Origin of the sequence: Mesorhizobium sp. B263B2A, assembly GCF_020165775.1 — a bacterium.
Lineage (GTDB): Bacteria > Pseudomonadota > Alphaproteobacteria > Rhizobiales > Rhizobiaceae > Mesorhizobium > Mesorhizobium opportunistum.
Genome location: NZ_JAIUIU010000002.1, coordinates 1 through 115,343, shown reverse-complemented (window position 1 = coordinate 115,343; position 115,343 = coordinate 1). Strand labels below are relative to the sequence as shown.

At 60.6% G+C, this 115,343-nt stretch carries 106 protein-coding genes and 3 pseudogenes (1 of these 109 running past the window's edge); 65 read left to right on the top strand and 44 right to left on the bottom strand.

All coding sequences use genetic code 11. The features are described from left to right. Positions 1-548 carry the 5' portion of an NmrA/HSCARG family protein gene (locus LB568_RS05880; protein ID WP_224729566.1) on the bottom strand. 331 nt of this gene lie to the left of the window's left edge, so 548 of the gene's 879 nt are visible here — the first part of the coding sequence; its start codon is at positions 546-548; its stop codon lies off the left edge, out of view. Between the two features lie 113 nt (positions 549-661). On the opposite strand from LB568_RS05880, the gene LB568_RS05875 reads away from it, so the two are divergent. The 6 genes from LB568_RS05875 (at position 662) to LB568_RS05850 (ending at position 6,488) form a co-directional block, all read left to right on the top strand. Further along, positions 662-1,558 (top strand): LysR family transcriptional regulator, encoded by an 897-nt coding sequence (locus tag LB568_RS05875; RefSeq protein ID WP_224729565.1) that lies wholly within the window; start codon positions 662-664, stop codon positions 1,556-1,558. Positions 1,559-1,898: 340 nt separating this feature from the next. After that, a complete protein-coding gene (locus tag LB568_RS05870; RefSeq protein ID WP_224729564.1) occupies positions 1,899-2,618 on the top strand; it encodes an alpha/beta hydrolase in 720 nt (239 codons plus the stop codon). 276 nt (positions 2,619-2,894) lie between these two features. Further along, positions 2,895-3,137: a hypothetical protein gene (locus tag LB568_RS05865; RefSeq protein ID WP_224729563.1), complete on the top strand. Its 243-nt coding sequence runs from the start codon at positions 2,895-2,897 to the stop codon at positions 3,135-3,137. 1,083 nt (positions 3,138-4,220) lie between these two features. Then, positions 4,221-4,610 carry an MbcA/ParS/Xre antitoxin family protein gene (locus LB568_RS05860; RefSeq protein WP_031258242.1) on the top strand — a complete coding sequence of 130 codons (390 nt, stop codon included), beginning with the start codon at positions 4,221-4,223 and terminating at the stop codon, positions 4,608-4,610. Further along, positions 4,607-5,125, top strand: coding sequence for an RES family NAD+ phosphorylase (locus tag LB568_RS05855; protein ID WP_224729562.1), 519 nt, complete (start codon positions 4,607-4,609; stop codon positions 5,123-5,125). The genes LB568_RS05860 and LB568_RS05855 overlap by 4 nt, the downstream gene beginning before the upstream one ends. Before the next feature lie 997 nt (positions 5,126-6,122). Further along, complete coding sequence (locus LB568_RS05850) at positions 6,123-6,488, top strand: hypothetical protein (protein ID WP_013894093.1); 366 nt, start codon at positions 6,123-6,125, stop codon at positions 6,486-6,488. Positions 6,489-8,104: 1,616 nt separating this feature from the next. Here the strand turns inward: LB568_RS05850 and LB568_RS05840 are convergent. Both LB568_RS05840 and LB568_RS33770 read right to left on the bottom strand, forming a co-directional pair. Beyond that, complete coding sequence (locus LB568_RS05840) at positions 8,105-8,515, bottom strand: hypothetical protein (protein WP_140572128.1); 411 nt, start codon at positions 8,513-8,515, stop codon at positions 8,105-8,107. A gap of 260 nt (positions 8,516-8,775) precedes the next feature. Further along, positions 8,776-9,039, bottom strand: coding sequence for a VanZ family protein (locus LB568_RS33770; protein WP_224729716.1), 264 nt, complete (start codon positions 9,037-9,039; stop codon positions 8,776-8,778). Positions 9,040-9,277: 238 nt separating this feature from the next. On the opposite strand from LB568_RS33770, the gene LB568_RS05830 reads away from it, so the two are divergent. The 8 genes from LB568_RS05830 (at position 9,278) to LB568_RS05795 (ending at position 20,239) form a co-directional block, all read left to right on the top strand. Beyond that, positions 9,278-10,447, top strand: coding sequence for an acyltransferase family protein (locus LB568_RS05830; RefSeq protein ID WP_224729561.1), 1,170 nt, complete (start codon positions 9,278-9,280; stop codon positions 10,445-10,447). Between the two features lie 207 nt (positions 10,448-10,654). Continuing rightward, positions 10,655-11,794 (top strand): acyltransferase family protein, encoded by a 1,140-nt coding sequence (locus LB568_RS05825; RefSeq protein WP_224729560.1) that lies wholly within the window; start codon positions 10,655-10,657, stop codon positions 11,792-11,794. Between the two features lie 281 nt (positions 11,795-12,075). Next, positions 12,076-12,357, top strand: a complete 282-nt coding sequence (locus LB568_RS05820; protein WP_013894096.1) for a hypothetical protein — start codon at positions 12,076-12,078, stop codon at positions 12,355-12,357. A 159-nt stretch (positions 12,358-12,516) separates the two neighbouring features. After that, the gene (locus LB568_RS05815; RefSeq protein WP_013894097.1) at positions 12,517-13,236 is read left to right on the top strand and encodes a Crp/Fnr family transcriptional regulator; all 720 of its coding nucleotides are present in this window, start codon (positions 12,517-12,519) and stop codon (positions 13,234-13,236) included. Between the two features lie 373 nt (positions 13,237-13,609). After that, positions 13,610-14,383 carry a response regulator transcription factor gene (locus tag LB568_RS05810; RefSeq protein ID WP_013894098.1) on the top strand — a complete coding sequence of 258 codons (774 nt, stop codon included), beginning with the start codon at positions 13,610-13,612 and terminating at the stop codon, positions 14,381-14,383. A gap of 193 nt (positions 14,384-14,576) precedes the next feature. Then, positions 14,577-16,901, top strand: coding sequence for an AGE family epimerase/isomerase (locus LB568_RS05805; protein WP_013894099.1), 2,325 nt, complete (start codon positions 14,577-14,579; stop codon positions 16,899-16,901). 219 nt (positions 16,902-17,120) lie between these two features. Continuing rightward, positions 17,121-18,935 (top strand): GNVR domain-containing protein, encoded by a 1,815-nt coding sequence (locus LB568_RS05800; protein WP_224729559.1) that lies wholly within the window; start codon positions 17,121-17,123, stop codon positions 18,933-18,935. Positions 18,936-19,375: 440 nt separating this feature from the next. Further along, positions 19,376-20,239 (top strand): sugar transferase, encoded by an 864-nt coding sequence (locus LB568_RS05795; RefSeq protein ID WP_140572134.1) that lies wholly within the window; start codon positions 19,376-19,378, stop codon positions 20,237-20,239. Between the two features lie 39 nt (positions 20,240-20,278). On the opposite strand, the gene LB568_RS05790 is transcribed toward LB568_RS05795, so the two are convergent. Further along, on the bottom strand, positions 20,279-20,515 hold the full coding sequence (locus LB568_RS05790; protein ID WP_224729558.1) for a hypothetical protein: 237 nt from the start codon (positions 20,513-20,515) through the stop codon (positions 20,279-20,281). Between the two features lie 133 nt (positions 20,516-20,648). On the opposite strand from LB568_RS05790, the gene LB568_RS05785 reads away from it, so the two are divergent. Beyond that, on the top strand, positions 20,649-22,109 hold the full coding sequence (locus LB568_RS05785) for a hypothetical protein (protein ID WP_013894103.1): 1,461 nt from the start codon (positions 20,649-20,651) through the stop codon (positions 22,107-22,109). A gap of 27 nt (positions 22,110-22,136) precedes the next feature. On the opposite strand, the gene LB568_RS05780 is transcribed toward LB568_RS05785, so the two are convergent. Next, on the bottom strand, positions 22,137-23,564 hold the full coding sequence (locus LB568_RS05780) for a polysaccharide biosynthesis/export family protein (RefSeq protein WP_013894104.1): 1,428 nt from the start codon (positions 23,562-23,564) through the stop codon (positions 22,137-22,139). 13 nt (positions 23,565-23,577) lie between these two features. Beyond that, entirely contained in the window at positions 23,578-24,444 is an 867-nt protein-coding gene (locus tag LB568_RS05775; RefSeq protein ID WP_013894105.1) for a glycosyltransferase family 2 protein, read from the bottom strand. Between the two features lie 269 nt (positions 24,445-24,713). On the opposite strand from LB568_RS05775, the gene LB568_RS05770 reads away from it, so the two are divergent. From LB568_RS05770 to LB568_RS05755, 4 genes are all read left to right on the top strand, one after another. After that, positions 24,714-26,030, top strand: coding sequence for a glycosyltransferase (locus tag LB568_RS05770; protein ID WP_224729557.1), 1,317 nt, complete (start codon positions 24,714-24,716; stop codon positions 26,028-26,030). 128 nt (positions 26,031-26,158) lie between these two features. Beyond that, positions 26,159-27,247, top strand: a complete 1,089-nt coding sequence (locus LB568_RS05765) for a class I SAM-dependent methyltransferase (RefSeq protein WP_224729556.1) — start codon at positions 26,159-26,161, stop codon at positions 27,245-27,247. A 40-nt stretch (positions 27,248-27,287) separates the two neighbouring features. Continuing rightward, on the top strand, positions 27,288-28,235 hold the full coding sequence (locus LB568_RS05760; RefSeq protein WP_181176773.1) for a glycosyltransferase family 2 protein: 948 nt from the start codon (positions 27,288-27,290) through the stop codon (positions 28,233-28,235). Positions 28,236-28,271: 36 nt separating this feature from the next. Continuing rightward, positions 28,272-29,261, top strand: coding sequence for a hypothetical protein (locus tag LB568_RS05755; protein WP_140572139.1), 990 nt, complete (start codon positions 28,272-28,274; stop codon positions 29,259-29,261). On the opposite strand, the gene LB568_RS05750 is transcribed toward LB568_RS05755, so the two are convergent. The 4 genes from LB568_RS05750 to rfbF are packed head-to-tail and all read right to left on the bottom strand — an operon-like array spanning position 29,248 to position 33,556. Continuing rightward, complete coding sequence (locus LB568_RS05750; protein ID WP_224729555.1) at positions 29,248-30,462, bottom strand: class I SAM-dependent methyltransferase; 1,215 nt, start codon at positions 30,460-30,462, stop codon at positions 29,248-29,250. The two genes, LB568_RS05755 and LB568_RS05750, sit on opposite strands and share 14 nt — an antisense overlap. Positions 30,463-30,464: 2 nt before the next feature. Continuing rightward, positions 30,465-31,709 (bottom strand): class I SAM-dependent methyltransferase, encoded by a 1,245-nt coding sequence (locus LB568_RS05745; protein ID WP_224729715.1) that lies wholly within the window; start codon positions 31,707-31,709, stop codon positions 30,465-30,467. 29 nt (positions 31,710-31,738) lie between these two features. Next, on the bottom strand, positions 31,739-32,782 hold the full coding sequence (locus LB568_RS05740) for an NAD-dependent epimerase/dehydratase family protein (protein ID WP_013894112.1): 1,044 nt from the start codon (positions 32,780-32,782) through the stop codon (positions 31,739-31,741). A gap of 3 nt (positions 32,783-32,785) precedes the next feature. Continuing rightward, entirely contained in the window at positions 32,786-33,556 is a 771-nt protein-coding gene (gene rfbF, locus LB568_RS05735; RefSeq protein WP_013894113.1) for a glucose-1-phosphate cytidylyltransferase, read from the bottom strand. 85 nt (positions 33,557-33,641) lie between these two features. Between rfbF and LB568_RS05730 the strand changes: the two genes are divergently transcribed. The 3 genes from LB568_RS05730 (at position 33,642) to LB568_RS05720 (ending at position 37,457) form a co-directional block, all read left to right on the top strand. Next, positions 33,642-34,466 carry a PIG-L deacetylase family protein gene (locus tag LB568_RS05730; protein WP_224729554.1) on the top strand — a complete coding sequence of 275 codons (825 nt, stop codon included), beginning with the start codon at positions 33,642-33,644 and terminating at the stop codon, positions 34,464-34,466. A 146-nt stretch (positions 34,467-34,612) separates the two neighbouring features. After that, positions 34,613-35,365: an FkbM family methyltransferase gene (locus tag LB568_RS05725; protein WP_224729553.1), complete on the top strand. Its 753-nt coding sequence runs from the start codon at positions 34,613-34,615 to the stop codon at positions 35,363-35,365. Positions 35,366-35,375: 10 nt separating this feature from the next. After that, positions 35,376-37,457 carry an oxidoreductase gene (locus tag LB568_RS05720; RefSeq protein WP_224729552.1) on the top strand — a complete coding sequence of 694 codons (2,082 nt, stop codon included), beginning with the start codon at positions 35,376-35,378 and terminating at the stop codon, positions 37,455-37,457. Positions 37,458-37,474: 17 nt separating this feature from the next. On the opposite strand, the gene LB568_RS05715 is transcribed toward LB568_RS05720, so the two are convergent. From LB568_RS05715 to LB568_RS05705, 3 genes are read right to left on the bottom strand one after another with little or no spacing between them, the layout of a single operon-like run. Then, positions 37,475-38,731, bottom strand: coding sequence for a glycosyltransferase family 4 protein (locus LB568_RS05715; protein ID WP_013894117.1), 1,257 nt, complete (start codon positions 38,729-38,731; stop codon positions 37,475-37,477). Beyond that, positions 38,728-40,176: a lipopolysaccharide biosynthesis protein gene (locus LB568_RS05710; protein WP_013894118.1), complete on the bottom strand. Its 1,449-nt coding sequence runs from the start codon at positions 40,174-40,176 to the stop codon at positions 38,728-38,730. The genes LB568_RS05715 and LB568_RS05710 overlap by 4 nt, the downstream gene beginning before the upstream one ends. Beyond that, positions 40,173-41,762, bottom strand: a complete 1,590-nt coding sequence (locus LB568_RS05705; protein ID WP_318013240.1) for a DUF4214 domain-containing protein — start codon at positions 41,760-41,762, stop codon at positions 40,173-40,175. The genes LB568_RS05710 and LB568_RS05705 overlap by 4 nt, the downstream gene beginning before the upstream one ends. 674 nt (positions 41,763-42,436) lie before the next feature. Here LB568_RS05705 and LB568_RS05700 point away from each other — a divergent pair. After that, complete coding sequence (locus LB568_RS05700) at positions 42,437-43,174, top strand: glycosyltransferase family 4 protein (RefSeq protein WP_224729551.1); 738 nt, start codon at positions 42,437-42,439, stop codon at positions 43,172-43,174. A gap of 21 nt (positions 43,175-43,195) precedes the next feature. Here the strand turns inward: LB568_RS05700 and LB568_RS05695 are convergent, their stop codons facing one another. Further along, positions 43,196-43,450 (bottom strand): DUF6894 family protein, encoded by a 255-nt coding sequence (locus LB568_RS05695; RefSeq protein WP_013894121.1) that lies wholly within the window; start codon positions 43,448-43,450, stop codon positions 43,196-43,198. Between the two features lie 362 nt (positions 43,451-43,812). Here LB568_RS05695 and LB568_RS05690 point away from each other — a divergent pair, with 362 nt between their 5' ends. Together LB568_RS05690 and LB568_RS05685 are read left to right on the top strand one after the other, a co-directional pair. After that, the gene (locus LB568_RS05690) at positions 43,813-45,333 is read left to right on the top strand and encodes a phosphomannomutase/phosphoglucomutase (protein WP_224729550.1); all 1,521 of its coding nucleotides are present in this window, start codon (positions 43,813-43,815) and stop codon (positions 45,331-45,333) included. 670 nt (positions 45,334-46,003) lie between these two features. Then, a complete protein-coding gene (locus LB568_RS05685) occupies positions 46,004-46,528 on the top strand; it encodes a hypothetical protein (RefSeq protein ID WP_013894123.1) in 525 nt (174 codons plus the stop codon). A 1,739-nt stretch (positions 46,529-48,267) separates the two neighbouring features. On the opposite strand, the gene LB568_RS05680 is transcribed toward LB568_RS05685, so the two are convergent. Continuing rightward, positions 48,268-48,483 carry a hypothetical protein gene (locus LB568_RS05680; RefSeq protein WP_013894124.1) on the bottom strand — a complete coding sequence of 72 codons (216 nt, stop codon included), beginning with the start codon at positions 48,481-48,483 and terminating at the stop codon, positions 48,268-48,270. Positions 48,484-48,811: 328 nt separating this feature from the next. Continuing rightward, positions 48,812-49,071 (bottom strand): annotated as a pseudogene (locus LB568_RS05675) (ABC transporter ATP-binding protein); the annotation flags it as partial. Between the two features lie 94 nt (positions 49,072-49,165). Between LB568_RS05675 and LB568_RS05670 the strand changes: the two are divergent. Next, entirely contained in the window at positions 49,166-50,569 is a 1,404-nt protein-coding gene (locus LB568_RS05670; protein ID WP_412033900.1) for a hypothetical protein, read from the top strand. 869 nt (positions 50,570-51,438) lie between these two features. Then, positions 51,439-52,355 (top strand): annotated as a pseudogene (locus LB568_RS05665) (NADP-dependent oxidoreductase). Here the strand turns inward: LB568_RS05665 and LB568_RS05660 are convergent. Together LB568_RS05660 and LB568_RS05655 are read right to left on the bottom strand one after the other, a co-directional pair. Continuing rightward, positions 52,336-52,716, bottom strand: a complete 381-nt coding sequence (locus LB568_RS05660; RefSeq protein ID WP_013894127.1) for a hypothetical protein — start codon at positions 52,714-52,716, stop codon at positions 52,336-52,338. The pseudogene LB568_RS05665 and the gene LB568_RS05660 overlap by 20 nt on opposite strands. Before the next feature lie 487 nt (positions 52,717-53,203). Then, on the bottom strand, positions 53,204-53,965 hold the full coding sequence (locus tag LB568_RS05655; RefSeq protein ID WP_224729713.1) for an SDR family NAD(P)-dependent oxidoreductase: 762 nt from the start codon (positions 53,963-53,965) through the stop codon (positions 53,204-53,206). A 100-nt stretch (positions 53,966-54,065) separates the two neighbouring features. On the opposite strand from LB568_RS05655, the gene LB568_RS05650 reads away from it, so the two are divergent. Further along, a complete protein-coding gene (locus LB568_RS05650; protein WP_224729548.1) occupies positions 54,066-55,349 on the top strand; it encodes an aspartate aminotransferase family protein in 1,284 nt (427 codons plus the stop codon). Positions 55,350-55,466: 117 nt separating this feature from the next. Then, a complete protein-coding gene (locus LB568_RS05645) occupies positions 55,467-56,477 on the top strand; it encodes a phosphotransferase enzyme family protein (protein ID WP_224729547.1) in 1,011 nt (336 codons plus the stop codon). A gap of 82 nt (positions 56,478-56,559) precedes the next feature. On the opposite strand, the gene fabG is transcribed toward LB568_RS05645, so the two are convergent. The 5 genes from fabG to LB568_RS05620 all read right to left on the bottom strand — a co-directional run bounded on the left by fabG (position 56,560) and on the right by LB568_RS05620 (position 62,424). Beyond that, the gene (gene fabG, locus LB568_RS05640; protein ID WP_224729546.1) at positions 56,560-57,324 is read right to left on the bottom strand and encodes a 3-oxoacyl-ACP reductase FabG; all 765 of its coding nucleotides are present in this window, start codon (positions 57,322-57,324) and stop codon (positions 56,560-56,562) included. Positions 57,325-57,405: 81 nt separating this feature from the next. Beyond that, positions 57,406-58,932 (bottom strand): APC family permease, encoded by a 1,527-nt coding sequence (locus tag LB568_RS05635; protein WP_224729545.1) that lies wholly within the window; start codon positions 58,930-58,932, stop codon positions 57,406-57,408. A gap of 97 nt (positions 58,933-59,029) precedes the next feature. Continuing rightward, positions 59,030-59,728: a cysteine hydrolase family protein gene (locus tag LB568_RS05630; protein ID WP_224729544.1), complete on the bottom strand. Its 699-nt coding sequence runs from the start codon at positions 59,726-59,728 to the stop codon at positions 59,030-59,032. A 9-nt stretch (positions 59,729-59,737) separates the two neighbouring features. Further along, positions 59,738-60,157: a diol dehydratase small subunit gene (locus LB568_RS05625; protein WP_140576834.1), complete on the bottom strand. Its 420-nt coding sequence runs from the start codon at positions 60,155-60,157 to the stop codon at positions 59,738-59,740. Further along, a complete protein-coding gene (locus tag LB568_RS05620) occupies positions 60,154-62,424 on the bottom strand; it encodes a propanediol/glycerol family dehydratase large subunit (protein ID WP_224729543.1) in 2,271 nt (756 codons plus the stop codon). Before LB568_RS05620 ends, LB568_RS05625 begins: the two co-directional genes overlap by 4 nt. A 227-nt stretch (positions 62,425-62,651) precedes the next feature. Here LB568_RS05620 and LB568_RS05615 point away from each other — a divergent pair, with 227 nt between their 5' ends. Then, positions 62,652-63,080 (top strand): hypothetical protein, encoded by a 429-nt coding sequence (locus LB568_RS05615; RefSeq protein WP_224729542.1) that lies wholly within the window; start codon positions 62,652-62,654, stop codon positions 63,078-63,080. Between the two features lie 60 nt (positions 63,081-63,140). Here the strand turns inward: LB568_RS05615 and LB568_RS05610 are convergent, their stop codons facing one another. The 4 genes from LB568_RS05610 to LB568_RS05595 all read right to left on the bottom strand — a co-directional run bounded on the left by LB568_RS05610 (position 63,141) and on the right by LB568_RS05595 (position 66,202). Further along, positions 63,141-63,302: a hypothetical protein gene (locus LB568_RS05610; protein WP_181176904.1), complete on the bottom strand. Its 162-nt coding sequence runs from the start codon at positions 63,300-63,302 to the stop codon at positions 63,141-63,143. Between the two features lie 97 nt (positions 63,303-63,399). Then, on the bottom strand, positions 63,400-63,870 hold the full coding sequence (locus LB568_RS05605) for a YbhB/YbcL family Raf kinase inhibitor-like protein (RefSeq protein ID WP_224729541.1): 471 nt from the start codon (positions 63,868-63,870) through the stop codon (positions 63,400-63,402). Between the two features lie 42 nt (positions 63,871-63,912). After that, positions 63,913-64,119 (bottom strand): hypothetical protein, encoded by a 207-nt coding sequence (locus LB568_RS05600; protein ID WP_224729540.1) that lies wholly within the window; start codon positions 64,117-64,119, stop codon positions 63,913-63,915. Between the two features lie 91 nt (positions 64,120-64,210). Next, complete coding sequence (locus tag LB568_RS05595) at positions 64,211-66,202, bottom strand: protein-L-isoaspartate(D-aspartate) O-methyltransferase (protein ID WP_224729539.1); 1,992 nt, start codon at positions 66,200-66,202, stop codon at positions 64,211-64,213. 321 nt (positions 66,203-66,523) lie between these two features. Here LB568_RS05595 and LB568_RS05590 point away from each other — a divergent pair, with 321 nt between their 5' ends. The 7 genes from LB568_RS05590 (at position 66,524) to LB568_RS05560 (ending at position 75,583) form a co-directional block, all read left to right on the top strand. Then, positions 66,524-68,932 carry a phosphoketolase gene (locus tag LB568_RS05590; protein ID WP_224729538.1) on the top strand — a complete coding sequence of 803 codons (2,409 nt, stop codon included), beginning with the start codon at positions 66,524-66,526 and terminating at the stop codon, positions 68,930-68,932. Then, complete coding sequence (locus LB568_RS05585; RefSeq protein ID WP_224729712.1) at positions 68,929-70,107, top strand: acetate/propionate family kinase; 1,179 nt, start codon at positions 68,929-68,931, stop codon at positions 70,105-70,107. Before LB568_RS05590 ends, LB568_RS05585 begins: the two co-directional genes overlap by 4 nt. Positions 70,108-70,270: 163 nt before the next feature. Continuing rightward, positions 70,271-71,275, top strand: a complete 1,005-nt coding sequence (locus LB568_RS05580) for a L,D-transpeptidase family protein (RefSeq protein ID WP_224729537.1) — start codon at positions 70,271-70,273, stop codon at positions 71,273-71,275. Between the two features lie 67 nt (positions 71,276-71,342). After that, the gene (locus LB568_RS05575; RefSeq protein WP_318013239.1) at positions 71,343-72,557 is read left to right on the top strand and encodes a type III polyketide synthase; all 1,215 of its coding nucleotides are present in this window, start codon (positions 71,343-71,345) and stop codon (positions 72,555-72,557) included. After that, entirely contained in the window at positions 72,554-73,279 is a 726-nt protein-coding gene (locus tag LB568_RS05570) for a methyltransferase domain-containing protein (protein WP_224729536.1), read from the top strand. Before LB568_RS05575 ends, LB568_RS05570 begins: the two co-directional genes overlap by 4 nt. Beyond that, positions 73,276-74,517 carry an NAD(P)/FAD-dependent oxidoreductase gene (locus LB568_RS05565; RefSeq protein ID WP_224729535.1) on the top strand — a complete coding sequence of 414 codons (1,242 nt, stop codon included), beginning with the start codon at positions 73,276-73,278 and terminating at the stop codon, positions 74,515-74,517. The genes LB568_RS05570 and LB568_RS05565 overlap by 4 nt, the downstream gene beginning before the upstream one ends. Before the next feature lie 145 nt (positions 74,518-74,662). Next, positions 74,663-75,583 (top strand): isocitrate lyase/PEP mutase family protein, encoded by a 921-nt coding sequence (locus tag LB568_RS05560; protein ID WP_224729534.1) that lies wholly within the window; start codon positions 74,663-74,665, stop codon positions 75,581-75,583. A gap of 33 nt (positions 75,584-75,616) precedes the next feature. Here LB568_RS05560 and LB568_RS05555 read toward each other — a convergent pair whose 3' ends face one another. Continuing rightward, positions 75,617-76,219 (bottom strand): diguanylate cyclase, encoded by a 603-nt coding sequence (locus LB568_RS05555; RefSeq protein WP_224729533.1) that lies wholly within the window; start codon positions 76,217-76,219, stop codon positions 75,617-75,619. 290 nt (positions 76,220-76,509) lie between these two features. Between LB568_RS05555 and LB568_RS05550 the strand changes: the two genes are divergently transcribed. The 4 genes from LB568_RS05550 (at position 76,510) to LB568_RS05535 (ending at position 79,722) form a co-directional block, all read left to right on the top strand. Next, positions 76,510-77,121 carry an alpha-ketoglutarate-dependent dioxygenase AlkB gene (locus LB568_RS05550; protein ID WP_224729710.1) on the top strand — a complete coding sequence of 204 codons (612 nt, stop codon included), beginning with the start codon at positions 76,510-76,512 and terminating at the stop codon, positions 77,119-77,121. A 131-nt stretch (positions 77,122-77,252) separates the two neighbouring features. Next, positions 77,253-77,699: a DUF2231 domain-containing protein gene (locus LB568_RS05545; protein WP_013894150.1), complete on the top strand. Its 447-nt coding sequence runs from the start codon at positions 77,253-77,255 to the stop codon at positions 77,697-77,699. Further along, on the top strand, positions 77,696-79,045 hold the full coding sequence (locus LB568_RS05540) for a PQQ-dependent sugar dehydrogenase (protein WP_224729532.1): 1,350 nt from the start codon (positions 77,696-77,698) through the stop codon (positions 79,043-79,045). Before LB568_RS05545 ends, LB568_RS05540 begins: the two co-directional genes overlap by 4 nt. Before the next feature lie 59 nt (positions 79,046-79,104). Next, positions 79,105-79,722 carry a flavodoxin family protein gene (locus tag LB568_RS05535; RefSeq protein WP_224729531.1) on the top strand — a complete coding sequence of 206 codons (618 nt, stop codon included), beginning with the start codon at positions 79,105-79,107 and terminating at the stop codon, positions 79,720-79,722. 163 nt (positions 79,723-79,885) lie between these two features. On the opposite strand, the gene LB568_RS05530 is transcribed toward LB568_RS05535, so the two are convergent. Both LB568_RS05530 and LB568_RS05525 read right to left on the bottom strand, forming a co-directional pair. Next, positions 79,886-80,926, bottom strand: coding sequence for a DUF1236 domain-containing protein (locus LB568_RS05530; RefSeq protein WP_412033897.1), 1,041 nt, complete (start codon positions 80,924-80,926; stop codon positions 79,886-79,888). Positions 80,927-81,076: 150 nt separating this feature from the next. After that, the gene (locus tag LB568_RS05525; RefSeq protein WP_224729530.1) at positions 81,077-81,796 is read right to left on the bottom strand and encodes a Crp/Fnr family transcriptional regulator; all 720 of its coding nucleotides are present in this window, start codon (positions 81,794-81,796) and stop codon (positions 81,077-81,079) included. 190 nt (positions 81,797-81,986) lie between these two features. Between LB568_RS05525 and LB568_RS05520 the strand changes: the two genes are divergently transcribed. From LB568_RS05520 to LB568_RS05500, 5 genes are all read left to right on the top strand, one after another. After that, complete coding sequence (locus LB568_RS05520; protein ID WP_013894156.1) at positions 81,987-82,223, top strand: DUF6894 family protein; 237 nt, start codon at positions 81,987-81,989, stop codon at positions 82,221-82,223. Positions 82,224-82,434: 211 nt separating this feature from the next. Continuing rightward, the gene (locus LB568_RS05515; protein WP_140575174.1) at positions 82,435-82,626 is read left to right on the top strand and encodes a DUF2934 domain-containing protein; all 192 of its coding nucleotides are present in this window, start codon (positions 82,435-82,437) and stop codon (positions 82,624-82,626) included. 79 nt (positions 82,627-82,705) lie between these two features. Beyond that, on the top strand, positions 82,706-82,891 hold the full coding sequence (locus LB568_RS05510; RefSeq protein WP_013894158.1) for a hypothetical protein: 186 nt from the start codon (positions 82,706-82,708) through the stop codon (positions 82,889-82,891). Further along, positions 82,888-83,781: an alpha/beta fold hydrolase gene (locus LB568_RS05505; protein ID WP_224729529.1), complete on the top strand. Its 894-nt coding sequence runs from the start codon at positions 82,888-82,890 to the stop codon at positions 83,779-83,781. The genes LB568_RS05510 and LB568_RS05505 overlap by 4 nt, the downstream gene beginning before the upstream one ends. A gap of 144 nt (positions 83,782-83,925) precedes the next feature. Then, positions 83,926-84,354: a DUF427 domain-containing protein gene (locus tag LB568_RS05500; RefSeq protein WP_013894160.1), complete on the top strand. Its 429-nt coding sequence runs from the start codon at positions 83,926-83,928 to the stop codon at positions 84,352-84,354. Between the two features lie 47 nt (positions 84,355-84,401). Here the strand turns inward: LB568_RS05500 and LB568_RS05495 are convergent, their stop codons facing one another. Further along, positions 84,402-84,821, bottom strand: a complete 420-nt coding sequence (locus LB568_RS05495; protein WP_140575165.1) for an HD domain-containing protein — start codon at positions 84,819-84,821, stop codon at positions 84,402-84,404. A 309-nt stretch (positions 84,822-85,130) separates the two neighbouring features. Here LB568_RS05495 and LB568_RS05490 point away from each other — a divergent pair, with 309 nt between their 5' ends. Continuing rightward, entirely contained in the window at positions 85,131-85,739 is a 609-nt protein-coding gene (locus LB568_RS05490) for a cysteine hydrolase family protein (protein WP_224729528.1), read from the top strand. Positions 85,740-85,754: 15 nt separating this feature from the next. Here the strand turns inward: LB568_RS05490 and LB568_RS05485 are convergent, their stop codons facing one another. Together LB568_RS05485 and LB568_RS05480 are read right to left on the bottom strand one after the other, a co-directional pair. Continuing rightward, a complete protein-coding gene (locus LB568_RS05485; RefSeq protein ID WP_224729527.1) occupies positions 85,755-86,198 on the bottom strand; it encodes a PPC domain-containing DNA-binding protein in 444 nt (147 codons plus the stop codon). Positions 86,199-86,231: 33 nt separating this feature from the next. Beyond that, a complete protein-coding gene (locus LB568_RS05480) occupies positions 86,232-86,549 on the bottom strand; it encodes a hypothetical protein (RefSeq protein ID WP_013894164.1) in 318 nt (105 codons plus the stop codon). A 196-nt stretch (positions 86,550-86,745) separates the two neighbouring features. Here LB568_RS05480 and LB568_RS05475 point away from each other — a divergent pair, with 196 nt between their 5' ends. The 4 genes from LB568_RS05475 to LB568_RS05460 all read left to right on the top strand — a co-directional run bounded on the left by LB568_RS05475 (position 86,746) and on the right by LB568_RS05460 (position 91,502). Further along, entirely contained in the window at positions 86,746-87,363 is a 618-nt protein-coding gene (locus LB568_RS05475) for a (2Fe-2S)-binding protein (protein ID WP_224729526.1), read from the top strand. 1 nt (position 87,364) lies between these two features. Continuing rightward, positions 87,365-88,387 carry an FAD binding domain-containing protein gene (locus tag LB568_RS05470; protein WP_224729525.1) on the top strand — a complete coding sequence of 341 codons (1,023 nt, stop codon included), beginning with the start codon at positions 87,365-87,367 and terminating at the stop codon, positions 88,385-88,387. A gap of 3 nt (positions 88,388-88,390) precedes the next feature. Further along, a complete protein-coding gene (locus LB568_RS05465) occupies positions 88,391-90,670 on the top strand; it encodes a xanthine dehydrogenase family protein molybdopterin-binding subunit (protein ID WP_224729524.1) in 2,280 nt (759 codons plus the stop codon). A gap of 325 nt (positions 90,671-90,995) precedes the next feature. Beyond that, positions 90,996-91,502, top strand: a complete 507-nt coding sequence (locus LB568_RS05460) for a ferritin-like domain-containing protein (protein ID WP_013531567.1) — start codon at positions 90,996-90,998, stop codon at positions 91,500-91,502. 56 nt (positions 91,503-91,558) lie between these two features. Here the strand turns inward: LB568_RS05460 and LB568_RS05455 are convergent, their stop codons facing one another. From LB568_RS05455 to rocF, 4 genes are all read right to left on the bottom strand, one after another. Further along, positions 91,559-91,705: a hypothetical protein gene (locus LB568_RS05455; protein WP_013894168.1), complete on the bottom strand. Its 147-nt coding sequence runs from the start codon at positions 91,703-91,705 to the stop codon at positions 91,559-91,561. 40 nt (positions 91,706-91,745) lie between these two features. Continuing rightward, positions 91,746-92,717: an SDR family oxidoreductase gene (locus tag LB568_RS05450; protein WP_224729523.1), complete on the bottom strand. Its 972-nt coding sequence runs from the start codon at positions 92,715-92,717 to the stop codon at positions 91,746-91,748. A gap of 123 nt (positions 92,718-92,840) precedes the next feature. Beyond that, the gene (locus LB568_RS05445) at positions 92,841-93,896 is read right to left on the bottom strand and encodes an ornithine cyclodeaminase (RefSeq protein ID WP_224729522.1); all 1,056 of its coding nucleotides are present in this window, start codon (positions 93,894-93,896) and stop codon (positions 92,841-92,843) included. Between the two features lie 2 nt (positions 93,897-93,898). Then, positions 93,899-94,831, bottom strand: coding sequence for an arginase (gene rocF, locus LB568_RS05440; protein WP_013894171.1), 933 nt, complete (start codon positions 94,829-94,831; stop codon positions 93,899-93,901). 130 nt (positions 94,832-94,961) lie between these two features. Between rocF and LB568_RS05435 the strand changes: the two genes are divergently transcribed. The 11 genes from LB568_RS05435 (at position 94,962) to LB568_RS05385 (ending at position 104,911) form a co-directional block, all read left to right on the top strand. Further along, a complete protein-coding gene (locus LB568_RS05435) occupies positions 94,962-95,399 on the top strand; it encodes an Lrp/AsnC family transcriptional regulator (protein WP_013894172.1) in 438 nt (145 codons plus the stop codon). A gap of 170 nt (positions 95,400-95,569) precedes the next feature. After that, entirely contained in the window at positions 95,570-95,845 is a 276-nt protein-coding gene (locus LB568_RS05430) for a hypothetical protein (RefSeq protein ID WP_224729708.1), read from the top strand. A gap of 217 nt (positions 95,846-96,062) precedes the next feature. Beyond that, positions 96,063-97,211: an enhanced intracellular survival protein Eis gene (eis, locus tag LB568_RS05425; protein WP_224729521.1), complete on the top strand. Its 1,149-nt coding sequence runs from the start codon at positions 96,063-96,065 to the stop codon at positions 97,209-97,211. 15 nt (positions 97,212-97,226) lie between these two features. Then, positions 97,227-98,054 (top strand): MurR/RpiR family transcriptional regulator, encoded by an 828-nt coding sequence (locus tag LB568_RS05420; RefSeq protein ID WP_013894175.1) that lies wholly within the window; start codon positions 97,227-97,229, stop codon positions 98,052-98,054. Beyond that, on the top strand, positions 98,038-98,934 hold the full coding sequence (locus tag LB568_RS05415) for an N-acetylmannosamine kinase (protein ID WP_013894176.1): 897 nt from the start codon (positions 98,038-98,040) through the stop codon (positions 98,932-98,934). The genes LB568_RS05420 and LB568_RS05415 overlap by 17 nt, the downstream gene beginning before the upstream one ends. Before the next feature lie 63 nt (positions 98,935-98,997). After that, on the top strand, positions 98,998-99,705 hold the full coding sequence (locus tag LB568_RS05410; RefSeq protein ID WP_013894177.1) for an N-acetylmannosamine-6-phosphate 2-epimerase: 708 nt from the start codon (positions 98,998-99,000) through the stop codon (positions 99,703-99,705). Further along, positions 99,702-100,724, top strand: a complete 1,023-nt coding sequence (locus LB568_RS05405) for a Gfo/Idh/MocA family protein (protein ID WP_224729520.1) — start codon at positions 99,702-99,704, stop codon at positions 100,722-100,724. Before LB568_RS05410 ends, LB568_RS05405 begins: the two co-directional genes overlap by 4 nt. A gap of 62 nt (positions 100,725-100,786) precedes the next feature. Then, complete coding sequence (locus LB568_RS05400; RefSeq protein ID WP_224729519.1) at positions 100,787-102,079, top strand: ABC transporter substrate-binding protein; 1,293 nt, start codon at positions 100,787-100,789, stop codon at positions 102,077-102,079. A 72-nt stretch (positions 102,080-102,151) separates the two neighbouring features. Continuing rightward, complete coding sequence (locus tag LB568_RS05395; RefSeq protein WP_224729518.1) at positions 102,152-103,027, top strand: carbohydrate ABC transporter permease; 876 nt, start codon at positions 102,152-102,154, stop codon at positions 103,025-103,027. Next, positions 103,027-103,839, top strand: coding sequence for a carbohydrate ABC transporter permease (locus tag LB568_RS05390; RefSeq protein WP_013894181.1), 813 nt, complete (start codon positions 103,027-103,029; stop codon positions 103,837-103,839). Before LB568_RS05395 ends, LB568_RS05390 begins: the two co-directional genes overlap by 1 nt. A gap of 10 nt (positions 103,840-103,849) precedes the next feature. Beyond that, positions 103,850-104,911, top strand: a complete 1,062-nt coding sequence (locus tag LB568_RS05385) for an ABC transporter ATP-binding protein (protein WP_224729517.1) — start codon at positions 103,850-103,852, stop codon at positions 104,909-104,911. Positions 104,912-104,928: 17 nt separating this feature from the next. On the opposite strand, the gene LB568_RS05380 is transcribed toward LB568_RS05385, so the two are convergent. The 3 genes and pseudogenes from LB568_RS05380 to LB568_RS05370 form a co-directional block, all read right to left on the bottom strand. Further along, positions 104,929-106,155, bottom strand: coding sequence for an NAD(P)/FAD-dependent oxidoreductase (locus tag LB568_RS05380; protein WP_224729516.1), 1,227 nt, complete (start codon positions 106,153-106,155; stop codon positions 104,929-104,931). A gap of 143 nt (positions 106,156-106,298) precedes the next feature. Then, positions 106,299-106,799 (bottom strand): annotated as a pseudogene (locus LB568_RS05375) (peptide deformylase). Between the two features lie 15 nt (positions 106,800-106,814). Then, positions 106,815-107,900, bottom strand: coding sequence for a CaiB/BaiF CoA transferase family protein (locus LB568_RS05370; protein ID WP_224729515.1), 1,086 nt, complete (start codon positions 107,898-107,900; stop codon positions 106,815-106,817). A gap of 134 nt (positions 107,901-108,034) precedes the next feature. Between LB568_RS05370 and LB568_RS05365 the strand changes: the two genes are divergently transcribed. The 3 genes from LB568_RS05365 to LB568_RS05355 all read left to right on the top strand — a co-directional run bounded on the left by LB568_RS05365 (position 108,035) and on the right by LB568_RS05355 (position 110,157). Continuing rightward, the gene (locus LB568_RS05365) at positions 108,035-109,057 is read left to right on the top strand and encodes an LLM class flavin-dependent oxidoreductase (protein WP_023766225.1); all 1,023 of its coding nucleotides are present in this window, start codon (positions 108,035-108,037) and stop codon (positions 109,055-109,057) included. Between the two features lie 45 nt (positions 109,058-109,102). Further along, positions 109,103-109,750: a ThuA domain-containing protein gene (locus LB568_RS05360; protein ID WP_224729514.1), complete on the top strand. Its 648-nt coding sequence runs from the start codon at positions 109,103-109,105 to the stop codon at positions 109,748-109,750. A gap of 62 nt (positions 109,751-109,812) precedes the next feature. After that, positions 109,813-110,157, top strand: a complete 345-nt coding sequence (locus tag LB568_RS05355; RefSeq protein WP_224729513.1) for a hypothetical protein — start codon at positions 109,813-109,815, stop codon at positions 110,155-110,157. 148 nt (positions 110,158-110,305) lie between these two features. Here LB568_RS05355 and LB568_RS05350 read toward each other — a convergent pair whose 3' ends face one another. From LB568_RS05350 to LB568_RS05335, 4 genes are all read right to left on the bottom strand, one after another. Then, positions 110,306-112,330, bottom strand: a complete 2,025-nt coding sequence (locus LB568_RS05350; RefSeq protein ID WP_224729512.1) for an amidase — start codon at positions 112,328-112,330, stop codon at positions 110,306-110,308. A 119-nt stretch (positions 112,331-112,449) separates the two neighbouring features. Continuing rightward, positions 112,450-113,532 (bottom strand): Gfo/Idh/MocA family protein, encoded by a 1,083-nt coding sequence (locus tag LB568_RS05345; RefSeq protein WP_224729511.1) that lies wholly within the window; start codon positions 113,530-113,532, stop codon positions 112,450-112,452. Positions 113,533-113,570: 38 nt separating this feature from the next. After that, positions 113,571-114,335, bottom strand: coding sequence for an ATP-binding cassette domain-containing protein (locus LB568_RS05340; RefSeq protein WP_013894190.1), 765 nt, complete (start codon positions 114,333-114,335; stop codon positions 113,571-113,573). Then, complete coding sequence (locus LB568_RS05335) at positions 114,332-115,267, bottom strand: ABC transporter permease (protein ID WP_318013244.1); 936 nt, start codon at positions 115,265-115,267, stop codon at positions 114,332-114,334. The genes LB568_RS05340 and LB568_RS05335 overlap by 4 nt, the downstream gene beginning before the upstream one ends. Positions 115,268-115,343 lie beyond the last annotated feature (76 nt).

Here is a 115,343-nt window from a genome sequence, read left to right as displayed (position 1 = left end):
TCGCGGCGAACCAGTTCGATCGCGGCGGCCTCGCCGATGTCTCTGATATCGACCATCGAGATGCCCTTCGCGCCGATCGGCGAGCCATAGACGCCGGCCTTCAGAAGCACGTCCTTTTGACGAAGATCGTTCTGGATGAAGTAGGCGGGCCGCAGGATCGTCGCGGGCAGATCAAGCGCCTCGATCATCCGCTCGACCGTGTACTTGCCCGCGAAATGCGGGACGTCGGCATAGGGTTCGCCGCCGAATACCGAGAGATAGACGATGCCCTTGACGCCGGCCTCGCGAGCCACGGTCAGCGCAAGCATGGCCTGGGTCAATTCGTCCGCGACATTCGGGGCGAGCAGGAACAGTGTGCTGACGCCTTCCAGCGCGGATCGCAGCGAATCCGGGTCGGCGAGATCACCGCGGACCGCCTTTACACCTGATGGCAGTTGCGCCGTCTCAGGGGAGCGCGTCAGTGCGCGGACCTCGACGTTGCGTCCCTGCAGGTGGGCCAGGACTTGGGACCCGATGGTCCCGGTGCTGCCAGTTACCAAAATAGCCATTGTGAAAACTCCTTATGATGTTTGTGCGTGCCGGGAGAAAGATACGCGTTCCAATCATGAGCGGGAGATGCCATGTTCGAAACAACCTGTCTCGGTATTGGAACACCAATCCTATGGATCTCGAAGCTCTCTCGGACTTCAACCTCGTTGCCACCCATGGCGGTTTCGGCCGAGCTGGCCGCCTCTTCGGCCGATCCAAGGCGACATTGTCGCGCCATGTGAGCGAACTCGAACACAGCCTTGGCGTGAGGCTGATCGAGCGTGGATCCCAGAGCCTGCGACTGACGGACGAAGGGCGAGCGCTTCACGAGCGCACCGACGGGTTGCTTTCTGAGATCGCCGAAGCCGGGGAGGCGATCGTCTTGGGTGCGCCCACCCCGAGAGGCAGGCTGCGGGTGAGCGCTCCCGTGGTTTTCGCGCATGTGGCGCTTCCCAGGATCGGCACCCGTTTTGCTCTCGCCTATCCCGAGGTCAAGCTTGAGATTGTTGCCGAGGATCGCAAGGTCGATCCGGTTGAGGATGGCTACGACCTTGTCATCCGGATAGATCCTTCGCCGGATGAACGGCTCATCGGCCGCCGTTTTCTCAATGACGAGCGCCTGATTGTCGCCTCACCGGACATGCCGCGCCCTCAGCCGGCGCCGGGCGGTACACCGTGTCCCGTAAAGGCGGTCTTGCTGAGCGCAACTTCGCTGAACGTTGTCTGGCGCATGAAATCGGATATTGAGGACGAAGTCCTTTTCAAACCCGAACCCATCCTGCGCTTCTCTTCCCTGCTGATGGTGCGAGAGGCCGTTCTGGAAGGTGCAGGTGCGGCGTTGCTTCCGAAGCTTCTTGTCGCGGGCGACATCGAGTCGGGCCGGCTCGTTTGCTGGGGAACTCACGCCGGTCCGTCTGTCGAAATCTGGGCGCTGCAAAGCTCGCGACGTCTTGTCGGCGCCAAGGTTCGCGCTTTCTTGGATGTGATGGAGAGGACTTTTCCTGCCAAAGTTTTCGTTCCTGCACTCTGAACAAGAACCTGTCCTGCCGCCCATCAGCGTTGGGGAAAGAGGCGGCACCGGATATACAGTCGCACCGTTGGTGCTGCTGGCCCGCACCAAAGAACACAGTCCGATATCTTGGCGTCGACGTAGAAGATGCCCTCGACGAGACGTTGTCAGGCGTACCGCCCATCGCCCCAAAAACCATGAACGCACGGACGCGTGCCGAAAGCGCGGAGCTTTCTAGTCCGGAGCTTTGGAGGTAGAATGCGTGTGAGCGGGACATCTCCGCAGCTATCGCGCGCCGGAAACTCTGCACTTGCGCGAGATTTCGGTGCGTTCCGTGTATCGAGGGGAAGCGGGGCGACCGATGACAACCTATGTTATGGTGCATGGCGCATGGCATGGGGGGTGGTGTTGGCGCAAGCTCGCTCAGTCACTGAAGGTGCCCGGCAGCGATCTGTATACCCCCACGCTTACCGGCCTCGGTGAGCGAGCGCATCTCGCCTCTCCTGACATCGACCTGGAAACGCACATTCGCGATGTGCTCGGTGTGTTGGAGACCGAGGACTTGCGGGACGTTGTTCTGGTTGGACACAGTTACGCTGGAATCGTGGTCTCGGCAGCCGCAGACAGGGCGGCCGGCCGGGTAGCGCGAGTTGTCTATCTCGACGCGATCGTTCCCCGCGACGGCCAGTGCCTGTACGACTGCGCATCGGCGCAGGCCAAGAACTATTTCGAGGAGCAGGCGCGCGTCGGGGGTGAGAGCTGGCGCATCCCCGCCAGCGCGGCGACCGTGCAATTCCTCGGGCTGAAGGAGGAGAAGGACGTAAGCTGGGTAATGCCGAGGCTTACCGCGCACCCGATCCGCACCTTCAGGGAGCCGGTCAAGCTGAGCGCGGGTTTCCCACGGGTGCCACGGACCTACGTCAATTGCATCGGCGACAAAGCACTCGGCCAGCCAAAGAGCGCGCAAGCCGCTGATATCGAGGACTACCACGAGTTACGGACGGGACACGACGCCATGGTGACCGCACCAGACGATCTCGCCGAGTTGCTGAGCCGGATCGCGGAGGACACCACCGCCTAGCCTCGGGGCATCGGCGGACGCGCAGCAATCTGCTCGAGCCTGACACATGGTGCCTACGGCAAGGAGGAACAACGTCATTTCGACCTCGTCTCTGCCTAAAGCACGTCGCTTTGAACCGGATCCAATCGACGTCCTTCAGGTCTTGTATCATGCATATCGCTTTCCCCGACCAATGCGCGGCGACGTACATCAACTGTACGGATCGGACAAAGCCTTGAAGACTCCGGAACTTCTGCCGTAAATCGTGCTGGTCGAGGTTTCAGGGAGGAATTCTCGGTGACCCACACTTTTCACACAGTCACGGTTGAAAGAGCCGCCGAAGCCTATGTTCTCTCCAGAGGCAAGGCACGCTTTCTGTCCATCGCACAGGCGATCCGCGCCATTCGAACACTGATGCCGGCATGCAAGGCTACTGACGCCGAGTTGGAGGCGTTGCTGGCGGCGGCATCCATCGTTCACGGTGTGCCGGTCGCCTTCGACGCAAAAACAGCCGATAGCACAGAACCCAGGCTGCATTGACAGGCCGCAAATGCCGGCGCTCGCGCAGACGCCCACCTCGTCGGACGTTCGCCAAGCGATTGTCCGATACCTGATCGACAACGTCGGCAGGCCGTGCATTCGATATCCGAAGCCGGTCACGCGCTCAGGAAGATGTTTCCGCTTTGCGAACTCACGGATTGGGAACTTGGCGATCTCATCGCGCGAAGTGCGATCGACGGGGAATTTGCGATTGAATTCGACGCGTCGGACTCCGTTTGTCGAGATTAAGTGCAGTCAACGGCTCGGTCGTGAGCGGAAACGATCTGCTCGGAATCAGAACCTATACGGCTGCAGCGCGAACGGCAGCACAAGTGGAGCCAGGCTGCATTAGCTACGGAGGTCCCGCAAAGAGATCGTCAGCTGGATGGCAGCTTTCCGACTAGTTCGTTCCAGAACCCGACCGCCTGCTTCCGGCCCCATTTCGGTCATTCACGACCAGGGAGTTCCTGACGACCTGCGGCTACATCGGCGATATCTCAAAGCCTCTAATTAGTCGCGCTCATCGTCCTTAGGTTCGCCAGACCATACGAGAGAATACGAAGGAAACGGCTTGGCGAACCATCCGCTAACGTATTGATTATGTGTAGAAAAAACTGACCCTCCGGGCCCACCATTGGCTTTCGCTGCTCTATGCGAGCCTGATCGAGACCGACACCGAGGCCAATTTCCAGCTCATCTGGTCCCGCCGCACCGCGGTGTGATCCGATTTAACACGAAGCCTCCCGAGAAGCGGGGCTTCGCCGTGTTGGTTCAGGCGCAGCCTAGGTCTCTGTCAGACGCGGCAGGCTACGCTTTGGCCGGCGCCTTGAGCATCTTCTTCAGCGGCGGCTTGATGGCTGCCGCGGTCGTCGTCGTGCCGCCGCACGAGCAGCGCGTTTTGGTTGATGTATGTTTTGGAAAATGAGGCGGGATGCGATGCGTTGGCGAGCTTCCCGCTGAACTGCACGCTGAAGGCCGAGGCTATCGAGCTTGAATGGTTCAGACCTGGACTTGAAAGTCGTCGAGGGCTGCCATATCTTTTGCACAAGAAATCTGACTCTCACTATGGGTAGGATGAATTCTATGGCCCAGGCACTTAAGATCCCCGAACAGAACGGACCTCTCATCCTGTCCTATATGGACCGGAACGGGAAGATTGCGATCGGACAGGTCGCGGATGGTTTTGGCATGTCCAAGAGCCAGTTGGCCCAAACCGCTGGTCTTGCTCGCGAGACCCTGTATCGCTCAGAGCGCAGCGCTGCGGTAAAGACACAGGGGCGTCTGCGGGAGATGCTCGAGATTATTAGTCGCGTGACGGATTGGGCGGGCGGCAAGGAGCAGGCGATGGCCTGGTATCGGGCTCAGCCGCTTCCAGCATTCGGCGGACGCACGGCTGAGGCGCTGGTGAAGGACGGCAAGGCCGTCGCGGTCCGTGATTATCTCGATCACATGGCCGTTGGTGGCTTTGCGTGAAGTTCGTCGGAACCTGCTATCGCGCGCACGATCCACGTTGGGCATTCAAACCGACTTCCGGTGAAGGAGCAGCGATCCGAGGGGCCCGATTCAATCCCAAAGGTGTGCCGGCGCTCTATCTGGCGTTGAGCCTAATGACAGCCATCAAGGAAGCCAACCAGGGCTTCGCGCAGCGGATCGACCCCTGCGTGCTGTGTTCGTATGAGGTTGACTGCGACGACATCGCGGATCTGACAACGAAAGGGACGGGGGGAGAATTTTCTGTCGCGCTCGAAGACATGGGCTGCGCCTGGGCGACGGCGCTTAGCGATGGGGAGCGCCCGGCGTCCTGGTCCGTCTACGACCGGCTGCGGCCTCGAAATATTGCCGGCATCGTTGTCCCAAGTTTCGCGCCGAGCGCCGAGATGGAGGATCGCAACCTGGTACTTTGGGACTGGGGTCCGGATCTGCCGCACAAAGTAGCTGTATTCGACCCGAGCGGTCGGTTGCCCAAGGACCAGCTATCCTGGCGGTAACACACTCTCGCTCATCCGGACGGCAGGGGAGGGGTCTTTTGCCCTACAGCTCTGATGGTTTGGCGAGATTGACAGGGAAACAGTCGCGTCCGCGCCCCGCCAGCCAAAGCTCGGGTAGCTCAGAACCTCCATTCCCGGAATGAAAGCAGCCAGGCAGGTAGGCCGCTAAGGCGCTGGAGGCGAGCGCGCTAGCAGACCTCTCAGCGATGCGTGCGGCAACGACCCACAATCAGCAGGGTCTGACCCACAGCCTTCGGCCGCTGCGTCGAGCAGCAACCGTTACGGAGTACGCAATAACTCCTGCAAGCGGAGTGGCAGTTGCGGCGAGGCATGCAATTCCGTGCAGCTCTGTTCCCATTGCCGGAGATATTCTGCGATGGCAATACCGGTGCGGCCGGGCTAACGGTTGAGTGCGCCCAGCGCCTCGACGCGTCGGGTGCGCGGTGGAATTCGGCAAGGATGCTCGCTCGGGGCAGGGCCATGGCAATCAATGCCGCGAGATGTCATCTCCTAGCCGGAATTAGTGAGCACAGGCAGTGTATATAGCGTTCGTTCAACCCGCTTCCTTCTGGGATTTCGAGAGAGAGCCTTGCTGGACCCAGGAAAGGCTGGATGATATCCGCCGATCTTGTTCATTCTGACCCGAAATTTAGGACTTACGCGCGAGCTTGTTGCAGAATGGCGAGATGGACACCCAAGCGGCTCATATGATATATATGAGCCGTTGCTAAAATGCTTCAGACGCAGAGCATTCAAGGGGAATAAGATTCACGATAGTGCCGATGTTAATGAAACGGCGGGCGATCTAGCTGTCTTTACCTAAAGGTGTGTTTCACTTTTTCGAATGGGAACAACAATAATTGTGGGGCTGGAACCGTTTGGATATCTGTGGTGAGTAATCGCTCCCACTTCGTACAGACTTTCGCACTATGCGAACTGAGTTAGTCAACGACCTTGGCCATCGCGCATGACCGCTTTTACACCTCAGGAGGTACAGATGACAGATAAGACCGATGCAACATTAGCACAGGCGCTTACGCAAGAGTTCCTGGTTGCATGTGAATTGCCGTCTTCGATCGACTCCTACGAGCTCTTCGCGAAGAAGGTCATCGCGGCTGCACGGGCGCGGGATGAAAGATGGGATGACATTTCATCTGCTCCCAAGGACGGAACCAGGATTCTCGTGCTTTGCCCCCGTGCGCGCATCTTTCCGGAAATTCACATCGACTGGTGGTCGGATGGCCCCGGCAAGCCGCGCTGGTCCCAGTCGAGCCCAAACGAGCAACCGAAGTTCTGGCGTCAGATCCCAGCCCGGCCGGGGCAAAGTCACGACCTACCCGTAGGAAAACGCGACCGCCGCTGATTGTGGGCTGCTACAGATCCTCGCGACGTTTCTCGTAAAGATCCCACGCGAGTTCCACAATGGTAGGGTGGCCATCGTCCTCGTTCCCGCCGGTCGCAACCCTCCGCCCGGACGATATCAACCACGAGAGGCTGCAACTGGCTTGCGCTTAGGGCCTGTAGCTCGGCGTCACCAACGCAATGGGTCGCACGGCCGAGCAGTGACGTGGCCAGCTTGACGTCTCCGGAGACATTGGCTGAGACTGGCGATGATGACCCTGGTGCGCTCGTAAGCTTGCTCAGCAGATGGAAGGGCAATGCGCCACCTGACGCGCTGAATGGCAGCTATCCAGGCTCATTGAGGATGATCGGAAAGACCAGCCGGTTACCGATCTCTGCCCGCAACGCTCCTCGAGGCACACCCGCAATATGAGGGCTAAGCCGTCTGCATATCAATGCCAGGTGAGCGCCGCGAGCTAGGGTGTCATCGCGCCGGATAGCCGTTTCCAGTTCAGCCAGATCATGCCGTCGAGGCTGCCATCTTCCAGCTGATCGACCATGTAGCCATATCGAAGGCGTGGTCTCAATGATCGTGTAGGACACGGCGAGGCCGCTGTAAGGATGTCCCGAAACGGATCAACCGCGTTTGGCACCGCAATTGCTTGTTCAGAAAGACAAGCGGGATACGCCCTACATGATCGAAAGTGATCCTAAGGTTGGCTGCAATCGATGCAAAGTGCCCCTTACCGGTGTCACTCGGTCTCCAGGGTCCGACCGGTTGACTTGCCCCAGTTGCGGCCTCACGGACACTTACGACAATGTCATGCTTGAACTTGATCAGCGCACTGCGGAAGCACTTTCTCGTGCGCTCTGCCAACCCGTCTCGCCAAAGGCGTATCGTTTCGCACTGATATTTCGGGCAGGGACGCGATAGGCTCAACGCAAATATCAACATCGGAATTGCGCGGTGACAACTGACGATTGGGGGCCGACACGGCCGGCTGAGGACGAACGAACGCCATAAATTCGTGGTTACACAAAATGGACCGAGGCTTGTCGAGCCAACAGTTTAGGCACGAATAGGCCTCGGCGATGGGTGAGACGCCGAGGCCTATGGACATGAACGAATCACATGGCATGTCCGCAATTACGATGCGCCTGAATTCTCCAACAAATGATAACCCGGCATGCAACCTGACCGGGTGGCAAGTGGGAGAATCCCGGCCCGGGTATGCGCTTGATATCATCTGGCATCCGCTTGATCGGCGCCTTCTTCAGTGGCGCAGGCTTACTGCCTTCCGGCCGCAGGCGTGATAAAACTCTTGCAGGAGAGCCTGCTCTTCGGCCGCGACCACGTCCGCAACGCCACTATCGAATGGCGGCCGACTTCAACACGGCGGGGCCTCGTTCCTCACTCGGCAATACCCTGCAGCCTTTGCCGAGGACATCACCGCAACGGCTCCGGCACTGCGATGATCGAAGGCCCTGCGCCTCCGGTTGCTCAACCGCAGTTGGCGCGGGAGCAATCTGCAACTGAAGCCATGCTGCTGGCGCCGATAAAAGTGCGAATACAGTACGCAGTGAGGCATAGTCTTGTCACGCGAAGTGAGAAGGGGGCGGCGGCCCTAGCCCGATTTGCTAGAGTCCCCGCGCAAGGCGCCACACGGACAACAGACCTGTGAACGAGCCGAAAATGCCGATGAGCCAGCCCATCCGCGCCATGGCCGCTCGCCATTGTTCCTTGCGTTCTTCCCGGACCGCGTTCCGGATTTCCGAATATCCGCTTGCCGTCAGGATCCAGCAGTCAAGCTGGATTGACCGCTTCCAAAGCGCTCCATCCTCAACCGCGTAGTCAATCGCCAACTTGTCTGCTTTCCGCAACAGTCGTCGCGTCCTAATCGCTTCGATCTGCTCGGAGTACAACAATGTCTCCCAATGACGTTTGTACCGTGCCCGCTCGCGCTCTGCGTCCGAACCAGCCTCTCCCAGGGTGAGTTCATACGCGTGGTCAATTGCCTTGATCGTTCGCCGGTAGGCGTCAAGTTCCAACAACTCTCTGATTGATAACGGTATCACCATCGCCCCCCAAGGCGCACTGCCCCTGCTGAGCCTACAGCCCGGCAGAACGGTCAGTCCATTCCACAACTTGGATGATGCAGGCATGCAAAGGGACTAGCCCCGTCGTCCCAAGGTTCGCGCTATTCAAATTGGCAAGCGGTTCAGCACCGAACGGTTTTGCCCCAGGTCCACGGATTGTGCGTCCTTCCCGTATCGCCAAACCTCCGTAGCGAATACGTGAGGAAGAGAGGTTATGGGCGCTGTCGAGACTGACCGTTCCTCGCAATTAGACAACCCGCCAAGACCCCGGCAACACCCGCAGCAGCCTTAACGACAGCGTCATCGACGGCCGGGTGTCGTGTTGGGCTTAACAGTTGCAAGGCCTCTATGCCGAACGCTACAGCAACGACAAGGCAGAGCGTCAGAAGCCAATTTCGATGGTACGCGAGCCCGAGCAGCAAGCCAAAGGCTAGAAAAGCGGCTATTCGCTCGGGTTCCGGTCCAAACCCCGACATAGGCCGCATCCCGATCGGAACAATCGTCACGACGACGATAGCAACAAGGGTTAGCCACGCGGCAGTCCGGCAGACGGTCACAAACATTCTTCACCACTAGCAAGCAATCAGGCACGCATCTATCCTCAGTTTAATGTCAGCGGCTAGCCTTCTGCCCACATCCAAACGTACTAGCAGCCGCACCGACCATTTCGGTCTATCATCCTGCCTTTAGCGCCAGGCAGAGTGCGGGAATGCAATGAAATCTACCCATCACTATCTGGCGATAGACCTGCTGCGCATTTTGGCGGCGACCCTGGTGCTGTTGAATCACTTTGCGACTTTCGGAGGGGCGTCGGCGTCGGTTGTCGACCTCGACCAAGCCGCGTTCGGCTTCCTTTCGGCTTTCGCCGGCGTGGGCGCGGTGGGGGTCGAAATATTCTTTGTAATTTCCGGCTTTGTGATCGCCATGAGTGCTTCCGGCAAGGGAGGATTGTCGCACGCATTCCGGTTCGCGCGACTCCGCGCCGTTCGTATATTACCGGCTTTATGGATATCTGCGCTGATCTGTCTTGCAGCTAGAGCTGCCTACGGAGAGAATGTATCATTGCTGCCGATGGCGTTTATAAGATCAATTATCCTATCACCGAAGGGGCCATACATTGACGGTGTCGTATGGTCTTTAGTAGTCGAAGCGGTATTCTACGCGATGATCTTCATCTGTATAATCTCTCGATTTCGCCTATCTCTTTATGGACTGGCAATCGTTATAGGCGCCTGCAGTTCTGTCTATGTACTGGCCCTGTTTGTTCTCAATAGCATGCCAGCCAATAGCTTCTCATCTGATGTAATTGCGCCCCTGTCCGGCTTCCACTTCAAGGTGTTGCTTCTTCAGCACGGCATTTTTTTTGCCGCTGGGATGATGCTGTTTGGCTTGAACGATAGCCTGCAGAGACTCCGTCGTACACAGATGGCTTCGTTGATGTATGTTTTCCTCGCAATGGGTGTGCTGGAGGTATTGTTTTCGGTGGACAGGGCTTATTCCTACAGAATCGCAGCAGCTGGAATCTGGGCCTCATGCGTGGCAGCAATAATTCTAAACGTCGTTTCACAAGACGCGGTGAATTCACGCCTTCTGGGATATAGCAGGGCGATCAAGTTCTGCGGCAGATTGAGCTATCCGCTGTATCTCAATCATTACGCTTCTGGGATGATTATTGTTTGGTTTGTAAACTCTTTTAGGCTTCCGGCACCCGTTTCCTTTGGAGTTTCCTTGCTGACCGTATTGATTTTAAGTTTGGCTGTCCTGTGGCTGGAGGGCAAGATCCAAGGTGTGGCCAAAAGCTGGTTTCACACCCCCGCGTCGGCTTCGCAGGTCAAGCCTGCCGACGACGACACTCGCGTCCGAGTGGTCGCCGCGGGCGCCTAGCGCATTTCTTGATGGGGGCAGTGGCCGTGCGGCGCCTGGAAGCTCGTCAGGAGTCGCAAAGCATGGGCCTTGAGCAGCCATGTTCAGTCGACCGATTATCCGAAGGGATGACGCCCTCTTCAAACTGTGCAGTGGTCGCGGCAGGCCTTTCGATGTAGCAAAAAGCGATGCCTTCGTGGCGCCCGGAGCAAAGGCCCATAACATCCCATGGACCGCAAGCCGCACTACTTCACCTTGGACTTCCTGCGGATTGTGTCCGCCATATTGGTGCTCCTAAGCCATTTCGCTACATATGCCGCGACGTCGGCATCGGTCACCAGCGGAGAGGATGCGGCCTTCGGGTTCCTGTCTGTCTTTGCAGGCTTGGGAGCGGCAGGTGTCGCCACCTTGTTTGTGATTTCGGGTTTTGCGATTGCAATGAGCGCCTCTCGCGATGGCGGGGTGTCCGCGGCTCTGAGGTTCGCGCGTATCCGGGCTACGCGCATCCTGCCTGCCTTGTGGCTGTCGGCAATCGTCAGTTTGGGTGCGCGCGCCTTTTACGGCGAAGACTTCCGAGTTCTGGTATTGGATGCTATCAGATCCGCTGTTTTATCTCCCAAGGGACCATACATTGACGGTGTGGTCTGGTCGCTCGTTGTGCAGGTGACTTTCTATTTACTGGTCGCCGTTTGCGTCATATCCAAATTCCGCCTGTCGCTCTATGACTTGGCAAAATTGATAGGTCTGTCGAGTTCGGCATATCTTCTAGTTATGAGCGGCCTTCATTTGGCGCCGTCCTCCGTTGGGGCGGAGGGTGCAATAGCTGTGCTCTCCCGCTTTCCTTTCAAATTACTCTTGTTGCAGCACGGCGTCTTCTTCGCGGCTGGAATGTTGTTTTTCGTTGCCAGCAACCAAGATCGTGGACCGCGCCCCAGCTATATGCCAATGACCATTCTGTTTGTTGCGTTCTCGATAATGGGAATAATTGAGATATTGCTCAATTTGGACAACTCTGGAGAATATAGATACATAGCGGTTTCAATTTACGCTTTTCTGTTATCGGCAATGGCGCTTGGAAATTTTTTTGACCTGAAAATTAGTAAAACATCCGGAATGTACCGTGGTGCTGTAAAGTATATTGGGAGGATAAGCTACACCGTATACTTAAATCATTATGCGCTTGGAATGGTTATTGTGTGGTTTCTGTTTCGCACGGGACTCTCAGCCAATGCCGTGTTTGTCGTGTCTGTAGCCTCGGTCTTGATTGTCAGTGCTGGCGTGAGCTGGTTGGAGAAAAAAATCCAGAACGCCATCACCGGAAGGTTCGCACGTCCCATTTCAGGCGCGGCCAAACTGGCGGCCATGTGAAGGGTCGCAATGCGGGACGGGCAAATCCGCGGCAGGTCTTTGTTGGCAACCATGAGATGGTGCTGCGGGCTCCTTCGCAGGGTCAGTTCCCCAAAGGCCAACCTCGCGACGTCTGCCTGGTGTCGATAGGTCCGTTGGGGTCTCGGCCTGTCAATGAGCTACAGCTAACTTGGTAGGCACGATATGCTGTGGTGGGCTGTTGAATAGGACTAGTATGGTTCAAATTCTGCAGCGGCGTGCGTTGTAAGTTGGTCCGGTTCGGAGAGATCGAGAGATTAAAGATGGGAAAAAGGAAGTCACGCAGCAGACCGAGCGGCGACTTGCCCGTTGTGCAGGGCAACAGACCCAAGGCAATAGCACTTGCCGCCTTGCATGTGAGCGAAGCGCTGTTGCTTGAATTGGAAGCATCCGAGATACTCACGGCCAGAGAAATCAGGGGGGTGCTGAAAGACGCCGCGACGACGCTGCGGAATGCTGCAACGCAGGTGGACAACCGAAGTTGTATGGTGGCGAGTGAGATGGTCGAGGCCATCCGAGAAAGTTTCAAGAAAAGCAAAGCCTGATCCGCGCCCGGCGGGCGCTGTTCGCCAGATTGGCTGCGGCCAACGTAACCCCGACGTCGCTTCTTCATCCAATAGGTGTAGCTAATATAGGCTACTCATCTACTCGAGCCTGATATACACTAACCCCGGGATGTCAAAAGGAGGGGCTGGTGGGGTTCAATGGTATCTGCATCGCATCCATTTGTGACTGGGAACGAAAACCGTCCCTCATCGACCCGACTTGATGATGATGACAAGGATTACATCAAAGCACTCGGCTTCGCGCTGAGGCGGTATCCGGCCGAAACGGCAATCGTCGATCAAGGCCAGCACGCTGCTCGTGTCTTCATAATCGAGTCTGGCTGGGGATGCATATCACACAATCTGGCCGGCGGTCAGCGTCAGATCCTGGATTTTGCGTTGAAAGGCGACGTCGTCCTGCCACACTCTTTCCCAGGAACTGCTCCGGAGACGTTTGTCGCACAGACCGATCTTGCGGTATTCGAGACATCAACCAAGGCGTTCGCGCTTGCAGTCGCCAAGTCGCCTCGCATAGCTTCCCTATTTCTTGAAACTTTGGTCCATCAGCGGGCGCTTGTCGCTCAACATCTGACCAATGTTGGTCGGCGCAGTGCCTTGACGCGCACCGCACACCTGCTCCTCGAGCTTAGGACGCGCTTGGAGCGCGTGGGTGGTGTTGCCCGCAATGGTTATTCTTGCCCGCTTACCCAGTACGACCTCGCCGACGCGCTAGGGCTGACGCCTATTCACGTCAATCGCATGCTGCGAGAACTGCGTGAACGCAAGCTTCTGGAGTTTCGTCAGGGCCATGTCCGGATCCTGGATCGAGAGGGCATCGCAAAGTTTGCAGGGTTCGACGACAGGTATGTCGACAGCTGACGCATGTCCCCGGTCTGCATGCCCGAGACGGTCCATTTCAACTACACGGGCGGGCGCCTCTATATGGCCCGGTGCGGGTGCGTTTCGCCCCCCAACAGCACGAGCCTTTGCCGAGGGTTGTGCACGGATGCCGGGCGATCTTCCTCCCGCCAAATGAACTCAATTTTTTTACGCTTCTTTAACTTATATTAGTGAAAGCGTGCAGTTTCGCTGATAGCCTGACTAAATTAGACGTGTGACGATGGCGGGGGCCTGGGAACGCACAGTCTGTTATCTTTGACGCGAACAGAAAATCGTTCGCACTATTTCGCTTGTCCCGAAATCCCCGTCTCGTGCCGGTCTCGAACGTGGGTGTTGTTTAGGGGTGAGTGGCATGATTACGGCAATTCAAACAGATACCAAACCCATCCTTGGGCTGGAACTCGTCGGTCAAAAAGGCGGGGCAGGGGCAATACGTCTTCACGGAAAGGCAACTGCTGAAACCTGCCTGGTTCTGCTCGATGAACGTGTGCTTGATCGGCAATGCTTGGCACAATGCTTGACCACTTACCGTGTCGGGAAAGATATCGTGTCATTCGGCTCGATCGACGAATGGCAGCTGTGCGAGAATATGCCGCCGGCTTCGGCAGTTCTGCTAAACCTGGGAAGCCGGAAGGTCAGTGATGCAAAGACAGGAGACGCTATAGCCGACCTCGTCAGGAAGGCTCATCCCGCTCCAGTTGCGATCTTGGCTGACACTGACGAGTTGGAGCAGATTCTCAGGGCTCTGGGCTACGGCGCCAAGGCGTATATCCCCTCATCCCTCCGCTTCGAAATTTGTGTCGAAGCCATAAACTTCGTCATCGCTGGCGGCACATTTGTTCCGGCAAGTAGCCTTGCAGGGTTGCACAAGACCATTGAGGCTGATGTCGAAATGCCAAGACCTATGGCGAGCGTGTTTACCGAGCGGCAAGAGGACGTTGTCCAAGCTCTCAGACGCGGGAAGGCGAACAAGATAATCGCCCACGAGCTCAATCTTCGAGAAAGTACGGTCAAAGTTCATATCCGCAATATCATGAAAAAGTTGAAAGCAACGAACAGGACAGAGGCTGTCTATATGCTGAACGAGATGTTTCCCGGTGCAAATCAGTCGGTACGAGCGAGTTGAAGCGCTCTTGCGTGTTGATCTAGCATGCCTTGTGTTGGAGAGATTTCTCAGCGGCGACTCTCACGAGCTACGCAGGCGTAGATTGTAACTCCAGTTCACAGGCGCTTCGAGATTTGCGTCGGCTACGGCTGCCGGGCTCTCAAGGGAAAGCTTACTGGCGATCTGTGTCGCGCCTGAGCGGGTTGAAAGCATCATGACTGGTCGAATTTCCTGTTTTGTGTTGAGTGGCGGAGTTGGCGCCCGGCTATGGCCGCTGTCTCGGGAGGACAACCCGAAGCAGTTCCATGATCTCGCTGGTGAAGGGTCAATGCTGACCCAAACCGTCAGGCGACTGAAGAGCCGCTGCAACGCCGAGACGCCGATCCATCTGATAGCGTCGGAACGCAACGCAGATAGGGTCCGGTCCGACCTTGTCGGAATTGACCTTTCTGGTGGATGTGCCGTCTTCGAACCGGTCGGACGCAACACTGCTGCTGCCGTCGCCACTGCGACGCTGCACACGATGGCTCGCTACGGGGATGGGATCGTTCTCATCGTGCCCTCTGATCATGCGATCTCCACCAACCTGGAATTCTGGGAGACAATCGAGAAAGGCATGCCAGCTGCGGACGAAGGCAGCCTTGTTGTGTTTGGCCTACGTCCAAGTCGCCCTGAAGCTGGATATGGCTACATTGAGGCCGGGGCGCCCACGGATGGAGCCGACATTCGCAACGTGCTTCGGTTCATCGAGAAACCCGAGCTCGAGGTGGCAAAGACGTACATCGGCACCGATTCATTTTTCTGGAACACAGGCATCTTTCTGTACCGCGCGAGCACCATGCGCGAAGCCTTTCTTCGCCACCGTCCCGAGATTTGGCGTCGCGCTGAAAAAGCCCTGGATGCGGCGACGACAAACGTCTCTGGTACCTATCTCCCGCTCGATCTCTATGCGTCAATCCCGGCGATATCCATTGACTACGCCATCATGGAGAAAGTCAGCAATATCGCTCTGGTACCTGCAAGCTTCACTTGGAGCGATCTTGGCTCTTGGCAATCATTGCTGGATTCAAGCGTGACCGATGAGAGCGGAAATGTGGTGATCGGCGATGTCGTTGCCATAGACTGCGAAAATTCCTATCTGCGCAGCCGCGGCAGGTTGCTGTCGGCAATCGGGCTGAAGAACGTTGCCGTTGTCTCGACCGCCGATGCGACCTTCGTGGCCCCTGTAGCCGAAAGCCAGCATGTTAGGCGGGTTGTCGAGCGGCTTGAGAAATGGGGCCGTCTCGAAACCAAGTTCACGCCTTCCCACAATCATGTTCTGCTGCCGGGCGCCTGGCGCGAGCGTGTTGCACACTGGCTTTTCAATGAGACATTGCCGCACTGGTCGACGGTGGGGGTGGACGAACGCTACGGAGGCTTCCACGAGGCATTATCGCTAGACGGCAAGCCGCTTTCCAAGCAAAAGCGCATGCGAACAATGGCGCGGCAGGTCTATGCGTTTTCGGTCGCCAAGCTGCGCGGGTGGGACGGACCCGCCGACAATATCATCGCGCATGGAATCGAGTTCATGAAGCGTGGACGAACCAGTCGAGGTGGCTGGGCACGTACACTCAATGTCGACGGAGCCGTCGCGGATCCGTGCGAGGATGCCTACGATCATGCCTGTGTTCTTCTGGCCCTGGCATACGCCCATCAGGCACAAAACCCGGATGCGCTCAGGCTCGGCGAAGAAACCATGGCTTTCGTCGCCGCGCATCTTGAAGATGGCCGTTTGAACGGGTTTCTCGAAACGTCGAGCGGGACGGGGCTACGCCGCAGCAACCCCCACATGCATTTGCTGGAAGCCTTCTTGGCGTGGCATACGGCTACCGGCCAGCGGAGCTATCTTCGCCATGCAGCGCGCATCGTCGATCTCTTCCGCACGCATTTTTTCGATGCCGACAGCTGGACGCTCGGGGAGTATTTCGACGACAAATGGAAGCCGGCTGCCGGTGAGCAGGGGCAATGGACTGAGCCCGGCCACCATTTCGAATGGGCCTCGCTCCTCGTCGAGTTTGCCGACAAGAGCGGACAGACTGATCTCATGCCCTATGCAAGAAAGCTCTATGCCTCCGCTATAGCCAATGGGCTCAATCGATCGACCGGCCTGGCCTATGGTGCCGTGTCGCGTTCAGCTTTGCCGCTCGACATGATCTCGAGGAGCTGGCCCCAGGCGGAGGCGATCAAGGCCGCGATCGCACTGGATGGAACCGGCGGGCCAGACCTGAAGCCGGAGATCGAAACCCGTGTCGGGCGCTTGTTTCGCTGGCATATCGACCCAGCCCCCGTAGGACTGTGGATCGACAGGATCGATGAAAAGGGCAGGGCCTTAGCCACGGAAACGCCCGCCAGCATATTCTATCACCTGGTGACGGCCCTGATGCAGTATCTTGACAAGACGGAGAGTGCGATAGTTCGGCCGATATCGGCATCGCCTGATGCATCAAGGCCCGGCTTGGATCGAGATATGTTCGATCAGGCGCTTCGGGATTCGGCTTAGAATGCCTCTGTCATACCGGCCGCGCCTCATCAAAATGAGCTGATACCGACCACCATTGGAGCAACACCGCTCGGCACTGTACACCATTTGAACGGGTTTTCGCAGCGGGAGCGACAGCCTATCTCTCAACTGCTGGAATTGGTCCAGTCGTAAATATGGATTTCAAGCATGCTACAACGGTCGCTGGCGACAAACGACAGGTCATGGCGAGAAGTTGGCATGTCGCACGAATTCATCAGTCTTCACGATGTATTCTACTTTGTGAGGCAGTATATTGTCTTCATATCTGCGTTTTGTGTTGCAGGTCTCTTGCTATCGACGTTCTATGTCATCACCTCTGACCCGATCTATTCGGCGCGAACGCAAATCCTGATCGAGCCGAAGATTCCCCGCGGCCTTCAGCAACAGCAGCCCGCCGAAGTGAACCTGTCTCTCGACACCGCCCAGGTCGAGAGCCAGCTCGCGGTTCTGCGCTCCCAGAAGATCGCGATGATGGTAATCGATGACCTTGGGCTTATGAACGATCCAAGCTTCAGGGACATTCATGGGCCTGGCATCGGGGCCCGGATTCGAAGGGCCTGGGCCAGCATCGTTGACGCCGCGTCGCTGCACGACCATGGCGGCTATGCCGCGTTGGAGAATTTCCCGTGGTCAGACGACAAACAAACGGAAGTTCGGCAACCGGAATCGGAGCGCGAGCGCGTCGCGGTTGAGGTGTTCGATGAGGGTCTGGAGGTGCAGCGTGTCGGCGTCTCCTACGCGATCGATATCACCTTCCAGTCCTTGGAGCCGGCTTTGTCGGCACGTATTGCAAATGCGACGGCCGATGCCTTCGTGCGCGAGCAGGTTCAAACGACAACGCAGGCAGCTGGAGAAGGGATCGTTTGGTTGGAGAAGAGGATGCAGGAGGTCGGCAACCAGATGAACGAAGCCACCCGCATCGCCCAGGAGTTTCGGGCAAAGCATGACTATAGTATCGATCAAAACCAAACGCCTGTCGGCGGCCAGGATGGCGTGGCTGGCGGCGACCGCCAGACCACCCTGGAGCAGCTGGAAGTTACCGCGGATACCTACCGCAAGATGTACGAGAGCCTGCTTGCGGCATACACAAATTCGGTTGATCAACAGCCATATCTAATCGCAAATGCCAGGGTCATCACCTCCGCGACCAGCCCGAAGGTGGAAAGCTGGCCACGCAAGAAACTGATCCTTGCCTTCGGGGGACTCGCCGGACTGGTCGCCGGCATCGGCTTTGCCGTTGCTCGACGAAGTCTTGATCGCAATGTACGCTCGGCGCAGCAAATCGGCCGGGAACTGGGTCTGGCGTGTATTGGAGAGTTGCCGCACGTTCGTTTCAAACGAGGTGGTTTCGGTCGTCTCGACGAGGTGCTCAGGGAGCCTCAATCCGTCTTCGCGGCCAGCTTGAAAAGTGCCAAATTATCGATCAACGTCGCGAGAGGACCCAGCCAAGCGCGGATCGGGATCACTTCAGTGTCCCCCGGAGACGGAAAAGCCACCGTCGTTAGCAATCTGGCGGCGCTCTATGCAGTATCGGGCATTCAAACTCTGGTCGTTAATGCCGACAATAATTCCGCCGTGGCCAATGATTTGCTGAAGACGCCGAATTTCGATGTGTTCGACCAGGAATCCGTTGATGCAAAAGGGCATGTAAGAAAAATCCAGTTAATTGAGGAAACTGGATATTACTGCTTGAAGAGCTCTGAGAGTGGAGCGGGCAATTTGATTATCGCCAAGAATTTGGAGAATGTTCTGAAGGAAGTCGGCCTATACTACAAGATGACCCTTGTAGATCTTCCGCCATTTACATCGGGATCCGATACACTTTCAATCTGCCCGATGCTTGCTGGCGTGATTGTTGTAGCGCAGTGGGGCGTAACCTCCATGGACCAACTTGCAGAGTTAGTGGCGACCCTCAGGAACAACAATTCAACCGTCCTGGGCGTAATACTGACCAAAGTCCATTCAGCTTCGACGCGTGATCACCGTAAGCTCGCAGCTCAAGCTCCACGCTAACGATGACCCCCTGGCGCGTTGCCGTCTTGGAATTGACCCCGTCGATTTGGTTCGGCTGACATGACAGTCAGGCATCCTGACGCTTGGATGCATAGGCGTCTTGCAATGCTGATGACGGGCGTCGCCGGCGCCAGGTTGCACGCCATCGCCCCGCTTCGTTCGCTTTCGTAGACAATCTGGCCGCCGCTCCGTCCAATCGGCCCGCCTCACACCCGCCGGCATAGCCGTGCGGCCTGCGGCAAGGCTTGCGTCGTACGCGCAGGTCTCGCCGGTGCACTCACTATAAACGCTGGCGGGTGCGCATATGTGGGTGGGCACCAGGGGTCGTTCTCTAGCAACTTCGGCGTAAGTTGGGTGAAGTGCGTAATCGCAGACCTACTACCTTTTCGTTGCTTGCTGACCGGCATGCTCGATTGCGAATATGTCAAGGAAACAGAAAGTTGTCGCTACAAATGTCCGACACGTTTGAAAACAGTCTGCAGCAGCTTGGAATGAACCCTTCGGTGGGGAAGCGAGCCGCGCCGGTGGCACTGTTTGCCCTGCCGGAGCCCAGCGCAAGCATCAGGCCGCATGTACATTCTGTCTGTTCAGCAGAAGTCAGCGCCAGCCAAGCCCCCAACGCCATCACTCCTGGGACCGACAAATCTTCGGCAATCGCCAACGACAACGCACCAAGCCGACGCCTGCAGCCAATCGGGGGTCGTGCAAAACGGCTGCTAGACCTCCTGGTTGCCTCAATCGCGCTCGTTCTGGTCAGCCCCGTTATGATATTCATCCCTCTCGTCATAAAAATAACGACGGGCGGGCCGGTACTATTCGTTCACCGCCGCATCGGGTTCAACGGAGCGGCCTTCGATTGCTACAAGTTCCGCACCATGGTTCGAAATGCCGAGGAGGTGCTGGAACGACATTTGAGTTCCAATCCTGACGCCGCTCAAGAGTGGGAGGCCAACCAGAAGCTGAAGTGCGATCCACGTGTTGTGTTTTTTGGCCATATGCTGCGGAGATCGAGCTTGGATGAGCTGCCGCAGTTGTTCAATATCATGCGTGGCGACATGAGCTGCGTTGGTCCGCGACCTGTCGTGGCCGACGAACTGGAACGCTATGGAGCCGCATCGCTGGAATATCTGAAAGCGCGCCCAGGGCTGACGGGCCTTTGGCAGGTGAGCGGCAGAAACCTGGCCGAATATTCTTCCCGTGTATCGATCGACACTCAGTATATCCAGACATGGTCATTCGCAAGCGACCTCAAAATCCTTGCAAGGACAATACCGGCGATCTTGCGATTTGATCAGACTTCCTAGGTGGCACCCGCTGGAACCACGGCCAACGCGCTTGCAACGCTACCGAGTACGGTGGCGCAGCAGTCCGATCGCAAGGCCGATCAGATAGAAAGTCTGCGCAACGAGAACCAGGCATAGTGTAGAGCCGATCGTGGTTCGAACCGAAAGCTGGAGAACACTGCCGGTGATGAGGCCCATGAGGATCACCACAAGCGTAGCCACAATGATCGCTGGCGCGCGGAACTTCAGCCCGATCAGCAGGGACAGGCTTGCAACGCCGACGACGGCAAATAACACGACGATCTCCCCAGGTCGGCTTGGCACGGTCGATCTGATCAGCGTGTGCAGGAGATCAGAGTCGGCCCTTCGTGTGAAGCAGATGATTTGTCCATGCGCTTGCGCATCATACGCCGGTTATTGGAGGATTTGAGTGCAAATCTCCGTCGTTGGCCTGTTGGTATGCTGTGGAATTCTTGCAGTTGTGACCTACATGCGCTGGTCGATGATCACCGCCCTTATTGCCTCGCTGGCTTTCGGCGCGACCGCAATCGGCACAATAGGCTCCCTAGGAGGATCATCTCCGCTGATCTTCACGATTTTCAACATACTGCTCATCGCGACAGCGTTGGCGCGGCGTGGAATATGGCGCGAAATTGGAATAGCCTTCGGACATATTGGTGCAACATGGATCGTGTGCGCGCTGATGATCTATGTGACTTTGGGCGCGCTGCTGTTCCCACGGCTGTTTGAGGGACAGACCAGTGCCTTTGTTGCGTCGCGAACCGGCAGGGGCGTCTACGAAGCGGCGTTGGCGCCGGTGTCGGCCAACATTTCTCAGACCGGATACTTCGTGCTTGCTGGGCTTACGTTTCTGGCGGTCTGCGTGCTGGTTCAGCGCGAAGGCACGTTAACGGATATCAAACGCGGTTACTTCTTGTGGTTCATCTTGCACGTGTCGATGGGCATGCTGGATCTGTTGGGGAAAGTCGCAGGTGCCGGCGACATCCTCGCCCCCATCCGGACCGCCAACTACTCTATGTTGACGGACGTTACAGAGGCTGGATTCTTTCGCATCGCGGGGGCGTTTTCAGAAGCTTCGGCCTTCGGCGGCGTATCCCTGTCAGGCCTTGCGTTCAGTTACACCTACTGGACCAAGACCGGATCCAAGTTTGCGCTCGGCCTGGGATCCGTATTGTTCGGCCTCCTGTTGCTATCGACATCGTCGACCGCCTATGTCGGCCTCACCATCGTCAGCTTGCCGGTCGTCATATCCATCGCAACGTCCCTGGCTTCAGGTCGGCTAAGATCTGGGGAAGCCTTGCTTTTGACGCTTCTCATGCCCCTGCTGCTCCTGGGTATGGGCGTCATCTTGTTTTACCCTCACTTCCTCGATCCGGTGGTGCAGCTTGTCGACACCACCATCATCAACAAGGTCACGTCGACCTCCGGCCAGGAGCGCAGCTACTGGAACTACAAGAGCCTGCAGTCCTTCTTCGATACGGCGGGGTTGGGAGTCGGCCTCGGCAGCTCTCGAGCGTCAAGTTGGCCGATAGCGCTTCTATCTCAATTGGGATTGTTCGGTACGGTCATCATGATGGTTCTACTGGCGATGCTGATGCGAGGCCTACGAGGCAGCAGCCATGTCGATCCGCAGGTGGACGCCATCGCCTCGAGCGCCCGCGCCTGCGCATTGTCCTCACTGGTGGCTGGATCGCTGGCAAGTGGCAGCCCCGACCCAGGCATCGTGTTCTATATTCCACTTGCTGTCGTTCTCGTGTGTCGACGCTTGCCCGTCAAAGACAATCGCGCCGTGGTTGCCGCCATGCCGCGGTTCGATCATCCAGTCCGTTCCGGCAAGCGTCGAACGGCTTCGATCCCTGGGCACGCGTGACAAGTTGCGAATGCCCGGGGTCGCGGCCTATGGAATAGCGATGGTATTGGTGGGGTCTTCCCGAAGCGCTATACCGGGCGCCTGCTTGCGTCCCTTCGATGTTGCGCCGAACGCACCCAGGTCATCCGAGATCATCGGTATGTCGACTTTTATGGTATCCCCGGGCTCGACAGCGCTCGTCTCGCTCGCTTCCAACTTCTCTGTCGTGCCGTCCGCGGATGGCCTGAAAATCGTGTAGATCGGCGCCGCCGCTTCCGTATCGGCCCGGCGGGCTTCCAGGCTTGGGGCGGAGACTTCGGAATCGTACAACAGCTGCTGTGTTGTCTCTGTCTTGCTCGCGAGGGCATCGAGCTCGGCCTGCGTTTGGCGCAAGTCGACCGTCACCTCGTTTCTCCTCCCATCCTGGAGTTCAAGAATCGAAATGTCCGTCTTGCTGATTTCCTGGCGGCCCCGCAGCAGGCTGGTCTCAGCCGCAAGCCTTTCACTTTGGGCCTGCGCGAGCGTCCGTTCCAAGGAGAATTCGCGAGGCGCAACCGCGAGACCTTTGTCCACCAGCGCTGAGACGCTTTTCAGCTCCTTTTGAATGGACTTGATCTGCGTATCCAGGAAAACCAGTTGCTCCTCAAGCGACGTGAGTTCTTTTTCAAGGAACTCTCGCAGGTTTTGAAGTGCCTTGATCTGGGTATCCAGCCCTTCGCTCCGCGCCTGAAACACCAGGCGCTCCTGCTTGACGATCATGGCGATCGCACTGTCTTGAATGTGGGCCGTCACTTCCGGCGGGAGGGCTATCTCGTCGGCATGAGACAGTTCCGCCTCCAGCCGTGCTTTCCGCACGAGCAGATTGACCTCGTTCAACCTGATTAGACCAAGATCCCCGCGGGCCTGGATCGCCTCGCGTTCGAACCTTGCGTCCTTGTCTTCCCGGGTTCGCAGTCCGCCTGCAAGACCTAATGCCTTCAAGACCGTCAGCCCCGGCCGATACGCGAACTCTCCCGACTGCGAGACCTTGCCCACCACGTAAATCGGTCGGAACTGGACGATTTCCACCGCTGCGGCCGGTGGTCTTGCCAGACCAATGCTTCGCATCAGGCTTTCGCCGACGAAGCCCGCGACCTCTTGGGTCGTGAAGCCGGCAGCCTTGATTTCTCCGACCAATGGCAGGGAAACGGAGCCATCTGGGCCGACCGTATAAACGTCATTGAGCGCATCCCAAGCAAATATCGAGTCCCGAGACGCCCGCCATTCGTAGACCTTCACGCGAATCTTGTCTTGAGCCCCCAGAACATACCCTGTGGGGTTGGCAGATGAAGCGCCAACAACTGCGCTGGCTGAAAGTCCCGCCAGCACAGCCACACGAAGAAAATGCGCGGTCCTCCATCGATTGAACAGCTTGCGTGAGCACGCCACGCGATTGGTCAACCCAATGTCAATCGAACGAGTTGGCTCTTCCAGCATCACGACCTCTGCGCTAGATTTCCAAAATATATTCCGGCTCTACCCGACCTCTCGCCACATGTGATATGGCAAGAAGATTGCCACGGAGGCGTCCTCGCCGATCGACATAGGACTCCGGCCAGAGGCTGCGTGCGAGATTAGCGAGAAGATTCTTGCCCACCAGCCGCAATGCGAAGATGAACGGAACGGTGCCTTTGCGGATAAGATATATTGGGTTGGCTACCTGAGAATAACCGAAGCGAACACCACTAACGCGGCCGGTCTTCACGCCGAGGTGGACACCCCGGACCGAGTTCAAGCCAACAACCCGCCCTTTGACTCTCAGTTGGCTGGTGAAATCGACGTCTTCCTGCCACCCATAGAGGACTAGGCGCTCATCAAAGCGCAGATTGCCTATGAATGCCGTCCTGATGGACATGTTGCAGCCATAGCCACACAGCTTGTCCACGCCGCGCGCTTGCGCGGTGGGGCCGGCATCTGCGAGCGCTTGCATACCCTCATCCCAGGTCAGGCCTGCCGAGCTTGCTCCATCCCTAAGCACGTTGCCTGTTATGACCGCCCAGTCAGGTTGCTGCTCGAAGGCCCTCGACACGCCGGCGAGATAGGTGTCTTCAGGAATGAAGTCGTCATCGAAAAAGGTGACAATGTCGAACCGGTCAACGACCGCGTCGAGAGCGACGTTTCGCTGAGCGGGCAAGCCGGTCTTGCCGAGCAGTATCGAGACGGGGAACGTTGAGGCCATATTGGTGGGGATGTGTCCGGCATCCGGGGCGGAGATGATGACGGCGTCCGGTAATCTGGACTGCTTCTCAAGCTGTGCAAGAAGTCGGGTCACGTGTTCAGGACGTCCGAACGTTGCAATGGCCACGACCACTTTCATCGACGATCAGCTCTTCCTTTGGCAAACAAAACCAGATGCAGGCGCGCCAGGCCCCATGATGCATCCTAACGCGCCAAACGCAGCGATGCAGCCTGTGCATAGGTTGGCGCTGATGCCCGCTCTTAGGCACATCGAAGTAGCAGGCTTACTCCGTTGGAATGCATGCATGCATGCTCTGTCAGGGACGCAGCTCAGCCTGAAAGGGAGCTTGTGCAGATCGGACGCACAACACACTGTCGCATGATGGCAAAGGGGTCGGGGGAAAGCACATGCGTCATGAGCGGCGGGCAAAATCTTCTGACTCACAACGTCTTGGTGGCAGTAGCACCCGTTCCGCTGCCACGACGCCATTGGCCGCTATCGACCGTAACGCCCGCATCGCTCTCGTGCACGACTGGTGCCCGAATTTTCGAGGCGGGGAACGCGTTCTCGCTCGTCTTTGCAAGATATTCCCGCGAGCCGAGGTCTTTACGCTGTTTGATTTTCTGCCGAAGGACGTAAAAGAAGATTATTTCAGGGGTGTCATGTTCCACGTATCCCCTATGAATCGTCTTCCGTTTGTAAAAAAGTATTACCGGTCACTTTTCTTTCTCTGCCCATTCATGGTCGAGCAATTTGATGTAACTGGGTACGATGCCGTCATTTCCTCGTCTGCAGCCTTTTCCAGAGGCGTTCTGACCAGGCCGGACCAGCCCCATCTTTGCTATGTCCATAGTCCGGTGCGATATGCCTGGGACGAGCAATTCTCCTACCTGCAGCAGGGTGGGCTAGGATTCGGGCCGAAGGGCCTGGCGTTTCGGTATCTGCTTCACAATCTGAGGATGTGGGATGTTCGCACCGCGCATGGTCCTGATCTGATGCTGGCGAACTCGACCTACGTCCGTTCGCGAATCCAGCGGATCTACGGTCGCGACGCAAGGGTGGTCCATCCACCTGTGGCCATCCAGGAGCTCGAATTCGTCGCTGACAAGGACGACTACTATGTCACGGCTGCGTTTCACGCTCCTTACAAGCGCACGGACCTCATCATTGAGGCATTCAGCAAAATGCCATCGCGCCGGCTGGTCGTTGTAGGCGACGACGTGCAATCAAAGCACCTGAGATCGATCGCCGGTCCTAACATTGTCTTTACCGGGTACCTGCCCCGGCACGACTATATCGACAAGATCGCGCGCGCTCGCGCCATGGTTTTCGCCGGATGCGAAGACTTCGGGATTGTCCTTGCCGAGGCGCAAGCGTGCGGTACTCCGTTGATCGCTTTCGGCCGTGGCGGGGCTCGCGACATTGTTCGGCCGCTTGGCGACAGCAATCACCCCACCGGCGTGCTCTTCGACAAGCAGACACTTGGCTCCCTTTCGACCGCTATTGAGCGGTTCGAGGCGAACACAACTTCTATTGCGCCGAACGCATGCCGCCTGAATGCAGCCCGGTTCTCCGAGGAACGGTTTGATTTGGCCATATGTGACGCCCTTGGCCTTGCTCAATCAGTTCAGTCTGCCCGCGAAATGGGACACAACGCATATCTCGGAGCCGAGAGTACGGCCCGCGACATTTCCGATAGTCTTGCCGAGGCAACCCTGCCATGAATTCATTTGACCCGCATGCTGCCAGGAACGGCCAGGCACTTCGAACGACGGCGTGTCCGTGCTGCTCAGCGGCGGTTGGTCGATCAATTTATTGCGTCGAATCGGTCCCGGTTCACAGTTGCGTCCTCTTGAACACGGCTGAGGAAGCTCAAGCCTTTCCCCGTCGCCAGATTGATCTGGCATTCTGCGAAGCGTGTGGCTTCATATTCAACAAGGCCTTTGACGAAGGCGTTATGGTCTACTCGACCAATTTCGAGGAATCGCAGCATTTTTCGAGCACCTTCAACAACTTCGCGAAGGAGCTCGCGCATGAGATCGCTCGCAAATGCGAGATAGCGGGCAAGAGGGTGCTGGAGATAGGCTGCGGCAAGGGAGAATTCTTGCGAGAACTCTGCCAGTCGGGCAAGGCCACGGGGGTCGGCATCGATCCAGGGTATCGCGCCGACAAGGGACGCAACGAAGACTTCCACGACATCGAGTTTATCGTCGACTTCTTCGGAACGCGGTATCGGCATCTTCAATCCGACACGGTCCTTTGCCGACACACGCTCGAGCACATAAAGTCGGTTGCCGCATTCGTGCGGCTGATCCGCGAGATGGTTGGCGAACGGACCGAAGATTGGATCTTCTTCGAAACCCCCGACGCAAAACGCGTGCTCGCCGAAAGTGCCTTTTGGGATATCTATTACGAGCATTGTTCCTATTTCAGTGCCGGCGCGCATGCGCGCCTATTTCGGCAGGAAGGCTTCGACGTCATCGATCTGGAACTCGTCTACGACAAGCAGTACATCGTCCAGTACGCCAGGCCGTCAAAAGACCGATCAATGCCAAGGCTGCCGCTGGAACGCGACCTGGAGGAAATGCACCACTTGGCCGAAACGTTTCCCATCCGCGTAAGGGCTTCGCAACATCGATGGCTGGAGCGTATCCGTTCTGCCCATGCCGCTGGCCGGCGCGTGGTGCTGTGGGGCGGCGGCTCCAAGGCGGTGTCATTCCTGACGACACTGAAGATAGGGGAGGAGGTGTCTGCTGCTGTCGACATCAATCCCTACAAGCAAGGCAAATTTACGCCAGGGAGCGGCCATCCTGTGATCGCTCCGACAGAGCTTGTTGATCATCCACCCGACCTCGTCATCGTCATGAACCCAATTTATCGCAACGAAGTGGTCCAGTCCCTGGACGCCTTGGGCTTGCGGCCGGAAGTCGTCTCGGTGTGATCGCGACCTCGCGCGGAGCGAGCTGAAAATGGAAGTACCCATGCCTCCACAGGTGTCCCTAGGTCTGCCCGTCTATAACGGCCAGAATTTCCTCGCCGAGGCGATCCGTTCGATCCTCGATCAGGACTTCAACGATTTCGAGCTGGTCATAACCGACAACGCCTCCACCGACAGGACCGCGGATATCTGTCAGGAATTCGCACGACGGGATGGACGCATCCGCTATTTTCGCAACGAACGCAATCTAGGCGCCGCCGGCAACTTCAACCAGGCTTTCAAACTGAGCACCGGCAAATATTTCAAATGGTGCGCGCACGACGATACGGTAAACGGAGGTTTTCTCACGGCGTGCGTTCGTGCACTCGACGAGAACGCCACGCATGTGATTGCCTACCCCCGCCTGCTGGGCATCGACGAGGCCGGACAGTTGACGGGGTATGTCGAACGTGTGCCGTCCGGCATGGAAAGAGCGCCGCCGGCGTCCCGCTTCCGGCTGATGGTTGCGGCGCACGGATGGGACGCGGCCATGTTTGGCCTTTGGCGGCGAGACGCCCTGGTCAAAACAACATTGCACGAGCCGTACTATGGGTCTGACTGTGCCCTTCTGGCCGAGATCGCTCTGCTGGGGACGTTTGTGGGCGCTCCTGAGGCCGTTCTGTTTAGCCGTGACCATCCTATGCGCTCGGTTCGACTGCCGAGTTCCGATCGACTGGCCTGGCAAAATCCGGATGGCTCCAGGGCAAACGCCTTTGAGCTGTCGACACGGCTAAGGCATCTGGTGGCGATCGTCTATCGGCACCGCGGGATCGTACCGTTTGGGCGGACACTTTTTCATCTGTTTGCCTGGGCCCTTAATCCACTGCTTGTCGCGCGACTGTGCCTTGAAGCCGTGGGGGTTGTTTCTCCCACCTTGCGCACGAAACTGCGCGGTGCCGGCCTTGAGGCGCTAAAACGCATCCAAACAATTTCCAATCGATCTCCTGGCTAAATGAGCAATTTTGGTGACCATCCGCTCGGAGGTTGAATGAATCGCCGCAAGCTGGCACCGGGTGCATCGGCCTTCCCAATCCCGCGACAATTGCCCAAGGGGTCGGGCATGAGGAATCTGGTGATCGTACGCGCGGGACGCAGATCTTTGCATCCCGGCTGGGTGAATGGGGTGGGCAAGGCCGGTTTTGACCTTCTGGTCGCCGCCTATGAGGCTGGTGTTCCTCATCGACCGACCGATCTCAATGTCTTCCTCCCCGGCCGCAAGATTGCCGGATATCATGCCCTGTTCCAATGCTACCCAGAGATCTTGGACAACTACGATCTTATCGCGCTGATCGACGATGACATCGACACCACCATGGACGATATCAATCGCCTTTTCGAAATCGGCAAGACGTACAATCTCGATTTGTTTCAACCGGCTTTGTCATCAGACAGTTATTTTTCATATGCGTCGACCCTCACCAGCGGAAGGCAATACGTCTTGCGATACACCAACACGGTCGAAATGATGTGCCCCGTGTTTAGCGCACGTTGCCTGCGGGCCGCGCTGGGATTGTTCGGGCTGGGCTACGAGACAGGGATAGATTTGCTCTGGACCCGCCTGACTGACACACCCTGGCTGCGGTACGCCATTATTGACGATGTCGTCGTGCGCCATACGCGGCCCGTGGGAACGACAAAAACCATGCAGGGCTTTGGCGCGAACGAACGTTATGATGTTCAAATCGATGCCGTGTTGAAGCGATTTGGCGCTGAGTTTCGTGGGTTCGTAACATACGCGGCCGTCAATCGGCGAGGGCAGCTTGTTCGCTCCCGCTTTCTGATCGGCCTGAATTCCCTGACACTTTTGCGATCGCTGTTCAAAACGCCACTCAAGTGGACCCAGTTCCTGCGTCTGGCCACCGACTACACGCGACATTGCTGGTTAAGGCCGATCAACCTGCAGCGGATCGACATCGCCGGTATCAAGAAGCCAGGCCTTCACTGCGAGAGGACGCCTCGTTCGATCATGCCACGATGATCTCCGACGCAAGGCCGAGCTGGCGGGCGGCCTGGGCTACTTCGTCGCGATAGAGAGGGTTCATCACGATGATCGAATGCAAAGGCCTGCCACGCAGGTGATCGGGCCCGATCACCGGGGTTCCGGACCCCGGGGCAAAGCGGCCTTGCTTGTGCGGGTTGACGTCGACGAGCGCGCTTATGCGCGCGCCCTCGGGAACGACGTTGACGAAAGTGATGCCTTTCGATCCCGCACCCCACACAACGGTCTGCGCCGGGTCCTGTTTTGAAAGGTACTGATGCCACCACGCCACTTTGTCGCGGTAGGTGCGATCGAACTTGCGGACCAGCGCGTCGATCGTCCCGGACGTCGAGAGACTGATAACCGTCGGAGATGCCAGAGGTTTTGCTTCTATAAAGAGGTACTGATCGCCGTATGATGAACCCTCGTCCAGCACCTCGAAACCGGCCGTCTGCATCGCTGCCCGCAAGGATTGCGGCGTGAAATAGGATACGTGCTCATAGATCAGATCCCAGATGCCCATGTCGCGCAATGTATAAAGAGCATTGGGCACTTCGATGTAGAACACCGACTTGGATCCAACTCCAGGATGAGAGCGAAGTCCCTGCAGGAAGGCTATTGGATTGGCCATGTGTTCCAGAACGTGACGGCAGGAGACGAAGTCGGGGTCGACGTTCGGATAGGCATCGCCGAACCAGTCGTTGATGAACTCTACGCCGGCGACTTTTTCGCCCCGATTGTCTTCGTAACTCCTGTCAAAGCCAATGCCCCTGGCGCCGCTGATCGAACAAATGCGTTTGAGGAAATCCCCCTTGCCGCAACCAATGTCGACGACCAGTTTTCCCTCGAGCGCGTAAGTGCTGGATAGGCGGTGCGCGAGATCCTCGACGAACTTTACGAAACGCGGCGAGAAGTGCAGCGAATTCTCATAATCTGGGGTGTATCCGACGCGATCGTCTTCAAATGCCGCGTTAAAGAAATGTTCGCAGCCACGGCAGAAGGCGAGGGCGAAGTGGCCGGTCGCTGCAGCGACGGCCGACTTCGCGTCCGAGTGCAGTGAGTTGCACGAAACCGGCAATGCTTTAAAGGAGACTGAATGCAGCAAATGCTGTCCTGCGCACACGGGACAATCCCCACGAAGGCGCGCGGGACTTGGGACGGCGCTGCGCAGTTCGCCACCGAGCGCGGTTTGGATTCCCATGATCATACGATCCGTGGGGTCGGCACCGGCACGATGAACTTGCCACCTCGAGCGCGATATTGCGACTGCTGCGCCACGATCTCGTCGATAAAGTTCCAAGCCAGGACGAGCACATAGTCTGGCTGGGCATCCAGCAAGGCTTCGGGCGGGCGAATGGGGATTCTCTGGCCTGGCATGTATTTGCCCTGCTTGTGTGTGTTGCGGTCAACCACGAAATCGAGGACATCACCTCCGATCCCGGCGGTGTTGATCAAGGTGGCCCCCTTGGCCGCGGCCCCATAGGCCGCGATAGTGGCGCCATCGGCCTTCAAACGATGCAGCAGACTGCGAAGGTCCACCTTCAGCTGGTCGACTTTCGCGGAAAAATCGCGGTAATATTCAACAGCATCCAGTCCGCGTGATTTCTCGTGTGCCAGCTGATTGCTTACGCTCGCTCCGACACGCTCCAGCTTCTCGACATAAAGGCGAAGCGAGCCCCCATGGATCGATAGGTGCTTTATCTCGTTGAGATAGAGCCCATGCCTGCGAAACAGATTGTCCAAAGCCGTCACTGAGAAATAGCACAGATGTTCGTGGTAGATCGTATCGAATTCACAATGATCGATCATTGGCTCGACATACGGCGCCTCTATGACCGCGACGCCGTCATCCTTGAGGAGCCTGGCGACGCCGGCGACGAAACCATTGGTGTCGGCGACATGGGCAAGGACATTGTTTGCGTGAATGACATCGGCCTGTCTGCCTTGCTCACGAAGTTTTTCGGCTAGCTCAAGCGTGAAAAAGGCAAGATCTGTCGGAACACCGATCTTGTTTGCCGCAGCGACAGGTCCATCGGCCGGGTCGATGCCCAATACCGGAATATCCGCTTCGACATAGTTCTTCAGAAGATAGCCATCGTTGCTCGCCAGTTCGATCACGAAACTGTCGCCGGTCAGCCCGCGCCGCTCGATCAGATCCAGAACGTTCTCCCGCGAGTGCTCCAACAACGCTTGCGAGAATGACGAGTAGTAGGGATAGGCATCGGCAAACAGGATCCTGGGGTTCACCGTTTCGGTAATTTGCACCAGACTGCAGTCTTGGCAGAAGGCGACATTGAGCGGAAAAACGGGCTCTGCCTCGCCACGGTTGGCATCAGTTGTAAGCCGGTCGGCAAGAGGTGTCCTGCCGAGCTTCAAGAACGTATCCATGTGAGGCCCACCACAAGACCTGCAGGTCTGTTCGGTCACAGATGCCGTACCAGCGATCATCATGGTCATCGTCCTCAACTACATTTTTGTCAAACTGCCATCGCCAGCATTGGCCTGCGACGCAGGTCGCCATCCAACTCGCCGTCTCGGATCAATTTCTGTACATGGGCGATGCGTTTGAAGCGCTCGCCCTCAAAGTCTTCCAGCGTCAGACTTGCGGCCTTGAAGGTGTCGTAGAGTTGCTCGATACCGCGCCGTGCAGTCCATTGCGGTTTGAACCCGTGCAGCCGCCGTCCGATATAGGAACAGTCGACGCGATAACATCGCTTGTCCGGCCCGGCGTCTGGCGCGAACTCCACACGGCTGCCGGGAACGATCGCCTGCACCAGGGCGGCGATCTCACGGATTTGGTAATTTTCCGTCGTCAAGCCGACATTGAATGCCTCGTTGTGGACAAGGTCCCGGTCGGCTTCGAGCACAGCGATGTAGGCGAGTGCAATGTCCTCGACATGGACGATTGGGCGCCATGGCGATCCATCGCTTTTGAGGTAGACGAGGCCGGTCGTATAGGCCCATGCTGTCAGGTTGTTGACCACCAGGTCGAAGCGGATGCGCGGCGACAGGCCATAGGCGGTGGACGCGCGCAGGAATGTCGGGCTGAACGTTTCGTCGGCCATAGGTGAGACGGCGCGCTCCACATTCGCCTTCGATACGCCATAGGGCGTAACGGGATTGAACGAGGCGTCTTCGGCCAGGAAGCTGTCCCCGGCCGCTCCATAGTTGCTGCACGATGACGCGTAGAGGAAGCGCTGGACGCCGGCCGCCTTGGCGATCCTGGCGAGCCTTACCGAGGCGTTGCAGTTGATGTCCTCTGTGAGATGCGGCCGGTAGTCCCCTAACGGATCGTTTGAAAGGCCGGCGAGATGGATGATGGCATCGAAGCCAGCGACATCATCGGATTCGATGTCGCGAATGTCTTTCTCGATCGTCAGCGTGTTGGCCAGCGCGCCGACAAAAGTGCACGCCCGGAAGATATCACTGTCAAGGCCTGTAACCTCGTGACCGCGTTGCAGCAGCATCGGCGCCAAGACAGAGCCAATATAGCCAAGATGACCCGTAACCAGAACTTTCATCGATCAATCCCATGTCTTCCAGGGGGCGTTGCCGCCGTCCCACAGCTTCTGAAGCAGATGCTTTTCGCGCACCGTGTCCATGCATTGCCAAAAGGATTCGTGGCGATAGGCCATCAACTGCCCGTCGTTGGCGAGCCTCTGCATGGGCGCATGCTCGAACATGACGTCGTCGCCGTCGATGTAGTCCGCGATCCCCGGTTCGAGCACGAAGAAGGCGCCATTGATCCAGCCCTCGGAGGCCTGCGGCTTTTCCGTGAAGTCGACGACGCGATTGCCATCGAATTCAATGTGCCCATAGCGGGCCGGCGGTCGCACCGCCGTCATGGTGGCCAGCTTGCCATGCGATTTGTGGAAGGCGATCAGTTCGTCGAGATTTACATCCGAAACGCCGTCACCCCATGTGAGCATCACGGTCTCGCCGCCCATCCATTCGATAAGCCGCTTTATGCGGCCCCCGGTGAGCGTGTTCAGTCCGGTTTCCACCAGATCGACGGACCAGTCCGGCAGCGAATTGGAGTGACGCTTGACACTGCCCAATCCGGCATTGACCGTTAAACTACCATCGAATGCGACATAGTCACTGAACCAGCGCTTGATGTATTCGCCCTTGTATCCCAAGGCGATCGCAAATTCGCGGTGGCCGTAGGCGTAATAGTGCATCATTATATGCCATAGAATCGGCTTGGCTCCGATCTCGACCATTGGCTTTGGCTTGATTTCGGTCTCTTCCGCCAAGCGCGTACCTAGTCCGCCAGCTAGAATTCCCACCTTCATTATTTTCACACCCCCTACTGTGGTTTTGCTAGCATGCGTTTGTCAGGTTGAACCAGACCGAAGAAGGGATGATGGGAAGACATGAATGCGTAACTTCAGGCATACGTTTGGCGCTATGCTCGACAGAGCGATAATAAGGGGGGCTCATCCATTCGAGGTAGCGGACTGGGGGTTATCGGCGGTCATTGTTGCACCGCACCCAGATGATGAGACCTTGGGATGCGGAGGTGTCGCGAGCAAGAAGCTCCACCGCGGGGTCGACGTGAGATTTGTGTTCGTTACAGATGGTGCGGCCTCCCATTCAGATCATGTTGAGCCGCAGGCACTAAGGACTGTCCGGGAACGCGAAGCGATCGAGGCCGTTCGCCGGCTGGGCGGATCGCCCGACCGTGTGACATTCCTGCGTGTTCCGGACGGTGCGGCGAGGACCCATGTGGGAGCGATCGCGAATGCGCTCGCGCCGCTGTTTGTCGCCTGGCAGCCGCAAAGCGTTTTCGTCACGCACGCGAAGGAGCCGCCTTCCGATCACGTTGCCGTCAATCTTGGCACCAGGCAGGCGCTGCGAATTTACGGCCGCCATGTCAGCCTTTTCGAGTATCCCGTCTGGTATTGGCATCAGTGGCCCTGGGTTAGCCTGCACAGCCAAGTGCCTGGGCTCCATCGCGCCGCGCTGCGTCAAACGCTGCGGACCCTTGCCGGCCTGCGTGGCATCGGATTGTTCAACTGCGTTGTCGATGTCGGCGACATGATCGATGTAAAACGCCACGCCTTGATGTCACACCGATCTCAGGTCGAGCGGCCGGCGGGGCTCGATAGCTGGCCCGTGCTGGGGGATATCGGTGGCGGCGACTTCCTCGGTCGGTTGCTGGGCAACCACGAGATGTTCACGCGCTATGAGCTTAACGCGTGAGGTCGGCATGTCTGATGCGATAGGTGATTAGCTGGGGTACCGCCAGAAGGATGTGAGCGCAGCAACTGATGTATAACTCGAAAGCCGCGCCTGGTTCTGCGATATTCGAGGTGTGCTCGCTTTGAGCCAGCTCGTGAGGAAGATCGATGCGACTAGCGACGAAGCTGCATGAAGTCTTGTCCGGCATGCCGACAATTGCCAAGGGAGAAGCCGCCGGCCTGAAGATATTTTCGCGCGGTGCCGATCCCGATTTTGCCGAGGGAATCTATGAGCTTCCGGTGCAGAAGGCGATTGCATCGCGCCTGAGAGCTGGTGATGTTTTTTATGACATCGGCGCCAACATAGGTTTCTTTTCACTGATTGCAGCGCGCCAGGTCGGCGCCACCGGCCAAGTCTATGCCTATGAGCCTGTCCCCCGAAATGCTGCCGCTATCGAGCGAAGCCGTGACGCCAACGGACTGACCGGGCTTCGTGTTTTTGCCGAAGCCGTTGGTGCCCTCAGCGGGCACGTCGAGTTGTTGCTGGCTCGCCATCTCGGAGGCGCCACCCTGGCCACGGTTTCCATGCCTCCGGATATGAATGGGCGTCTCGAGGTCAAGATGACGACCCTTGACACCTCCATAGCCGAACACGGATTGAGGCCGCCGAACCTGATCAAGATCGATGTCGAAGGCGCGGAAATGGACGTCTTTCGTGGAATGGTGGCGACCTTGGACACGCATCGCCCAAAGCTGATTTGCGAGATTGATGATGCCACAAAGGAGGGTGCAGATCGCAAGATGGGTGAGATCGCCCAGTTCCTGGCTTCAATCCGATACACCGTTTCGCCCCTGCCGCTAGCTTATGCCAACGATGGCTGGCAGGTGTCGCATTTGCTTGCCCAGCCCATGACGATGTGAGGATATCTTCTTGGATTGGCACGACCGGTCGGAGCCGGCTGAAGGGGTAGAAGCCAACGGCGCTTCCCCCAGCGCGATACTGGTCGATGACTTTGTCGACAATCGCGCGCGCGGCACGGTGATAGGAACGCCTGCGACGACAGGAGGCATCAGGCACGGCCGCGATGTCGAGCGACAGATCGCGATTGATCACGGTGCCCTGCGCTTTCAGCCGCTTGTGCGACCGGGCTGGGGTCGGCAAGGTATCGCCTATGGCCCCTTTCAGCGCGAGCCCGGCCTCGTGCTCATGGTCTCCTTGAGCAACGGACACAACACTTCGCAGGGTTCACCACTACCCGACGACATCGCCAGGCGCTTCTACCGTTGGCTGCGGGGACCAGGCATCGACCCTTGGCCCCGCCGATTGCTTGCCTTGGTGCGCTCGCCGCGAAAGAGCCTCACAGTCCGCCGGTTTTTGTGGTGGGCCCTCAGCACGTCAAAGACCTACCGGGGACCGAACATCAACGAGAATCTGGCTGTTGGTTGGTTCTCCAAAGAGGCCCCCATGGATCCGCCTGCAGACGGCTGCTGCTTTGTCGTTCACGCGGCGGAAGGTGAGAACGGAGAGCTATGGGCTCGTGTCGGCGAGCGTTGTCTTAGTGCGTTTCGGCGCTTGAAGAACATTCATATGTATTACGTCGTGGCATTGCGCGAACAGGGCGCTGTCTACTACGCGGCAGCCGACCAAACCGCGTTCGGCGTTCCGGCGTTCCCGATGATGCGGCCGATCGCGATCGACCCGTTCAACAAGGACGAGAAGCTTTTCGCCGGCGTCCATCAAGCCGCGCTGGGTCAGATCGGGTTTAGGGTCGACACGCGCGTCGAGGCGATCCACGTCGGAACGGTACCGCAGCTCGCTAAAACGTTTGGATCCGCTCACGCTGCCGACGCATTTGACGAAGGCTTGCCAACGCGGCCTGCCAATATCGGCGGATCTTGGCGTAGCTGGGCGGATGGATCCGGCACTTTCTGCCTCGTCGATCCCGGCCGCTCGTCCGGACTGATCCACGCACTGCTGCAGACCGACAAGGCCTCTGGCGCCGGGGGGCTCGTCTGGCGGTTCGGCGATATCGATAACTACTGGCTGCTGAAACTCTCGGCGCTCGGATGCAGTTTGGTCTCCAAGCGCTCTGGCAAGGAGACAGCCATCGCCTCACATGCAGAACACGGGCTGCGAGCCGGCACTACGCACTCGGTCCAGATTCTCGACTGGGGCGGCCAGGTGAGCTGTTTTCTGGACGGGGTTCGCCTTTTCGAGGCACATGCGGGTGCTGTCGACATGCAGACCGCGACCGGAGCAGGTATATGGAAATGTGCCGACAGCGAAATCCGATGGCACAGCTTCGAGGCGCATCCGAGCGAGGTCCCTGTGCCATTAATGGCGCCTTTGCGCGAGCATAGGCGGCTGCTCGGTACATGCCTGTCTTACGCCGACAGTTTTGTCGGCCCTGCCGGAGAGCTGGAACAACGCACGACGGAGTTCGGCAACGGACAATGGAGCCGGACGCTCGGAGGCGGGATCATCGACCTCGACGGGCGCGGCGGCGCCCGTGTGCGGGCAAGCGTGGAACGGCCGAACCCTGGTCGCACGTTCTATTCACTGCCGTGGGATCTGCAGGGTTTCACCGATCTGGAGGTTTCGGTACTGCCCCCCGGAGAGCGTCGAGGACAAGATCAACGCAGCCGGGCCGGATTGGTCTTCTGGCAAGATTGCGACAACTACATCTGCGTCACGACCTGGCTCGACGACGTTTACCCGGGGGCCTCGATTTCAGTGTTTATCAAACGCTTCGGCTTTGAAGAACTTTACGATGCGATATGGACCAACGTGGCGGACAAGGTCGTCTGGGGGAAGCTGTTTCGCATGCGCGTCGCATTCGACGGCAATCGGTTTGAAATCTTCATCGATGACGAAGCTGTGATGCAACGCAGCCTGACCGACATCTATCCGAATGATCCGGCACTGCGCATCATGCGGGTCGGACTTGCCGTGAACTGGGAGTGGGGCGACGACACCGGTTCGGTCTTCACCTCGTTCAAGGCCCGGCGCTGATCCGAGAGCGGTTTGCCTCAAAGACGCGCACGGCGCGCAGAGATGGCCGTCGCATACTGGGCAAGGGTTGATTCAGCAATTTTTTCCCATCCATAAAGATCGGCGACGCCCGCAGCTGCTTGAGATCCCATCATTGCCGCTCGCGCCGGGTTGGCCAGAAGATCGATCATTTGAGTTGCCAGCGCCTGCGGGTCATTTTTTTCCACAAGAACACCACCCCCGATCCCTTCCACAATTTCCGTCATGCCGCCGACGCGCGTTGCCAGAACGGGAGTGCCCGCCGACAGGGCCTCGATCAGGCTCATTCCGAAGGATTCACTCAAGGAAGGATTTACGAGGAGCGATGCCTCGACATATCGCTGGGTCAACAACCCGTAGGGCAGGGTACCAAGAAAGCTGACGGTGGAAGCGATTGATGCGGGTAGCATGGCGCGCAATGCCGCTTCGTAAGAACCGAGATATTCGCGACCGCCCTTATAAAAGCGAGCGAGGTCGCGAACGTCATAATCCGAGCTCAAGTCAATCAAGAATTCGCGAGGAAGAGTGGCCGATGGACCAACGACCTCGAGGCGAGCCATGGGAAGTTCAGCACTCACAATCTGCCAGGCTTCCATCAATGTGTGGAGGCCCTTTTCGGGAGACACGCGGCCGACAAACAATACCCGGCCAGGAATTCGCGCTGTGGCCGAGACGGTATGGCTAACGGGGGCTCCATTCGGCAGAACCGCGAAGGCTTTATCCAATTCGGCAAAGCGCTTGCGCGCGCCGGCGAGGACATGTCCAGAGCACCCGACGACAAGATCGGTGGCCGCCAGTGCGCGCCTCATCGCTTCGCGGTCAAGTTCGGCAAGCCAGTCGCAATGCATGTGCAGCATGATTGCCGCTTTCGGCGCCGCTCGCCGGATCGCCGGCACGTACTGAGGGAAGTTCTGCACGTGGATTACATCAGGCGAGACCCGACGTATCGCCCGCAGGGCCTGGGCTAGATAGTCTACCGCATAGATACTTTGCGCGACCAACGGCGATCGCGGCCTGACATGCCTCCAGACACGCGAGGCGAGGCCCCAAATACGTGCCGGCGCGCATCTCAGCAGTTCAAAACGTACGCGGTCGATCTCCAGTTGCGCCGGCATGCCCCGCAAACGTCGCGCCAAAACCGTCGTTTCGCAATCGCCACCCAGCCGCCTGGCAACCTCATATGTCCATATGCCAATCGAATTCTGGGCCGGCGGTGTCACTGTGTCAAAGGGCTGGCTCAGTATGACAACTTTCATCGGGCCCTCAGTCCAAGCACAAAATTACGTGCATTGAGCAGGTCGGGCCGCACCAGCATGAAGGAGGCCGCGGCATAGACGATCGCGCCAACAAAGATGCCGCCGATCAGGACGAAGCCTGGCGCGGCGTTGGCGGGGGCGCCCCTTACCCACATACTGACCAGCGCAAACATTGCGATCGATGCCAGAGCAAGCCGAGGGAAAATCACCAGCGGCCGGAGGACATCAATGTGGGCAATTCGGCGGATCTGGACAAGGAAGACCGGCAGAAGCAGTACGTTGCTGGCCACCAGGCCAGCGATGGCCCAGGCGAAGCTGACTTGCACGCCACCGGTTATGAAGACCAGGGCCAGAGCCGTATAGATCATGTTCAGCTTGAGCAGCAGCCCGGAGCGGCCTAGTGCGAGGATCGTATACGCGCAGATGCCGTCAACCGTTCTTTGTACTCCCAATATCATCAATATCTGGACGGCCACGACGCCGACCGACCAATGTTGGCCGAAGATGAATGGAACGGCGACGGGCGCCACCGCTGCGAAACCGAAAAACGCTGGAAAACCAATGATCCCGGCGACGCGGATCGTCGTGTTGAAAAAGCTGTCTATCTTTTCTGGTTGAGCCTGGATGCGGGAAATGGTTGGCATCGTGATGGCCATAATCGGCCAGAGCAGGAATTCGACCAGAAGATCGAGAGGTCGACGCGCAAGGGCATATATGCCAACGGCGCTCGGACCGAGGAACGCACCAAGCACGATCTTGGGGAGTTCATCGTTACCCAGGTTCCAGAGAGTTTGCACAATCAGTGGGCCGGCAAATCCAAAAAGCTCCCGGATACGGGCAAAGGAAAATCGGAAGCGCGGCTTCCATGTGCTGCCAATGAGAATGACGCTTGTCTCGACAATGGCTTTTGTGAGCTGCATCCACACGAGGCTCCACACGCCAAATCCGGCAAGCGCCATTGCCACTCCAAGCGTGCCGCCTACCACGGAGCCTGTCAGCGTTCGCACTGCAAAAAGGCGAAAGCTCAACTCCCGTTTCAAGATAGCCGCAGGGACGACATTAAAGGCCTGAATCACAACAACCGCGCTGGTCCACTTGACGAGCGCGTATAGCTGCGGCTGCTCGAACGCAGCTGCAATCATCCCGGCGGACATCCAGATGAAGGTACTGATTACCGCTCCTGTCGAGATAAGCAGCCAGAACGCTGAGTCCAGATGAATGGGTTCGATTTCGGCCCGCTGAATAATGGCGTCGGGCAATCCCCGCGTTACCGGAGCGGCGAAAATATTCGGCACCACCATCGAGAGCGCGGCAAGCCCGAATGCCTCGGGGCTAAGATGGCGCGCCAGCACCACGAACACGGCAAACATAGCGGCCTGCCGACCCCAGGTTTCCGCAGCCGCCCAGAAAGCCCCGTTGGCGATCTGCTTACCAAATACACTCACTGAACCGCCTGCTGATTGGAGAACAAACATGGATGCTTGGAGTGAAATTCGTAGGAATTTATCAATTCAGCCATAACGTCTTGGCGCGTTAATTTGTTGATACTGAGTTTACCGAGATAGGAATCTAGGCCGTTGTTGTCTGGCTCACGACCAAGAAGCACCCGGTATAGGAACGTTACATATTTCGCGTTTCCGAGGCCAGCCGGCAGCTTTCCTGTTCTGAATTCGGCCGAATTCAATATCAGCAGGAGTGTTGACGAGATCGACAGGTCGGTTTTCAAGGCGACAACCTGGCTCCACTGCTCGATCGGCGAGGGCATGCGATGCAGGAGCAAGCAGTATGCATAAGCAACCCGGTTTGCCGGGTTCAAGGAGGACTTATCAATAGTATCGATAGAACAGGGGTGAATTGCACGCACAGGTCCCGGTGAAGGATCCGATGCCTGCTCGCTAAGCATTGGGCTCGTCGTTGTCACTGTTGGCGAAACCAAACCCGACTTACCGCCCGCTATGAACTTCTTTACCGCCTCGTATGCTGGTTTTTCTCCACCGGGAGTCCATAACCCGCCGCCACGTTTTTCCAGCCGGACGAGGCCCATAAAAGCCTCATAGCTTGGCGCCCAGTAGGTCTCATCGAGGAGCTCGTAAATGTGGGCAGCCTGGACGTCATAGGAAGAGTGATATTTGCGCAGGAGGTTCATGGTTTCGAGCAGACCTTCGGCCTGCTGGCTTTCTCCTCGTTGGCTGCCTTCGCTGTAATTGAACTCAGTCAACCAAATCGGTTTGCCGAACGTCGCCAGGAACTTGAATGCCTCCTCGGGATCACCCTCATAGAGGTGCCAGACCGAAATATCCCATCTTATGCCGTCTTGCCGCATGCGCGTGAATGCCGCGCGATGGCCCCAGCCTGCGGTTCCCATCGCTTTCCTTATGGTCGGGTCGATCGCGATGGTGGCGTCTGAAAGACCGCGCAGCACCGCGCTCACCTTCACCCAGCGTGGGCTGAAATAGTCTGATTTTTCCATGCCGCTGGCCGGTCCCCAGGCACAGCTGTACTGCACTCCGTCATCCTTTATCTCGCAGGGCAACAGGATGGCATAGTTCTCCATCTCGTTGCCGAGCTCCCAGACGCGAATGTCGTCCTTGAAGCGAGATACAAGTGTCGATGCAAGACGATAGGCTTGTGCGTAAAGTTCATCGACAGTGCTGTGGTCGAGATCGAGCTCGGGTGTGATCACCGGCAGGATCTCTACCCCGCGTGCCCTCCCAGCCTTGATCAGTTCGGCAAGTCTGGCTGCGCTATCCACGTTGGAAATGTTGACACGGTAGGACCTCATCCCGAGGTCACGGACGTAGTCGAGCTGCTTTTCGATGGATATACCGGGATAAGCATTGAACGGATGGCCATTCACGCCCCAAAGCAAGTCCGCAGCGGACGCACCGGTGGTGATCAGGCACCATAGGCATAGCCAAAGACATATGGTCGCCGCGGCAAGGTGGCCAACGACTCCGAATCCCGATGACTTGGTCGCGGCCCGCATCAGCTCAAACTTGCCTGGACGTCGCCAGATGTCATGTGCCTTCACTCCATTGCCAGATCTGTCACTGATCCATTGAAGAGATCATTTGAGGCCGGCGATGTCGGGCGGCATCTTACCATTGGCGAGCCGGCGCGAACCCCAGACATTGGGCGTAGCTGTCAGCCCCTGGACACGCCCTTCGGATGAGAACGGCCGGAAACCGTACTTTGCGCCAGCTAAGTCGCAAGGCCAGGATGACCTTGGCCTTCCCATCATGCAAAGTCTGACAGACCGAGAGCTTATCCCCGCGCCGCTATCCTTGCGCCCAATTGTGATTGTTGATGACGCGACATTGGACGATAAACGGCCGTTTCCTGGCGCAACCGACGACAGGAGTTCAAAGGTATGCACGCGAGATCATTTCGGCGCTGGACGGCTTGCTCGCCGATCGAGGTCCATTGGCAAGAGACCTAACGGTTGAGTTGTTGGCTCCCCCCGGCCCATATGACCTGGCGGGCCTTTCCGCGATCGACGTCCGGACAGTCGGCAGTTTTGGGGGGCATGCCTGGGAACAAGCCGTCCTTCCGGCTCGTCTTCGTGGCGGTCTGCTTAGCCTATGCAACACAGGCCCTTTGAGCGTGCGCAGACACATACTGTGCATTCACGACGTCAATACGCGAATATGCCCGCAGAGCTATTCGCTGCCGTTTCGACTGCTTTACCGTACACTGGTACCTGCCTTGGGCAAGACTGCACTGAAGATAACAACGGTCTCGCAATACTCTGCCGGAGAGTTGATGAGGCACGGCGTGTCTTCAGCGTCCAAGATCGAGGTCATCGGCAACGGGCACGAACATTCGCTTCGCTGGGTGCCTCGTCATTCCGATCGCACCCGGGCTGTCGCCGGACCAAGGACGATTGTTGTGCTCGGCAGTTCAATTCCGCACAAGAACATAGGTCTGATCCTTGGCCTGCAGGATAGGCTTGGTTCGGCGGGCCTGCAGGTGGCGGTCGTCGGCGCCTCTGCCTCCCGTGTCTTCAGCAGGATCGACTACAAGAACGCGCCAAACGTCGTCTGGCTGGGAAGAACGTCGGACGCGGAACTGGCTGCACTTTTGCAGGACTCTTTGTGCCTGGCGTTCCCGTCACTTGTTGAGGGCTTTGGATTGCCGCCGCTCGAAGCTATGTCTCTTGGATGTCCGGTTGTCATGTCGGACCGTGCAAGCCTCCCAGAAATCGGCGGAGATGCCGTTCTTTACGCTTCCCCCGATAATGCCAATGCCTGGTTCGACTGTTTCATGCGGCTGCAACAGAACGAGGGTCTCAGACGCGATTTATCTTTGCGTGGCCGGGCGAGAGCGGCTCGATACAGCTGGACCGCATCGGCTCAACGATATCTCGAACTGATGGCTCGTGCAGATGGGGTTCCGGAAGTGGCGCCGTGCCGTCTTGAAGACATTGAACGCCTTGCAACCTGACAGTTCGGACCGCGGATCTAATTAATTGGCTCGCAACGGACCGTCATAGACGGTTACGGCGCAATCGATCTTGGCTGCGACCACAGGTCTGTGTTTGTCGTCATATACCTGGACAGCCAGCGCGCTCTTCACACCATCATGCCATTCGTCTTGCGCTATGGCCACGAGCATCCTGATGGCGTCGGCCTGCGCCTCGGCAATGCCCAGGTATTCGGTACCTTCTGTGTCGGGCGAGCGTGTTTTGCCGTCCTGGATGTCGAAAAAAAACACGGGCATTAATTATCTCAACCTTATTAAACTGCGACGTCAAAAATACCGCTCGCCGAGGCGCTTGGGCTGTGCTGGCGCCAGTTCATAAGTCAATTTCCTGACACAGGACAGCAACCGCAGGTGGGAACCAAAACGGAGCTGTGCACAACCTGGCAGAAGCTTGATCACAAGATATAAGGTAGCGATATAATTCGTTACCTATCGTTTCAGAACACGTGAGCCAATGTGGAACTCTACCGACAACGATGCGGCGATCGACCCACCGTTAGGAGAGCCTGTTTGTCAGACGAATGAGCAAGAGCTGGGGCTTGTGTGATATTGTCGCTGCTTGACCGATATCTGTTCCAGCCATTTGGAGTTTTTCAGTCTTGACCCCCAGGATCGTCGGCGAGGCCTTGCCCAACAGCTTCGAATTCGAAACCGAGGCGCTGATAAAGCCGTCCGGTTTCCGCGAATATGACGCGCGCTGGTGGTTTGGCCACCCCGGTTCGGCTGTGCCGCCGGAACTCAACCTGATCGGTGTCCAGGCGCTCGGCATGGGGCTTGGCACGCTGATCCGCCGTCTCGGCGCCGGCCCCGACATCGTCACCGGGCATGATTTCCGTTCCTATTCGCTGTCGATCAAGCTGGCGCTGGTGTCCGGATTGATGGCCGCTGGCGCACGGGTGAGGGATATCGGCCTGGCGCTGTCGCCGATGGCCTATTTCGCCCAGTTCGCGCTGGAAACCCAATCGGTGGCCATGGTCACCGCCTCGCACAACGAAAATGGCTGGACCGGCGTCAAGATGGGAGCGGCGCGGCCACTGACCTTCGGACCCGAGGAGATGAGCGCGCTGAAGGCGATCGTGCAGGCCGGAGATTTCGACCTTGTCGGCGGTGGTTCCTATGATTTCATCCGCGATTTTCGCGCCACCTATCTCGACGACCTGACCAGGGACAAGCGTATCGCGCGAAAGCTGAAAGTGGTCGCCGCCTGCGGCAGCGGCACCGCCGGCGCCTTTGCCCCGGAAGCGTTGCAGCGCATCGGCTGCGAGGTGATCCCGCTCGATACCGAACTCGACCACACCTTCCCGCGCTACAACCCCAATCCCGAAGACATGCAGATGCTGCATGCCATAAGGGACAAGGTTTTGGAGACCGGCGCCGATGTCGGGCTGGGTTTTGACGGCGACGGCGACCGCTGCGGCGTCGTCGACAATGAAGGCAACGAGATTTTTGCCGACAAGGTCGGCGTGATGCTCGCGCGCGACATCTCCGGCCAGCACCCGGGTTCGACCTTCGTGGTCGACGTCAAGTCGACCGGGCTGTTCAACACCGACAGCGTGCTTAAGGCCAATGGCGCCGTCACCGACTACTGGAAGACCGGCCACTCCTACATCAAGCGGCGTGTCGCCGAACTCGGCGCCGTCGCCGGGTTCGAGAAATCGGGGCATTTCTTCTTCAACCCGCCGATCGGGCGCGGCTATGACGATGGGCTGGTCACGGCCATCGCCATCTGCCAGATGCTCGATCGCAACCCGGACAGCTCGATGGCCGACCTCTACCGTGCGCTGCCACTGACCTTCGGTACGCCGACCATGTCGCCGCACTGCGCGGACGACGTGAAGTATGGCGTGGTCGAGCGGGTGGTCTCCGACTTTCAGGCGATGATGCGCGACGGCGCTACTTTCGCCGGCCAGAAGATATCGGACCTGATCACCGTCAACGGCGTGCGTGTCGTCGCCGAGGACGGCACCTGGGGACTGGTGCGGGCGTCTTCGAACAAGCCTGAGCTCGTCGTGGTCGTCGAAAGCCCGGTGTCGTCGCAGCGTCGCCGGCAGATGTTCGAGGCCGTCGACGCCGTGCTGCGCCGCAGCCCCGAAGTCGGCGCCTACAACCAGACCTTTTGAGAGGCGGGTTTTGCCATTTGGTCTGAGGCAGACATGGATTGGGTCAAAGACGTGAAGCCTGTGCGAGGCTGATGGTTCAAACCAACTGGCGCCCACCTGCCTGGTACGACACGACGAGATGTAGCCCGGCTAGTCGGCCGGCAGCCGATAATTCGCAGGGATTTTCTGTGGCGTCCGTCGCGACGAAGCATCCAATTGGCCGGCCGGCGGTTCGGGCTTGCCACCCCCGCGAGACGACAGAGATGGGACCTATCGACGGCGATGCCTGCGCTGGCGTCACGTTGCGGCGAAGTCAGTCGGTCTGTCTACTTGACTTGCCCGGCCACCTTTCGCTCAACATCTCCCTTGGGATGGCATGCAAGGATCAGCAACGCCACCATTGAGCCCAGTCAGCAAACCTCCAGTACTCCATATGCTGTAGTACACCTCCAGAAGCCATCTCAAGGGATAGTTTTCTCTCCTGAGAGACGCCTTGCACATGATTGCTCCACGGGACAGATTGGCACGCCGGAGCCCTAGCGCCCGGCTCGGCCCGGCTGCCTATCCTGTCGCCAAGGACCCCCCGCCAGCAGCCGGGCCTGAGCGGCTGAGGGGACAACCAACCTACCTATTTGTGATCGTGGTTGCTATTCGGAAGGACTAATTGCCTACCGGGCGGGGCGAGGGCATCATGGCCGATGCGATTTTCGGCAACCAGATTTGCGTTGTGTGGCACGCAGGCATTCGCGACAAGACCAACGCAGCCATGTTCGGCGTAGGGAAGCAGTCCGCGATGGGGCGCTCACAAAAAACCCGCGCTGCCGCCAGTGAGGATCCAGGCCATAGCGAGATTGGTGGGATGTCGATACTCAGCTTCATATCCAGACATCCATCGCGTAGTCGACCTGCGGGGATCGCGCGGTTCGATTTTCTGGCAATGATCTTCGACAAGTTTGCTGCCGAGTTGGATGCCGAGAAAGAAAATCTCGTAAATCGCTATAGAAGCAGTGTCACCAACGCCGCCTTCCTTGACGAGGCGATTGAAAACCGTTCTGTGTCGCCAGATCGTTCGTTGCAACTTAGCAGGCTGACAAATCTGATCTTGAGCTACGAACGGCGGATCGCGATGCTGTCACGCCAGACAGATGCGATGGCAGAATTTCGCGCTGCAATGCATAACCTGCGAGATGACGCAACAGCGCGTCGGAATGTATGAGAAGCGCGATGTAGCGTTCTGAATCATGGGACGGCTTCCCATCGAGCAGCAAGACGGAATTTCGGCAGGCAAGCTGCCTCTAGCGAGGCAGGCATCTCCGTCTCGCCATCCCAGACCGTCCGCGCGCCTGTTGAGTCGAGGATGCAAACGTACCTCTGAAGTGTCCTTTGTTGAGCGGCACGATTGCACCTGCGGCTTGATCGGTTTGGTTTTCATGTTCGGCTTGACGGCTATCGAGGGTGCGGTGTCGGCTGGCTTCGGCTGCTCGCCGGTTCGGATTTCCGGCGCTTGCGGCCCCGCCCGACGTAAGATTGACCGACACCCGGTGAGTCTGCCACTGCCGGTTCACCGGCCCGAACAAAAGCTCGAAACCGACCTGCAGCGGCACCGACAAAATGCACTGGCCTTTCCGCCGGTGGAGTCTCTAACCTGGATCCATCGCTTATCCGGCGCTTTGCCGGACTTTAGGATTGCCCTAACAACTGCATGAACAGGACTCTGCACAGCGACCACACAGTGTACTTCTGGCAAACCCTTGGATCTGGATCAGCGGAGCTAGCACGCGTTCTCAAGCCAGGTGGGCGAGTCGTGCTGGGCTTCCTCCCTAAGGCGCATATGGACCGCTTGGACATGCCAACCGACACCGCGCGACGGGTGGGCGAACATGAGTTGATGTGATGATCAGGCTCCGCTCTGACGCAGATCGCGCACTCGAGAAGCGCTGGTGGTGGGCAGCGCTTCGATCTATCCGGTTGGGAAACGTTCCACGCTGTGATCCTCCGTTCTGTTGCCGCAATACTACAGCGCTGACGGCGTGCGTTGACTAAGTTGGTCGGGTGCAGGGTTCCTGGGTCAGGCGGACCATCCGGGAAAGGGGCGCACATTCGAGGGAAGACAACCCGTCGGCTTCACTGTCGCGGGTTTTCTTTTGCAACATCGATCAGGACGCCAGGTTATTGGAGGATCGCTGGTTTGCCGAGGAGCGTCGGGCCGCTTTCGTCTTTACTGGTGTGGGTCATCGGCATGCGCGGCGACCTCGGGCATTCACCAATCCGGCATCCGCTACTGGCGCGACAATATTTGCGACATGCAAGGATATTCTGATGGCGATAGCAAGCGATCGCTTTGGGACAAACGGGCTGGAGGCCGTTTATGTCGGATTAGGGTCGAGCTGGTCATCCATGCTCCCACGGCTCGGACAGCCATAAGGATAATTGCGGGATCGCTAATATGCTTTTAATTTAAACAGCGCGGGGAGCATCCCAACCATTCCCGCAGTGGCCGGTGTGGCTCGCTCCCAAGCGCCCAACCGCACCGGCCATTCCCCTACGTATGCACACGCTTATCTGCCGCGTTGCATTGGTCCGCGGCTTAATATTGCGCAGCGCCGAGCACGAGTTCACGTTCGCGCTGTTCGGACCAAAGGAAAGAGCACGCTGACCAAGCTTTTGCAGCCTCTGCTCGCGCCCCAGGGCGGTTTGGCCGAGCGACCGGAATGGGGAGTCGCCGTCGCGAAACTGCGCTACGAAGTGGCCTGCCATACGCCTGGAAGTATCGTCAGGCCCCAGAAGCATGGAGCGCGCCGGCGCTAATTTGGACGTCTTCGGACGCCCAGCCCTGGCAGGGAGGGCGTCGCATTTCCGATACGGACCTTGGCCGCTGGGAAATGGCGAGCGAGCCATTTCCCAGCGGCAGTGGCGCCAGTTGCCGGAGCACAGCCGGCAACTGACTGTGCGGTTTCATTTCTTGGTGAGAAAGGCCTTACAAGCCGGAGTGATTTCGCTGAGGTGCTGTTTAAGGCAGCCTTGCGCCTTAATCTCATTGGCCATGTGGCATACTCTCAGCGCATCGGCCCTACAGGGTGTCTTGGTAGCATCTTTCGCCAATGCGACGTCGGTGACAAAGAACGATATAGAAGCGAAAAATGCGAGTTGAAATGATGTTTGATTCTGCATGTTTGTTTCCCCTTGAAAATTGCGCGTAGATGCCGCAACAAGTCATTTATGCTCCTGTTCTAATACAAATGAAACACATCCCATTTTGAACGAACACGCGTATCCGGGCGCGCCGCACTGGCGGACCGTTCTGACGACCAAGGCCACGGCCCTGGCGATGCGATCGGCTACATTGCCGGCGCCAGCAATCCAAACGGCTGCTCTTGGAACGACCGCTCATTTCAGATTCGGCCCTTGCGCTCCTGAAGCCTGTTGCCGCTGTCAACCGCCAGCAGGGTGCCGGCGTTGACGTACCCGGCGTCTTCCGCTCTCAGGAACACCACCGCTGCAGGAGGCTTTCGAGGTGGAGACGGCTGGACGGGTCGTCGTGCAGCATGACGTCGGGCCGGACGAGAAGAAAACGCGCCAGCGCTACGCGCATCTGCTAGCCCCAGGGCAGTTTGCCGACGTTGAAAAGCCGAGCCCGCCGAGCACCTCGCGCCCCCTGCCATCCAACCCATTGCCGTCGAGCTCCTCGAACCGGTGCTGCGCCTCGCCATACTTCTCGCTGATCTCGTCCATCCGGTCGGCGGGATCGGCCATGGCAGCCACCTCTTTCGGAATGGAAGGTGATGCGATACATTAGCAATTCGTTAAGTGTGCCCGGAGGCCAGCCTAAGGTGAGCATAAGGGGTGTGTCGTGGTGAGTTTCAAATCTCTAATCAAGCGGGCCGAGAACGTAGACAAGGAATTTCAGGAATTCCAATCGGATCTGGCGGAAGCAATCGAGGACTGCCTTTCGACCAATGGGCAGGGTTCCGAAGATGCGGAAGTGCCGGCAAACGAGGACACTGGCCCTGCTGAAGGCGAAAGCGACGCGCCGTCCGTGAGGTTGACGCCGCACACACAGACCCGGCTTGCTGCCCTGGAGGCCGTCGCCGGCCTTTTCCGGGACGGGCAAGGCCACTTGGAAGAGATCGAAACCAGATTGGCCGAGATAGCCACCGCGCATCGCATGACGCGCGAGGTTCTGAACGTCCTGTATCGCGACACCCTAAGGGCCAATGAGTTGGAACTGGCCAATGTCGCTTTGACGACGGAACACAAGACCTTGTCGGAACAATTGCTCGACACCGCCCGCAAGCTGCGCGAACTCGACCGTGCAGCCGAGGTCTGGCAACAGCGCGAGGCCGGCATAGTCCAGGACCGCGAGTCGCTGCGTACAGCGCTTGCGAAGGCACGGCTCGAGCTCGTGGAAATGGGCAATGAGAGTGCAAGGCGCGAAACGCAGTTCGGCGAGATCGTCAAGGCTCTGACCGTCAAAACCGTCGAGGTCGACAGACGCGCAAGCGAGAACAAGCTGCTGCGCGAAAAGCAGGTCGGCCTTTCGATCGAGCTCGAGCAGGCGCAAAAGCGGGAGACCGAGGCTCGGCATAAACTGGACGAGTTCGCGGCAACTCACGCCAACGAAACCGCGCACATAGCCGAGCTGTTGGGCCAACTCGGCAGGCACGAGAAGGAAGGAGCCCGGCTGCAGAAGTCACTGGAGACCACGCATGCCCAGCTTGCCGAGGCAACCGAGGCGGCCCGCATCGTGGAAAGCGACAGCGCTGCCGAACGGGCGCGCGCCCACGCGGAGATGCGCGGGCTGCGTTCCGAGATAGAGGAGTTGCGATCGAGGCTGGAGAAGGCATCCAGCGACAGCAGCGAAACCTCCGCCGAGATCACTCTGCTCAGAACCCAGGCTAACGATTTCGCGACCGAGCGCCGGATCGCGGAGGAAAGGCTTGTCGCTCTCAAAATTGAGAGCGAAGGCGACAAGAAAAACCTGTCGGCGGTCAGCACCAACCTATCGGAGCTCTCATTGCAACTGGCTTCAGACCAGATACAGCTCGATATCCAGAGGCAGGAATGCGAAGATCTGCGCGCCGAAATCGTGACTCTTGACGCGCGCATTAAGGAATTGCTGCCCTACGAGCGGTTGCACCGAGTGACCGACGCGAGATCGCGCAAAGACGCTGTGTTGCCCACAAATGGACATATCGTCGAAGCTGCGCCGCGCGCGAGGCGCACATCTCGACGTCAGATGCGCGCTAATGCTGGGTAGCGCAACGCCCGGAAACCGGTCATCGGTTTCCTGAAATTGCCAAATCGCGGCGGGAACTAACGCTCAGCCGAAGTGCTCGGTCATAAGAGCCACTGAACCAGGCAAGCTGTGTGTCAGGTGCGCTTGCATCAACCGGTCCTAGTGGCGCAGAGTATGGTTCGCTTGCTGACGACGAGCTGCCCCCAAAGTCGTGGGACGAGGCTTCTCCCCAACAATCTTATGATCGACGCCAATCGCCTTGACCGTGGGGGAAATCCATTACCGTAATGCTGACGATGCCAGGCATTTGATGGGCAGCACAAAATGTATGTGCCTTCAGGACGAAGTTTTCACGCTAGACAAACAGATGCACGTTTTTTGAGCAAGCGCAAATTGCAAGCTGTGTTGGCAGTTTGCGATTCGGCCGAGTATGCCGACAAAAATGCCTGCGATCTGACGCGAGACCGACGATATGACGCAATGTGCAGGTCGCGTTGATTTCCTGTAGAAACGGTGACCCTGACAGACTGATATAATCGTTGTTTCTCAATCGGTTATAAGGCGGCTCGCCGAAGTTGATTCAAGAAGCTGATCCAACCGCATTATCTACAACCGAATGGCAGCAATGCGCCTGATGTCGGTCGAGTCACCTCAGCGATTTCCTGAAAGCGGTCGATCCGTTGAGCGGCGCCCTGCCGACTCCCGGTCGTTCCGATACGAGACGAAACGAAAGGACGTCGATATCCGAATGCTGGGCGGAGTGTGACAAAGGCCTGGATCGGTGGGCGCTCGACTGGCTCACTCCAGGGCGCGGTCGCAGCGTGAAGCTCGAAAGACCTGCCACGCCCGCTAATTACCCCCACTCACAAATGTCTGAGGAGACAATTCCCATGAAAGCGATCGTAGTGACGGACCAGGCTGCTGGAGAGGCCGGGATGAAGCTGGTGCAGCGGCCCGAGCCGCGGGCGGCAATAAACGATGTCCTCGTGCAGGTTCATGCAGCGGGATTCGTCAACACCGAACTGGAGTGGCCTTCGACCTGGGCCGATCGAGCCTTCCGTGACCGGACGCCATCGATCCTCGGCCATGAGTTGGCCGGCGTGGTCACTGCGCTCGGCTACGGCACGACGGGGCTTTCAATCGGCCAGCGCGTGTTCGGCCTCGCCGACTGGCATCGCGATGGCACGCTAGCCGAGCATGTCGCCATGGAAGCACGCAATCTCGCCCCACTACCCGGCGACGTCGACTTCACCGTCGGTGCGAGCCTGCCGATCTCCGGCCTGACCGCGTGGCAGGGCCTGTTCCAGCACGGTCGCCTTCAGGCGGGTCAAAGTGTGCTTGCGCATGGTGCGGCCGGTGCCGTCGGTTCGATGGTGACGCAGCTTGCAAGGGAGGCCGGGGCTTACGTCATCGGCACCGGACGCACGGCAGATCGCCAGAAGGCGCTCGACTTCGGCGCAAATGAATTCGTCGATCTTGAGAACGACGCTCTGGAAGACGTCGGCGGCGTCGATCTGGTGTTCGATGTCATTGGCGGCGACATTCAGAACGGTCTGCAGCCCTGATCCGGGCCGGAGGCACGCTGGTGACCGTCATAGGGCCGGCCGGTGCAACGCCCGTCAATGGTATGGCGATTGACTTCGTCGTAGATACCGATCGCGCCCAGCTAAGCGAGATAGTTCACCGGGTGCGGGACGGAAGATTGCGGACGAATATTGGCATAGTCGCGACCCTGGACGATGCCGTTGCAACCTTCAATTCGAAAGAGCGACATTCGGGGAAGACGATCATCCGCGTTCGGCCGTGAGGCCATGCCCCGGTGTCAAATCCGATTGCCCTCCCAACTTGGGTTTCCTGTGTGAAATGGCGACGACTGTGCCGGCCGCGGCCTCGATCGCAAACGCGACGTAGGGGTTCACTGGCGGTTTGTAGCCGCCGATGCGGACGGTTTCCAAAGTCGGGTTATCGATTTTCCAAAGCGGCGTTTTTGACGCAGATTGGCCGGCTTCGATTTTTGCCCAATAGCCCGGGCCTGGGACGGGGATCTGATACCGAGCACAAATCTTCGCCAGTCCACGGTCCGAAATGTCGAACCGCTTAGCGAGCGTGAGGATGGGGGTCGACCAAACTAGGTCATACAATTCTTGGCGGGTGAAGGTGTGCTGCATTCTAGTTGTATGCGGATTTGGCGGAGGGAGACAACCCAGTCGCTGCGCCTCTCAAAGTCAAGCACGTAGTGTGCATTTCTGGGCTCGGGCGCGCACGTCGATCCCTGTTAGGGCATTTCCATTTCCCTGTTAGGTCGAATAGGGAATTCTCTGCGAAGACGTTGAAAGTGCGCTGTGATTTCAGGCCGGAATTGGCTCCAAAACCGAAAACCGCCGAAAATTCGCTGTTTTTCGACGCCTAACAGGGAAATTCAGGCAGAGACTGGTTCGCGACCGACTGACAGCACCACCATTATCATTCTCCCCATCGCCACATCTTGTTGGCCTGTCGCCACTTTTTTGGGACGGAATCGGGCGGTTTGGCGCGAAGGTTGCTGGCCCACCGTCCCAGGTGAGATCATGCAAGAGATATGGGCTGGCGAATCAGCTGCTAACGTGTTGATTTTGTGTGGAAAGCGCTGCCTGGACAACCTCCTGAAGCCCACGCCTAGACCACCGTCTCTCCGCCATCGATAACCAGAATCTGGCCCGTCATGTACGAGGACCGGTCGGATACAAGAAACAGCACTGCCTCCGCGATTTCCTCGACGCTTGCCCAACGACCAAGCGGCACTTTTTCGCGGATGTAGGCTTCGATGGCTTCCCGGCCTCCCATCTGGGCGATGAAGGGGCCATTGAAGGGCGTGTCGACCCAACCGGGGCAAAGCGCGTTGACGCGAATGCCGAACCGGCCATAGTCGCCCGCCATCTGCTTCGTCATCGCGATCACCGCGTGCTTGGTCGTCGTATAGGCGATCATCTCGCGGTCGTAGAGCACGCCGGAGCTCGACGACGTGTTGAGGATGACCCCGCGACCCGCCTTTTTCATGAAGGGCATGACGATGCGGGCACCGAGGAAGTGAGCCCGCACGTTGAGCGTCCAGGACGTGTCGAAGCCTTTGACGCTCACACCGAGCACGTCACCCTCTACCTGTACGCCGGCGTGATTGTGCAGGATGTCGATCCCGCCTTGTGTGTCGATGAAATCGCGGAAACCGGCTTCAAGCGCCTGATCGTCGGTCAGGTCGAACACAAGCGCTTTCGCCCGGCCACCAGCAGCAACAATCTGGTCGACGGTCGCGTTCGCGCCGTCTGCGCTGCGGTCCGTCACGCCGACCACCGCACCCTCGCGCGCGATGATCAGCGCTGCCGCCCTGCCGATGCCCGATCCCGCACCGGTGACGATCGCGGTCCTGTCCTTCAGGATCATCTTTCGGTCCCCTTTCTCCCCGGCCCGTAATCCTGCATCATCCGGCGGACGAGCCCCCAAGCTTGGGTGCGCGCCGACCAACCTCCGGGGAAAAACAGGCATGTACGACTTCGGCCCCTTCAAGTTCGAGTCGAAGCAGGATTTTTTCGACAAGGCAATCCGTTTCTGGAATCCCGACAAGACCAGGTTCTGGCAGAAAGCCGGGATCGATCTGGTGATCGGCAGGCGGGAAGGCTATTTCCTCTACGACATGTCGGGCCGCCGCCTGATCGACCTGCACCTCAATGGCGGCACCTACAATCTCGGTCACCGCAATCCGGAACTGGTCGAGACGTTGAAGAGCGCGCTCGATTATTTCGATATCGGCAACCACTGGTTCCCCTCCGTGGCGCGGACGGCGCTGGCCGAATCCCTGGTCAATGTCTCACCGGGAATGAAATATGCGATCTTCGCGCCAGGCGGCGCGGAGGCGGTGGACATCGCCATCAAGAGCGCTCGCTATGCCACGAAGCGGCGCAAGATCGTGTCGATCATCAAGGGTTATCACGGGCATTCGGGACTCGCGGTGGCGACCGGCGACGATCGCTTCACCAAGATCTTTCTTTCCGACCAGCCGGAGACGTTCATCCAGGTTCCCTTCAACGATATCGACGCCATGGAGCAGGCGCTGAAGGGCGAAGACGTCGCGGCGCTGATCATGGAGACGATCCCCGCTACTTATGGCTTCCCGATGCCGAAGGACGGCTATCTCGGCGCCTGCAAGGCGCTGTGCGAAAAGCATGGCGTGATGTACATCGCCGACGAGGTCCAGACCGGCCTGATGCGGACCGGCAGCATGTGGGGCTGGCAGGCCTATGGCGTCCAGCCGGATATCATGGTGACGGCAAAGGGCCTGTCCGGCGGCCTCTATCCGATCAGCGCGACGCTGGTGAACGACAGGGCCGGTGGCTGGCTCAACGAGGACGGGGCGGCCCACATCTCGACCACCGGCGGGGCGGAACTCGGCTGTGTCGTTGCTCACAAGGTCATCGAGATGCTGCAGCGGCCTGAACTGGTGGCCAATGTCGGCACCGTGACCGAGTTCATGGCGCAGGCCATGCGTGAGATGCAGGCTCGTCACGGCGATATCTTCACCGGGGTGCGCCAGAAAGGCGTGATCCTCGGCCTGGAGTTCAGCAATCATCCGGAAGGCGCCGTGTTCGTCTCGCGTGCACTCTATGAGCAGGGCGTCTGGGCGATTTTCTCGTCGCTCGACAAGCGGGTGCTGCAATGGAAGCCCGGCGTTCTTCTGGATTCCGAAACCTGCCGGGACATCATGGATCGTTTCGATGCCGCGATGCCACGCGCCCGCGAGCTGCTGCATCAGGCAGGCAAGGCGAGTTGACATGCCCCGGACCTGGTTGAAACTGCCAGGCATCGAGTGCGGGCTGGCCACTGGACTTGCCGGGATAGCCCAGGGTCGGGCAGGGGACGATGGTGTAATGATCGGGCAGGACGGACAATGACGGATTTCGATGCGCTCACTCACGACCAGCAACTCGGCATCCTGCAGGAGACGGCGGAGGCGGCCACCGCCAACTACGACTTGCCGGCGGATGTCTCCGTCGAGATGATCAACCTGTCGGAGAACGCGACTTACAAGATTGCAGCTCGGGACGGCCGGCGCTGGGCGCTTCGCATCCATCGCGACGGCTACCATTCAAGAACGGCCATCCAATCCGAACTGGCCTGGCTTACGGATCTGCGCCAGACCGGGATCGTCCCCACACCCGTTCCGGTCGCGGGCAAGGACGGCGACCAAATCCAGCTTGTCGGCCATGCCGGATTGGCGCGACCGCGCAATGTCGTGTTGTCGCAATGGGAGACCGGTGCGGAGCCGGGCATAGGCGAGGCGCTTGGCGAGCCCTTCGAGGTGCTGGGCGAGGTGACGGCCCGCATGCACATCCATGCCCGGCAGTGGCGGCGCCCTTCCTGGTTCAGCCGTCACGTGTGGGATTTCGAGACAAGCCTCGGTGAGGAAAGACCCCATTGGGGGCGCTGGCGCGACGGCATGGGCGTCGACGCCGCGAAAGCCAAACTCTTTGGCCGTGCCGCGGAGCTGATCGGCCGCAGGCTCGATGCCTTCGGCAAGGGCCAAGACCGCTTCGGCCTCATTCATTGCGACCTGCGGCTCGCCAACCTTTTGATCGACGGCAAGACGGTCAAGGTCATCGACTTCGACGACTGCGGCTTCGGCTGGTTTATGTACGACGCCGCTACGCCCATCTCTTTCTACGAGCACGAGCCGCAGGCAGCCGATCTGATCCAATCGTGGACGACCGGCTATCGCCGCGTGCTTGACCTGCCCAAGGCGGACGAGGACGAGATCCCGACCTTCGTGATGCTGCGCCGCCTGTTGCTGGTTGCCTGGATCGGCTCGCACGCTGAAACGGACCTCGCCAGGTCGATGGGTTTCCCATACACCGAGGGAACGGAGGGGCTGTGCGAGGCCTATCTGAGCAAGTTTTCCTGAGAGCAATTCCAGGAAAAGTGTGAGCGGTGCTCCCGGGAAAAGCGCGTAGCGCTTTCCGTTGGGAATTTCGCGATGAACAGCTTTATGCCAGGGCCTCCAAGCTCTCCGGCAGGATCTGGCCGCCATCGACGATGATCGTCTGCCCCGTCACGTATCCGGCTTCCTTCGACGCAAAGTAGAGTGCGGCGTAGCCGATGTCCTCCACGGTTCCGAGCCGCTTGAGCGGGACAGAGGCGGCCATGGTCTTCTGGTAGTCCTCGCCCAGGCCGGCAAGGCCCTCGGTGATGATGTTGCCCGGCATGACGGCGTTGACGGTGATGCCGTATTTCGCCAGCTCGATGCAGGCGGTGCGCATGAAGCCGAGTTGTCCGGCCTTGGTGGCGCCGTAGTGCGACCAGCCGGGAAAACCGGTGACCGGGCCGGTGATCGATGACGTCAGCACGACCCGGCCCTGGTCGGATTTCTTGAGATAGGCAATCGCCGCCTTGACCGCGTGGAAAGTGCCTTTGAGGTTGGTGTCGACGACCTCGTCCCATTGTTCCGAAGTCATCTCCTCGAGCCGGGCCTGCGGGAAAATCCCGGCATTGGCGCACAACACGTCGATGCCCCCGTTTCTCGCGGCCACTGTCGCAAAAGCCCTCTCGATGCTGGCGAGCGAGGTGACATCGCCAACCACGCCGAAGGCGCCGTGGCCGATCTCGGCGGCAGCTGCTTCGGCCTGGTCGAGATGGCGCGCGATGATGGCGACCTTGGCGCCAGATAGCGCAAACACTCGCGCTATGCCCTTGCCGATGCCTTTCGATCCGCCGGTGACAACGACGGACCGACCCTTCAAAGATTGGGTCATGATCTGAAGCTCCAAAATGAGACGGGGACAGGGTGATGCCCGTCCCCGTTGCCGAAAAGGATGCCAGGGCGGCGTCCGCCTCTAGCCTTCGTTCACCATGTGACCGATGTTCCCGTACGCCTTGGGGTTGGCGGATTTCAGCACGAAGCCCCAGATCAGGCCGACGATAAGGATCGCAAGCCCGACATAGGGGATGCTCCTGGCGAAGCCATTGGTGCCGCCGAGCGTCGCGAGATTGGCCACCAGCGTGTAGACGAGGAGCAACTGGACAACCAGCGAGATCAACGGCGCGATGACTGTGGTCAGCAGGCTGCCGCCGCCGTTCTTCTTGAACCACATGTAGATCGCCAGCGAGACGACGGCCTGCAGCACCAGCAGCAGTCCGGTACCCAGCACCGCGAACAGCGTATAGACGCCAAGCCACGCCTGTCCCGACGGATCGTCGAAGCCGTAGGCCAGACCGTAGAGCAGTACCCATATCGCCGCCAGCACCGACTGCAGCGCCGAGGCCTTGTGCGGGCTCTTGTGGTGGTCATGCGTCTCCGCGATCACCTGCGGCAGGACGCCTTCGCGCGCCAGCGAGTACAGATAGCGGGAAGCGGTGTTGTGGAAGGCCATGCCGCAAGCGAAGGAACTGGTCAGGATGAGCAGCGACATCAGCTGGTAGCCCCAGCCGCCGACATAATTCTGAACCGGCGTCAGGAAGAAGTTCACGCCATCGGAGAAGGCCTTGGCCACCATGTCGGCCTCGGTGGGATAGGCCGCCACCGCGCACCAGCTGACGAAGGTGTAGAACAGGCCAAGGCCAATCACCGAAATCAACAGCGACTGTGGAATGATGCGCTTGGGATCACGGGATTCCTCGGCATAGTTCGGCGCCATCTCGAAGCCGACCCACGACCAGAACGCCATGAAGATACCGACGGCGGCCTCGCCAGCGGGTATGGCCACATCACCGACTTTCTGCTCGGCGACAGGCGTGAACACCTTGAACACATTTAGTGAATCGCCGGAAAAATTCGTCGGGCCATGAGCGAAAAGCACGCCCAGCGAGAAGATCACCAGCATAATCACCTCAAGAATGAGTGCGATCCCGAGCAGCCTTGCCGACACTTTCACGTCGCGATAGGCAAGCGCCGCGATGACCACGATCATGGCGAGCGCGAGCACGATCCACGGCACGTTGATGCCGAAGTGCTGGGAAAGCCAAAGATTGCCGAAAAATGCAAACAAACCAGTGAGAGAGGCTTCGAACAGCGAGTAGCAGGCGAGCGAGCCAAAGCCGGCCGACATGCCGACCTCGCGGCCGAGCCCCTGGCTGATGAAGGAATAGAAGCCGCCGACGGACGAGACGCGCGATGCCATCGCGGCATAGCCGACCGAGAAGATGGTCAGCACGATCGTCGCCATCAGGAAGGCGGCCGGCGTGTATTTGCCGATGCCGTAACCTGCCGCGAACGGCACATTGCCCAGCATCGCCGACATTGGCGCCGCGCCGGTGACGGCCAGAAAGAGCACTCCCGCGAGCCCCACGGCCTTGGAGTGCAAAAGATTGATGCTGTTACTCTTCGAGACGTCGATCGTCCCGCGTGCAGTTTCTATGGCCATGAAGCCCTCTCCATTCGTGACAGCTGTGTCTGGTCCCCGCACGGAGCGGCCGATGTGTCCCAGCCTGCGCGTGCAGCGTGACACTACGGACGCAGCGTCACTTTGCCAAGGCCATGATTTTGCATAGCTCGCCGCTCGACATGACGTGGCAGTAGATCATGTTGATGATTTCGAGCTCCTTGCGATGGAGCTCCTCGGTCGCCGCCGCGCAGCAATCTTCGAGCACGATGACGGCATAGCTTTCGTCCGCCAGGCTGCGCACCGTCGAAGACACGCACTGGTCCGTGAAGATGCCGCAGCAGATGACATTCCTGATGCCGAGATTGTGCAGGATCAGGCGCAGATTTGTTCCTGTCAGCGCGGAATCGGTGGTCTTGGTGACCACGATTTCGTCGCCGACCGGCTGAAGCTCGGCAACCAGCTGCGACGGCGCGTCGTTCTTTGGCAGCAGCAAATTGTTCCAGCCCGGCATTTTCTGGGAGAGCGAACGGTCGCGGCCGTCCTTGGTGTGGCTGGCGATACGGGCAAAAAGGCATTCAATGCCATTTTGCCGTGCCAGATCGAGCAGTCTTGCCGTGTTCGGTATGACCGTGCCGTGCATGCGCTCGTGGAACGGCGTCCACAGATCGTAGCGATGCTGTTCTTCTGGCGTGAGCGACGCGCGATCCGGCCGTTCCAGGTATGTGTTCTGAACGTCGATGACCAGGATGGCGGTTTGCGCCGGCACCAGCACCGGATCATCCGGCTCAGGTGCACCGAGGTAGTAGAGCGAACGGAATCCGGTTTTCCAGCTCATGCGGTCCTTTCAGAAGCGGAACGTGAAAAGGCCGCGCGCCGCATAGGTCTCGGCGGCTTCTTCGATGAAACGGGCGATGCGTTCGGCATGGTAGGTATCGCGCATCGTCGCGGCGGCCTCGAGCAATTCTTCCTTGGACCTGGCACGGCCGGGGCGCAGCAGTTCGTATACCTGCATGATAAAATCCTGCGGCACCTCGACGAGCTCCGCCCCGCGCTCGAAGTTGAGGGCCAGTGTCGGCCGTCCGACATCGCGCGCCACATCGGCTTGGGCCTGCAGCGCTTGCGGCGTGATGCGAAGGTCTTCCATCGTCACCTCGCCGGCAAGCACCGCATCCAGCGTTATCTGTGAAAGCGCCTTGCCGTGTTTGCCGGTCACCTCTCCGGGCTGTGTTTCGGCAAGTGGATAGTCGGCGCGGGTATGGGTCATGATTTCGCTCCCATCAGCGTGACATCGACCTCTTCGGGAGCCGCACCAGCCTCGGTCAGCCCGGTTTCGATGGCATAGATGAGGGCGACACGGGCGTGGTAGCGCGAACCCATGGCCTCGCCCCGCTGCGGCACGACGATGGGCTCCGGCATTTCGCCCAGTGCATAGGCCGCCGCGTTGGCACCCAACGCGCGATAATGTTCGAGCCTGGTGATCGGCGCATTGGAAAACAGTTCGAGGTTGTTGTGCGGCTGGCGGTCGCGCTGATGGATGACCGCCGTGCCCTTGGCCTGGATGCCGATGCCGATGCCGCTGCCGGCAAGCCGAGCGGCGGACAGGCCGAGGAAGGAGGTATCGGCAGTGTGGCGGAAGCGAACGACGCGCGCCTTGAGCCCGCGCCCGCGAATTGCATCCAGCATGGCGCCAAGGACCTCGGAAAGCCGATGCCCGGCCGTCGTCCGGTAGAGCTTCAGTCCGAAGGCCGGGCTGATGCCGATGACCACGTCGTCCTTCGCCGATCCGTTGGCCGCCGGCCCAACGTTGCGATAGCGGATATGTCTCGCCTCGTCTTTCTCGTGCAGCGCTTCCGAGCGCAACACTTCCTTCTGGTCCAGCACATCGCGAATGTCGTTGAGCTGCAGCCGCCGTTCTTCAGACACGCGATAGCCGGAGCCTGGACCGAGATAGTCGTTCGGGTCGTTGACCGCGCTGACGATGCGCCCATTGCGGATCATGGCCGAGGTCTGGAGATAGTCGCCGGAAAGGCGCAGCTTCACCACGTTCAGCAGGTTCTCGGCCTCTTCGCGGAAACCCCGGTTGGCCAGCACCTTGACCACATCGATCACGGTGACGCCGCGCTCCTTGATGGCCTCGCTGATGAAGCTCACGTCGCGCGGCATCAGGCTGCGCGTATCGTCGGAGCCGGAGGCGTAGACCACACTGGTCTTCATATCCTCGGTCGGCGCCGACAGGCCGAGTTCCTCGAACACGGCGGCGATCGCCTCCACCGCCCGTTCGCGCAGCTCGATCGCGCGTGACTCGGGCAGTGGCGTCAATCCGCCATCGGCCTCGAAATCGCGCTGCAGCACCAGATAGTCTTCCAACTCCTCGCCGTTGATCAACGACGGGTTGAATGAATTGTCGTATTTCAGGATCGATCCCATCCCCGAGCAGATCAGGTCCGAGCCGGCAATCAGGTAGGGAAGGATCTTGGCGCCGACGCGAATTTCCGATTCGGTGGAGCGCGCGTCATTGCCGGATGCGCATTCGAGATCGAGCCAGACGGCGATGAGGTTCTCAGCCATCAGCTCGCGGACGCCACCAGGTATGGTGGCGGTCAAAGGCGCCCCGTCGATGCCGCCATTTTGCGTACCCTGCACTCCCATGCCGCGCTGCAGGCAGAGACAGCGCGCCTCCAGGTAAAGCAGTGATTTTGCCTCGTGGAAGCCCATCAGCAATTCCGAGCCGGCACCCGACGTGCAGCGCATCTTCACGCCGCGCGATGCATAGGCGGCGGCGAGAAATGCCTTGGACCACGGCGTGTCGTCGCCATCGGTGAACGATTTTTCGGTGCCGTAGACGGAAACGGTTTCGGCATAGGACGTGAAGCCGGCCATGGCGATGCGCAACTCCTCCGCCTCCTCGCTGGAGCATTGGAACAGCGTTCCCCAGCGGCCGACGGCGCCGCCCACCGCACACGCCACCGCGTTGGACCAGGCGTTGCGCGACACGCGCATCGTAGTCTCGATCTCGTCGAAACCGAATGCGACGGCGGTTGCGGCATCGGCGGCGAGCTGCAGCGGGTCGTCCTTGGCGTTGGTCACATGCGCCTGGTTACCCGGCGTCTTGCGTGCCCGCATCTTCGAATAGGCGAAGGCGATCTCCAACGCGTTGAGCTGCGACACGACCTCGGCGAGTTTGGCGGGTGTCATGCCATGCGCGAGCCGCACCAGCGTTTCGCGCGGCACGTTCATGTCGACCAGCCAGCGTGCGACGGTCGCCGAGTCCAGCGCCATCGCTTCAGACGCCACCTCCGGGTCGATGTGATGGCGGGCTATGAAGCGGTCGATCATGTCGTAGTCGTGCTCGAGCACGCCATCGAGGGACACGACGCGCCCGCCCTGGATGCCGATGCCGGGTTTGGGATCGGCCGGGCTGAAGAAGGCGGAGAAGCCATTGGCAGGGTCTTCCGCCGCGAACTTGTCCAGCCGCAACGGCCGCTCGTCCCAGTCGGCGAAGCGCTTCCAACGGTTCAGTTTCGGCGTCATGCATGTGTTCCTTGCCCCAACGGAAAGACTATTGAATGCCCGCTCGTCGCACAATGGCCCGGATCGAACAGCCCTGGACCCCCTGGGCGATGCTATCGACCCGCGCCATTGAACGCTTTCTGGCCATTGACGATCCCGACCGCTTCGATCTTCCGCTCTTGTCGAGGCATCACAGCGCGATAATTCTCCTGAAGGCGTGGGCTGTTCACTCTCTATAGGAGTCGGCCATGAAACATCAGACACTCGACCAACTGCATGCCGTCGCCAAGATTGAATCCTCGGCTGCATATTCCGCAATGACACGAAATCAGCGCATAGAGCGCTGGGCTGAACTGCTGGAGCGTAATCCCGAGCGATGCCTTGGCGCGTTTGCAGGCACCGAACATCTTCACCCTGGAGCACGTGCAGCGATGCGGGGCGAGGGATCGGCAATTTCGGTTGCCTTCGAAGATCCGGTGCTGCGCGCGTCGGGTTTGAAAGACGATACGTATGGTGAGGCAAAGCGCTTTTTCGAGCTGAACGACTGGCAGCTGCACGACATCGTCTGCGATTGCCACGTCGGCTCAACCATGAAAGCGCGTTGGGCCGCCAGCAGGGTCCGCTCAGCGATTAGCGGCAGGTTCTTTACTTGGTTGAGGCAGAGGATAATGCGCTGACCGGAGGCGAGGATCGTCGCCTGGTTGAGACGATATAAGGTCTTCGTCACCCGACGCGGATCAACCCTTGTCCTCATGATACAGCCGGTCGGTCGCCCGGTCGCTTTCCCTGCGTTCGGCGGGGCCAGGACGGCGACGCGTCGCAATAACATAGGCCATCAATATGAGCAGCAACAATGGCCCACCGGCGACGACAAGCAACCACATGACGCTTTCAAACATGGCACATCTCCTTTCCCAGACAATCGGCAAGGAGAAGAACCGTTCCGCTCATGACGACATGGGTGACGCGATGGGATTCGTTTGACATGCGCTCGAACTACCGGCTGCGTTCGTATGTTCCGACAAGTTCGGCTTGCTCAAGCGCGTGTTTTTGCGCCTCGTGCCAGATCCGTTCGACGCCCGCGCTCGCCGGGATGGCAAGGCTCGGCGTGTCGAGCGCAGCCAGCCGGAAATGGTAGTGATGGACGCCATGCCCGACGGGTGGTTGAGGGCCATCATAATAGGCGTTGCCGAAATCGTTCGTGGCTTGCCTGAGGGCCTGCGGGCCCGGCTTGCCGCTTTCCGCCTCGGGAAGTTCGCGGGTGTCCGGGGAGATATTGAACACTGCCCAATGGCCGAACATGCCGCTTGGGGCATCAGGATCCTGGACGACGAGAACGAGGCTCTTCGTCTTGGCCGGCACACCACCCCACTTCAGCGGCGGAGACAGGTTCTTGCCGTCCCGGGTGTATTTTTCGGGAATCTGTCGGCCTTCCGCAAAGGCGGTACTGCTGAGTGTGAGGGGCATGGTTCACTCCTACGGCGACAGTTGATCGCGTGCATCGGCACGCTATTTGTTGGTCCGCATCTTCTGTCTCGGGTTGATCCCGCCGGCGGCACTGGTGTCGTTTTCGACGTCGCCTTCAACCGTGTTCTCGCCTTCAAGCTCGAACTCTTCGCCTTCCTTGATCGTTCCCTTCGAGGTGCCGATACCAGGGTTGTTCGCCAGGTCGGCATCGCTCGGTTTCTTCCACTTTGGATGCTTGGTTCCGGTCATCAGAAAACTCCTTCGAAGAGGCTTTCGGTTTCAAAACCGCAAGCCGGATGAATTGTTCCGGCCTCTTTCATGGGTTCGCTGTCCGCCTCGGCTAAAGCCCGAACGGATAGGTGTCGGGAACACCGGCTCCTGCGTGTTCCAGGCCAAGCGGCGTCACCGCCGCGGTTTTGTCGAACCATACGAACGCGTCGAATTGCCGGGGCAAGGAGACGTCGGCATAGTGGCTGCGCAACTCGGTTTCCGGCCGGTAGATCACACCAATGAAGCGCTCCAGCCTGCGTTCCAGCAGGCGCTCGCGCAGCACCTCGTCGCGCCTCAAGTCGAGCAGGAAACGCTGCACGCGGCTATCGTGGCAAAGCCGCTCGTAGCTGTCGGGCTGCGAGGCGCGAACCTGCTTCACCTCCATTTCCCCGTCCCAGTCGCTGGCGGCAGCCACGGTGCCGGAATGGGTGCCAAGACCGATCAGCGCGGCCTCTTCGCCGAAACGCTGCCGGCAAAGCTGGCCGATATTCAGTTCGTCCCTGACAATACCCATCTCGGTGTAGCGGGCATCGCCGATGTGCGAATTGTGCGCCCACACGATGGCCTTGGAGCTCGGGCCACCAGCCTCCAGCAGATGTTCCAGCGTGTCGAACATATGGGTGTCACGCAGGTTCCAGGATTCAGCGCCGCCATAGTACATGATCCGGTAATACCGCTCGGCGGCGGCAATCAGCCGGGCATTCTGGCTGGCATCGAGGAAATCCACACCGTCCTGCCTTGCATATTCGAGTTGTCTGGCGAGCAGGTCCCGGCATTGCTCAAGCACCGCTTTCTCGCATTTTTGATAGCCGGCGGTGAGCACAGCGCGGCCGTAGGTGGATGGCTCGTTTTGCCAAGGTGTCAGGCAGCCATAGCGCTCGCGCGCGATCTTCGCCGCCTGTGGGTCGACCCGGTCGAGATAGTCGAGAACCGCGGCGATCGACCCGCTCATATTGTAGATGTCGAGGCCGTAGAACCCCGCTTGCCCGGATGGCTCAAGCTTCTCGTTGTGGTGTCGCATCCACTCGACGAAAGCCGCAAAATCGGTGTTGCGCCACATCCATGTCGGAAACCGGCGAAATGGCGCAATGGCGCCGGCTCGCGGCTGACGACGGCGAACGTAGCGGTCGATCGCGGCGGCATCGGGCCAATCCGCCTCGACCGCGACAATGGTGAAACCGTGCCGTTCGACGAGCCTGCGGGTGATCGCCGCGCGCGCCTTGTAGAATTCGGACGTGCCATGGCTTGCCTCGCCAAGCAGGACGACGCGCCGGTCGGCAAACCGATCGAACAATTCGCCAAACGTGGGGTCGTCGAAATCCGGAAGCGGTTCAGCCGCCCTCGCGATCATATCGGGCAGGCTGACGGGAGGCGGATGCCGGAGCGGCCGATCGACCTCGGCCAGCTTGTCGCCCTCCGGCCAACCTTGTTCGCCGATGAGCGGGACGAACCGCACACCGCCGTAATCCTCTTCGCTGTAGGTCGAAGCGCCTGTGCGTGTGACCTTTAGCAGACGCTGCAAATCCGGATCGTCGCCGACTGGAACGACAAGGACGCCTCCGACGTCGAGTTGTTCCTGAAGAGCCAGCGGCGCACCCGGTCCGCTGGCCGCCACCACGATGGCATCGAATGGTGCCGCCTCCGGCCAGCCCTTGGTGCCGTCGCCTGTGCGGACCTCGATGTTGCGATAGCCCAGCTTTTCAAAACGTTGTTTTGCCGACTTGGCCAAACCGGGATGACGCTCGATCGTGTAGACATGTTCGACGATCCGGCTCATCACGGCGGCTGCGTAGCCCGAACCGGTACCAACTTCGAGCACGTGATCACCGGCTTTGACATCCGCCATCTCGATCATGAGTGCAACGATATAAGGTTGGGATATCGTCTGTCCGTCCGCGATCGGCAGCGGTCCGTCTTCATAAGCGAACTCTTCGAAGCCAGGATCGACGAAAGCCTCGCGCGGAACTTCGCGCATGGCTTGCAGAATCTCGCGATTGCGGATGCCACGCCGGCCGACATGTACTTTGACCATTCGATCGCGGGCACGGGAGAGATCGAGCATTTCCAGCTCCCTTTGGTGGCCGCCCTTTGGTGATCGCTTGTCCGTGACGCCTCGGGGACATGCTTCGCGGCACCTTGGTCAGCCATTGCCTTGAGCTCGGCTGTCGCGCTCCAGTCTCTAACCGCTGGAGGACTTCAAGGTTCCCACATTCACCGTACAGGCCGCCAGCCCATCCTGAATCGCGAGCGGGCTCCTGCCTGCTTGGCAATGCGCGGTTCAATGCCGGTCCTGATGGCGGCCGTCAGGGCTTGCTCGGGCGCGCAGCCGCTCCAGTTACCTGCAGCGAAGCGCTGCTGGAGAACCGGTACTGGAGGTTGGGCAATGAATGACAAGGCTGGTGCAACGCCGCGGGCGATCGGCCTCGAACGGATCGATCTCATGGACCGCTACTGGCGTGCCGCGAACTACATCTCGGTCGGCCAGATCTACCTGCTCGACAATCCGCTGTTGCGCGAACCCTTGAAGGCCGAGCACGTCAAGCCGCGGCTGCTTGGCCATTGGGGCACGACGCCGGGCCTGAATTTTCTCTACCTGCATCTGAACCGCGTTATCCGCGAACGCGAACTCGATGTCCTGTTCATCTGCGGTCCGGGCCATGGCGGTCCCGCGATGGTCGCCAACACCTGGCTCGAGGGCACCTACAGCGAAATCTATCCTGATATCGGGCAGGGCGAAGACGGCCTGAGGAAACTGTTCCGGCAGTTTTCCTTCCCCGGCGGCGTGCCAAGCCACGCCGCGCCCGAAACGCCCGGCTCCATCCATGAGGGCGGCGAACTCGGTTATGCGTTGGTCCATGCCTTTGGTGCGGCTTTCGACAACCCGGATCTGGTGGTTGCCTGCGTCGTTGGCGATGGCGAAGCCGAGACCGGTCCGCTCGCGGCGTCATGGCATTCCAACAAGTTCCTGAACCCGGCGTCGGATGGCGCCGTCCTGCCGATCCTGCATCTTAACGGCTACAAGATCGCCAATCCAACAATCCTTGGCCGCATGGACGACCAGGAGTTGCGAAACCTTTTCGCCGGCTATGGCTACGAACCGTTCTTCGTCGAAGGCCACGAGCCGCTTGCCATGCACCAATCCATGGCCGGGACGCTCGACACGGTGCTCGATCACATCCGGTCCGTTCAGGAACAGGCCCGGTCGCCGGGATGGCGTGGCGGGCGTCCGCTGTGGCCGATGATCGTGCTGCGCAGCCCCAAGGGCTGGACCGGACCAAAGGAAGTCGATGGCGAGAAGGTCGAAGGCTTCTGGCGTGCGCATCAAGTGCCGGTGTCGAACGCGCGGGGAAATGAGGAACACCGCAAGATCCTCGAAACCTGGATGCGAAGCTATGAGCCGGAGAAACTGTTCGACAAAAACGGACACCTTCTGCCGGAACTCGCTGCGCTGGCTCCGACTGGATCAAAGCGCATGGGCGCGAGCCCATATGCGAATGGCGGGCTGTTGAAGCGCGACCTTGTGCTTCCGGACTGGAAAAGCCTGGCGCTGGAAGTGCCCCGGCCGGGAGGGGTCGTTGCCGAGGCGACGCGGATTTGTGGAAGCTACCTTCGCGACGTGTTCCGCCTCAACGCCAAAGCGCAAAACTTCCGGCTCATGGGACCGGATGAGACATCGTCCAATCGCCTCGACGATGTGTTCGAGGCCACCGATCGGGTCTGGATGGAGGGCATCGAGCCCTACGACGTCCATCTTTCCCGGGACGGCCGCGTCATGGAAGTGCTGAGCGAGCATCTCTGCCAGGGTTGGCTCGAAGGTTATCTGCTCACCGGCCGTCACGGACTGTTCTCATGCTACGAGGCCTTCATCCATATCGTCGATTCCATGGTCAACCAGCATGCCAAATGGCTGAAGACCTCCGGCGAACTCGCCTGGCGCAAGCCGATCGCCTCGCTCAACTATCTCTTGACCTCTCATGTCTGGCGCCAGGACCACAATGGCTTCAGTCATCAGGATCCGGGTTTTGCCGACCTGGTCGCCAACAAGAAGGCAGACACGGTCAGGCTCTACTTCCCGCCGGATGCCAACACCCTGCTGTGGATTACCGACCATTGCCTGAGGACCTACAACCGCATCAACGTCATCACAGCCGGCAAGCAGCCGACGCCGCAGTGGCTGTCCGTCGAGGAAGCCGAAGCCCATTGCAAAGCGGGCGCGGGCATCTGGGAATGGGCCGGTACCCTGGCCAAGGGCGAGGAGCCGGATGTGGTCATGGCCTGCGCCGGAGACGTGCCGACGCTGGAAACGTTGGCCGCGACGGACATTCTGCGCTCCGCGATCCCCGACCTGAAAATCCGCGTCGTCAACGTCGTCGACCTGATGACGTTGCAGTCGAACACCGAGCATCCGCACGGTCTCGCCGACCAGGCCTTCGACGCGTTGTTCACGAAAACACAGCCGGTCATTTTCGCCTATCACGGCTATCCCTACATCATCCATCGCCTGACCTATCGCCGCGCCAACCATGACAACATGCATGTGCACGGCTTCCGCGAGGAGGGCACCACGACAACGCCGTTCGACATGGTGGTGCTCAACGAACTCGATCGCTACCACCTCGCGCTTGCCGCCATCGAGCGCGTGCCGGGACTGGCCGAAAGGAACGAAGGCCTTGCCGGCGAGCTCCACGACCGGCTGGTGAAGCACAAGGCCTATGTCCGCGAGCATGGCGAAGATATGCCCGAAATCCAGAAATGGAGCTGGCCCGCGAACGCGGCAAAGGTCCGCCAATGATGCGCCAGTCGATCCTGGCATTGAATGCCGGCTCGTCCAGTATCAAGTTCGCGCTTTACGATCTTGCTTCGCCGCAAGATCTACAACTCGTTTCGCGCGGCACGCTGGATCTGGGCGACGTACCTACACTGCGCGCGACAGCGGCCGACGGAACGGCGCTGTGCAACCGGCAACTCGCCGCCGACAAGCCGCGTGACACAGCCATCGGCGAGATGCTGAATTGGGTGCAGGGCGAACTTGGTGGAAGAAAACTTATCTGCGCCGGCCATCGCATCGTGCATGGCGGGAGCGCGTTCATCGAACCGGTCCGGTTGACCCCAGACATCATCGAGGCCATCGACAGGCTGACGCCGCTCGCTCCGCTGCACCAGCCCCGCAGCCTCGCGCCGGTCCGCGCCATAGCCGCCCTGCAACCGGACCTGCCACAGGTCGGGTGTTTCGACACTGCCTTCCATCGGACGATTGAACCGCTCGTGCGGCGCTTTGCGCTTCCGCGCGAATATGAAGGGGAGGGCCTGCGCCGCTACGGTTTCCACGGCCTTTCCTACGAATATATCGCCGGGCGGCTCGGCGAGATATCGCCATCTCTCGTGGCGAAACGCACCATCGTTGCCCATCTCGGCAACGGGGCAAGTCTTTGTGCCCTGCGCGAGGGCAAAAGCGTCGATACGACGATGGGGTTTTCCGCCCTCGACGGCCTTGTCATGGGTACGCGCTGCGGCGCCATCGACCCCGGCGTGCTGCTGTATCTCCTGTTGGGAAGAGGCGTCGCGGCGGACGAATTGCAGACGATGCTCTACGAGCGATCCGGACTGCTCGGTATATCCGGTATTTCGGGCGACATGCGGACGCTGGAAGCGAGCGATGACCCTCGCGCCCATGAGGCGATGGAGCTTTTCGCCTTCCGCGCGGCGAGGGAGGCCGCAGCGCTCGCAAACACGATGGGTGGGCTCGAATGCCTGGTGTTCACAGCCGGCATCGGTGAACGGTCGTCCTCCATCCGCAAGGCGATATGCGGGAAATTGACCTGGCTTGGCGTGGCGCTTGATCAGCATGCCAATGACGCTCACGCCGAGATCATCAGTCGTCCAGACAGCAAGGTGGAAATCCGTGTGATTGCGACTGACGAGGAAAAAATTGTTGCGCGTCATAGCCGCGTGGCGATGCAAGCCTGAAGGAAACGCGATCCAGTTCCGGCCTGAACAGGAGAAGGCCGCCAACTCCTGTCGACGCCAATACTGCGCCTAACGCCGACGGTGCATCTGATAGCCAGGGGAACCAGTTGGGCCGTACCGCGTCATAGAAGCAGGTTGGTTGCAACCAAGGAAAGCGACATCGATGATCAGGCTCCTTCTTGTCGTCGCCGCGGCGCTCGCCCTTGCATGCGGTGCGACGGATGCAGCCAAGCTGGACCCGAACGCCGTCAACCAGGCCCAATTCGCTACCGGCGAGCCGAGAGGCGTCGATCCGACCGTTCTGAGGGCGCAGATCCTTTTGGATCGTGCCCGCTTCTCGCCGGGCCTGATCGATGGCCGCCTGTCGGAGAACTTCGCCAAGGCGGTCGGTGCCTATCAGACAGCGAACGGTCTCCAGGCCGACGGCAAGCTCACACGCGAGACCTGGGACAAGCTGATAGCAGCCTCCGCCCGTCCGGCCCTGATTGCCTACGAACTGGCGCCCAAGGATGTGCGTGGACCTTTCACCAAGCGTATTCCGGCTCGCATGGAGAAGATGGCCAGTCTGCGGCGGCTCGGCTATCGCAACGCGATGGAGAGGCTGGCGGAGCGCTTCCATGTCAGCGAAAAATTGCTGAAAATGCTCAATCCAGGCGCCACCTTCCGGAAGGCAGGCACGATGTTGATGGTGCCTGACGTTGGCCGAGGCGATCCTCCAGCGGCCATTGCCGGCGTCGAGGTCGACAAGGGCGCTCGCGTGGTGCGCGTGCTCGATGCATCCGGCAAATGGCTCGCAGTCTACCCCGCCTCGATCGGAAGCGACGAGAAGCCGGCGCCGAGCGGCATGGCAGAGGTCAAGCGCGTGGTGCACAACCCCACTTATCACTACGATCCGAAGTTCGCTTTCAAGGGCATCAGGACCAAGCGGCCCTTCACTATCGCAGCCGGTCCGAACAATCCGGTGGGATCGGTCTGGATCGACCTTTCCATCGAAAGCTACGGCATTCATGGCACGCCCGAACCCGGCAAGATCGGCACGACGTTCTCGCACGGCTGTATCAGGCTGACCAACTGGGATGCCGAAGACCTCGCCTCCATGGTGCAAGAAGGCACCACGGTCAACTTCAAGGACGAGATGGCGGACGTCGGCAACGAGCCGCCGCAGTAGCACATTAGGCCGAAAGTGGTATCCGCGACGGCGGCCGCCAAAACTTCCTGTCGTTGGATGCTGCCCCTTGAATCTGGTACGGCGGGACGAAACTCGTTGTGGGAAGCGTTTGTGGGACAGGCAACGCTCAAAGCCGGCGCCCCGATATTGGTGCCGTAGAGCAAAGACCCTTCGGCAGCGGCGATACCGCGCACGACGCCCAAGGAGACCGGAAATGTCTGCCAACGCCTATATCAACCGGATCGCGACAGCGGTCCCGGAGCATGAAGTTCATCAATTCTATCTGCGGTTCGCGGCTTCCATGCTTGCTGCCAATCGCAGGAGGATCTTTGAACGCATGGCCGGCCTTGCCGGCATCGAAAGCCGCTATTCCTGCTTTGCGCCCGCCATCGACCCCGAAGGAGCGTATGTCGACCGTGCCGGAACCTTTGTCCGCGGCGCATTCCCCGTAACGGCCGCGAGAATGGCGATGTTTTGTGAAGCCGCTCCTGTCCTGGCAAAAAAAGGCGTCGACGGATTGCAGCTTGGCGACGAAGCGTCGCGCATCACCCATCTGATCGTCACCACCTGCACCGGGTTTTCCGCGCCAGGTATCGACCTGGACCTGGTTCAGAGCTGCGGCCTGTCGGACAGGATCGAGCGCACGATGATCGGCTTCATGGGCTGCTACGCCGCGATCAATGGCCTCAAGCTGGCCCGCCACATCGTTCGCTCCGACCCGCAATCGAAAGTCTTGCTGGTCAATATCGAGCTCTGCACCTTGCATCTCAATGAAACCACCGAACTGGAAAAGCTGCTGTCCTTCTGTCTTTGGGGCGACGGCTGCGCGGCCGCGCTCGTCACAGCCGAACCGCTCGGCATCAAGCTCGACAGTTTCCACTGCGTTGTCGCCGACGAGCGACGGGACCTGATGAGATGGGACATTCGCGATCATGGCTTCGACATGGTTCTTTCTGGCCAGGTTCCTGCGGCGATCCACGACGCGCTGTTGAGCAACCAGGATGCCTTCCTCGGCGGTCGGCCGACCGAAGCGATCGATCTGTGGGCCGTTCACCCCGGCGGCCGCTCTATCCTCGACGCTGTTGAAAGGGCGCTGAACCTCACGCCGGCCGCGCTCGAGCCGTCGCGCGAGGTGTTGCGCCGATACGGAAACATGTCGTCGGCCACCGTAATGTTCACGCTGCGAGAGATGCTGAAGGCGCCGCCGGGCCTGCTCGGCTGCGGCATGTCGTTTGGACCCGGCCTGACGGCTGAAACCATGCTCTTTAGAACAGTATCATGAGCGAACTGCACCAACGTCGCCTTGTCCCGGAAATCCTAGACGGATTGGCGGCCGACGATCCGCGGGCGCTAGCCTCGCGCCGCGATCTCCGACGCATCAACGCGCTGATGTTCCAGGCGCGGATCATGGCGTCATTGCTGCGGAAATTCGTGCCGAAGCCGCCACGGCGCATTCTGGAGATAGGAGCGGGCGACGGTACCTTCATGCTGGCGGTGGCGCGGCGCATGGCCAGGCATTGGCCCGAGGTGGAACTAGTAATGCTCGATCGCGCCGGTCTCCTCACCGCTGAGCTCTCCGCCGATTTGGGCAGGCTGGGTTGGACCCTCGAAGGCATCACCGCCGACGTGTTCGACTGGGCGGGAGGCGCTGGGGGCAAGCGGTTCGACGCGATCACCGTCAATCTGTTCCTGCATCATTTCGACGACGCCAGTCTGGTGCGACTGTTTTCTCTGCTGGCGCCGAAGGCTCCGCTGCTGCTTGCGACGGAACCGCTGAGATCGATGCCGTCGCTGGCAGCGGCTCGCCTTCTGCCGGCGATCGGCGTCAATGACGTGACACGACATGATGCGGCCCAGAGCGTGCGTGCCGGCTTTCGCGGCAGCGAACTGTCCGGTCTCTGGCTCGCGGCCGGTCTCAAGCCGCTCGAGGAACGGCGCGGCGGTCTTTTTTCCCATGTCTTCGTCGGTGTCAGCGACAATGCCGGTTTTGAGTTGAACCCGTGAGCAACCTATCGACCCATGATGCGATCGTCATCGGCGCCGGCCCGGCGGGCACTTCCGCCGCACTCACGCTGGCCCGACATGGGTGGTCCGTGGCGATCGTGGAAAAGAGCGCGTTCCCGCGCCGCAAGGTCTGTGGCGAATACATTTCGGCGAGCAATCTCGTGCTTCTCGATCGACTGGAGATCGGCGATGCCTGGCGCGCTGATGCTGGCCCCGAAATCCGCCGCGTAGGCTTCTTTTCCGGCGAGACCTGCGTCGAGGCGCCGATGCCGGACGCAAAAAATGGTCCTGCAAAAGACCGCTTCGGCCGCGCGCTGGGCCGTGACGTTCTCGACGCGCTGCTCTTGCAGGCGGCGCGATCGGCGGGCGCCCAAATATTCCAGCCTTGCCGGGCCGTCGCCATCGATCGGGATGGGGACATGCAAAGGGTGCGCATTCAGGCGAGGGGCGAGAATTCCGGCGACGAGACGACGACCTTGCGGGCGCCGGTGATTATCGCGGCGCATGGTTCCTGGGAACCGGGATCGCTGCCAAGCCAGCTCGAAAAGATCAACCATCCATCGGACCTGCTCGGCTTCAAGGCGCACTTCACCGGCTCGACGCTCGCGCCCGATCTGATGCCTCTGCTGGCGTTTCCCGGCGGCTATGGCGGCATGGTCTTGGCCGATCATGGCCGGTTGTCGATCTCGTGCTGCATAAGGCGCGAGATGCTCGCGCGACTGCGCGGGAAACATGGCTCCGGACATGATGGCGTCGCAAGCCCTGTGTCGGCCGCTGACGTGGTCTTCCATCATCTCATGGCTTCTTGCCGGGGCGTCAGCGATGCTCTGGATGGAGCCTGTCTCGATGGGCGGTGGCTCGCAGCCGGCCCGATCCGTCCCGGTATCCGGGCCTGCTATGAAAGGGACATCTTCCGTGTCGGCAATGCTGCCGGGGAGTCTCATCCGATCATCGCCGAAGGCATCTCGATGGCGCTTCAGTCCGGTTGGCTGCTAGCCAGGGAACTTTCTGGCGCGCCAAGCGGCCGGGCAGGGCGCGAAGCTGCCGGTAGGCGCTATCAAGCGGCCTGGCGAGGATTGTTTTCGACGCGCGTCCACGCTGCCGCGGCTATCGCCCGAATAGCGCTCGGCCCCGGCGGTCCCGTATTGATGGCTGCGGCTGTCCGGAATTTCCCGCAAACATTGACACTTGGCGCGCATATGAGCGGCAAGACGAGGCCGGTTCCCGGTCTTGCATGACCGGCGCCATAGCGCTCCGTTCCCGTCAATTGTCGGATCCGGCAGCGTCAGCCTCAAGGCTGTCGCGACACGGGCCGAATGCCTTTCCCGGGAAGTGCTCTGGAACCTCGATTGGTCGATCGCGTTTTCGATCGGAGGTTCGAAGATGGTCCGACGCCTGTCCTGGAAATCGACTATCGACCACAATGCGCCGCTGGTGCTGCCATCGGCGGGCGATGCACTGACGGCTCGGCTGATCGAGCGCGCCGGGTTCTCGGCCTATCAGATCGGCGGCTTCGCTATGGTTGCCGGCATGCATGCGGTGCCCGACATAGACCTTGAGCAGTTCGGCGAAAAGTGTGCCAAGGCGCGCGAGATCATCGAGGCTTCGGACCTGCCGGTGCTGGTCGATGGCGACGATGGTTATGGCGACGTCAAGAACGTGACGCGTACAGTGAGAAGTTATGAGGCGGTCGGCGCCTCGGCTCTGTTCATCGAGGACCAGAAGCCGCCCAAACGCTGCGGGCACATGGCCGGCAAGAAAGTGGTTCCACCTGAATTCATGGAGGAAAAGGTCCGGGCGGCGGTCGCCGCACGCAGCAATCCCGATTTCTTCCTGCTCGCCCGGACCGACGCGCGCGAGCCGAACGGCATCGATGATGCGATCGAACGCGGCAACCGCTATCTGGAGGCGGGTGCGGACGGAGTTTATGTCGAGGGGCCGACCAGCCTGAAGGAACTGAAGACCGTGGGTGCCGCCTTCCGAGATGTGCCATTGGCCACGAGCATCCTTGAGCGAGGCGGCAAGACGCCGTGGGTCTCGCCTTCGGAGATGCATGAGATGGGGTATGACATGATCCTTTATCCCACAACGGTGCTGTTCCGGGCGATCAAGTCCATGCAGCAGGCGTTGGGCGATCTGCGCGAGGGCAAGCCGCTGGACCCTGAAACAAGCGTCGACCTCAAGGGCTTTGAGGACATCGTGCGCATGTCTGAGTGGGCCGGGATAGAGAACCGCTTTATGAGGTCTCCGCATGACGAAGCTGGAGTCATTGGAACGATCAAACAGAAGCTGACAGGCGGATGAGGAATCCCGCTCGCCGGGAATGGCGTCGGCCCGTCAGCGACGAGCGGTCTGTCCCGGTTCTCCCTTCCGCGCCTTCTCAGGGACGAGTTTTCCGGCATTGGCGCGAAGTCCCCGGACAAATTCCTCGATGTAAGGCAGGAATTCGAACAGCAGAATGACGACAAGCATCGCCACGATGTAGGTGACGGGCAGAGGTTGCGATTTCCAGACAAGATTGAATCGTGCCGGCTCTGATCCCAAACCGAAGAGTGCGAGGAATTGGCCCCAGTGCAGGGAGATCACGATGATGATGCCCATCAGCGGGATCATCTCCAGAAAGCTGTGAACGTGCTGCTCGACCGGCGTCACGGTTCGTGCTGTCGTGGCGTAGCGCACATCCCACATGGCGGTGGCTTCGTGGACGAGGAACGCCACAAGCATGCCGGCGATGATCGAGGCGTTGATATCGAGGAACATGGCTGCCAGTAGCGGAATGCCGACCTCAACGAACATCAGGAGATGAATAAGGGATTCCTTGGCGCCAGTCGTCGTCTCGATATGCGAGGCGCGATGACATAGCCAATCAGCGAACCCGGCCAGGAGCCAGAGCGGCAGGATGAAGTACATCAAAATAACGACAGTCGGATCGGACAGCATTTCAGTCCCCGGTGGCTGGGCGGAGCGCTCGCGCCACTGTTCAATTGGTTAGATCAGGGGAAACCCCGATCATGCCAAACGGTAAAAAACGACGGTGTTTTGCCCGCTTCGACGAGACTTCAACGATGCGGTGCCGTGCAGGTTCCGGACTCGTCGCGAAGAGATCACGATCAGCGATCGCCTCCTGGCACTGAAACGAGAGTCCCACCGTCCTCCGCGGGGGCGATCCGTGGGATTGGTCGTTTCGTTCCGATATTGCCAGGCGGGCTGGCCCTCACCATCTAGCCATGATGTCGATGTTCAAATCGAAAACACCCGGCTCATCCTCGCTTCAGCATGATCTCTTTGGTGCTGTCGACGAACTGCCGGAAGGTTTTCGCTACCAGCCCGGATTGATCACCCCTCGGGAAGAAACCGAACTCGCCAGGCAACTGGGCGCTTTGCCTTTCCAGGCGTTCGATTTCCATGGCCATTTGGCCAACCGGCGGGTCGTCGGTTTTGGCTTGCGTTACGACTATGATCGGCGCGAAGTCGTGCAGGCGCCAGCAATACCTGACTTTCTGTTGCCTCTGCGCGAAAAGGTTGCAGCCCTTGCGCGACGGCCGGCCGAAGCCTTCGCACAGGTGTTGATCAATGAATATCGGCCAGGCGCCGGCATCGGCTGGCACCGTGACAAGCCTCATTTCGAAGACGTGGCGGGTGTCTCGCTGCTGGCGCCCTGCAGCTTCCGGCTCCGGCGAAAGAACGGCACCAAATGGGATCGCCGGACCATCGTCGTCGAGCCAAGGTCGGCCTATCTGATGACCGGGCCATCACGCACGGAATGGGAGCACAGCATTCCGCCGGTTGACCTGCATCGATACTCGATCACCTTGCGGACTTTGCGGTCTCAAAATTCTTGAATCGCATGCGCTCTTGCTGAGCTTTGAGATAGCCTTGCGATGCCATCACGAGTTGTTGAGCGCAAACTGTTCCGGGAACATCCCAACCACAAGTTGGTTTGGAAGACAGGTCCAACTTTCAAAGGTGGAGAATGTCCGTGGCCCGTGCCCAATCCAAGTTGGTGGTCTCCCGGCGTCCGCTTCACAAAACACCGATGGCCGTGGCCAATGCGTGTTTCATAGGCACGTTGCTGACCGACGTAACCTATTGGCAAAGCGCGGAAATGATGTGGGCCGATTTTTCCGCCTGGCTACTCTTCGCCGGCCTGGTCGTGGGCGTGCTCGCGGTTCTGCTGGCGCTTGTCGATTTGTTCACCGGTCGGCTTTCCGGTGCGGCAAGGTCTGCGTGGCCCTCGCTTCTCGGTAATCTCGTCGTGCTCGTCATATCGTTCTTCAACGCGCTGGTGCATAGCCGCGATGCCTGGACCTCGGTTGTGCCGACAGGGCTCACCCTGTCAGTCGCTGCGGTGATCGTCCTGCTCCTCCTCTGTCTGCTGGAATGGAGTTTCGGCCGCAATCGAGTGGAGGTGGTCGAATGAGCGCCCTGTTGTTTTCCAGCCGATATATCCAGCGCGCGGCAGGTCTCGGTCTGCTGTGCGGTTCGCTCCTAATACTGCCGGCGTGCAGCAATGATGAGCCGGACCCAGGCGATCAGGTCGGAGCGAACCCGACACTGCCAGAACTGACTCAGTATCTTGTTCCGCCGATGCACGTCGCTTCGGTCGTCGGATGGAAACAGGATGAGACGCCGACAGTCGCCAAGGGCCTGCAAATCAAGGCCTTCGCGAAAGGACTGAAGCACCCGCGCTCGCTCTACACTTTGCCGAACGGCGACATTCTCGTGGTCGAGTCCGTGGCGCCGCCCGGTGCTGCAATCAAGCGTCCGAAAGACCTGGTCATGGGCTGGATCGAGTCCATGGCGACCTCGGGCGGAGGAACTGAGGGAAGCAACCGGATCACCCTGCTGCGCGACACGAACGGCGATGGCATGCCCGACGTTCAGGACATATTCCTCGATCATCTCAATTCGCCCTTCGGCGTGGCCCTGGTCGGCAACGATCTCTACGTCGCCAACACCGATGCCATCGTGCGCTACCCCTACACCACCGGCGATACCAAGATCACCGCGCCCGGCACCATACTAACACCGTTGCCCGGGGGGCCGATCGATCACCACTGGACCAAGTCGCTCGTCGCCAGTCCTGACGGGTCGCTGCTTTATGTCGGCATCGGCTCCAACAGCAACATCACCGAGAACGGCATCCAGGCCGAGAAGGACCGGGCCGCGATCTGGGAGGTCGACCGGGCCACCGGGCGCTATCGCATTTTCGCGAGCGGGCTGCGCAATCCCAACGGGCTGAGCTGGGAGCCGCGGAGCGGGGCGCTGTGGGCAGTCATCAACGAACGCGACGAGCTCGGCCCCAATCTGGTTCCCGATTACATGACATCGGTCAAGGATGGTGCCTTCTATGGCTGGCCGTACAGCTATTATGGCCAGCATGTCGATCCGCGCGTGATGCCGCGGCGGCCGGACCTGGTGGCGAAAGCCATCCCTCCGGACTATGCCCTGAGTTCCCACGTCGCACCTTTGGGTCTGGTGTTCTACACCGGAACCAACCTGCCGGACTCCTATCGCAACGGCGCCTTTGTCGGCGAGCATGGCAGCTGGAACCGCAAGCACTTCAATGGCTACAAAGTCGTCTTCGTAGCGTTCAAGGACGGTCATCCGGAAGGCAAGCCGCAAGACGTCGTCACCGGTTTTCTCGAGAACGACAACAAGGCGCATGGGCGGCCGGTCGGAGTTGCCGTCGACAAGGCGGGTGCGTTGTTGATAGCGGACGATGTCGGAAACACGGTCTGGCGCGTGACGTCCGCATCCCCATAGATATTTCCGCAACAATGCCGAGTGATTGGGTAGCTCTCGCAGCAGTCAAGGACGTTCAAATGCAACTGACAGCCTTCGCCCTCAATTGCTCCCTCAAGGCCTCCGACGACAAGGAGAAATCCTCCACCGACCGCCTGCTCGCCGACCTTCTGGCGGCGCTGGTGCCGCATGGGGTCAAGGGCGAGATCGTGCGATCGCTCGATCACGACATCAAGCCGGGTGTGCTTTCAGACATGGGCAAGGGTGACGACTGGCCAAAACTCAGACAGAAGATTCTGGCAGCCGACATTTTCGTGCTTGGGTTGCCGATCTGGCTCGGTCAGCCCTCAAGCGTTGCCAAGCGCGTGCTGGAGCGCATGGACGCGTTCTTGGACGAAACCGATGGCCAAGGGCGCATGCCGGCTGCCGGAAAGGTAGCTCTGGTGGCCATTGTCGGCAATGAGGATGGGGCGCATCACTGCCATGCCGCTTGCTTTCAAGCCTTGAACGATGTCGGCTTCACCATTCCCGCCAATAGCGGAATCTACTGGGTCGGCGAGGCCATGGGCGATGTCAACTATGTCGACCTGCCCGAAACGCCGGAAAAGGTTGCCGCCGCGATCGAAATGGCTGCCTCCAACGCTGCCCATCTCGCTAGCTTGTTGAAAGGCGAAGCCTACCCTGGCGTCTTACGGTGAAGGTCGTTTTGCGGTGGGGTGTCGGCACTTGGTGTCCCAAGCGCCTGAATGCTCCAACCGAACACCACGCCGGTTCGCCTTTCATCGGTAATTGCCCGTGATCGCCGGATGGCAATAACGCAGCCCGTCGTGCCGCGGGCAAGACGGGCTGCGGGGTATCCTGTTAGGTCAGAATGAGCACGATCTTGTACGTATCCGGGTCGACGATGACGATCCGGCCGTCGGCGAGTACGAAATACTCATATGACTCATAAGCCGGGACAATCTTGACGATGCGAGCCGGCAAGCGATGCAGCCTGACCTTGTGACGCGGCACCTCGATGCCCACCGAAACGTCGAAGTCGACATTGGCTACGGGCTCGACCTTCGTTTCCTTGATCACCTGGGTGATCTGGGTTTTCTGTTCGACCGTCACATTGTTGATCGAAGCGGTTGAAGTCTTATCCTGCGTAGAGGTCTTGCCCTGGGCCTGCTGGTCCGTGGTAGTGCCGGCGTTGCCCTGGGCCTGCTCATTGGTCTGGACCTTGGCCTTGCCCTGGGCCTGCTGGTCCGTGGTGGCGCCGGCCTTGCCCTGAGCCTGCTCATCGGTCTTCATCTTGGTCTTGCCCTGGGCCTGCTGGTCCGTGGTGGCGCCGGCCTTGCCCTGGGCCTGCTCATCGGTCTTCATCTTGGGCTTGCCCTGGGCCTGCTGGTCCGTGGTGGCGCCGGCCTTGCCCTGGGCTTGCTCATCGGTCTTCATCTTGGCCTTGCCCTGGACCTGCTCATCGGTCTTCGCCCCGGTCTTGCAGTTAGCCGCCCCGGCGGCGCAGTTTGTATCTGCTCCCTGCTGGCTTTCCGACTGTTGTTGAGCCATCGCCGTTCCACAGCCAAGCCCGATCGCCAGCATGCTGGTGATGAGAACATGTTTCATAGGAAAATCTCCCTGAGAAAATCGTCCCTTCACCGGATAAAACTTCACAAAAAAGGGTTGGTTCCGGGATAAAGCCGAGGGACTGCCAAAAGTCATCGGCACCATCAAATTTAAATGACCGGACCTTGGTGCGATGGGACGCTGACGTTTTCGCCAGATCAGGAGGAAGGAGTGGCTCATCTCCAACACGAAAACGACGAAGAGTTCGAACGCAGCGGCGCCGACGTCGAGCCGCGAATTGAGGTGGTCGAAGCGTGCGGCGAATGGTTCGTCCGTGTGGTCGGAGACGACCAACAGGACAGCCGTCAGTTCGAACTCGAATCCCTGGCCCTTGCCTATGCAGAGGGCCAGCGCAGGCGTTTGAAACTTGCGGCTATCGTGCGCCTTTAGCAGGCTGGCTTCACCTATGGGTGAGCTCGAAGCGCCGCGAGTTGAGCAAGGCGCTCACCTGGGTTCGTTGTTCATGCTCAGATACGTAGGATCGAACTCGGCAAGCTCTGCAAGCTGATTCCAATCCAGAATGGTGACTGTGTGGTTCACCCAGCTGATGACCTTGGTCTTTTTCAGGGATCCGATCACCCGGTTCATATGCACAACCGAAAGTCCCAGCACATCGGCCATCTCCGCTTGCGAAAGGGGCAGGTTGAAGCTCATGCCGCTGGTACGCTTGACCACCTGCAGGCGAACGAAGAGTTCGCATATGAGATGGGCGAGATGCGAAGTCTTTGAGCGCCTGCCCATTGCCACGATCCATTCGCGGTGAATAGCGCCATCGACCAGTGTGTCGAGCCATAGCAACCGAGCCAGGTGCGGAGCCTGCTCGGTGATTGCCTTCAATTTGCTGTGGTCCGCGAACATGACACGGCAAGGCGAAAGTGCGATGATGCCGTGGTCCATCTTCCGGAGCAGGAAGGCATGGAGGTCGACGAAGTCGCCAGGCACTTGCAAGGAAGTGAACTGCCGGCCACCATCCTCGAGCACTTTGTAGCGTGCCGCCAGGCCGTCGAGCAGCATGGTGCTGTAGGCTGGCCGCGATCCTGTCGAGACGAGATCCTGGCCCTTTTCAAAATCTCTTCCAAAAGCGACCGTCTCGGCGAGCAGAGCCTTCTCTTCGTTCGATAGATCGTCATGCTGACTAAGTTGCAGATAAAGGGGTTCCAGCATGGCGGCCTCGGGGCGATCGAAGTGGGAAGCCGATCGCCTGTGTGTCGGGAAGCCGAACCCTAGGCCTTCGGAAGATGACGGATGCTATCATTTGACAGGCTGCGCCAGTTTTCGCGCAAACGCCAGTGCACACGGGGAACCATTCGCGTGTCGACGTATTTAGAACGCTGAGGCTTTCAGCGTGACATGAATGAAACGCTACTATTTCGATCTCTATAATGGCGATGGCCTGGTCTCGGACGAGAACGGGCAGCTGTTTGAATCCCCAGAGCAGGCAAGAGCGGAAGCAATTCGCATCTTGCATGACATTGCTCGCGATGAAATGCCGGATCGCGATCTCGTCAAGATAACCCTTAAAATGCGCGACACGGGTGGGACGCAGGTGCTCGAGGCGTCTCTTACCCTCAACGCCGCCTGGACCGCCTGACAGTGTCATCAATGCATGGGTTCGCGGGCAGCATCGAATCCTTGGCGGGGTGTTGCCGAAAAGTTGGTACGAAAATAACCCACCGGGTCATCACCATAATCCATATGCACATTGCCCGAGATCACAGCAACCGACAGCAAGCCTCCTGACGACGACAGAGGAACAAAAAATACCCTGCGGGATTGGAACTTGTGAATCGGAGGATCGGACCATGGACAGCAGGGAAGAGCGTATCAAACGGCGGGCCTACGAAATCTGGGAACGAGAAGGCCGGCCAGCCGGACGTGAGCAGGAACACTGGGACCAGGCCGTGCAGGAGATAGAAGCAGAAGGCCCGGAGACCGAACGCGGTCCGGTCGTGTCCGATCCGACAGTCGGCGGTTCAAAAAGCTCGAAGGCGTGAAATCGCGCCATCCCGTGCTCAGCCTGGCAACCAAAGTCGGGCAGCTTTGTTTTGTCCAGTATCAACCGAGGAGGTTGCCATGAGGAGTCCCCTGTCATTTCTAGTGTTGGCCGCCACCCTTGCGCTGGGCGCATGTGACAACAACAGCGAACCGACGAAAGCCAACACCGACACCGTCAACAAGAACCCGCAGGTCGACCAGGATGCCAGACCCAAGTCCACGACTGGCGGCGACCAGCCAGCGACCGTGCCGCAGAACAAATGAACTCCATCTCGTATTGCGATACGCCTCTGCTGCGCATCGCCCATTTCAGCGGTGGACCGCAGGATGGCGTCCCGGTCGTTCTGCTGCATGGCTGGCCCGACGACGCGACCACTTATGCGCGCATTTCGCCGGCCCTTCATGACGCTGGCTTTCGGACATTTTCGCCCTGGCTGCGAGGCTGTGGACCGACATCGTTTCTGTCGAAGGAGACCATGCGCTCGGGCGAGATCACGGCGATGGCGCAGGATGTGCTGGACTTCGCCGATGCGCTCGGCCTCAGCCGTTTTGCAATTGTCGGCCACGATTGGGGCGCCCGTATCGCCTACCTGCTGGCGTCGGTTTTCCCGGACCGCATCAAATGCTGCGCCGCGTTGTCGCTTGGCTGGCAACCGGGCAGGCTGGTGACACCATCGCCTGAACAAGCGAAAGCATTCTGGTATCAATGGTTCATGGCGACGGAGCGCGGCGCCGAGTTCGTGCGAAAGAACCGCAAGGAATTCGCCAGATTCCAGTGGGATAGCTGGAGCCCATTGGGCTGGTTCGACGATGCCATCTTCGATGAAGTGGCTAAATCCTTCGAAAACCCGGATTGGGCTGAAGTCACTCTGCATTCCTATCGGGTCCGGTGGGAAGAAGCCGAGCCCGATCCTCGCTATGCCGAACTTGCCCGCCAGGCGACATCGGTCAAGATCATCACCGTGCCAACCCTGACGCTTCACGGCGGCGATGACCGTGTGGTGTTGCCTCGATCTTCCGAGGGGTTGGAGGGGCATTTCACCGCGTCCTACAAGCGGTTGGTGCTGGATGCGGTCGGGCATTTCCCGACGCGTGAAGCTCCGCAAGAGGTTTCGCGGCTGTTGGTCAATTTCCTCGACAGCCACGGCAAGTGATAACGCGCCGCCGCCGCTCAGCCTTTCTTGGCGGAGCGGAACCTCACTCCACCGGCGTGCATTTCGTTTTCACGGGATCGCGAAACCGGGACGCCATCCCGCCATCAATCCGCCCGTCATCAACCGGTAGTCAGGAGAATTCAGATGCAAGCTTCAGGCGCAATTTCAAGACACCATGCCGGTTCAAGGCACCATGCTGGCCAATTGGCCATAGAGCCGTTTGCCGGCACGGTGACGGTGCGATTTTCCGACGCCATAGTCGCGGCGACGGAACGGGCGAAAGTGCTGCGGGAAGAAGGACACGAGCCCGTGTTCTATATCCCTTTCGAGGACATCTATTTCGACCTGTTCGAAAAGACGAATACGACAAGCGAGAGCCCGCCGAAGGGCACTGCGAGTTATTGGCGCGTCCATGCCGTGGGCAGCTCGGCCGACGATTTCATGTGGGCATACGAAACGCCGGATACCGCCGCGCGCGCCATTGCGCGTCATGGCGCGTTCGACCCGCAAAAGGCGCGGATCGATGTCGAACCCGCGGAGGACAAACGGCACACGCCCCATGTCACGGAATAGATGTCCGCGGATACTTGAAATTTGGCGAGGTGGACACCGGAGCACTGCTAACGCCTCGAAAACTCCTCATCGAGGATGCGCAGGGCCTCTTCATATTTGGCAGCCGATGCCCCAACCTGCCGCGACTGCCAGATATTGTCCTCCAGATCCGCGCGCTTGACCGGCAGCGCCAACGGGTTCGAAGCAGCTCTCCGCACGAAGGCGAAATAATCCTCGTCGTCCCTGCGCGACATGGCATCGACAGCAGAAGCAATGGTCGGGCCAAAGCCAGCCTCTTCCAGCCTGGTCCGGTTCCAGCCCTCGCCCTTTTCCAACACGTCATGGAGATAGGCGACGACCTTCTGATCCATCGTTTCGACAGCATCGACGACACGACGGCAGTGTTCGATATAGGGCTGCCCCGTCTTGTCGCGCTGCGATGCGTGAACCTCCTCCGCAATCTTGGCCGCACGGTAGAAGATGCTCATCGCGCTTGTTCCCGCTTGGCGAAATGTTCGCGGTTGTGTGGTTCCATCTGCAAGTCGTTGCTGAGGGGATTGTTCCTTGCCGCCAGGATTTTCTTCGGAGCGTCGTCCCTACGCGGGGCTACATCGTTCTTCTGCGTGCGGCAAAATCTATCCCGCAACAAACCCAGCCGAGCCGCTCTCTGCGAAAACGCCGGCCGCCGGCGCCGATTCCTGTGCCGTCTCAGGAACCAGTCGCGGCACGTGGCGTTGCGTGTCTTTGCTGGCAATGGGAGGTGTCGTGGAAACATACCGCCTGTCGGAGGCGCGCTGATGTCGATGCCGGGCCTGGCATACGGTCCCCTTGGCGATAGATGCATGCATATCTGCGTGGATATGCAGCGGCTGTTTGCGGAGCCGTCTCAATGGGCAACACCCTGGATCACGCGGGTTCTCCCGCAGATCGAGAGGCTGGTCGAAAGACGCGCGCCACAGACGGTCTTTACGCGGTTCCTGCCAGCCCGGAAGCCGGGGCAGGGCGTCGGTACCTGGAGGCGCTATTACGAGCGCTGGGCTTCGATGACGATCGAGTCTATCGGGCCCGAAATGACTGAGTTGTTGCCGACACTGGCGGTTTATTGCCCGCCGGCGGCAATCATCGACAAGCACATCTACTCGCCCTGGTTCGAAGGGCGCCTCAGGGCCCTTCTGGTGGAGCGCGACATCGACACGCTGGTTATCACGGGTGGCGAAACAGATGTATGCGTTCTGGCCACGGTATTGGGGGCCATCGATTTCGGCTATCGCGTCGTTCTCGTCACGGACGCGCTATGCAGTTCTTCCGACGCAACCCATGACGCGTTGCTGACCGTCTATCACCAACGCTTCGCGCAGCAGGTCGAGACGATCGAGATGGAGACGCTTCTCTCCAGCTGGATTTGAAATCGGGTTTGAGGCTCAAGCATCCAGATCGATCAAGGCAACGCCCAGTCCGGGGCGCTTGCTGCGGCGCAGATGGCCGGGTGCCTCCACCAACGTGACTTCAAGCGTTGGCCGAACGATGGCGTCAAGCAAATGTCCACCACGGGTGGTGCCGTCGCTCAATCCGAGCACCGCATGAACGTGTAGGCTGGGCTTGCCATCGTCGCCAAGCGCAACATCGCCGATCGCGCTCAACACTTCGCATTGTTCGTCGATCGGGATTCTGCGGTAGGTTTTTGTATCCGGATCAAACCAGCCCACCGTGGCTCTTTCGAAAGCGCCGATCGCGGTCAGGGAAGCGCCGTCGACCTTCCGGTCAGCCGCGAAATCCGTAAGCGCCGCGAATGCTTCCTCGCCGGGGTCGAGCACGATGACAAATGTCCGTTGGCCACTGATTTCGTTGACGAGCCGTGATTTCATGGTTGTTCTCCGGACATCAGTCTGCTCCCCCCTTCAATGAGCGTGGTGTTCGGCGTTCCGCTTGCGGGTCGCCGCAGCCTTCTTCGCCGATTCCGATCGGCTTGCGGCGGACCGCGACGCCGACGCCTTGCCACCGGTCCTGCCGCCCTTATGCGCTGCCGGGTTGCCCGTATGCTTGCCGCGGCCGGAGCCGCCTTCCTTCTTGCCGCCGCCATCGTCCTTGTTGACGGTCGCCCACGCACGCCGCTCGGCTTCCTTTTCGGAAACCCCGCGCTTCTCATAGCCTTCGGCTATGTGGTCGGCCTTGCGCTCCTGCTTGTCGGTGTATTTCGATTTCTCGCCGCGTGGCATGACGGTTTCTCCTGTCTGATGGGATTAAGCCTGAACGAAAAGACGGTGGGTGAGTTCCAGCGCCGGGGACATTTAAGCCGGCATTATGAGGCCTGATGCGGCACGACAGAAAATGGGTCACAGCCACGTGAGGAGGGAACTTTGTGCTCTACGGGTGGTTTGGTGCGCTTGAGACCCAGCCAGCCAGGAGCCAGCCATGTCCGACGCCAAGACTTCCAATGGCCTGAGCAGACGCATGTTCATGACAGCCTCTGTTTCGGCGGCAGCGGCGATGCCGCTCGCGACCTCCCCGACAAGAGCAGCCCAGCCAGCGTCCGCAAAACCGGCGGAGCCCCGCGACCTGTCGGCGGTTTCGATGCGTATCAACAAACAGGCCTACAACCTCGCCCTCGACAATCGGACGAGCCTGCTGGACGCTCTTCGCGATCATGTCGGCCTGACCGGCACCAAGAAAGGCTGCGACCACGGCCAGTGCGGCGCCTGCACCGTTCTGGTCGACGGAAAGCGGGTGCTCTCCTGCCTGAGCTTCGCCGTGATGAACCACGGCCGCGAGATCACCACGGTGGAAGGCCTGGCTTCGACGGACGGAGAACTCCATCCTGTGCAGCAGGCCTTTGTCGACCACGATGCCTTTCAGTGTGGATACTGCACACCGGGCCAGATCATGTCCGCCATCGGCTGCATCAACGAGGGCCATGCCGGGTCGGAAGATGATATTCGCGAATACATGAGCGGCAATCTCTGCCGCTGCGCTGCCTACCCGAACATCGTTGCGGCGATCGTCCAGGCGCGCGACGAGATCAGGAGGGCCTAGGATGCACCCCTTCGTTTATGAAAGACCAAGCAGCGTCTCCGCAGCGGTCACCATGGCGTCCCGTCGCGGTGCCCGACATATTCCGCCGACCGAAGCCGACGCGCAGTTCATTGCCGGCGGCACCAATCTGGCCGATTACATGAAGCTTGGGGTTGCGCGGCCAGAGCGATTGCTTGACCTCAACACGCTTGCCGAGCCGGCCTTGCGGCAGGTCAGGATCGGCAATGACGCCATCCGTTTTGGGGCGTTGGTCCGGATGGGGGAAGCTGCCGACAACAAAGACGTCAGGCGTCGTTGCCCGCTGCTTGCCGACAGCCTGAAGCTGGCCGCCAGCGGCCAGCTTCGCAACATGGCGAGCCTTGCCGGCAATGTGCTGCAACGCACGCGCTGTGAGTATTTCCGCGAGACATCATGGCCCTGCAACAAGCGTGAACCCGGCTCCGGCTGTGCCGCGATGGAGGGGTTCAACCGCCAGCATGCCATTCTCGGTACCAGCGATGCCTGCATTGCCACCTACCATGGCGATTTCGCACAGGCGCTGATAGCGCTCGATGCTTCTGTCGATATCGAAGGCGAGCGAGGCAAGCGTACCCTTGCCTTTGCCAAGCTGCATCGGCCGCCGGGCGACACGCCCAACATCGAGACGGATCTTGCCGCCGACGAACTCATCACTGCCATCGAAGTGCCGCTCGCACCGTGGAGCAGCCGGTCGCGCTATCTGAAGATACGCGATCGCGAATCCTACGCGTTCGCGCTGGCATCGGCAGCGGTCGCCCTCGATATGGATGGCGACACGGTAAGAGGCGCGCGCGTCGCACTCGGCGGTGTCGCGACCGTGCCGTGGCGCGCAAGCGCGGCGGAAAACGCGCTGCAAGGCAAGGTGCTCGATGAAGCCGCGGCGCAGAAAGCTGCCGATGTCGCTTTCGCCGACGCCAGGCCGCGAGAACACAACGCTTTCAAGATACCGCTCGGCAAGCGCACGCTGGTGCGAGCGCTGCTCGAAACCCGAGACATGAAGGTCTGAGCCATGAACCAAGCCGCACCCGCTCCCAAGGAAAATCAGGGCGATCCGGTTGTCCGTATCGACGCCCGTCTGAAGGTCACCGGACAGGCAAGCTATCCGGCCGACATCGCCACGGCCAACGTCGCCTATGGCGCCCTTGCCACCAGCACCGTCGCCCGGGGCAAGGTTTCCGCGCTCCACACGAAAGACGCCAGTGCGGTGCCCGGTGTGCTGGACATCGTCACCTACGGCGACATGGACAAGACCGAGACGCCGAAGTTCGGCAACACCGGCGCGAGTTCGATCGGGCCTTTGCACGACAAGACGATTTTCCACGACGGCCAGATCATCGCTCTGGTCGTTGCCGAGACATTCGAGGCGGCCGAGGAAGCAGCGATGTTGATCCGCGCCGACTATGAGGACGAACCGCCCAGCGCCAGCTTCGATTCGAAGGGCACGAAGATGGAGCCTGCGGCAGGCAAAAACCCGATGTTCAAGGAAGATGCCAAGGCCGGCGACTTCGACGCCGCCTGGGCAGATGCGGCTGTGAAGATCGACCAGAAATACTCGACACCGACCCAGCACCACAACCCGATCGAACTGTTTTCGACCACGGCCATGTGGCAGGGCGACCAACTGACCATACACGAACCCTCCCAGAACGTGACCGGCTGGAAGGTGGAGCTGGCGCGCCAACTGAAGCTCGATCCGGCCAATGTGCGGATCATCAGCCCCTATATCGGCGGGGCCTTCGGCTCGAAGGGACCGATGACGGCGCGCACGGCGATCGTTGCCATTGCCGCGCAGCGGATCGGCCGTCCCGTCCGCTGCGTCGTCAGCCGCATGCAGGCCTTCGGCACACAAACCTATCGCGCCGAGACGCGGCATCGAATCCGCATCGGCGCCGGCAAGGACGGCCGCATCACGGCGTTCGGACATGAGGGCTGGGAGGTGACGTCACGCCCTGACCCTTATGTCGTCGGCGGCACATCCGCCACCTCCCGCATGTACGACTACGGCTCCGTCCTGACGCAGGTTTCATTGGTCCACGCCGACCGCAATACGCCTGGATACATGCGGTCGCCGCCGGAGACGCCTTACGTTTATGCGCTTGAGAATGCCATGGACGAAATGGCCGTTGCGCTCGGCATGGATCCCGTCGAGTTCCGCCGCATCAACGAGCCGCAGAAGGAACCGATCGGCGGCAAGCCATTTTCCAGCCGTTCGCTCATCAAGTGCTACGATCAGGCCGCAGAGGCCTTCGGCTGGGCGAAACGCGAGCCCAAGGCCGGCTCGATGCGTGACGGCGACTGGCTGGTCGGCATGGGCTGCGCGACGGCGATCTATCCGACAGCCGCCGCACCCTGCGCGGCCAGGGTTCGTCTCACCGCCGATGGCGAGATTCGGGTCCAGTGCGGCTCGCATGAAATCGGCACCGGCGTTCGCACCGTCGCCGGCCAGATGGCGGCCGAAAGGCTGGGGGTCGGCATGGACAAGATCAGCGTCGAGATGGGCGACAGTGCCTTGCCGCCGGCTCCCGTGTCAGGCGGATCGATTTCGACGGCCAGTGTCTGCTCGGCGGTCATGAAGGCTTGCGATGCCGTTCGCGAGAAACTGTTCACGGCGGCAGCTGGCAAGGATGGGCCTCTGGCCGGCTCAGGCAACGCGAAGCTGGATATGGCCGATGGAAAGATCGTCGCCGAAACCGGCAAATCGGCGAAGCTCGCCGATGTCTTCAAGGCCATGCAGGTCGGCGCCATCGAGGAATATGCCGAGTTTGCACCCAAGGGCGCCTCACCGGGGGCATTGAACAAGCTCTATGCCGGACAGCCGGAATTCCACGGTGGAGAAGGCGATGAGGATTCGGTGAAATATGCCTTCGGCGCCGAATTCGTCGAAGTGCACATCAACCGCCATACCCATGAAATCAGAGTGCCGCGCATCGTCGGTGCCTTCGCCGCCGGTCGGATCATGAACACGCGTACCGCGCGCAGCCAGCTGATGGGCGGCATGATCTGGGGCATTGGCCAGGCCCTGCACGAGGCAACGGAGATCGACCAACGCACGGCGCGCTACGTCAACCGCGACCTGCAGGACTATCTGGTGCCGGTCAACGCCGACATCAAGCAGGTCGACGTGATCCTGGTCCCGGAAGTCGACCATGAAGTCAATCCTGCCGGCGTCAAGGGGTTGGGCGAACTCGGCAATGTTGGGACGGCTGCCGCCGTGGCAAGTGCGGTCTACCATGCCACCGGCAAGCGTATCCGCGATCTGCCGATCAGGGTCGAACATCTGATCGTCTGACGCATACCGTTTCGCGCCGGTCTTCCGCTGCAGTGACGGGCGTATCACTGCGACGCATGGCGTCGAACACCTGCGCGCGGCTCTCCCCGTCGACAGTCTTTCCCTTTGGGGCTTTTGCGCTCTTTCAGGACGCGTGGTCGACGCCAGGCCCCCCGTCGATGGCATCCCAGGCCGTCGGAAAGGGGTTGCGGTTTGCCCCCGAAAATCAGGAACTCCTCCCGTACCGGTACGTTGACCAGACAAGCCGGGACCCGATCCCGGCCTTCATCGGTGGCGGGTGACCCGCCACTGAAATTTCAACTCGAGTACAATGAAAGGCAAGGCCATGGGCTTCTTTTCGAAGGACATCAAGACACTCGACGATCTCTTCGTGCACACGCTGCGCGACATCTATTACGCCGAAAAGCAGATTGAGAAAGCGCTGCCGAAGATGATCGACAAGGCAACCGATCCGCAGTTGAAAGCCGGATTCGAAAAACACCTCGACCAGACAAGAGGCCATGTCGAGCGTGTCGAACAAGTGTTCGAATTGCATGGCGTCAAGGCCAAGGAGGTCAACTGCCCGGCTATCGACGGCATTCTCGAGGAAGCCGACGATGTCAGTGGTGACGTCGACGACAAGGAAGTCCTCGATGCGGCGCTGATTGCTTCGGCACAGGCCGTCGAGCACTACGAGATGACACGCTATGGCACGCTCATCGCCTGGGCAAAGCAACTCGGCCGCACTGACTGCGCCAACGTGCTGGCCAAGAACCTCAAGGAAGAACAGGCGACCGACCGCAAGCTCACCGAAATGGCGGAAAGCAAGATCAACCTGCAGGCGGCGGAATAAGACTGCTCCTGTCGACTGGCCGGCAGATGCGCCGGCCCCCCGACAGTTGAGCAATCTCAGCGGGACGGGTCGACACCCAGGGCCGCCGATTGCTTGCGCAATGCCTCGCGTTCATCCTGCGGCACATGTCGGGCTGCCGTGGTTTCCGCGTAGATGCGGTACGCCACATAAGCTAGCGCCACTGTGAAAAGCAGACGGGCCATTCATCCTGCTCCTAGCTCATACGTTTCGCTTCAACCAGCCTCAGTAACCTCCGACCACCGGCAAAATCTCGCCGGTGATGTAGCTGGAGCATTGCGGCGAAGCGAGAAAGACATAGGCCGGCGCGAGTTCTTCCGGTTGCGCGGGTCGTTTCATTGGCGTGTCCGCGCCGAATTTGGAGACATCTTCCGCCTCTTTGTCCGAGGGATTAAGCGGCGTCCACACCGGACCCGGTGCTACCGCGTTCACCCTTATGCCCTTGCCGATGACATTGCCCGAGAGAGCCCGTGTGAAAGCATGGATGCCGCCCTTGGTCATCGAATAGTCGACCAGCTGCTTTGAGCCGTCGATGCCGGTTACCGATCCGGTGTTGATGATCGCCGAACCGGGCTTCATGTGCGGCACGGCTTCCTGTGCCATATGAAAATAGCCATAGAGATTTGTCTTTAGTGTCGTGTCGAAATGTTCCTCGGTCAGCTCGCCGAAATCGCTGGAGTGGATTTGGAAAGCTGCATTGTTGACCAGCACATCGATGCGGCCAAATTCCTTCACGATCTGGGCCACCGCGTTGCGGCAGTGATCGCGATCGCTGACGTCGGCCTTGACCAGAACGCAGCGTCCGCCTTCCTTCTCCACTGCGGATTTGGTCTCTTCTGCATCCTTGTCCTCGGCCAGATAGACGATCGCGACGTCGGCGCCCTCGCGGGCGAACAACACCGCCACCGAACGGCCGATGCCGGAATCGCCGCCCGTGATGAGCGCTACTTTGCCGTCGAGTTTTTTCGATCCGAGATAGTACGGCGCATCGTACAGCGGCGCTGGCTCTATCGCCCATTCATGTCCCGGTTTCGGCTGGTGCTGTTCGGGGAAGGGCGGCTCGGGATATTCGCGGGCGCCAGCCTGCATGGCCCCTTGCTGCTTGCCATTGCCTTTCGACTTGTCCTTGGCATCGATGCCACGTTGGATATGGCGCTGCTTTGCCGCTTCGCCGGCTATTTCCGACTTCATCTGCATCATCGTCTCCTTGGCTAGCTTGGAGAAGAAACAACGCATAGCGGACGAAAAGGTTTATGGCTGACGTATCATTCCTTCAAACACCTCGGCGTTTGCAACCCGACGATCTTGGGGTGTCTGCCCTCAGGCCGCCGGCTGCATCGCCGCCCTCAGCAGCATGCCGAACAGGTCGCGCGGTTCGTCGGGGTCGGCGAGCAGGTCAAGCTCCTCGTAGAGGCCGGTCGCCTGCAGCTGGTCGCGCACATAGCGCAGCGCCGAAAAATCCTCGATTGCGAAGCCGACCGAATCGAACAGCGTGATCTGCTTGGCATCGCGGCGGCCTTGGGTCCTGGCGGCGATCACCTGCCAGAGCTCGGTCACCGGATGGTCAGGATCAAGCTGCTGTATTTCGCCCTCGATACGCGTCTGCGGCGGGAATTCGACGAAAATCTCGGAGCGCAGCAGGATGTCCCTGTGCAGTTCCGTCTTGCCGGGGCAGTCGCCGCCGACCGCGTTGATGTGGACGCCGGAGCCGACCATGTTGTCGGTGAGAATGGTGGCGCACTGCTTGTCGGCGGTAACCGTCGTGATGATGCCGGCACCTTCAACCGCTTCCTGCCCGGTCTCGCAGATGGTGATATCGAACCCCATGCCGGCAAGGTTCTTCGCGCATTTCAGCGAAGCCGGCCGGTCGATGTCGTAGAGCCTCAGCCGGTCGATGCCAGTCAGCGCCTTGAAGGCGATCGCCTGGAATTCCGACTGGGCGCCGTTGCCGATGATGGCCATGGTGCGGGTGCCCCGCGGCGCCAGATACTTGGCCGCGACGGCGGATGTGGCGGCGGTGCGCAGTGCGGTCAGGATGGTCATCTCAGTGAGCAGCATCGGGTAACCGCTGCCGACATCGGCGAGCACGCCGAAGGCGGTGACCGTCTGCAGACCCTGGCGCATGTTCTTCGGATGGCCGTTGACATATTTGAAGCCATAGAGGCGTCCGTCGCTCGTCGGCATCAGCTCGATGACGCCGTCATGGCTGTGCGAGGCGATGCGCGGCGTCTTGTCGAACAGGTCCCAGCGGCGGAAGTCCTCCTCGATGTAGCCGGCGAGCTCGGTCAGAAAGCGCTCGACACCGATGGCATTCACCAGTTTCATCATGCGGTCGACGCTGACGAAGGGGACGATGTTCAGCTTTGCGGTGGTCATGATCAGAAACTCCCGGAATGGCTGAGGGTGGGGCGATCCATGATGCGGCGGCCCATCAGGCTTGCCGTCAGGTCGACCATCAGCGTCGCGGTGCGGCCGCGTTCGTCCAGGAAGGGGTTCAGTTCGACCAGATCCAGGCTGGAGACGAGGCCGCTGTCGGACAGCATCTCCATCACCAGATGCGCCTCGCGCAAGGTCGCGCCGCCGGGAACCGTGGTGCCGACCGCAGGCGCGATCGAGGGATCGAGGAAGTCGACATCGAGGCTGACATGCAGCAGCCCGTCTTGCGCCGCCACACGCGCCAGGAAAGCGCGCAGCAGCGGCGCGATGCCGTGTTCGTCGATGGCCCGCATGTCGTGCACGGTCACGCCTGCCCGGTTGAGCGCTTCGCGTTCGGCCGGGTCGACGCTGCGCAGGCCCATGGCGCAGATCCGCTTGGGATCGACCGCTGCCGGCAGGTCCGGAAAATAGCCGCCGAAACCAGGCTGGCCGCTGGCGTAGGCAAGCGGAACACCATGCAGATTGCCGCTGGCCGTGGTGTCCAGCGTATGGAAATCGGGATGCGCGTCGAGCCACAGCACGAACAGTGGCCGGCCGGCTTCGGCGGCGCGACGAGCGAGACCGGAAACGGTTCCTGCCGAGATCGAATGGTCGCCGCCGAGAAAGATCGGCATGGCGTCGGCACTGACGTCATAGGCGGCCTCGGCGATACCGGCCGTCCAGGCCGAAATCTCCGGCAGCGCCTTCAGCGCCAGATTGCCATGGGCGAGCGGCCGCACGGTTGCCGGCAGGATCGTGCCAAGGTCTGCAACCTGATGGCCAAGCTCCCGGAGCGCACCGGCAAGCCCGGCGGTCCGCAGGGCGCTCGGCCCCATCTCACAGCCCATGCGGCCGGCACCGTCCTGCACCGGCGCACCCAAGATCTTGCAATCCACTCGACCATTCTCCTCAATGAAGCTGAGAGCAGTTGAAACCCACGCGGCCGGCAGAATGAATAGGCCTGATTGGCAAAATCACCGAAAAGACTTATCGTTCTGATCAATCAGACTGCCATATTGGACAAAAATGGATTCACTCGACCAAAAGCTGATCACGCTGCTGCGCCATAGCGCGCGGCGGAGCATCTCAGACCTGGCAAGCGATCTCGGCGTTTCCCGCGCCACGGCAAGGGCGCGGATGGAGCGGCTCGAACAGTCGGGACAGATCATCGGCTACACCGTGATCCTGCGGGCCGAAGCGATCAGCTCGGCGGTCAGGGGCATCATGATGATCGAGATCGAAGGCCATGCCGCCGATCGCGTCATCCGTGCACTTGGCGGCTTTGCGGAGGTCGCGACCATTCATACCACCAACGGTCGCTGGGACCTTGTGGTCGAACTCAATACGGCCACCCTTACCGATTTCGATGCGATCCTGCGACGCATCCGGCTCGTTCCCGGCATTACCGGCAGCGAGACGAGCCTGCTGCTTGCCACGCCCCGCAGCACCAAAGCCCGGCTTTAGCGACATTATCGGGGGTCCGCGCTCGTTGCGTGGAGCCGTTGTTGCTCCTGCCGTCGGTTCGGTCCCTGGCCGGCAAATCGCGGCGAGACAAACCGCCAGCACGGAACTTTTGTGGCGGTGGCGATTTTGGATGTAAGGTGGAATCGGAACGGCCAGGAGGGGTGTTGCCGATGACGACGAAACGGTTTGCGATCTGCGCTCTTGCCCTGGCGATGGCTTGCGGCATGTCCCCATCGGCATTGGCCGGCGCCAAGCATCGCCATTATCAGGTTGAACGGGAGCGCTACGTTCCCGCCGAAGACGATCTCATCGACTTCCTGTTCGGCGGCCCGCGCTATTATGACCAGCAGTTGTTCACCACCGCCGCCGGCGCATGTTCCTATCACCGGGTGGGGCCGGACGCGAATGCGACGAACAAGATCAACGATCATCATTGCGGGAAATGAACGGCCCTCGCCGGGAATCCGGCGAGGACGTCGCGAACGCCGCCCCGGTTACCGGTGCCGACCCGCGGCCGGCATGACGTCGTCTGAACGATAAAACACTCATCCCAGGACCCATGGCCGGCCGCTCAATTCCGCGGCCGTTTCGTGGGCATGGCTGTCGGCCATTGCGCATTGGCGATTTCAAGGTATGATGAAAATCGCCAACTATGAGACAAATATGAAAAAAAACTCCAAACCTGTGACCGTCGAAGCAGCAACGGCCAAGGATGCGCCTGAAATCGCGCGCTTGTTGAGCTGGGCCTTCGGCTTCGGCAAGGCGCGGTCCGACGAATACATCGCCAATGTCGGCCTTGGCTCGCTCAGGCTGCTGCGCGGCGAGGGCGGGCGTCCAGATGCCTGCGCGGCGCTGCTCGATACGGCGCATGTCTTCCACGGCAAGCCGGTGCCAGCGGCCAACATCGCGCATGTGGCAATCGCGCCGGAACGTCGTGGCCGGGGGCTGGCGGTGCCTTTCGTCGACGCGTTATGCGCGGAGGCGCAAGGCAAAGGCGCCGTTGTCGCCACGCTGTTTGCCTCGACACGGCCGGTCTACCGCAAGAGCGGCTTCGAGCTCGCCGGCCATGAGATCGTCTATGAAGCCGAGACGGCCAGCCTGCCGGCGGTGAGTCGGCTCGCCTTCGAGCGTGTCGAGTTGGACGATCCGCGCCTTGCCGCCGCCTATGCCGTCAAGGCGGGCCGCGAGGCCGGGCTGCTCAGCCGTGGGCCGGCGCATTGGAACGAACTGTGGCGAGAGCCGACCGACGCGCTCGCCGCCTATCTGGCGGAAGGCGATGCGGCCTATCTGATCCTCGATATGGGCGACGAGGCCCGTCTCGATGTCCGTGACTGGCACGCCGCTTCCCCTGACGCCGCGCAAGGACTGCTGTCGTTCCTGGCCAGGTTCCGCTCGGTCTATCCGATCGTGCGCTGGCATGGCGGCCCGCAGGACGATCTGGTGGCGGCGATGCCTGACAAGGGCTGGCGGCTCGCCCATCAGGAGGAATGGCTGTTGCGGGTGCTCGATCCGGCCGCGGCGCTCCGCCAGCGCGGTTACCATGCCGACGACATCAGGCTGGCACTTAGCATCGGGCCGGCGGACACGGCGCTGGAGATCGAGATCAGGGGTGGTGCCGTCGAGGTTCGCGAGGCGACCGCCGGTTATCAGACCGTTGCCCTGCAGGCCTCGGCATTCGTGCAGATATTCACGGGCTTTCGCAGCGCCTCGAAACTGGCGCAGTATGGCCAGGTGGTGGGCGATGCAACTGCCATACGTCTGTGTGATCAGCTGTTTGCCGGCCCGCCGCCCTGGGTGGCGGAACATTTCTAGCAACAAGGACCTTTCATGACATACGCGCTTATCGCCTCGCTGAGGGCGGCGGCTGGAGACATGACGCCGGCGCTGGCGCGCGTCGCCGAAACAGTGCTGGCGCAGCCGGACGCCACCTTGCGCCAGAGCATCACCGAGCTTGCCGAGGCGTCCGCCTCGTCGGAGGCCAGCGTCATGCGCTTCTGCCGCGACCAGGGTTTTGCCGGCTTCCAGGACTTCAAGCTGGCGCTGGCCAAGGAACTGGCCACCGACGAGCGGGCGCGGGACATCGGCTTGCCGACCGATGACATCCAGCGGCTGGTGGAAACCGCCATCATCTCGCTGCGCGAAACCGAGCAGCTGATTGTCAGGGAAGACATTGCCAAGGCTGCGCGGCAGCTGCTGGCGGCGACGGCGATCGACTGCTTCGGCATCGCCGCTTCCGCCATCACGGCGCAATACCTCGCCTACAAGATGACCCGTATCGGCAAGCTCAGCCGCGCGCTTGGCGACGCTCATCTGGCGGTCATGGCGGCGGGAACCACGCAGAAGGGCACCGTGCAGGTGGTGATATCGAGTTCGGGTTCGACCATAGACGCGGTGCGGATCGCCGAGCTTGCCCGATCGCAAGGTGCCTTCGTCATCGGCATATCCAACCGCTCCAAAAGCCCGCTGGTCGCCGCCTGCGATCTCGCCCTGATCGCGTCCTGGCCGGAAACGCCGCTGACGGGCGGCGCCTTCCCGTCGAAGATCAGCCAGCTTTTGATCGTCGATGCGCTGGCGGCCGAGATGATGCGGCAGGATCCGGCGCGGCTCGCGCTGCTCGGGCGCACGGCGGAGGTCGTGAGTGACCGCAGCTTCTGATCGCGCGGTCTTCGCCGTCGACATCGGCGGGACCAAGATCGCCGCCGCCGAAGTGCGCGGCGGGCGGTTGCTGGACAGGCGCCAGACGGCAACGCCGAGGACGGGCAGGGGCGACGATCTGGTCGCGGCGATCGCCGGTCTTGCGCCCAGGCACGCTTTCGACGCCATCGCCGTCGCCACCACCGGAATCGTTCGTGACGGTGCTCTGACCGCGCTCAACCCGCAGACACTGCCGATCGAGAACGGCTACCCGCTGGCCCGAGCGCTCGAAAAGGCGCTCGGCGTGCCGCCGCTCGTCGTCAACGATGCCCAGGCTGCGGCCTGGGCCGAGTTCTCGCTCGGCGCCGGTCGTGGCTTCCGCAACTTCGCGTTCTTCACCGTCTCCACCGGCATCGGTTGCGGCCTGGTGATCGACGGCCGCCTGCAGACCGGCGCGACGGGACTTGCCGGCCATTCCGGGCACATGATGGCCGATCCCGGCGGCGCGATTTGCGGGTGCGGCCGGCGCGGCTGCCTGGAGACGATCGCGTCTGGCACAGCACTCGCCCGTCGCGGCAGTGAGCGGCTCGGCCGCCCGGTTGGAGCGCCTGACCTGTTCGCGGCCGCCAGGCAAGGCAATGCGATCGCCGCCGAGGTGATCGCCTCCGCTGTCGACGCGCTGGTCGACGGCTTCGCCGATCTGACGGCGGCCGTCGATGTCGACTGCTTCGCGGTCGGCGGCGGCGTCGGGCTGGCGGATGGGTTCATTGCCGCCCTGGAGGCGCGCTCCCGGCTGTTGCCTGCCGTCTTCCAACGCCCCATCGTCGCAGCGCAGGCGGGCGCCGATGCCGGTCTGTTAGGGGCCGCACTGCTTTCTGAAGGAAATTTTCATCTAAAATAATTTCTTGACAAAAAGTTTCATCCACGATTGATTGCAGGGGTAACGCTCAAGGAGAAACCCCAGGTGCAAGGCGATCTGCTTGCTCAGCTCGATGGAATGCTGGTCGTCTCGTGCCAGGCTGAATCCCGCATGCCGCTCGACGCCCCTGAGCACATTGCCGCCATTGCCCGGTCGGTCATCCTTGGCGGCGCGGCCGGTGTGCGCATCGAGGGTGTCGCCAACATAGAGGCGGTCCGCCGGCGCACCGGCGTTCCCATCATCGGGCTGATCAAGGCCCGCCGTGCCGACACCGAAATCTACATCACGCCGACGCTCGCCAACGTAGCGTCGATTATCGACGCCGGGGCCGACATCGTCGCTCTCGACGCCACCAACCGGCCGCGCCCGACGGATCTTGAGGCGATGTTCGGTGCGATTGCTGCCAAGGGGCGCCTGTCGATGGGCGATGTCAGCACGCTCGACGAGGGCAAGCGCGCCATCGATGCCGGCGCCTCGCTGATCAGCACCACCATGGCCGGTTACACGCCTTATTCCAACCAGCAGCGCGGGCCGGATTTCCAGCTGATGGGGCAGCTTGCCGGCGCCGGCCTGCCGTTCGTCGCCGAGGGCCGCATCTGGACACCGCAGGAGGCGGTCCGCTGCTTCGAGCTCGGCGCACGCTTCATCGTCGTCGGCGGTGCTATCACACGGCCCGACGCCATAACCCGCGGCTTCGTCGATAAGGTCGCGTCGTGGAGCGCCGACCCGCAATTGAAGAGGAACAAGTCATGATCAAGCGCCACCGCGTCGCCGTTATCGGTGCGGGCTTCATGGGCTCCATGCACGCCGCGATCTTCGCTGGCATGGTCGGCTGCGAACTGGCGGCGATCGTCGATCCCAACCTGGAACTGGCCGGCGCTGTCGCCGCCAAGGCGCCGGGCTGCAAGGTCTACCCCAGCCATGAGGCGCTGCTGACGGGCGAACGCGATCTCGACCTCGTCTCGATCTGCACGCCCGACAACCTGCATCTGGCGCCGGCGGTTGCCGTGGCCAAGGCCGGCATCAACATCTTCGTCGAGAAGCCGATCTCTTCCACCATCGAGGATGCCAAAGACATCATCGCTGCCTGCGAGGCGGCCAAGGTCAAACTCGGCATCGGCTACCTCCTGCGCTTCGATCCGCGCTATGCGGCGGCCAAGGAATTGATGACTTCGGGCAAAATCGGCGAGCCGATCCACATCTACGCCCGGCGCAACAGCGCCCGCACCGAAGGCCCCAAGCGCTATGGCGGCAAGCTGCCGCTGGCGCTGCATGTCACCGTGCACGACGTCGACATGGTGCTGTGGATGCTCGACGGGCAGCACCCGGTTTCGGTCTATGCCCAGCAGACCGACATTCTGCTCGGCGCCTCGGGCACGCAGGACAGCCTGGCCGCGATCGTGCGCTTCTCCGGCGGCACGGTGGTAAACTTCGAAAGCGCCTGGTCGCTGCCGGCCGGCGCGCGCCAGATGATCGATGCCCGCATGGAGCTGATCGGCACCGAAGGCTCGTTCGAGGTCCAGTGCGGCGACAGCGGCCTCTACTACGCCAGCAACGAAACATCGCGCGAGATCGACACCCAGCATTGGCCTGTCGTCAACGGCCGTCTCGACGGCGACCTGGCGCGCCAACTCGGCGGCCTGCTTGCCTGGCTGGACGGAGCCGACATGCCGATCGCCAGCGGCCGCGATGCCCTTCGTTCGCTCGAACTCACCCTGGCGATGATGCAGTCGGCGCAGAGCGGCGAAATCGTGCGTCTCGGCCAGGCGTGATGCTCGAACGACACAGAGAATTTGAAACGAGGCCAGCGTGGCCCAACAATGGGAGACGAGAAATGTTTAACAGACGCAATGTGTTGATGCTTGGCGTGGCCGCGGCCGCGCTTGCCACGGCCCTGCCGGCTTTCGCGCAGGACAAGCCGTTCGACAGGGTGCAACTGTCGGTGCTGCTCGAAGGCCATCCGACGACCGACGCCATCCAGAGGCTGTTGCCGGAATTCAAGCAGGTGACCGGCATCGACGTGGCGCTCGAAATCGTACCCGAGCAAGACATCACGGCCAAGGAATTGCTGGAATTCTCCTCCAAGTCCGGCCGCTACGACGTCGTCCAGAACAACATCATCTACCTGCCGGGTTTCGTGAAGTCGGGCTACGTCGTGCCGCTCGACGATTTCCTGGCCAAGGACAAGGAGAATTTCGACAGGGCCGATTTCGTGCCCGGCTATTTCAACACCAACGTGGTCGACGGCAAGGTCTACGGGCTGCCGGTCTACGGCGAGAGCACCTTTGTCATGTACCGCAAGGATCTGTTCGAACAGTACGGACTTGCGGCGCCGAAGACGTTCGAGGACATCGAGAATGCTGCCAAGACGATCTCCGAAAAAACCAACAAGCAGATCGCCGGCATCACCATGCGCGGCCAGCAAGGCATCCAGGGCGTCTATGTCTGGGCCGCCTATCTGTGGGGTTTTGGCGGCTCGTTCCTCGACGCCGGCGGCAAGTCGGCGCTGGCGACGCCGGAGGGTGCCGCCGCACTTGAAGCCTTCACCAAGGTGCTGAAGGATTACGGTCCGGTTGGTGTCGCCAATTTCGGCTGGGAAGAAAACCGACTGCTGTTCCAGCAAGGCAAGGCGGCGATCACCCTCGATGCCACCGTCAACGGCGCCTACAACGAGGATCCCACCGTCTCCACGGTCGTCGGCAAGGTCGGCTATGTGCCGGTGCCGATGAAATCCTCCTCGCCCAAGGGCGGCTCGTCCTCGCTCGCCGTGCACTCGATGTATGTCTCGGCTGAATCCAAGAACCAGGAAGCGGCTGCTTTGTTCGCCGCCTGGGCGACCGCCAAGGAGCAGCAGCTGAAGGCGATCGAAACCGATCCGAATTCCGGGGTGACCTCGCTTTCGGTGCTGAACGGCGAGGCATTCGGCAAGCGCTACGGCGCCTTCAAGGACGGCATGATCGCCGCCATCAATGCCGGCAATCCGCAATACCTGCCGACGGTCGAGCAGGCCAACGAGATCATCAACAACACCGGCATCGCTGTCTCCAAGGCGCTTGCCGGCACGGCCAGTGCCGTCGATGCCTTGAAGGAGGCGGACGAGGCCAACAACGCCGCGCTCGCCCGATAAGCGGGTAAGGCGTGCCCTGCCGCGTGCGCTCCCTGTGCGCAGGGCGAAATCCTCAACGAGTGGATTGAGACCGTGGCGACAGCAGCATCGGATCCGACCAGGCATTTCTTCCAGCCGATCATCGTCTGCCTGACCGTGGCTTCGGTCGCGCTGACGCTGTTCGTGATCTGGATTTCTTTGCACGATCTGTCGCTGATGCGCGCCGGACGGGAAAAGTTCGTCGGCCTCGACAATTACCTGCGCTTCTTCGGCGATCCGCGCGCCATGGCGGCGCTGTGGCGCACGGTGCTGTTCACGACACTGGCGACGGTGATCGAGATCGCGCTCGGGCTTGCCGTCGTGCTTTTCCTCGACCGCGACTTCGCCATGAAACGGCTGGTGAGGACGCTGCTTCTGGTGCCGATCATCATGACGCCGGTGGTCGTCGGGCTGACCTGGCGCTTCCTGTTCGATCCCGCCACCGGTATGGCGAACTATCTTCTGTCACTGGCCGGCATATCCCAGGTCGACTGGCTGGGCAGTCCTCAACTGGCGCTGTTTTCGGTTCTGATCGCCGACATCTGGCAGTGGACGCCCTTCGTCATCCTCTTGGTGATGGCGGCACTAGAATCGGCACCCACCGATCCGCTCAATGCCGCCCGCGTCGACGGCGCGCGCGAATGGCAGGTGACCTGGTATGTGCTGCTGCCGATGCTGCGCCGGGCGCTCGCCATCGTCGCGCTGATCCGGGCGATCGACAGCATCAAGGCCTTCGACCTGTTCTACATCATGACGCGCGGCGGGCCGGCGCTTTCGACCGAGACGCTGAACTATTACGGCTACATCGTCGCCTTCACCAATTTCGACATTTCCTACGCGCTCGCCATCGCCGTCATCCTGACCATCTTCACCAATGTCGCGCTCCTGACCATGTACAGCGTGCTGTTTCCGAAAGCGGGAGAGCGCTGATGGGCCGGCGTACGGTTTTCTATGTCGGGCTGCTCATGCTTTTGCTGGCGGTGCTGTTCCCGCTCTACTGGGTGGTGGTGACTTCGTTCAAGACGACGCGCGACGCCTTCGCCATTCCGCCGGTCTGGCTGTTCAGCCCGACGCTCGACAACTACCGCACTGTGTTCGCCAATCGCGGCTTCCTTAGCGCGTTTGCCAATTCCTTCATCATTTCCATCCTGTCCAGCGCGCTGGCGGTGGCCATCGGCTCGGTCGCCGCCTACGGGTTGGCGCAGCAGCCGGGCGACCTGCGCCGCTCCAAGGAAAAGTTCATCCTCAGCCTGCGCATCGCGCCGGCGCTGCTGTTTGTCATTCCGATGTATTACCTGGCGACCCGAATCGGCGCGCTCAACCAGCACTGGCTGCTGATTGCGGCCTATGCCTTCGTCAATGTGCCGTTCGCCATCTCGCTGCTGATCACCTTCTTCGACGACATCCCGAAGGAGCTGCGCGATGCGGCCCGCGTCGACGGCGCGCGTGAGTTCAGCGTGTTCTGGCATGTCTACCTGCCAGCGGCGCGCGGCGGCATCGTCGCGACGCTGATTCTCTGTGTGCTGTTCACCTGGAACGAGTTCTTCGTCGCCCTGGTGCTGACCGGCCGCGACACGCAGACCCTGCCGGTCTCCATCACCTCGTTCCTGACCTTCCAGGGCATCCAGTGGGGCGCGCTGACCGCCGCCGCCACGCTCATCATGCTGCCGATGATCGTGCTTGGCGTTCTGGTGCAGGGGCAGATCGTGCGCGGCATGACGCTGGGCAGCGTGAAGGGCTGAGGGGGAAACGATGGCGAATTTGTCTATACGGTCGGTGTCGAAATCCTACGGTGCGGTCAACGTGCTGGACGATGTCTCGGTCGAAGTCGAGGAAGGCTCCTTCGTCGTGCTGCTCGGGCCTTCGGGCTGCGGGAAGTCGACGCTGCTGCATGCGATTGCCGGGCTCAACCCGATCGATTCCGGCACCATCGTCATCGGCGACCGCAACGTCACCAATCTTCCCGCGCGAGAGCGCGACGTGGCGATGGTGTTTCAGTCCTACGCGCTCTATCCGACCATGTCGGTGGCCGAGAACATTGCCTTTCCGCTGAAGATGCGCGGACTAGACCGCAAGACGTCAGGCGAGAAGGTCGATGCGGTGGCGAAGCTGCTGCAGATCGAACCCTTGCTGGGTCGCAAGCCACGTGAGTTGTCCGGCGGCCAGCGCCAGCGCGTCGCCATCGGCCGGGCACTGGTGCGCGATCCCAGGCTGTTCCTGTTCGACGAGCCGCTCTCCAATCTCGACGCGGCGCTGCGCACGGAACTGCGCGCCGAGATCAAGCGCCTGCACCAGTCGATCCGCCGCACCATGGTCTATGTGACGCACGACCAGACCGAGGCGCTGACGCTGGCCGACAAGATCGTCGTGCTGAAAGCCGGCAAGATTGAGCAGATCGGCACGCCGCTGTCGCTCTACGACGATCCCGACAACGCCTTCGTCGCCGGCTTCATCGGCTCGCCCCGCATGAACTTCCTCAATGCGAAGGTGGCCGAGGGCGGGAAAGCCGTGCTTGTCGGCGATGCCAGTGTCGATATCTCTCATCTCGCGACGCGGCTTGGCAGTGGCCAAGACGTTACCCTGGGCATCAGGCCGGAGCATCTCGACGAAAAGCAGGGCGTCGAGCTTGCGCTGGCCGTCGATGTCACCGAACGCCTGGGATCGACCTCCTACGTGCACGGCGCGCTGCCCAGCGGCGAAACGGTGGTCGCCGAACGGCGCGAGGACCAGCCGCGTTTCGGCGAGACGATCACGCTGCGCTTCCTGCCCAGCCGCACCCGCATCTTCGACGCGCAGGGGTTGCGCATTCGCTGATCCTGTTTGGTGCTGCCTCAGGCCGTTCCCCATCCTGGAAAGCGGTCCGGGCGCAGCCATTCCTGCGTTGGATTGCCATCGCCCGACAGCGCCGCGTCGAGCAGCCAGCGCGCGGTGGCGGGTGCGGCATGCATGCCGATCGAGCCCATGCCGCCATGCACGAACAGCCCCTCGACAGCGGTCCGGCCAGCGACCGGCAGGCCGTCGGACAGCATCGGTCTGTTTCCGGGATAGACGTTCTTGACCTGCGGAGAGCCGAGACCGGGGAGCATGCGCAGCGTGCGGCCGGCGATACGGCTTGCCATGGCGGTGTTGCGGACGAGGTCGCGAAAGGCGGGCTGGACGGAGGCGCCGAGCCTGGCATCGCCGCCGCGCATCGGGTTGAGGCAGATGGCCTCGACGGCCGGTTGGTCGTCGCGCTGGGCGGCGACATCGGCGAGGCCATCGAGCCTCATGCGCCGGCCGAGTTCCTCCTGATCCGGCCAGGTCAGTTCCTCGACGATCCAGGGCAATTCGAAGTCGAGCTTGCCCAGTTGGATCAGCCAGCCGCGTCCGGCGGTGAGGGGTAACCCGGGCAGCGGTCCATCGCCCACGGTGCGCCGCAGAAGGTCCGACATCCACAGTCCGTTGGCGATGAAGACGAGATCGGCGGGAACGATGCCCTGGTCGGTCAGCACGCCCTGCACCTTGCCGCCCCTGGAGAAGATCTGGGCGACGCGCAGGCCTGTCCGGATCGTCGCTCCGGCCTCGCGGGCGGCATGGGCGAAGGCGTGTGTCGCTCCCATCGGCTCCAGCGTCCATGCGCGGCCGACGCTGTAGCCGCCGGCCACCTTGAAGCCGATGCGCGGATGGTCGCGCGCCAGATCCTTGCCTATGATCTTTTCCATAGGTACGCCCGCCGCCCGGTAGCGGTCCGCCACTGCGGCAGCGGCTTCGAAACTCGCCTCATCCTCGGAGATCAGCAGATGCGCGATTGCCGCGAATTCGAAGGGAACAGGTCCGTCGGCAAGCTCGGCGTAGACCGCGACGCTGGCATCCAGCAGTTCGACCACCTCCTTTTGTGGGCCGCTGAGCAAGGTGCCGGTGTTTCGCCCCGAGGACTCCGCGGCGATCATGCTCTGCTCAAGGATGGTCGTCTTGAAGCCTCTGCGAGCCAGCTCGTAGCCGAGCGAGCAGCCGGCAATGCCGCCGCCGATGACCAGGGCGTCCACCGGCGCCTTGCCGAAATCCCTGACGATGGCCATCGTGACCCCTCCATCAATGCCTTCATTCTCGTATACTCGTATACGAGAATGAAGAGCCGCATTCAAGAGCTTCCGGCTGCCACGCAATCAGCACGGCACAATTTTGCCGGACCAAGGCCCGTTCTTTACGATTTGCCGTGGCGCTACGAGGCTCGCATGAGTTTGCCGTAGCGCTTGACCAGCCGATCGCGCTTCAGGCGCGTCAGCCTGTGCGTCCAGAAGAGCCCGTCGAGCTGATCGATCTCATGCTGGTGACAAACCGCCAGCAGACCATCGGCGTTCTCGAACTGCTCATTGCCATCCAGATCCTGTTAGCGAACGATTATGCGCGCGTGTCGCTCGATATCCTCGGTGACGCCGGGCATCGAAACGCTGCCTTCCGCATGACGGATCATTTCGGTCGAGGCGTGGACGATCGATGGATTGACGTAGATCCCCGGCTTTGCGGCGGAAGGCAGCTGGATCACCACCAGGCGTCTCAAAATGCCGATATGCGGGCCGGTGATGCCGATCCCGGGCGCCGCGTGCATGGTGTCGACGAGATCGCCGGCCAAACCGTGCAAGTCGCTGTCGAACAGTTTTACAGGTTCAGCCACCGCGCGGAGGAGGGGATTGGGGAACCTTATGATCGGCCGAACCGCCATGGAGCTCGTCCTACGTCACGATTCGGCCAGGCAAGCACGGATTTCCGCATCGTGTTCGCCACGCGCCGGGCTTGCGGCAGGCGAGCACCGCGCCCTTGCCGAAAAACGCGGTGCCGCCGCCGCTTGAAGAGCACCGTCCACCGTCAGCCACGTACCGCGCGCGGCCATGTGCGGATGCTGTGCTGCCTCCCGCGGGCCAAGTACCGGCCCGACGCAGGCGTCCGACCCTTCGAACAGCTCGACCCATTCGTCGCGGGATTTCTTCGCAAAGATTGCCGCCAGCCGGTTGCCGAGCTCCGGCCAGAGATCGCGGTCGAATTGGTTGGCGAATTCCGGATCGGCGGCGAGGCCAAGCCGGTCGAGGAACAGCGCATAGAAGTTCGGCTCGATGCACTGGACGCTGATGAAGCCGCCATCCGCGGTGCGATAGACGCGGCACCAGTGCGGTCCGTCGAGAAGGCTGTTGCCCCGTTCGGCGGCAAGGCCGCCGGACTGGGCGAGCGACATCAACAGGTTCATCATGTGGGCAGAGCCGTCGACGATCGCCGCGTCGACCACGGTGCCTTTCCCGCTGGCGCTGGCGTTCATCATGGCCGCGAGCATGCCGATCACAAGATAGAGCGCGCCGCCGCCTATGTCGCCGACCAGCGTCGGCGGCGACATAGGCACCTCTCCTGGCAAGGAGCCGTACCAGAGCGCACCGGACACGCCGATATAGTTCATGTCGTGACCGGCGGTGCGGGCGAGCGGGCCATCCTGGCCCCAGCCTGTCATGCGGCCGTAAACCAGCTTCGGGTTGACGGCGAGGCAGGCATCCGGGCCGAGCCCGAGACGTTCCATAACGCCGGGCCGGAAACCCTCGATCAATCCATCGGCGGTGGCGATCAGGCGCATCAGTACGGCGACATCTTCGGCATCCTTGAGGTCGAGCGCGATGGAGCGCTTGCCGCGATCGAGCAGCGAGCGCTCCGGCAGGCCCGGCATCGGCGCCTGCTTGCGGTGGACGACGATGACATCGGCGCCGAGATCGGCCAAGAGCATGCCGGCGAAAGGCGCCGGCCCAAGCGCCTCAATCTCGACGATGCGGGTTCCCTTCAGCATTTCGCCCTCCATGGCGTTCAGGCTCGGCATCGCGCACTTTTGGTATCGCCTGCTTTGGTACCGTGCAGGGCGACGGTGTGTAACCCTGCCGTTTTGGCATTGAAGCACGTGCCGCCGGCATATACTTCAGGACCATGAAAAAAATCGGTTTCCTGTCATTCGGGCATTGGACGCCCTCGTCGCAATCGCAGGTGCGCTCGGCGAGCGATGCGCTTCTGCAATCCATCGATCTTGCCGTCGCCGCCGAGCAGCTTGGCGCCGACGGCGCCTATTTTCGCGTGCACCACTTTGCCCGCCAGCTCGCCTCGCCATTCCCGCTTTTGGCGGCCGTCGGCGCCAAGACCAGCCGCATCGAGATCGGCACGGCGGTCATCGACATGCGCTACGAGAACCCGCTCTACATGGCCGAAGATGCCGGTGCCGCCGACATCATCGCTGGCGGGCGGTTGCAGCTCGGCATCAGTCGCGGCTCGCCCGAGCAGGTAATCGATGGCTGGCGCTATTTCGGCTATCAGCCACAGGAGGGCAAAAGCGACGCCGACATGGCGCGGCATCACGCCGAGGTCTTCCTCGACACGCTGCGCGGCGAGGGCTTTGCACAGCCCAATCCGCGGCCGATGTTCCCCAACCCGCCCGGCCTGCTCAGGCTGGAGCCGCATTCGGAAGGCCTGCGCGAGCGCATCTGGTGGGGTGCGGCCACCAACGCCACTTCGGAATGGGCGGCGAAACTGGGCATGAATTTGCAAAGTTCGACGCTGAAATTCGACGAGACGGGCAAGCCCTTCCACATCCAGCAAGCCGAGCAGATCCGGATCTATCGTGAGGCGTGGAAAGCGGCCGGCCATGAGCGCGAACCGCGCGTCTCGGTCAGCCGCAGCATCTTCGCGCTGGTCGACGACCGTGACCGCGCCTATTTCGGCCGCGGCAATGAGAGCCGCGACCAGATCGGCTTCATCGAGGAGAATACGAGGGCGATCTTCGGGCGCAGCTACGCCGCCGAGCCGGATGTGCTGATCAAGGAACTGGCGCAGGACGAGGCGATCGCCGAGGCCGACACGCTGCTGCTCACCGTGCCCAACCAGCTCGGCGTCGACTACAACGCCCACGTCATCGAAGCGATCCTGACCCATGTCGCGCCTGGGCTGGGTTGGCGCTGACAGGAGAGCCAAGACAGCGACAACTGAGGAGAGGAGATCCACGCCATGGCGAAGAAAGCCTTGATTGCCTGGGGCGGTTGGGAAGGCCATACGCCGGAGCGCAGCGCCAATGTCATCCGGGCCCTGCTCGAGCGCAACGGTTTCGCCGTCACGCTGGGCCAGGGCACGGCGATGTTCGCCGATCCGGAGTTGTCGTCATTCGATCTCATCGTACCTGTCATCACCATGTCGACGATCGAAAAGGCCGAACTGCAGAACCTGACGCAGGCCGTTCGCCAAGGGACCGGGCTCGGCGGCTTTCACGGCACGATGGGCGACAGTTTTCGCAACGAGCCCGACTATCAGTTCATGACCGGCGGCCAATGGGTCGCGCATCCCGGCGACATCATCGACTACCAGGTCGTCATCACCCGGCCGGACGATCCGATCACCAGAGGCGTCGGCGATTTCGCCTACCGGTCGGAGCAGTATTACATGCATGTCGATCCGAGCAACGAAGTGCTGGCGACGACCACTTTCACCGACGCGCATTTCCCGGGCATCGGCGGCGTCGTCATGCCTGTGATCTGGAAGCGCCGGTATGGTTCGGGCAGGGTGTTTTACAGTTCTCTTGGACATACGGCGGATGAGTTCGCGGTGCCGGAAATGGCGCTGATTGTGGAGCGCGGTTTGCTCTGGGCGGCGCGGGGGTAGCAGCAAGCGCGGTTTCGTGAAAATCTGGGCCGAAATTCACAGGGCATCCATGGAGATATCCAATGAGTGATTTCGAGTGGTCCGGATCCGAAAAGAAGCTAGCGCGCCATGCCTTCGATACCGCTCTTGAGGCGGCGCTCGCAAAGACTATGGCCGACTTCAAAAGCAAGGCGAGTGCGGTGACGCAGCCCTCCGAGATGTGGGAGCTCGAAGACTATTTGCATGAACAGCGACGGCAAATCGATCGCACGTTCGACTATCGCTATTCGCAGCTTCTCTTCGTGTTCGCGCAGCTTATTCGAGCAGGGTATCTCGATGAAAAGCTGCTTGCCGGTCTGTCGCAAGACAAGCGGGATGTCATTCAGCGGGACCTGGCCTTTGTGGCGAGACGCTCGGCCGGTGGCTGACCGGGGCGGCGCTCCCGGGTTCGCGATTGTCATTGACGGCACTTGTGCGACTATCCATAGGCTCCTGACTTCGTCATCCTAGGGCGTAGCAGGAGCGAAGCTCCGTCGCGGAGACCCTAGGATGACGAAGCCGGGGACGCTGAGACCCTCACCTGATCCCGCCCACAACCACATAGGCGCCAGCGCTTCGCCCATCCTCCAGCCGCACCACCGCCGTGATGATCGAGCCATACGGGCCGCGCCAGACGCTGTGGAACCGCTGATGCTCGGCGGCCGGAACGAGCGCACGCCCGACTAGGCGCGCGCCGCTTCGCTGCAATGCGACAGGCTCGCCGTTGATATGCACCTTGACGCTGGCATTCTCCGCCTCCGCGTCGCCGGGCAGGTCGACAGTGATGGATATCTCGTCCTGATCGCCCGAAGAACGCGTCTCGGCGGCAAGCGCGATGACAAGCGGTGGCGCCTTGCCGTCGCCACACCGGGCGGGCCGATCCGAAAACACGTCATCGGCCAATTCAGGTGTGCGTGGCGGACTCATGCGGCGCTGCGTGGCGCGTTCGAAATCTCCGGCCATGCGCAGCAAGCGTTCATCATCATAGGCCTTGCCAGCGAAGGTCAGGCCGACCGGCATGCCGATGTCGGCCATGGTGCCCATCGGCACGGTGACGGTCGGGATGCCGAAATGGCGCCAGACCAGATTGCCGTTGGCGACCCAGGTGCCGTTGCGCCAAGCAAGGGCGGCGGACGCCTCGTTGATGTCGGCATCGGCCGGGCCGACATCGGCGGCGGCGGGCAGCACCACGGCGTCGATGCCTTGTGCATCGAGCCAATCCTCGAAATCGATGCGCCGTGTCGCTTCAAGGCCCTTGAGACCATCCTCCATGGTCGGGATATCCTTGAAGGGCGTGACCCCGGCTTTCGCCCGCTCGACATACTCCGCGAGGTCGAAGCCGCCTTCATAGCGGTCGGGCAGCGTGCCTGGCGGCTGCGGGAAGATTTTGGGGCCATCGACCGAGGCGAGGTCGGGAATGTCAGGGTGGGCATTGGCGCGCAAAAAGTCGTCCCAGCCCCAGATGCAGAGATCCCAGGTTTCGCGGTCGGCGAATTCCTTCGGTACCAGCCCACGCTCGACGATGGTACGCGTGCCGGGGCGGTCGCGCTCATAGTTGGAGACGACGGGAAAATCGACTTCCACCACCTCGGCGCCCAGCCGTTTGAGATCGGCCGCCGCCTGTTCCCAAAGGGCAAGCACGGAGGCCCGGGTTTCGATCGGCCGGTCGGCGCGGCTGTCGCGGCCGATATACATTCGGGGCACGCCGAGCCGCATGCCTTTCAGCGATCCCGCGAGCGTGAGACCGGTATAGCGTTGCGGCCGCATTTCGGAGCTCTTCGGCAGCTTGACCCAGGGCTGCGCGCGCCAGAAATCGCCTCGCGTCTGGGGATCGTCGGCCACGATGACGTCGAGCAGCTCCAGCATATCGTTCACGGTCCGCGTGTGCGGCACGACGACATCCATGGTCGGAACCAGCGGCCAGTTGCCGCGCACGGAGATTACGCCGCGCGAGGGCGTGTAAGCAACCAGCGCGTTGTTAGTGGCCGGGGCGCGGCCGGATGACCAGGTTTCCTCGCCGAGCCCGAAGGCGCAGAAGCTGGCAGCGGTCGCGGTGCCCGAACCGTTCGACGAGCCCGACGCGAAGGCGGCGGTCAGATAGTCGGCATTGTAAGGGCTTTCGGCGCGGCCATAGACGCCGCGCTGCATGCCGCCATTGGCCATGGGCGGCATGTTGGTCAGGCCGATCAGCACCGCGCCGCCGACCCTCAGCCGCGCGATGGTGAAGGCGTCCTCATTGGCGACGAGATGCCCGAAGGCCGGCGAGCCGGCGGCGACCGTCAGGCCTTTGACCTTGTAGCTATCCTTGGCGGTGTAGGGGATGCCATCCAGCGGCCCGAGCAGGGCGCCGGTGCGCCGCCGTTGGTCGGAAGCAGCCGCTTCCTCGAACATATCAGGGTTGAGCACGGGAACCGCGTTGAGACTGATGCCATGGCGGTCGAAATGCGCGATGCGGCGCAGATACGCTGCGACCAACTCGACGCTGGTGACGAGACCGCCATCAAGTGCGCGGCGCAGTTGGTCGATCGTCGCTTCGACGAGATGAAGGCTGGCATCGGTCATCACGGGTTCCAGGCTGTCGTTTCGACACCATGGATGAGCGAGGCCGCCGGCTTCGGCAAGAGCCAATCGGCAGTCTTTGTCGTAAGGTGTTGTTCCTGCAGCCGTCCTTCCGGCCTGGTTCAGCCGGTCGCCTGTTTCATGCGCTCGATGATCCCGGCCATCAGCGCCAGGTCGCGGCGCGAGTCGGCGAGGTCAGTCAAAGGCTTGGTGCCTTCGGTGATGTGGCGATGGAAAATCTCCAGTTCGTTGGAGAAGGCGTCGCCATAAAGCGGGCCGAAGCTTTTGGTCACCGGGCCGAGCGGGCCGGCATCGGTTACTTCCAGCCGGGTCGGCAGGCTGCGGATATAGGGCGTGTCGTAGATGATGCGCACGCGCCTGGTGTTGGAGCGCACCTCGATCATGGCATCGAACAGGCCGAGATCGTCGACCACCGCGTCATAGAGACAGGCGAAGTGGCCATAGTCGAAGGTGACCGACGTGTTGGCCCCGCCATTGGTGCGGTGCGCGGCGACGACGCGCGCCGGCTCGCCGATGAGCCCGCGCATCGCGGAGATGTGGTGCGAGGACAGCGCCGTCAGCCCGCGATAGGCGCGCACCAGGTCTGCGGGCGCGTCGGCGCCGACGACTTCACGGATCAGCGCATCCCGTTCCCTGGCGCCTCGCGCGAGGAGGGCAGGGTCGATGTCGTTGGGATAAAGGACGTTCCGGCTCTTCTTGAGGAAGTGCCGGCCCTCCGAAATCAGGTCGAAGATGCGGACATGGGTGATGTCGGCGTGGGCGGGAAGCTCGTCCCTGGCCGCCAGATAGGCCGGCGCGTAGCGGCGCATGTAGCCGACGAACAGGGTCTTTTGGTAGGCCGGCATCAGTGCCAGCAACTCATCGATCTCGCGCACCGTCAGGCAAGCCGGCTTTTCCAGCAGGATGTGCTTGTCGGCGGCAATCGCGGCGCGCACGAAGCGGCTGTGAGTGTCGTCAGACGACAGCACGAACACCACGTCGATGTCGGGTGAATTGATCAGCGCCTCGGCCGAGTCGTAGGCTTTTGCCGTCGCATATTGGGAGGTGATCAGCGCCACCAGGCTTGGCGACACGTCATGGACGCCCGCGATCGCCCAGCGGTCGCGCTGATCCGCCAGAACGGGCAGATGGATCGACTGCGCGACTTCTCCAAGACCCACAAGTCCGACACGAAGTGGTGCCACTCTCAAACTCCCCTGATTTCAAGTCTGTTGTTCGATGCTCACGCCGCGCCGGTGACCAGCGCGACGAGTTCGTTGCCGGTGGTTTCCGCAGCGCGCACCGTTGCCGCCATCTTGCCCGCCCGCATCACCCAGATCTGGTCGGACAGGCGGCGCACCTGATCGAAATTGTGGCTGACCAGGATGACCGAGACCGATTGTTCGCGCAGGCGCCGGATCAGCGCCTCGACATTGGCGGTCTCTTGCACGCCGAGCGCCGCGGTCGGCTCGTCCATCACCACCAGCTTGGCGCCGGAGCCGACGGCGCGGCAGATCGAGATCGCCTGCCGTTGGCCGCCCGACAGACGACGCACGCGCTGGTTGATCGACGGCACGTTGATGGACAGGCGCGACAGCATGGAGCGGGCCTCGCGTTTCATTGCCTTGCGGTCTAGGAACGCGAAAGGGCCGATGCGGCGCACGAGCTCGCGGTTGAGGAACAGGTTTTGCGCCACCGTCAGTTCGTCGATCAGCGCCAGGTTCTGGTGCACGGTCTCGATGCCGGCCTTACGTGCTCCGTCCGGGTTGGAGAAGGGATGCTGGCGGCCGTCGAAGACGATCGAGCCGGCATCCGGCACATGCACGCCGACCAGGCAGCGGATCAGCGTCGACTTGCCGGCTCCGTTGTCACCGATGACGGCGGTGACTTCGCCGCGGCGCGCCTGGAAGGCGACATCGGTGAAGGCGCGCACCCCGCCGAAATGCTTGCTCAGGTCCTGGCAGGCGATGATCGCGTCCGAGGCGGGGAAGGGGAGGACCGCGCTCATTTCTGATACCGCATGATCAGCGCCGCCAGCACCACGATGGCACCCACGGCAAGCGGTTGGTAGAAGGCCGAAACGCTAAGCAGCGTCAGCCCGTTGACCAGTGCGGTCAGCATCAGCGCGCCGATGGCCGGGCCAAGTATGCTGGCACGGCCGCCAAACAGGCTGACGCCGCCCAGCACCACCGCGGCCACCGAATTCAAAAGCAGGCTGGTGTTGATCTGCGGTTCGGCCGAGCCGATGCGCGCCACCAGGAGGATTGCGGCGATGCCGGCGCACAGGCCCGAGATGGTGTAGGCGGCGATCTTGACCCGATTGGTGCGGATGCCGAGCGCGCCGGCGCTTTCGACCTGGCCGCCGGTCGCCAGCAGATGGACGCCGAAGCGCGTGTGGTAGAGCGCGACATGCGCTGCGACGACCGCCGCTATCGCCACCCAGACCGGATAGCCGAATGGGCCGAAAGAACCTGAGGCAAGCCTGAGCAGAAAAGTCGAGCCGACCATGGTCGGCTCGCCGCCCGACAGGATCAGGCCGAGCCCGGTGATGGCCGACAGCGTGCCGAGCGTCACCACGAAATCGGGGATTTTGCCGGCGGTGATGATGAGGCCGTTGAGAAAACCGATGGCGCTGGTGGCCAGCACGCAGAGCACGCAGGCAATGAAGATGCCGTAGCCCGCCGCATTGACCAGACCGAGGACGATGGCGCCGAGCATGACGGCCGCCGCCAGTGACAGGTCGATGCCTGAGGTCGCGACGACAAAGGTCTGGCCGATCGACAGTACGACCAGGATGGACGCCGCCAGCAGCAGTGCCTGCAGATTGGCGATGCTGAGGAAGACCGGCTGGGCGATGCCGAAGACGATGACGAGACCGACCAGGCCGACGACGGACGCCCAGTCGGCCCAGAAGGAGGGATCCAGGAGGAGAGCCGACAGGGAGGGGCGGCTCTCCGCCGCGGGGGGGGGGGGGGGGGGGGGGGGGGGGGGGGGGGGGGGGGGGGGGGGGGGGGGG

Coding starts and splice junctions, on each gene's coding strand:
- LB568_RS05875 (WP_224729565.1), top strand. CDS start 662: ATGGATCTCGAAGCTCTCTCGGACTTCAACCTCGTTGCCACCCATGGC.
- LB568_RS05870 (WP_224729564.1), top strand. CDS start 1,899: ATGACAACCTATGTTATGGTGCATGGCGCATGGCATGGGGGGTGGTGT.
- LB568_RS05860 (WP_031258242.1), top strand. CDS start 4,221: ATGGCCCAGGCACTTAAGATCCCCGAACAGAACGGACCTCTCATCCTG.
- LB568_RS05850 (WP_013894093.1), top strand. CDS start 6,123: ATGACAGATAAGACCGATGCAACATTAGCACAGGCGCTTACGCAAGAG.
- LB568_RS33770 (WP_224729716.1), bottom strand. CDS start 9,039: ATGTCGGGGTTTGGACCGGAACCCGAGCGAATAGCCGCTTTTCTAGCC.
- LB568_RS05830 (WP_224729561.1), top strand. CDS start 9,278: ATGAAATCTACCCATCACTATCTGGCGATAGACCTGCTGCGCATTTTG.
- LB568_RS05825 (WP_224729560.1), top strand. CDS start 10,655: ATGGACCGCAAGCCGCACTACTTCACCTTGGACTTCCTGCGGATTGTG.
- LB568_RS05820 (WP_013894096.1), top strand. CDS start 12,076: ATGGGAAAAAGGAAGTCACGCAGCAGACCGAGCGGCGACTTGCCCGTT.
- LB568_RS05815 (WP_013894097.1), top strand. CDS start 12,517: ATGGTATCTGCATCGCATCCATTTGTGACTGGGAACGAAAACCGTCCC.
- LB568_RS05810 (WP_013894098.1), top strand. CDS start 13,610: ATGATTACGGCAATTCAAACAGATACCAAACCCATCCTTGGGCTGGAA.
- LB568_RS05805 (WP_013894099.1), top strand. CDS start 14,577: ATGACTGGTCGAATTTCCTGTTTTGTGTTGAGTGGCGGAGTTGGCGCC.
- LB568_RS05800 (WP_224729559.1), top strand. CDS start 17,121: ATGTCGCACGAATTCATCAGTCTTCACGATGTATTCTACTTTGTGAGG.
- LB568_RS05780 (WP_013894104.1), bottom strand. CDS start 23,564: ATGCTGGAAGAGCCAACTCGTTCGATTGACATTGGGTTGACCAATCGC.
- LB568_RS05775 (WP_013894105.1), bottom strand. CDS start 24,444: ATGAAAGTGGTCGTGGCCATTGCAACGTTCGGACGTCCTGAACACGTG.
- LB568_RS05770 (WP_224729557.1), top strand. CDS start 24,714: ATGCGTCATGAGCGGCGGGCAAAATCTTCTGACTCACAACGTCTTGGT.
- LB568_RS05760 (WP_181176773.1), top strand. CDS start 27,288: ATGCCTCCACAGGTGTCCCTAGGTCTGCCCGTCTATAACGGCCAGAAT.
- LB568_RS05755 (WP_140572139.1), top strand. CDS start 28,272: ATGAATCGCCGCAAGCTGGCACCGGGTGCATCGGCCTTCCCAATCCCG.
- LB568_RS05750 (WP_224729555.1), bottom strand. CDS start 30,462: ATGGGAATCCAAACCGCGCTCGGTGGCGAACTGCGCAGCGCCGTCCCA.
- LB568_RS05745 (WP_224729715.1), bottom strand. CDS start 31,709: ATGATCGCTGGTACGGCATCTGTGACCGAACAGACCTGCAGGTCTTGT.
- LB568_RS05740 (WP_013894112.1), bottom strand. CDS start 32,782: ATGAAAGTTCTGGTTACGGGTCATCTTGGCTATATTGGCTCTGTCTTG.
- rfbF (WP_013894113.1), bottom strand. CDS start 33,556: ATGAAGGTGGGAATTCTAGCTGGCGGACTAGGTACGCGCTTGGCGGAA.
- LB568_RS05730 (WP_224729554.1), top strand. CDS start 33,642: ATGCGTAACTTCAGGCATACGTTTGGCGCTATGCTCGACAGAGCGATA.
- LB568_RS05725 (WP_224729553.1), top strand. CDS start 34,613: ATGCGACTAGCGACGAAGCTGCATGAAGTCTTGTCCGGCATGCCGACA.
- LB568_RS05715 (WP_013894117.1), bottom strand. CDS start 38,731: ATGAAAGTTGTCATACTGAGCCAGCCCTTTGACACAGTGACACCGCCG.
- LB568_RS05695 (WP_013894121.1), bottom strand. CDS start 43,450: ATGCCCGTGTTTTTTTTCGACATCCAGGACGGCAAAACACGCTCGCCC.
- LB568_RS05685 (WP_013894123.1), top strand. CDS start 46,004: ATGGCCGATGCGATTTTCGGCAACCAGATTTGCGTTGTGTGGCACGCA.
- LB568_RS05680 (WP_013894124.1), bottom strand. CDS start 48,483: ATGCAGAATCAAACATCATTTCAACTCGCATTTTTCGCTTCTATATCG.
- LB568_RS05660 (WP_013894127.1), bottom strand. CDS start 52,716: ATGCAGCACACCTTCACCCGCCAAGAATTGTATGACCTAGTTTGGTCG.
- LB568_RS05655 (WP_224729713.1), bottom strand. CDS start 53,965: ATGATCCTGAAGGACAGGACCGCGATCGTCACCGGTGCGGGATCGGGC.
- LB568_RS05650 (WP_224729548.1), top strand. CDS start 54,066: ATGTACGACTTCGGCCCCTTCAAGTTCGAGTCGAAGCAGGATTTTTTC.
- LB568_RS05645 (WP_224729547.1), top strand. CDS start 55,467: ATGACGGATTTCGATGCGCTCACTCACGACCAGCAACTCGGCATCCTG.
- fabG (WP_224729546.1), bottom strand. CDS start 57,324: ATGACCCAATCTTTGAAGGGTCGGTCCGTCGTTGTCACCGGCGGATCG.
- LB568_RS05635 (WP_224729545.1), bottom strand. CDS start 58,932: ATGGCCATAGAAACTGCACGCGGGACGATCGACGTCTCGAAGAGTAAC.
- LB568_RS05630 (WP_224729544.1), bottom strand. CDS start 59,728: ATGAGCTGGAAAACCGGATTCCGTTCGCTCTACTACCTCGGTGCACCT.
- LB568_RS05625 (WP_140576834.1), bottom strand. CDS start 60,157: ATGACCCATACCCGCGCCGACTATCCACTTGCCGAAACACAGCCCGGA.
- LB568_RS05620 (WP_224729543.1), bottom strand. CDS start 62,424: ATGACGCCGAAACTGAACCGTTGGAAGCGCTTCGCCGACTGGGACGAG.
- LB568_RS05615 (WP_224729542.1), top strand. CDS start 62,652: ATGAAACATCAGACACTCGACCAACTGCATGCCGTCGCCAAGATTGAA.
- LB568_RS05610 (WP_181176904.1), bottom strand. CDS start 63,302: ATGTTTGAAAGCGTCATGTGGTTGCTTGTCGTCGCCGGTGGGCCATTG.
- LB568_RS05605 (WP_224729541.1), bottom strand. CDS start 63,870: ATGCCCCTCACACTCAGCAGTACCGCCTTTGCGGAAGGCCGACAGATT.
- LB568_RS05600 (WP_224729540.1), bottom strand. CDS start 64,119: ATGACCGGAACCAAGCATCCAAAGTGGAAGAAACCGAGCGATGCCGAC.
- LB568_RS05595 (WP_224729539.1), bottom strand. CDS start 66,202: ATGCTCGATCTCTCCCGTGCCCGCGATCGAATGGTCAAAGTACATGTC.
- LB568_RS05590 (WP_224729538.1), top strand. CDS start 66,524: ATGAATGACAAGGCTGGTGCAACGCCGCGGGCGATCGGCCTCGAACGG.
- LB568_RS05585 (WP_224729712.1), top strand. CDS start 68,929: ATGATGCGCCAGTCGATCCTGGCATTGAATGCCGGCTCGTCCAGTATC.
- LB568_RS05580 (WP_224729537.1), top strand. CDS start 70,271: ATGATCAGGCTCCTTCTTGTCGTCGCCGCGGCGCTCGCCCTTGCATGC.
- LB568_RS05570 (WP_224729536.1), top strand. CDS start 72,554: ATGAGCGAACTGCACCAACGTCGCCTTGTCCCGGAAATCCTAGACGGA.
- LB568_RS05560 (WP_224729534.1), top strand. CDS start 74,663: ATGGTCCGACGCCTGTCCTGGAAATCGACTATCGACCACAATGCGCCG.
- LB568_RS05555 (WP_224729533.1), bottom strand. CDS start 76,219: ATGCTGTCCGATCCGACTGTCGTTATTTTGATGTACTTCATCCTGCCG.
- LB568_RS05550 (WP_224729710.1), top strand. CDS start 76,510: ATGTCGATGTTCAAATCGAAAACACCCGGCTCATCCTCGCTTCAGCAT.
- LB568_RS05545 (WP_013894150.1), top strand. CDS start 77,253: ATGTCCGTGGCCCGTGCCCAATCCAAGTTGGTGGTCTCCCGGCGTCCG.
- LB568_RS05540 (WP_224729532.1), top strand. CDS start 77,696: ATGAGCGCCCTGTTGTTTTCCAGCCGATATATCCAGCGCGCGGCAGGT.
- LB568_RS05535 (WP_224729531.1), top strand. CDS start 79,105: ATGCAACTGACAGCCTTCGCCCTCAATTGCTCCCTCAAGGCCTCCGAC.
- LB568_RS05525 (WP_224729530.1), bottom strand. CDS start 81,796: ATGCTGGAACCCCTTTATCTGCAACTTAGTCAGCATGACGATCTATCG.
- LB568_RS05520 (WP_013894156.1), top strand. CDS start 81,987: ATGAAACGCTACTATTTCGATCTCTATAATGGCGATGGCCTGGTCTCG.
- LB568_RS05515 (WP_140575174.1), top strand. CDS start 82,435: ATGGACAGCAGGGAAGAGCGTATCAAACGGCGGGCCTACGAAATCTGG.
- LB568_RS05510 (WP_013894158.1), top strand. CDS start 82,706: ATGAGGAGTCCCCTGTCATTTCTAGTGTTGGCCGCCACCCTTGCGCTG.
- LB568_RS05505 (WP_224729529.1), top strand. CDS start 82,888: ATGAACTCCATCTCGTATTGCGATACGCCTCTGCTGCGCATCGCCCAT.
- LB568_RS05500 (WP_013894160.1), top strand. CDS start 83,926: ATGCAAGCTTCAGGCGCAATTTCAAGACACCATGCCGGTTCAAGGCAC.
- LB568_RS05495 (WP_140575165.1), bottom strand. CDS start 84,821: ATGAGCATCTTCTACCGTGCGGCCAAGATTGCGGAGGAGGTTCACGCA.
- LB568_RS05490 (WP_224729528.1), top strand. CDS start 85,131: ATGTCGATGCCGGGCCTGGCATACGGTCCCCTTGGCGATAGATGCATG.
- LB568_RS05485 (WP_224729527.1), bottom strand. CDS start 86,198: ATGAAATCACGGCTCGTCAACGAAATCAGTGGCCAACGGACATTTGTC.
- LB568_RS05480 (WP_013894164.1), bottom strand. CDS start 86,549: ATGCCACGCGGCGAGAAATCGAAATACACCGACAAGCAGGAGCGCAAG.
- LB568_RS05475 (WP_224729526.1), top strand. CDS start 86,746: ATGTCCGACGCCAAGACTTCCAATGGCCTGAGCAGACGCATGTTCATG.
- LB568_RS05470 (WP_224729525.1), top strand. CDS start 87,365: ATGCACCCCTTCGTTTATGAAAGACCAAGCAGCGTCTCCGCAGCGGTC.
- LB568_RS05465 (WP_224729524.1), top strand. CDS start 88,391: ATGAACCAAGCCGCACCCGCTCCCAAGGAAAATCAGGGCGATCCGGTT.
- LB568_RS05460 (WP_013531567.1), top strand. CDS start 90,996: ATGGGCTTCTTTTCGAAGGACATCAAGACACTCGACGATCTCTTCGTG.
- LB568_RS05455 (WP_013894168.1), bottom strand. CDS start 91,705: ATGGCCCGTCTGCTTTTCACAGTGGCGCTAGCTTATGTGGCGTACCGC.
- LB568_RS05450 (WP_224729523.1), bottom strand. CDS start 92,717: ATGCAGATGAAGTCGGAAATAGCCGGCGAAGCGGCAAAGCAGCGCCAT.
- LB568_RS05445 (WP_224729522.1), bottom strand. CDS start 93,896: ATGACCACCGCAAAGCTGAACATCGTCCCCTTCGTCAGCGTCGACCGC.
- LB568_RS05435 (WP_013894172.1), top strand. CDS start 94,962: ATGGATTCACTCGACCAAAAGCTGATCACGCTGCTGCGCCATAGCGCG.
- LB568_RS05430 (WP_224729708.1), top strand. CDS start 95,570: ATGACGACGAAACGGTTTGCGATCTGCGCTCTTGCCCTGGCGATGGCT.
- eis (WP_224729521.1), top strand. CDS start 96,063: ATGAAAAAAAACTCCAAACCTGTGACCGTCGAAGCAGCAACGGCCAAG.
- LB568_RS05420 (WP_013894175.1), top strand. CDS start 97,227: ATGACATACGCGCTTATCGCCTCGCTGAGGGCGGCGGCTGGAGACATG.
- LB568_RS05405 (WP_224729520.1), top strand. CDS start 99,702: ATGATCAAGCGCCACCGCGTCGCCGTTATCGGTGCGGGCTTCATGGGC.
- LB568_RS05400 (WP_224729519.1), top strand. CDS start 100,787: ATGTTTAACAGACGCAATGTGTTGATGCTTGGCGTGGCCGCGGCCGCG.
- LB568_RS05390 (WP_013894181.1), top strand. CDS start 103,027: ATGGGCCGGCGTACGGTTTTCTATGTCGGGCTGCTCATGCTTTTGCTG.
- LB568_RS05385 (WP_224729517.1), top strand. CDS start 103,850: ATGGCGAATTTGTCTATACGGTCGGTGTCGAAATCCTACGGTGCGGTC.
- LB568_RS05380 (WP_224729516.1), bottom strand. CDS start 106,155: ATGGCCATCGTCAGGGATTTCGGCAAGGCGCCGGTGGACGCCCTGGTC.
- LB568_RS05370 (WP_224729515.1), bottom strand. CDS start 107,900: ATGCTGAAGGGAACCCGCATCGTCGAGATTGAGGCGCTTGGGCCGGCG.
- LB568_RS05365 (WP_023766225.1), top strand. CDS start 108,035: ATGAAAAAAATCGGTTTCCTGTCATTCGGGCATTGGACGCCCTCGTCG.
- LB568_RS05360 (WP_224729514.1), top strand. CDS start 109,103: ATGGCGAAGAAAGCCTTGATTGCCTGGGGCGGTTGGGAAGGCCATACG.
- LB568_RS05355 (WP_224729513.1), top strand. CDS start 109,813: ATGAGTGATTTCGAGTGGTCCGGATCCGAAAAGAAGCTAGCGCGCCAT.
- LB568_RS05350 (WP_224729512.1), bottom strand. CDS start 112,330: ATGACCGATGCCAGCCTTCATCTCGTCGAAGCGACGATCGACCAACTG.
- LB568_RS05340 (WP_013894190.1), bottom strand. CDS start 114,335: ATGAGCGCGGTCCTCCCCTTCCCCGCCTCGGACGCGATCATCGCCTGC.